Raw genomic sequence first — 111,622 nt, 5'->3', positions numbered from 1 at the left:
TAGCATTAATTTTGATTGTCTCGATTGTTGCCGGCGGATGTGCCGCCACACAGAGCAACCAGGATACCGCTGACAAGGAGAATTCGCAGCAGGTGACGGAATTCAAGCCGCTCAGTACGACGGGGAAAAAAGTGGTGGCGGAGTATAACGGAGGGAAAGTGACGGAAGGGGAACTCAATCGCTATATCAATATTATCGCTTTCCTTGATCCGCAGTTGGGGCTGATGATGTCTTCGATGAAGGATAAGCAGAATCAGTTGCGGGCAGAGCTGGCAAAAGAATATGCGGCCAGACAATATATGGTGAGCAAGGTCAAGGATGATCCAAAGTATGACAAGGAAGCGGATCAAACCATGAGCGATATTGAAAATGGTTTGAAAAACGCACCGCAGGCAGAAGGCTCCAAAGCGCCGAAAAATCTGGCGGATGCCATCAAAGGAAAAGGATTTACGAAAGAGGAACTCCAACAGTTCTTCGTCGATTACCATAAAGTAAATGAGTACTACGATGAGCAGATGAAAGGTGACAAATATGATTGGGTGAAGGCGGCCCATATTCTGATCGCCGTCGGGGATGGACAAAACCAGCAGCCGAAGCGTTCTGATGCCGATGCCAAGAAACGGGCCGAAGAAGTTGAGAAAAAACTGGCGGCTGGCGGTGATTTTGCCAAACTGGCCAAGCAGTATTCCGATGATCCCGGCTCCAAGGATAACGGTGGGGTGATCGAGGGATCGGTTGACCAGTTTGTACCTGAGTTTTCCAAAGCATGCAAAACATTGCCTCTGAATACAGTGAGCGATCCTGTCAAAACCTCTTACGGCTATCACATCATCAAGGTGCTGGACCGACAGCAGAAACCGATTGCCGATGCCCCGGATGATGTCAAAGCCCAAAAGCGGGAAGAAATCTACAACAACCTGGTTAAAAGTGACTTGAAGTTCAAATCGCTTTTGCCCGCGTAACAATCAAATCGTTTGATCTGAAGCAGAGTTCAATCGGACTCTGCTTTTTTTATGTACATAATTAATTGGAAGCAGAACAATACTATGGGCGTTAGAACTAATTTAACCAGAACTACTAAAAATTTTTAGGAAAGTGAGGAACTCGTGTTTATGAAAGCAACCGGCATTGTTCGCCGAATTGATGACCTCGGACGTGTTGTGATCCCCAAGGAGATTCGTCGAACACTGCGCATTCGCGAAGGTGACCCGCTTGAGATTTTTGTTGACCGCGATGGCGAAGTCATTTTGAAGAAGTATTCCCCAATCGGCGAGTTGGGCGATTTTGCACAGGAATACACGGAAGCGCTGTTTGAGAATTTGCAGCATGCCACGGTGATTTGCGATCGGGATGGGGTGATCGCGGCGGCAGGAGTATCCAAAAAGGAATACTTGGATAAGCCGATCAGTGAGACGGTGGAATCCTGTATGGAGCAGCGCCGGACCCATTTGGAGACCGTGCCGGGGAAGGCGGAGATTTTCAAGGGGATGCAAGAAGAATACCAATCCTACTGCATCGTCCCGATCATCGCAGGAGGAGATCCCATCGGAGCCGTGGTGATTTTTTCAAAAAAAGAGGGAGTCAGGCTGGGCGAATTGGAAGTGAAGGTGGCCGGAACGGCGGCATCGTTTCTCGGCAAGCAGATGGAACACTAGAGATGAAGCATGAAGCGCTTGGCTGCCGGCCTGAAAGCCCCAAAATGGTTGTACAGGTAAATTTGCAGGTAAATGACACCTGCTTTTTTTCTGCAAAAGTGCATTTCAGTCCGATGGGCGGACATCCCCCGCTTCCCTGCGTTTCGAATGGCTGTTCATCGGTGTCACCATGATTCACGCATTTTTGGCTTCATCCCCGGATTGTGCCGGATTATGACCAGCTCAGCACTGCCACTTTTTCTTTGCGGGCCTTTTTCACTCCTTGTATAATGGGAAGGATAGCGGAGTGAAAGGGGAACGTTATGGCACAACTGCAATCATCTTTTGTTCGCGGGGCGGCCATATTGGGGCTGGCGGCTTTTTTCAGCAAAATACTTGGCGCCCTTTACCGGATTCCGTATCAAAATATCACCGGCAATGAAGGGATGTTTGTCTATCAACAAGTTTACCCCTTGTACAGTGTGCTGTTGATCCTGGCGACGGCCGGATTCCCGACAGCCATCTCCAAATTGGTTTCAGAAAAGTTGGCCGAGGAAAAAGAAGAGGAAGCGCGACAAATTTTCCGGATTGCTCTGGTGTCGCTTCTGCTCATCGGATTTGTTTTCTTTCTGGTTCTTTTTTTCGGAGCGGGGAAGCTGGCTGAATGGATGGGAAACAGGAACTTGTTAACCCTGCCCATTCAAGCGGTATCGTTTGCTCTTTTGCTCGTTCCGGCTGCTTCAGCGATTCGGGGTTTTTTCCAGGGGTATCAGAACATGGCTCCGACAGCTCTGTCACAGGTAGTGGAGCAGTTGATCCGCGTGGCGACGATTCTGGCTCTCTCCTGGTATCTGACCAGAACGGGCTTCGGGTTTGCGCAGATCGGTGCCGGGGCCGTTTTCGGTGCGACAACGGGTGCAGTTGGAGCCATCGCTGTACTCCTGTTTTTTATGCGCAAAAACCGGGCAGAAGAGTACAGCCGGAACGTATCGGGAGGACCGCGAAGCAAATCTTCCATAAGGAGCATCGTCGTTTCCATTATCTCGATTTCTTTACCGGTCTGCTTCGGTGCGCTGGTGCTGCCGCTCTTTTCCCTGGTGGATTCCTTTACGATTGCCAATCTGCTGGTTGATTCCGGCTTGAGCTTGAATCAGGCGGTGATTGCCAAAGGCATTTTTGACCGGGGGCAGCCTTTGATTCAATTTGCCTCTTTTTTTGCGACGGCAATCTCTCTTTCCATCGTGCCCGCCGTTGCGGAAGCAAGAGCGCGCAAACAGGATCAGATGGCCGGAGAGAGGGCGCAGTTGGCCCTGCGTCTGACGTGGATGCTGGGACTGCCGGCATCGGTCGGCTTGGCGGTGATTGTCGAACCTGTCAATGTGATGCTCTTTAAGGATGCTTCCGGTACAGATGCGCTGTCGATCCTGGCCTTTGTCGCGATTTTTACCGTACTCGTGCATACCACAACCGGCATTTTGCAGGGGTTGGGCCGGGTTTATGTACCGGCGGTGACCTTGCTCATCGGAGTAGCCGTGAAACTGGGATTCAATCTGTGGCTGATCCCTCTGCTGGGCATCCGTGGTGCGGCGGTTGCCACTGTCATCGCTTTTGCTTGTACGGCAGCACTCAATTTGTTTGCCCTCAAAAAGGAATGGGGAACCACCGTCCTGAAGGGGCTGCCGTTGAAAACCATCTGGGCAACCGCGTGGATGGCGGCAGTCGTTTATCTGGTGATGCTGGGCTTAAAGGCGCTCCTCGTTGACGGCGACGAATCTCGTATGGCGATGAGCGTGATCGCTCTCTCTTGCGTGGGAATCGGGGGAGTCGTCTATTTGTGGGCGCTTTTGCGCTTCGGTGCGTTGACGCGTGCCGACCTTGAAAAAGTGCCGAAACTGGAAAGAAAAATTTTGCCGCTTTTGGAAAGGTGGCGGCTGCTCGAGCTGAAGGAGTGAAACGATGAACGGAAAAATTGTGGTTGTCGGATTGGGATTTGGCGATGAAACAGGGTTGTCGCTTGGCACGCTTCGCCTTTTGAAAGACAAGAAAAAGATCTGGCTGCGAACGGCAAAGCATCCGGTGGTGAAGTGGCTGGAACAGGAGGGGATTCCTTTTTCCTCTTTCGATTCCGTCTATGAGGAATTCGCCGACTTCCCTTCTGTCTACCGGGAAATTGCCAGTCGGTTGCTCGCGCTTGCTTCAGGGGAAGAGATTGTCTATGCGGTTCCGGGTCATCCCATGGTCGCTGAGCGGACGGTGCAATTGCTGCTCGACCAGGGGAAACGGAAAGGAATTGAGATCGATATACGCGGGGGAAGCGGGAGCTTTTTGGATCCCGCGTTTGCCCGGCTGCAAATCGACCCGGTCGAAGGGTTTGTCCTTTTGGATGGAACGGGTTTAACTGCGGAACAACTCAATCCGCGCTCCCATGTGCTGATCGCACAGGTATATGATCGTTTTGTTGCCTCCGATGTGAAGCTCACGCTGATGGAGGTGTATCCCGATGAGTACGAGGTAACGATTGCCACGGCTTTGGGGATTGAAGGAATGGAAGAGATGGTTACGCTCCCCTTGTTTGAACTCGACCGGGTGGAGGATTTTACCGATCTGACTTCCGTTTATGTTCCGCCGGTCAAGGAAGAGAAAGCCCTCTACCGCCGCTTTGAATACTTGGTGGAAGTGATCCGGCATTTGCGCAGTCCGGAGGGCTGTCCGTGGGACCGCAAACAGACACACCAAAGTCTGCGCCCCTATTTGCTTGAAGAGGCATATGAGTTTTTGGAAGCCGTCAACCAGGAGGATGCCGATGCAATGGCGGATGAACTGGGCGATGTTTTGCTTCAGGTGATGCTCCATGCGCAAATCGCCAGCGAAGAGGGGACATTTAATGTCTACGATGTGATCGGCCGCCTGAATGACAAGATGATCCGGCGCCATCCCCATGTTTTTGGCGAGCAGCATGCGGAAACCGCCGAGGATGTGAAGGTGAATTGGGAGAAGATCAAAGCGAAGGAAAAAGAAGGGCATCAGGAAAAGTCTGTCATGGATCGGGTCTCCAAGCATCTGCCGACGCTTATGATGGCTTTTGAACAGCAGAAACAGGCGGCAAAAGTGGGGTTTGATTGGGAGAAAAAAGAGGAAGTGCTGGAAAAGGTGCAGGAGGAACTGAAGGAACTGCACCAGGCTCGGACCGCAGCGGAACAGGAAGAGGAACTGGGCGATCTTCTGTTTGTGATTGTCAATCTGTCCCGCTTCCTTGGAGTCGATCCGGAATTGGCGCTTTTAAACGCCTGCCGCAAGTTTGAACGAAGATTTCGCCATATCGAAAACCAGGCTGCTCTGCATAACCAACGCCTGGAAGATCTGACGCTGGAGAAGATGGATGAATGGTGGAACGAAGCCAAACAAAAAGAGAAACACCGGTAGGTCCGGTGAAAAATCGGCTTCTTCCCGGATCTTGTCAATAATGTGAAATTCTAAGCAGGGATTTTCCCTTCTGATGAGAAAATCTAAAACTGACAGATCAGGCGGTGTTGATTAAGCAAATACAGGATTGGGACGGAGGGGGATTTCCGCGGTTCTGATCGCTTTGCCGTAAGCGTCAAGTGTCCGGGAGCAAATTTCCTCTTCAGGATTCCTTCCGTTTGGAGGCGGAATCCTTGCCATCCAATGCACATCGGCCGCCTGAAAAATGAGGTGACAGCATGAGATTGGACAAATTTTTAAAAGTATCACGCCTCATCAAGCGCCGTACGCTTGCCAAGGAAGTGTGCGACCAGGGACGGGTTTCGGTCAACGGCAAGCCGGCAAAAGCCGGGACAAATGTGGCAGTGGGGGATGAGATCAGCATCCGTTTTGGCCAAAAAACGGTAACAGCCCGGGTCGAAGCGATCCGGGAATCCGTCAAAAAAGAGGATGCGGGGCAGATGTTTACCATCGTCAAAGAAGAGCCGACCGTGGAAGAGGAACAGGCCAGTTCTAATTTATAAGCTTTGTCCATATCATGGTACCAAGGAAGGAGGTACTTGATATGGTTGAAGACGTCTTGGCTGCAACCCGGCATGAAATCGTATTGACCAACCGGAATACGCTCGAAGTGAGCGGTGTGATCCGGGTGGAGAGTTTTGACAGCGAAGAATTTTTGCTGCAAACCGACTACGGGTATCTTGGCATTCGCGGACAAGACTTGCACATAAAAAATCTGGATCTCGATCAAGGGCGGGTTTCCATCGAAGGCAACATTATCGATATGAGCTATTTGGATGTCCATATGCCCGCTTCGGAAAAAGCGAAAAGCATCTGGGGAAGGATCTTCAAGTGAACCTCGGCACGCAATGGCTGACGATGGGGCTCATGCTCAGTTCCGGGCTGATCTTGGGCGTTTTTTTGGACTTTTATCGCGTGCTGACCATTCGGTTCCGCTTGCGGGGTTGGATCATTTCCCTGATCGACCTTTTATACTGGGTTGTTTCAGCGGGGCTTGTGTTCGGTTTGCTCTTCTGGAGCAATTGGGGAGAGATGCGGTTTTATTTTTTTGTGGCCGTCGGAGTTGGTTTTCTCTTGTACTTTCGCTGGTTCAGCCGGACGGTCACTAAAATGATCCGTTTGTTTCTTTACGGGATGGAGCGGCTTTTGTTCTTCTGCTTCCGGATTTTGCGCCTGTGTCTCTGGGTGCCGCTCCTTTCTCTTTGGCAATTGGCCATCGTGGTTCTGCGGTTTGCCCTTCAGGTGATCAGGTGGTTGCTCATGCCCTTTCTGTGGCTGGCACGCCCGCTGTACCGACCCGTGCAGCGCTGGCTGGAGCCTTGCTTCATCAAAGGTCGCAACTTGATTCAGAGAGGAAAGCGATGGTGGAATAAGATAAGAGCAAAGGGTGGATAACGTGCCTTTTCATCGGATGAACGACAACATTTTGCAGTTTCGTCGGACATCACAGGAATCGGAAAAGCCCAAAGTCCGGGAGAGAAAGCAGAGATCGCTGCACCCGGTTGTACGTCGGCGACGCCTGATCTGGCTGGGCGCCATGGTTCTCTTCTTCTGCTGGGCGATTGTGGAGCTGATTGTGCAGCAGGTGCATATCTGGGACAGGGAAAAGATCCTGGCGGAAAGAAAGGCGGAACTGGCTGACGGGCAGCGGCACACCAAAGAGCTGAAGGATGAGATCAAAAAGTTGCACGATGAAAAGTACCTGCTCGAATTGGCGCATAAAATGGGATTTGGGAAACCGGGTGAAGAAGTTTATTCAACCGGAGATGATTAAGGGGTCGTGTCCAGGGGAAGCCTCTTGCTTTTGGGAAAGGGCAAGAGGCTTCTTTTCTGGAAGAGAAGGACGGCCGGCAGGATTTTATGAGAAAGCTCAGCAAACCCAGAAGGGGGGAGACGGCAACAGACTTTTACAGAAAATCGAAAAAGTAGATGCGAATGAGTTTGTCCGGGGGGAATCCCGGGAACCATACAGGATAGACCGGTATAAACAGGGAGCGGCGAGTTTCGCGAACAGAAGCTCAAGCGGTTTCCGCCAGGATGACATGACCGGAAACGGACGGGAGAATTGAATAAGTTAAGGATTTTCAAGGGAAAGACCTTCTCTATCCGCCATGGAGAATTTCGTATAAAAAAAATAAATTTATTTGTTGACATTGCAGTGGACTGTCAGTATAATAAACATTGTTCGCAGCGATGCTCATTAAAATGTCGCGGGGTGGAGCAGTCGGTAGCTCGTCGGGCTCATAACCCGAAGGTCGCAGGTTCAAATCCTGTCCCCGCAACCAAACATGGCGGCGTAGCTCAGCTGGCTAGAGCGTACGGTTCATACCCGTGAGGTCGGGGGTTCGAGGCCCTCCGCCGCTACCAATTTTAAACCGAGGAGAAGGCGAGGAAGCCCGCGCGGGTGGGAAATCGCCTTTTTTTTGTGCCGTTTTGCGGCTTGAAAAGCATGGGAGTGGTTGTGTGAATGTCGCCATTAAAAAAATAAAATTTACAACGATTAATAAAACCTATACGGAAAAAGTGCGAGACTGGCGTGGCCGCCATTGTTTTGCCACCCAATATGCCAACCCGGATGGCGAGCGCATTTTTCTCACCTATTATTTCGTTCGCAAAGGATATACGATTTCCAAAGTGTTTGGCCGTTCCGGTGAATTCCTGTATTACTATTGCGATGTGATGCAAATGTACCAGGTCAACCGGCTGAAATATGTGATGGTCGATTTGCTGCTCGATCTGATCGTCTACCCGGACGGGCGCTATCACCTTATCGACATCGATGAGTTTGCCGATGCGGTGGAGCGCGGGCAGCTGAAACGGCGGCAGCAGGTACATGCCTTGCGCACGCTCGATCAAATGATTCGCCTGCAAACGGAACGAAAGCTGATCCCGGCGTTTATCCACGAAGCGAAGATGTACCCTCTGACTGATCATTACCATCGCAGAACATAGCCCGTTTTCGACAGGGAGGATTTCCCGTCTGATCCTTTCTTTGGAAGTTTTGTCGCTCCCATGCCCAATCAGATTGAAAACGACAAACTATGACGCAAACAAATGAGCCCCGGTACCCATTCCGGGGCCTTTTTCATTTGCCCTGAAAATCTTGCAACAGAAGGAAACCGGGAAAATGAACAAAAGGCGATGATGGTTAAAAAATGTCGCAAAAAAATTTTAAAACAGTCAGAGAAATTGACAAACTTTCCAGTTGCTTCCTCGCTATAATGGGAGGGCACAAATCGAATAGCGAGGTGGAAGGGATGCAAGTAAGAACTCATTTTAAAAATTTATTCATTCGTCCGGTTATGTGGTTTGGTGTGGATCGAAGCCGGCAGAAGAGGGCGATCCATCGCTGGACCGGCATGTGGAATATCCCTGTGATCGGAATGGGGGTGCTGCTGGGCCGCGCGACGATTCTCGATTTTGTTTCCCCGTTTGCGATCGCCTATCTGGCGGTGATTTTATACCTGGCACGAAAACAATGGCCGGTCGTGATGGCTTCCCTGATTGCCGGGTCAGCGACGCTGGGGGGGATGGAAGCGGCAAAAACGACCGGAACCTTGCTCATTTTGCTTTTAATGCATCGATTGTGGGAATGGGCGGGCAAAGGACAGATCAATTACGCCCCTTTCGTTGTGGGATTGTCAAGCATCGCGGCCCACCTTATTGAACTGGGATGGACAGGATTTCGTCCGTACCGGATGATGCTGGACGGGGTCGATGTGACTCTCAGCTTTATTCTCACATTCATTTTCGTCCAGTCCCTCCCCGTGTTTACCGTCAAGAAAAAAAGAATCACCCTGCGCCATGAGGAAATCGTCTGCCTGGTCATCTTGCTCGGGTCGGTGATGACGGGCACGATTGGCTTAAAAGCGGGAGACTTGTCCCTGGTTCACATCGTTTCCCGCTACGCGATCCTGGTATTGGCTCTGGTCGGAGGAGGCATGCTCGGCTCTTCAATGGGAGTGGTGACAGGTCTCATCCTTAGCTTGTCCGATACGCGGACGCTTCCTGAAATCAGCTTGCTGGCTTTTTCCGGTTTGCTCGCGGGTTTGTTCAAAGAAGGAAAACGCATTGGAGTCGCAATTGGCTTTATGTTGGGTTCTTCCATTTTGACGCTTTATGACGGCGGGACTTCGGCGATGTGGTTGTCCTTGCAGGAATCGGCGATCGCCATTGTTTTCCTTCTGCTGACGCCGGAGAGGCTTATTCGCATGCTGTCCCGCTATGTTCCGGGGACATCGGAAAATCAGATTGCCCATCAGGAATATATCAAGCGGCTTCGCGATGTAACGGCGAAAAAAGTAGAGCAATTTACGGAATTGTTCCAAGAGCTGGCTTTCAGTTTCCGCGAGGATGCGACCAAACATCGCAAAGAGGATGAAGACCAGGTGCAGATCTTCATCTCGGAGATCATGAACCAGGCCTGCGCGGGCTGCCGCAATGCAGAGCGATGCTGGGAACAACATGTGATGAAAACCTATCAGGGCATGACGGATCTCATGACACTGGTCGAAGCGAAGGGAGCGCGGGCCCCGGTGCAAATTCCGGAAAGCTGGCGGGGCCACTGTATCCGTCCGGAGCGGGTTCTTGCCTCGATACGAAATCAATATGCGCGATTCGAGCAAAATATTTACTGGAAAGAAAAAATGCAGGAATCGCGCCGGCTCGTCTCCGACCAACTGGCGGGAATGTCGGAAGTGATGGGCAAATTGGCCAAGGAAATCAGGCATGAGACACAAGTGCTGACCGCCCATGAAGAGCAAATCCATGAGGCACTGGAAGAACTGGGACTGGCGATTCAGCGGGTGGATATTATCAATCTCGAAGAGGGGAAAGTGGAGATCGAGGTTGTCATGCCGGAACGGGAAGGCCTGGAGGAATGCAAAAAGCTGGTTGCTCCCCTGTTGACGGAGATCCTGGGCGAACCGATTTCCGTTTATCGCAAGGTGGTGAAAGACGGCTCACCCGGTGCGGTGATTACGTTGGGTTCCGCCCAGCGGTTTGAACTGAAGACAGGGGCGGCAACGGCGGCCAAGGGCGGAGGCTTGGTTTCCGGGGACAGCTATTGTTACATGAATCTGGGAACGGGAAAATATGCGGTGGCTCTTTCCGACGGAATGGGGAACGGTCAACGGGCGCAAGAGGAGAGCAGTGCGGCCTTGAAACTGCTCCGGCGCCTGCTGATGGCGGGAATGCATGAAGAACGGGCGGTTGACACCGTGAACTCCATACTGAGCCTGCGTTCGGCAGATGAGATGTTTGCCACCGTCGATCTGGCGATTGTGGACTTGAACACGGCGGTGGGGCGGTTTATGAAGATCGGCTCAACCCCGGGGTTCATTAAACGCGGACAAAAGGTGATCATGATTTCTGGCTCCAACCCGCCAATCGGGATTTTGAACGAGATTGAGTTCGATCCGATCGAAATGCAGCTGGAGCCGGGAGACTTGCTGATCATGATGACCGACGGGGTTTATGATGCGCCGCATTATGCAGTGAACAAAGATGCGTGGATGACCCGGATGATTGCGGAAATCGATACCAAGGACCCGCAGCATTTTGCCGATTGTCTGCTGGAAAAGGTGGTCCGGGTTTATGAAGGAAGAATCAGGGACGATATGACGATTGTCGTCTCCAAAGTCGAACAGCACACGCCCGAATGGTCGACCATCCGCCTGCCGGGTGTAAAAAGATTGCAGCGGACGCAAGCAGCTGGATGAAATTGCTTCCAGACGGCAAAAAGAGTATGATGGAAGTGGAGAGTCCCGGGGGGTTCCCGGGATTTTATTTTTCACGATTAGGGGAAGATGGCTTTGTTTTATGATCGGGTAAAACAGGAAATTGCCAATCGGAAACTGATTGGGAAACAGGATCATGTCCTGGTCGGTGTTTCAGGTGGCCCTGATTCTATCGCACTCCTTCATGTTTTGCACCGTTTGTCTGCGGAAACGGGTTTTTCGGTGGGGGCTGTTCATGTCAACCACCAGTTGCGGGGAGAGGAAAGCGAAGAGGATGCCCGTTTTGTCCGGGAATTTTGCCGCAGCCTGGCTCTTTCGTGCGACGTGGTGCGGGTCGATGTGAGCGGAAAGAGAAAGGAGCTGGGCGGGAACAAGCAGGCGATTGCCCGTCAGTTGCGCTACGATGCATTTCAAGAGGTGGCAAGGAAGCGAAAAGCGACGAAGCTGGCGCTGGCGCACCATACCGATGACCAGCTGGAAACAGTGATGATGCGGCTGATCCGCGGAACCGGGGTAAGCGGTCTTGCCGGGATGGAATGGGAAAGGCGGTGGCAGGGCATCGGGCTGATCCGCCCCCTTCTGGGAGTCACCAAGGATGAGATTGAACATTATTGCCGGGAGCAGGGGCTTCACCCTCGCTTGGACTCGAGCAACCTGTCCAATGACTATACCCGAAACCGTTTGCGTCACGAACTCGTTCCGCTGATCCACTCTTTTAACCCCAGAGTGGCAGACGCCGTTTTGCGCCTGTCGGAATTGATCCGTGAGGAAGAAAAAATTTGGGAAAAGTTGACACTTGAGGCAGCGGATCAAGTCGTGGCGAAGCAGGAAAATGGACAATTTCTTGTCGATGTTTCAAGTTTTCTTCACCTTCCGGTCGCTTTACAAAGAAGGGTAGTTAAACTAATATTAAGTTATCTTTGGGATTACGGTACGCATGAGGTGACGCTTGACTCTGTGGAACAAGTAAGGAATCTGGCCCAGCTTCCGTCCCCGTCTGCAATGATCCACCTCCCTGGAGGCATCATCGCGCAGCGGGAATATGAAAAGCTGATCCTGAAAGTTCATTCAAGCACAAATGAACAAACAACGCCGATTCTCTCAGAGACCATTCCGCTGTCCATTCCTGGAGTGACTTCGTTGCCGGGTCTTTTGGGTAAAATAGAAGTGTTGGAAACGGATGAGCCGATACATAGGATGAGGATGGGGCCGAACAGTGCCGTCTTTGATCGTGACAAGCTGAAAGAACCGCTTTATGTACGATTTCGCCGGCCGGGAGACAAAATGAAACCTTTGGGTATGACCGGAAGAAAAAAAGTGAAAAGCTTAATGATGGAGGCGAAAGTGCCGAAACGGATCCGGGATCAGTATCCGCTTGTGGTGACGAAAGATGAGATCGTATGGATTCCGGGGATTAAGCGGTCGGGCGCGGCACCGGTAACACCGGATACCAGGCGCTTTCTTTATTTGCATTGGCATGCAGGAGATGGTCCGAATCGGGAGAATGATTGAAAAAAGATACAGGAGGACGGACATGCATCAGGATATTAAGGAAATACTAATCTCGGAAAGGCAGATTCAAGAAAAAGTGGCCGAACTGGGGAAGGCGCTTTCCAGAGAATATCAAGACCTCAACCCTCTTTGCATCTGCGTTCTGAAAGGAGCCGTTCCCTTCATGGCCGATTTGATCCGCAAATTGGAGATCCCGCTGCAGATGGATTTTATGGCGGTATCCAGTTATGGCAATTCCACCACATCTTCCGGTGTAGTGCGAATCCTGAAAGATTTGGACAGCGCCGTCGAAGGACGTCACGTATTGATCGTCGAAGATATTATCGATTCTGGTTTGACTCTCAGTTATCTCGTAGAAATGCTTAAAGGGAGAAATGCCGCTTCCGTCAAAATCGTTACCTTACTCGATAAGCCGGATCGCCGGAAAGTGAATTTGAGTCCTGACTACTCCGGATTTACCATCCCGGATGAGTTTGTGGTGGGTTATGGATTGGATTATGCCGAAAAATACCGAAACCTCCCTTACATCGGCATCCTAAAGGAAGAGGTTTACAAGTCGTAATCAGGTTCTATTGAGAATGTTTTGCCGACTGTGATACAATGATACAAGTGGACTGAGAGGAGGCCGGGGATGAAAAACTTCTTCCTCAGGAACGGAGTATTATATATTATCCTCATCCTAGTAACCATCGGGGTTGTGAATATGATCGCAAACCCGAGCACGGATACGACAACTTTGGATTATTCTCAATACAGGCAGATGCTCCTTCACAAGCAAGTGAACGACATTTCGATCCAGTTGGATAAAGGAACTTACCATATTACCGGCAAGTTCACAAATGACCCCAAGAAAAGCTTTGTCACCACTGCACCTGCCGGTGATGGCAGCACGGTCATTCAGGATTTGCAAAAGGCCAATGTTCGGATGAAAGTGGAGCCGACGAAGGGTGAATCCGTATGGCTCAGCTTCATTACATCCATCATTCCCTCGGTCATCATCCTACTTCTTATCTTTTTCATGTTAAACCAAGCTCAAGGCGGCGGCAGCCGTGTCATGAACTTCGGCAAGAGCAAGGCGAAACTGTACAATGATGAGAAGAAGCGGGTAACCTTTGATGATGTGGCAGGGGCAGATGAAGAGAAAGCTGAACTTGTTGAAATTGTGGATTTCTTGCGGGATAACCGCCGTTATGCGCAAATGGGCGCGCGCATTCCCAAAGGGGTACTGCTCGTCGGTCCGCCTGGTACGGGGAAAACTTTGCTTGCGCGAGCGGTTGCCGGTGAAGCAAAAGTCCCGTTTTTCTCGATCAGCGGTTCCGATTTTGTCGAAATGTTTGTCGGGGTGGGAGCTTCCCGTGTACGCGACTTGTTTGAACAAGCGAAGAAAAATGCTCCTTGCATTATTTTTATAGATGAGATCGATGCCGTTGGTCGTCAGCGCGGTGCCGGCCTGGGCGGAGGTCACGATGAACGCGAGCAGACGCTCAACCAGCTGTTGGTGGAAATGGATGGATTTGACGTCAATGCGGGAATTATTATCATGGCCGCAACCAACCGTCCCGATATCCTCGATCCGGCGCTGTTGCGTCCGGGACGTTTTGACCGTCAGATTTTGGTCAACCGTCCGGATGTGAAAGGCCGGGAAGCGGTATTGAAAGTGCACGCCCGCAACAAACCGCTGGCGGACAGTGTTAAATTGAGCGTGATTGCACAGAGGACGACCGGTTTTTCCGGAGCAGATCTGGAAAACCTGCTCAATGAGGCGGCATTGCTGGCAGCACGCAACAACAAGAAGAAAATCACCATGGAAGAAATCGTCGAAGCGGTTGACCGGGTAATCGCCGGCCCGCAGAAGAAAAGCCGCGTCATCAGTGAAAAAGAACGCAAGATTGTGGCATATCACGAAGCCGGCCACGTAATCTGCGGCTACTACCTGGAGAATGCGGATATCGTTCACAAAGTAACCATTGTTCCCCGCGGTCAGGCCGGGGGTTATGCGATGATGTTGCCCAAAGAGGATCGCTACCTGGCAACCAAAGGCGAACTTCTCGATCGGGTTACCGGTTTGTTGGGCGGTCGCGTGGCCGAAGAGGTTTTCTTCGGGGAGATCAGCACGGGAGCAAGCAATGACTTCGAGAAAGCAACCAGCATCGTTCGTGCGATGATTACCGAATACGGGATGAGCGACAAGCTGGCGACGATGATTTTCGGGCGTTCCCAAGGTCAGGTATTCCTGGGCCGTGACCTCGGTCATGAGCAAAACTACAGCGATAAAGTGGCATATGAAATCGACATGGAAATGCAAGAGATGATTCGCAAATGCTACAATCGCGCCAAAAACCTGATCATCGAACATCGCGATAAACTGGAATTGCTTGCGCAAACGCTTCTTGTTCGTGAAACCTTGGATGAAGAACAAATTAAGCAGCTTCTCGAAAACGGGAAGTTGGATGATGATGACGTGAAGGTGACGATCCAGGGGAAAGAGGAAAAAGAGAAGGACGAGAGCAGCGTCTCCCATGAAACAAAGAATTCCGGTGATACCTCCTATACCAACGGAGCATCCGCATTGAACGAGTTGGATGAAGAGCCGGATAAAAATTCGATTGTCCACAATGATTCGGATTCAACCAATCCGGACGGAAACCGAACGGTTTAACGGGAAAAGAGGCGGGAAAACGCCTCTTTTTTCTATGATCCTGTCTTTGCATGTACAGTCGTGGGGCCTGTTTCACCGGATTGATGGCCTCCACGACTCTGCCGGGTTGCTTTGGTGAGCTCCCGATGCCATTGTCCAATAAACCGGAGATTGCTAAGATGTAGGTGATTATACCAAAAGCGGGTGTCAAAAATGAAGAAAATCGATCAACTTTTATTAGTGATGGATGTGGGAAATACCAATATCGTGTTAGGGGTTTACCATAAAGATCATCTTCTCCATCACTGGCGTCTGCAAACCGATCGCAATGCCACCGAAGATGAGTACGGGGTGTTGCTGAAAAATTTGTTAAGCCACGAAGGATTGTCGTTAAATGAGATCGGCGGTGTCATCATCTCCTCGGTTGTTCCTCCGCTCACCATCGTCTTGACGCGGCTGACACAAAAATACATGAATCAGACGCCTTTGATTCTCGGGCCCGGGGTAAAAACCGGACTGAACATCAAATATGACAATCCGAGAGAAGTGGGGGCCGACCGTATTGCCAATGCCGTAGCCGCACTGGAACTCTACGGGGCGCCGCTCATCATCGTGGACTTCGGCACGGCTACCACTTTTTGCTTCATCGATGAAGAGGGGCATTATGTTGGCGGAGCGATTACCCCTGGGGTAAACATTTCCGCTGAAGCTTTATACCAAAGAGCGGCCAAGCTGACGCGGGTGGAAATTGTCAAGCCGGATTCAGTCGTCGGCCGGAATACCGTACACGCGGTGCAGGCAGGCATTTATTACGGCTATGTGGGGGTTGTCGATGAAATTGTGACACGGATGAAAGCCCTGTTGAAAAAGCGCCCCAAAGTAGTGGCGACCGGCGGATTGGCCCAACTCATCTGCGGAGATACTAAAACAATCGATATCGTGAACCCCCACCTGACTCTGGAAGGGCTGAAACTCATTTATGAACGAAATCAAAAGTAAGACTCTGCCAAACTGCAGGATTCAGTTACTGTCGTCAAGGATTGAAGGAGGAAACCAACATGGGTGATTATGCGATTCGAGCCATCTCAGCGAACGGGCAGGTGCGTGGGTTTGCTGCCCTCACGACGGAGTTGGTGCAAGAATTGCAGCGTCGTCATCAGACATTGCCCGTGGTCAGCGCGGCTTTGGGAAGAACGGCTACCATGGGAGCTTTGATGGGATTGACGCTTAAGGAAGAAAAACATAAGGTAACCCTTCAGGTGCAGGGAGACGGACCGATCGGGCAGATCGTGGCGGACGCGAACGGGAGAGGGGAAGTTCGCGGCTATGTGGATAACCCGGCCGTGGAAGGCAATCAGGACTATAAATTGGATGTAGCTTCCGCCGTGGGAAAAGGGAGCATTTATGTCATCAAAGACCTGGGGCTAAAGGAACCCTATCGCGGAACTTCGCCGATCATCTCCGGGGAATTGGCCGAAGACTTTACTTATTATTTGACCGTATCGGAGCAGATCCCCTCTTCCGTCGGGCTGGGAGTCCTGGTGCAGAAGGAGAAAATCCTCGTATCCGGTGGTTATATGATTCAGGTATTGCCGGGCGCCGATGATGAAACGATCAGCCGGCTGGAACAGCGAATTTCCGAGCTCAAGTCGATTACGGAGCGATTGAAAGAAGGGGAAACCCCTGAGAAATTGCTCGCTTTCCTGATGGGGAATGATTTGGAGATCCTGCATCGGGAGCCGGTGCAGTTTGCCTGCAATTGTTCCCGCACCAAAACGGAAGCGATGCTGAAAGCGCTGGGCAGAGAGGAACTGGAATCCATTTTGCGTGAATTGGGGCAAGCAGAGGTGATTTGCCACTTCTGCAACGAAAAATATCTGTTCAGTGCCGGTGATCTGGAAAAGCTGATTTCCTCTTTTGACCGGTAAAGGCTTTTGACAAGCTTTAAACAGAAGCGAATGGGTGCTTTTTTTTCAGCGACCTTTGCGATGAAGGAGCCGGGAGCAGAGTAAAGCCCTGTGGCCCGGCGGATTCCTGTTCGGGATTTTGTCAACCGGCAGAACAGCCCTTCTTCTTCATTCAGCAGAAGGGAAAACCGTTGGCTTCGCGGGTGCATGGATCAGCCCGAAATTCCCGCCAAGCAGCCCTCAAAATGAGAAAAATGGATTGATCCATGGTCCTATGATTCGCTATACTAGGGTTTAATTCTGATCAACTAAATCGGATTAGGAGGGGTTCGCGATGCGAGTGGTCAACAACGTTTTGGATTTGATCGGGCAGACGCCATTGGTGAAACTGAACCGCGTAGTCGGGAAATCGGATGCTGATGTGTTTCTCAAGTTGGAGTTTTTCAATCCCGGAGGAAGTGTCAAGGACCGGATTGCTTTGAGCATGATAGAAGGAGCAGAAAAAAGGGGCGAACTAAAGCCGGGCGATACGATTGTGGAACCGACCAGCGGAAATACCGGAATCGGACTGGCGATGGTGGCTGCTGCCAAAGGTTACCGCGCCCTTCTGGTCATGCCGGATACCATGAGCATGGAGCGTCGCAATCTGTTGAAAGCATATGGGGCCGAATTGGTGCTGACCCCCGGTGCCGAAGGAATGAAGGGAGCGATCGCCAAAGCGGAAGAAATTGCGCGCGAAAACCCCAATGCCTATATGCCTCAGCAATTCAGCAATCAGGATAACGTCAAGATTCATTATGAAACCACTGCGGTGGAAATCATCGAACAAACAGGCGGCGACTTTGACGCTTTTGTGGCCGGTGTGGGAACAGGCGGCACGATTACCGGTGTCGGGAAACGGTTAAAAGAGAAATTTCCCCATATTCAAGTGATTGCGGTTGAACCGGTTCATTCTCCCGTATTATCCGGCGGCAAACCGGGGCCTCATAAAATCCAGGGAATCGGTGCGGGATTTGTACCGGAAATTTTGGATACGCAAATTTACGATGAAGTGATCCAGATCGGGAACGAGGAAGCGTTTGACTGGGCGCGCCGTGTGGCCCGCGAGGAAGGAATTCTTGTCGGCATTTCCTCGGGAGCTGCTGTGGCCGCTGCGGTTAAAGTAGCCCGTCGCCTGGGTGTCGGCAAGAAAGTGGTTACCGTTTCTCCGAGCAACGGTGAACGGTATCTGACCACGCCGTTGTACCAGTTTGATTAATCGAATCATGACCTGTTCCAAGCTGTCCCTTTTTCCGGGATGGCTTTTTTGGCTTGAAGAGAGAATGACAGATGAAGATTGATTATGCATGTGTTAAAATAATGTGATTAGAAGAGCTTAGATAAGATCAGGTGAGAGGAGAAGAGAAAAGATGATTCTCATGATTGACAACTATGATTCGTTTACGTACAACTTGGTTCAATATCTTGGAGAACTGGGTGAGAATTTGACAGTGGTGCGCAATGATGAGCTCACCGTTGATGGAATAGAAAAGGAGAACCCGCAGGCGATTGTGCTGTCGCCGGGGCCGGGAACGCCGCGGGAAGCAGGGATTTGCCTTGATGTGGTCAAGCACCTGTCCGGGAAAATGCCGATCCTGGGCGTATGTCTCGGACATCAGGCGATCGCCGAGGCATTTGGCGGGGAAGTGATCCGGGCGGGACGTCTTATGCACGGAAAAACTTCCGAGGTGCTCCATGACGGAGAAACCATTTTCAGCGGGCTTCCTTCCCCTGTGACGATGACCCGCTACCATTCCCTGATCGTCAATCCGGATCGGTTGCCTGAAGAGCTGGTTGTCAGCGCGAAAACGGCGGAAGGTGAAATCATGGGAATACGACACCGCTTTTTGCCGGTGGAGGGTGTGCAATTTCACCCTGAAGCGATTTTGAGTGAACATGGAAAAACGCTTTTGGCCAACTTCCTGCAAACCTATGTCAAACAGAATTGATTTCCTCAAGCGGGAATGGAAGGGGAATCCCATGGGAACGATCATGATGAACGGACGGCTCGTTAGGGAAGAGGAAGCGGTGGTTTCCGTCTTTGATCACGGCCTGCTGTACGGAGTGGGGGCATTTGAAACGATGCGCCTTTATGATGGTCATCTGTTTTTGTTTGCCGATCACCTCGAACGTTTGGAGGCCGGGCTGAAGCGAATGGCCATCAAGTCTCCGCATTCTCCCGATGAGTGGCGGGGCCAGATTGATACATTGATCAGAGAGACCGGATATACCTCGGGAGTCGTCCGCCTGATGGTGACCGGCGGAAATGCGGGGGCAGGGCTGGGTTCCGGCTATGATCAGCCGAACAGCTTTGTCTGGCTGCGTCCGCTCCCCTTTTCTCCGGGAGAGCCTTTTAACCGCGGAAGAAAGATGAAAACGGTATCTGTTTCCCGCCAAGCGATCGGGGGAGCGGAGCCGTACAAGACAAATAACTATCTGAACAGCATCCTGGCCAGGCAGGAGCTGGGCCAATTGTCGGATACCGAAGGATTGATGCTCACTCCCGATGGCTATGTGGCAGAAGGAATCGTCAGCAACCTTTTTTTTGTGAAAAATGGCGTGTTGTACACACCGTCGCTGGATCTCGGGATTTTAAACGGAGTGACGCGCCGCTTTATCCTGCGCCTGGCAGCGCTGCTCGGCATTCCGGTAAAAGAGGGTGCCTTTTCTCCCTCTTTTCTGTACGATTCTGACGAAATCTTTATCGCTAACTCATTGCTTGAAATTGTCCCGGTCACCGAATGGGAAGGGCGGGAGTGGTTTCAGTTTCCTTTGACGAAACGCCTGATTGAAGCCTATCATCAATATGTGACATGGCTGACTGACAGCGATGAGTTGCGCGGGAAGGGCGAAACAAATGACGAATCAAGTGATTGAAGCTGGACCTTATCAACTTTCTTACCACAATCGCACATTGGTGATGGGAATATTAAATGTGACACCCGACTCTTTCTCCGATGGCGGAAAATATGACCGGATCGACCGGGCGGTTCGCCATGCCCGGCAGTTGGCGCAGGACGGAGCGGACATCATCGACATCGGCGGTGAATCCACCCGGCCGGGAGCGGAACCGGTTTCCCTTGAAGAGGAACTGGAGCGGGTTCTGCCCGTGATTGAGGTTTTGACAAAGGAAATTGATCTTCCGCTATCGGTTGACACCTATAAAGCGGAAGTCGCGCGGCAGGCGATCCGGGCGGGTGCGCATATCATCAATGATGTCTGGGGAGCAAAAAAAGATCCGGAGATGGCGCACGTGGCCGCGGAATTGGATGTTCCCCTCATCCTGATGCACAATCGCCGTGAAGCCCGGTATCATTCCCTGGTCGAAGAGGTATGCGGGGATTTGCTCGAGTCCGTTCGCCTGGCAAAAGAGGCGGGAGTAAAAGATCACAATATCATCCTTGACCCCGGGATCGGCTTTGCCAAGAATTATGAGGAAAATTTAATTGTCATGCGCAATTTGCACCGCATTGTCCAATTGGGGTATCCCGTCCTGTTGGGAACTTCGCGCAAATCGATGATTGGCCGCACATTGGGACTCCCGCCGCAAGAGCGGATGGAAGGGACGGCGGCGACCGTGGCGTTCGGGATTACCAAAGGATGTCAGATCGTGCGGGTTCACGATGTGAAACAGATGGTGCGGGTATGCCGGATGATGGATGCACTTGTCTATGAATCGTCCGTGAAGGAGGCATAGCCGTGGACAAAATTTTGCTGAACGGAATGTGCTTTTACGCTTATCATGGGGCATTTCCGGAGGAAAACAGATTGGGGCAGCGGTTTTACGTCGATCTGGAAATGAGGCTTGATCTGAAAGCGGCCGGAGAGAGCGACGACCTGAGCAAGACCGTAAATTACGCGGATGTATACGAATTGGTCAAAAAGGAAACGACGGAAACACAAGTGAAATTGATCGAAACGCTGGCAGAGAGGATCGCGGCCAGCCTCCTTTCCGTTTTTCCGATCGCCGAGGTCCGGGTGCGTGTCACAAAGCCGGACCCGCCCATCCCCGGATACTATCAATCAGTCGGTGTCGAGATCGTGAGGAGAAGAGCATGAATCCTCAAACAACCGCCTATCTGGGTTTGGGAGCCAATCTGGGAGATCGTCCGGGCCAGCTGAAAAAAGCGATTGAGCTGCTGCACCAGAGCGAAGACATTCTGGTTACCGGCGTTTCTTCTGTCTATGAAACGGCCCCGGTCGGATTTACACGGCAACCCGATTTCTACAATCTCGTGGTCGAAGTGAAAACGGCGCTGTCCCCTTTTGCACTGCTCGCCCGGGTGCTGGACATCGAGAAAAAATTGCACCGGGTCCGCGAGATTCGCTGGGGGCCCCGCACCATTGACATTGATCTGCTTCTCTATGATGAGCAAATCATTACTGCGGATAAATTGACCATTCCTCATCCGCGAATGACGGAGCGCGCTTTTGTCTTGATTCCTTTGCGTGAAGTGGCGGGAAATATACGGATTCCGGGAACGGACAAGACGCTCGAGGAATGGATCAGCCACTTGCCGCCCGATCAGGAGATCAAAAAGCTTTCGCCGCTCAGTGATCTTTTCACGGAACGCCAGTTGTTCATATAAATGGTTTCATATGAAAAGGTATTATTGGAATGGAAGGAGGTTGTTTCCGATGCTGAAGATTGGTGATATCGAGCTGAAAAACAGGGTTGTGCTGGCTCCGATGGCCGGTGTCTGCAATCCCGCCTTCCGCCTGATTGCCAAGGAGTTTGGAGTCGGGCTTGTCTGTGCGGAAATGGTAAGCGACAAAGCGATTTTGCACGGCAACAAGCGGACAAAAGAGATGCTGTTCGTCGACGAACGGGAAAAACCGCTCAGTTTGCAAATCTTCGGCGGCGACAAGAAAACGCTTGTCGAAGCAGCCAAAGTGGTTGACGAGCAAACCAATGCGGATATCATTGATATCAATATGGGCTGCCCGGTTCCAAAAGTCGTGAAATGCGATGCCGGGGCACGCTGGCTTCTCGATCCGAACAAAATCGAGGAGATGGTTTCCGCAGTGGTGGAAGCCGTCAAAAAGCCGGTTACCGTGAAAATGCGCATGGGCTGGGATGAGGATCATATCTATGCCGTGGAAAACGCCCAGGCCGTGGAGCGCGCCGGCGGCAAAGCAGTTGCCGTTCACGGACGGACCCGGCAGCAAATGTACAGAGGCAAGGCGAATTGGGATATTATCCGCCAAGTGAAAGAAGCAGTGAAGATTCCGGTCATTGGCAACGGTGACGTATTGACACCCGAAGATGCAAAACGCATGCTGGATACCACCGGCTGTGACGGGGTGATGATCGGGCGCGGTGCTTTGGGGAATCCTTGGATGCTCTACCGTACGGTTCACTATCTGGAAACGGGGGAACTTTTGCCCGAACCGTCGCCGCAAGAGAAGATGGAGATCGCCGTGTTGCACATGGACCGGCTCGTTCGTCTTCGCGGGGAACGGATCGCCGTCAGGGAAATGCGCAAGCATGCCGCCTGGTATCTGAAAGGGCTGCCCGGTGCTTCCAAAATCAAAGATCTCGTCAACCAGCAGGAAACACGGGATGGAATGGCACAGCTTTTATTGAATTTTGCTGCTGAGGCAGAAGAGAGAAGACAAAAAGAACCGGCGTAAGCATTGCGTTTTGTCGAGTGCGGGCGGATGGCTCCCGGCTTTTTTGCCGCCCGCTTTTCTACATATGCAGGAGGCCGGATTGGCAAGAAATGAAGGAGTGATGAATCATGTCTCATGAAGAACACAGCGATCTGTTTCAGGTGCGCCGGGATAAGTTGGATCGCCTCAGAGAGAGGGGAATTGATCCTTTCGGACACAAGTTTGAACGAACGGCAACCGCCCGTGACATTCTGAGTCAGTATGAATCTTTATCCAAAGAAGAACTGGCGGAGAAAAATATCGAGGTTTCCATTGCCGGGCGATTGATGGCAAAACGCCAGCAAGGCAAAGCCTCTTTTGCCCATTTGCAGGATATGAGCGGACGCGTGCAAATCTACGTCCGCCTGGACCGGGTCGGGGAAGAACAGTACGAAGCGTTTGGACTGGCTGATCTCGGCGACTTTCTGGGAATCAAGGGTGTTGTTTTTAAAACGAATCGCGGTGAACTGAGCGTCAAGGCGGATGAAGTCGTCTTTCTCACCAAATCGTTGCTGCCGCTCCCAGAAAAATACCATGGCCTGAAAGATGTGGAGCTTCGGTACCGCAAACGTTATCTCGATCTGATCATGAATCCGGAAGTAAAGGATACCTTTATCGCCCGGAGTAAAATCATCTCTTCAATCCGTCGTTATCTCGATGAAAAAGGTTACCTGGAAGTGGAGACGCCCACGATGCATCCGATTGCCGGCGGGGCTGCGGCTCGTCCGTTTATCACCCATCACAATGCATTGGACATGACCCTCTACATGCGCATTGCGATCGAACTTCATCTGAAGCGCCTCATTGTCGGCGGGATTGAAAAAGTGTATGAGATTGGTCGCGTCTACCGCAACGAGGGGATTTCCACCCGGCACAATCCGGAGTTCACCATGTTGGAACTGTACGAAGCATATGCCGATTTCCATGATATCATGAACCTGACCGAAAACCTGATCAGCCACGCGGCCAAAGAAGTTCTCGGCACAACCCGGATCGAGTATCAGGGGCATGAGGTGGATCTGTCTCCGGGCTGGGCGCGCAAATCGATGGTCGAACTGGTCAAGGAGCACACAGGTGTTGATTTCAGCCGGCAAATGACTGATGAAGAAGCGCATCGCCTGGCCAAGGAACATGGTGTGAACGTTACGGATTCGATGAAATTCGGCCATATCGTCAACGAATTTTTTGAACAAAAGGTTGAAGACAAACTGATTCAACCGACCTTTGTTTACGGTCACCCGGTTGAAATTTCCCCGTTGGCGAAAAAGAACGAACAAGACCCGCGCTTTACGGACCGCTTTGAATTGTTCATCGTGGGCCGCGAACACGCCAACGCCTTTTCTGAGTTGAATGACCCGATTGATCAGCGTGAGCGGTTTGAACAGCAAGTGAAGGAAAAAGCGGCAGGCAATGATGAAGCGCATCCGATGGATGAAGATTTCCTCGAAGCGCTCGAGTACGGGATGCCGCCAACCGGCGGACTGGGCATCGGCATTGACCGCCTGGTGATGTTGTTGACCAATCAGCCTTCGATCCGCGATGTGCTCCTGTTCCCGCATATGCGTGAACAACAAGGTTAAACAAAGTTATCCACATTTTGTTCACAACCGGGAAGAAAAATGTGGATAAGTTGTGAATAAAGCAGCCTTTCCTCGGGGCTGCTTTTTTTATTGGAATCTGAATGCCAGAAAGAAAATGATAATATATTCGGATGATTGGAGGATTTTTCCTCTTTTTGAAGAATAAATCATTACACCCTTTTTTTGTTTCATGAGTCCAGAGCGGGGGGAGGGGCTGTGATGGCGGACAAGTGCACTTGTTCAAATTGTGGAGCAAAGTCCTTATACATTCAGTTTTTTCAATTTGAAGGCAAGCATTATTGCCGGTTGTGCCTGACCGATCAATTGCAAAAGGTCAAAAAAAAGCGGTTCTTCCGGCTCTTTGTCAGATTCCCTGAAATTCGCAGGCCCAGGGAGAGGAAGATCAAAATAACCGTTAAACGCAATTTTGAAAGTTTTACTGATCGAAGCCCTGGTTGAAGGGGCTTTTTGTTTTCGGTTTTCAGGTGCAGGAACTTTTTCCTGCCTAGCGAATAGATAGAAGGGCCGTAAAATTAAGGGTTCCTTAAAGATAAATAATCCTTGTCTAAATGTAGGAAAGGGTCTATAATTGCCCTAGGTTACGCAGTAGCGACCCATTCCCTCTTTTTGGCTATTTTCCGTATTTTCTTTCTTATTTGGAATGGAGTAACCCTATCTGTAAATATTATATTTGGATTACAAATGTTTTTGCACATATACTTGCGACATTATTTATGTTATTAGTAAAATTATATAAGGCAAAAGAGAAAACGTGACACGGAGATTGGTTTCCTTCTATCGGCTTAATATTTTACAGATAGTTTAGCCTTTATATAAATTTGAATTTAAAATCGACAACATCGGGGAGGTTAAGCTATGGGTCCCAGGAAAGAGAACCATAGATTCTTTGAACAGAGCAACCATCTTTCATTGCCTGAATCCCGTTTTGGCTTAGCGAGGCGAGAGAATGCGATCAGAGAGGTGAAAGAGACCAGGCCTGACAGGCAACATCAGCAGGTTCTTTCCATGCTGTCTTCCTTGCAGCAGAATTTTGCCTCTTTGCTTCAGGTAGTAACCAATCGCCTGAGTTACGATAAAACAAAAGAAGTGGCTTTCGACCGGCTGTATAAGGAAATGGAAGAGCTGAAACAGGATCAGGAGCTTAACCAGCTTCGTCCTCTATATATTGACCTGATTTTGCTGATTGATCGCATGAATAACATTTATAATGACAAGTTGGAAGTGGGGGAGAAAAATCCTGAGCTTGTCAATATTTTGCAGACGCTCAGCCATGAAGTATTGGAGATTTTGTACAGGCGTGGCGTCGAGTTGATCGTTGCGCCATCGAATAAATTCGATCCGCGCATTCAGCAAGTCGTCGAAGTCATACCCACCAAAAATCCGGCAGAAGATAATTTGGTTGTCCATATGGTACGACATGGGTTTAAATATAAAGAAGTGGTTCTCCGCCCTGAAGAAGTAGTAGTGAAAAAGTACCATCCCTGATTCAACAAAGCGAATGGTTCCCCGCGGCTTTTTCTCCCTCAAACCGGGACGGGAGAAGCAGCCGCAAATGCCATATGCCTTTTTAAAAACGAGAGATGGGATTCCCATCTTTTCGTTTTCATTTATTGCAAGATCATCATCCACTTTTTGCCTCTCTTACATAAGATCTTTTTTCTAATCACGGTTTCTTTTTTTGGCTGATTCACATGGAAGTGAACGAAGGAGTGAAAAAAGATGGGAAGAGTTGTAGGGATCGACCTGGGAACAACTTATTCGGCGATCGCTATAGTCAACAATTACGGCAAACCAGAGATATTGACGAACCGCGAAGGAGAACGGATTACCCCATCAGTCGTTCTCTTTGATAACCGCGATGTCATCGTCGGAAGTATCGCAAAGCGCTCGGCTGTAGCCAGCCCCTTTAATGTCGTGCAGTTTGTCAAAAGGCAGATCGGGGACAAATCATGGAAGTTCCAGACCGATAACAAGGAAGATTTTACTCCGGAAGAAATCTCCGCGATGATCTTGCGCCGTCTGAAAGAAGATGCTGAGACGCTGCTGAATGAAGAGATCGAAGATGCAGTGATCACCGTTCCGGCTTATTTTGACGACGCGCAGCGGAAAGCGACGCAGGATGCCGGACGGATCGCGGGCCTCAACGTTTTGCGCATCATTAACGAACCGACCGCAGCCGCCCTTGCCTACGGGTTGAACAAAATGAACCAGGAACAAAACCTTCTGGTCTATGATCTCGGAGGCGGTACGTTTGACGTCACCATCATGAATCTGTCTCCGCAGGGCCTGCGTGTGCTATCCACGGGTGGAGCCAAAAATTTGGGCGGATTCGATTGGGACAACGCCGTGATGGCTTACCTGAATGAGGAGTTTAAAAAGCAGGGCGGGATTGATCTTCTGGAAGATCCGATGCTGGAGCAAGATCTCCGGGATAAAGCGGAGATTGCCAAAAAGACCCTTTCTGTGCGGGATCGTACCAACGTCTTCCTCTCCGCCAACGGGTTAAACACATCGGTGACGCTGACCCGGACAAAATTTGACGAGATCACTGCGCATCTTCTCACCCGAACGAAAAAAATCATGGAGTTTGTGCTGGAAGATGCCCAACTGAATTGGAAGGATATTGATAAAGTGCTCCTTGTCGGCGGTTCGACCCGCATGAGACAGGTACCGGCCATGATTGAGCGCGTCACTGGTAAAAAACCGTCACTGGATGTCAACCCCGACGAAGTGGTCGCGATGGGAGCGGCGATCCAGGGAGCCATTTTGCAAGTGAAACAAGGAAAGGCCGATCCTCAGCTTACCAGCGTTTTCCCTGTGGTTAATGTGCAGGATGTCAATTCGCACAGCATGGGGGTTGTGGCGCTCGATGAAGAAGGACGTGAATTCAACTCCATCGTTTTGCGCAAAGATACGCCGATCCCCTGCAAAGTGAGCGGGCACTATACCACCACGGTCGATCATCAGACGCGATTGCATTTACAGATCACCGAAGGAGAGTACAGTGAGCTCGATTATGTAAAAATCGTCGGTGAAGGCATGATCGATCTCCCTGAATACCCCAAAGGCGCACCGCTGGAAGTCATCTTTGAATACGACAGCGACGGTATCATTCATATCACTGTGATTGATTCGACCCAGGGGGCCCGGCTTGGAGAGCTTCAGATCCAGCGTACGTCCAACCTGACCGAGTCGGAAGTGATTGAAAAGAGACGACGTGTGGCGCAGCTGGCGATTGGATAAACATAAGCGAAAGCATCTTTTTATTGCAATTATTATTCATCATGAATTGTAACCTGACCATCAGGTAAAAAACGGGAAGCTGAGTCTTCCCGTTTTTTAATTTCCGTGGTTTTTGTCCTTTTTACCGAGGCCGGACGGTTTCCGACTGTCTCTTCTTGCGATCATCAGGGGAAAAACCCTGAGACGGTTCCGGTATATCCTTTGGCAACCACATGCGTTGTTTATGCTTTTAAATCTTGTTTACCGGGTTGTCAGTTTCAAACCGATAATGCCGATCAGAATCAGGCTGAGAAAGAGAAGGCGGCCGGGATCACGGGGTTCATTAAACAAGATCATTCCCAGAAGGATCGCTCCCAATGCTCCGATGCCTGTCCAGACGGCATAGGCGGTGCCAATTGGCAGTGTTTTGGTTGCCAAGGAGAGAAAGGTAATGCTCAGAACCATACCGGCAATGGTGATCAAGGAAGGAATAAGCCGGGTAAAACCTTGCGTGTATTTCATCCCGATGGCCCATACCACTTCAAAGATACCGGCAATCAAGAGATAAAGCCATGCCATAAGAAAATCCTCCTTTGATAAAATGTTTCATTGCGCACCCCACGGAGAGTGTGGCGTCCCCTGACCACCCCCGAAAACGTGAGGAGGTCGGCGGTACCACACGACGCGATTGCAATTGAAAAGGCCCGGGAGCGATATCCTGATTGATATCCTCCCGGGCTTTTCGCCCTTCATGTACACAGTTTGCCACTGTGCGTTTTCTCCCGAACCGGACCAGCGACAATGCTGCGGCTCCCTGGAAAACCTCCTGTTTATTCTAACATAAGACCAGATTGCTTGGCGAAATATCGCGGTTTGGGAAAGCCGATGTCGAGCGGCTCAACCCCTTCAGGACAAGTTTCATCTGCGTTCTTGCCAACATAGTATGACGTGGGACAGACGCAAAAGGGAGGATTTTAATCATGCTGTGCTTGTTCTGCAAAGGGAAAATCCACAAGGCACTCGTAACAGAAGCAGACCTTGATTACCAAGGGAGTATTACCATTGATGAGATTTTAATGCAAAAAGCGAACATCCTGCCCTTTGAAATGGTGCAAATCAACGGTTACCGAACCGGGCAGACATGGAGAACTTACGCGATTCCTGCTCCTCCCGGCTCAGGAACGATCTGCCTCAACGGTCCCCCCTCCCGCCTGTTTCAACCGGGTGATTATGTTGCGATCCTGAGTCTGGCTTATCTGAATCCCCAAGAAATGGACGGTTTTCAACATACAACGGTTTATGTGGATGAACAAAATAAAGTGACGGAGACAAAAACAACAGCGTTTCAATCTGCTCACTTCCAGGAGGCAAGCGATGGTTCAATTTGATCCCCAAAGAAGATTTATCAATAAGTGGGAAATGTATAAATTCCTGTCCCAAGAGGAAATCAAGCCGGGACTCCTCCCGTTTACGGTCTTGTACGAAAAGGAAGCCGACCTTGTCCCGATGCTCCGCCGTTATCACTGCATTTATGTGAAACCGATCTCCACTTGGGGCGGGGAAGGGATATTCCGGATTCAGCTTCAGGATTGCCCTGATTCCTTTGTTTTGTCATCTCAAGGGGAAGAGCTCAAAGTTTTTTTCGATGAACAGGAAGATGGCTCTGCGAATGGAAAAAAAGAATTATATTATCCAACAGAGTGCACCCATCCGCCAGAGCAACGACCGGCCGATGGATATTCGCGTCCACATGCAAAAAGGGAGCGACGGCACCTGGCACTATGCAGGTGATCTGGTCCGAATCGGCGGGGAAAATGCGATCGTTTCTAATGTCAAAATCAGCAATGGCCGCGTTCATCCCACCGATGAGATCCTGAAAGAGGAGACGCAAGAAATCAGACAAAAGCTGGAGGAAGTTTCTTTTAAAATTTGCCGGCTGCTGGATCAAATTTATGATTATGACGAAGTGGGGATCGATTTTGGGGTGGATCATGAGCAGAACCCCTGGATCATTGAGGTTAACACCAATGATGCGATCGGAATGCCCAGCCATGAACTGTTCGCGGAACTGCCCGATGCTTCGGTTTATATGCGGATGATGGAACGGACGTTTGAACGATTCCGTGTACCGCTGATTCTCCGCGAAGCTTTTTTTGCGGAAACGCTCCCTCCGTTTGAGTGCGATCCGGACGAATGGTTATCGGAAAATGATCTGAGCAGCGCTCTCGACGAAGTGTTGGAGAAATACCGCCCGGATGAATCATGATTCTCATCCGGACCGCAAATGGCGCCAGCCGTCCAATTCCCGGGGACGGCTTTTTTGTTGCAGATCGGGACGCGTCAGCCCCTGCCGAAGGTCAAGAGAAGACCCGTTTATTCTCAGTTCATAACCCTTTTGCCCATGATCACCAAATCGCGCTCCACTTCGTCCAGTTCGGCCACCTTCGGCAGATATCCCCACCGTTCAAAGCCAAATTTGGCGAACAACCTTAAACTGGGTTCATTATGGGCAAAGATAAACCCCAGCAAGGTCTTGATTCTGAGACGGGGGCAGCTTTCAATCGCTTTTTTTAAAAAATGGTATCCAAGTCCCTTTCCTCTTGCCTTTTCGCTCAGATAAATACTGATTTCCGCCGTACTTTGATAAGCGGGCCGGCCATAGAACGATTGAAAACTGAGCCAACCGCATACCTCCCCCTGATATTCCAGCATCCACAAGGGACGGGAGTCTGCCGAGTGTTCATAAAACCATTTTTCCCTGCTCTTCACCGTCACCGGTTGGGTGTCTGCGGTTACCATCCTTCCGGCAATCGTGGCATTATAAATTTCAACAATTCGTGTCAAGTCCTCGATGGTTGCATCCCGAATTACAACGTTTTCCATTAATTGACTCCCCTCCGGAAGTTAATCGATTAAGATCAGTTATGAATAAATGGGACAAATTTATGGATTTGGACACAAAATTCACTAGAATGAATATTATAAATAATACTTAATAAAGGTATAATTTTACCATGTAATCTATAGTAACACTCTAATACATATTGCGGGAAGGATTGAACTTCATGTCGGTGAATTTTCAGTGAAATGGAATAATTTTCATGAGAAGAGAGGCCGAAGGATGAAGTTTGTCTTCTTTTCCGGCCGGTTTTTCATCATGTGTTGAACATCAGGGAGAAAGGACGGTGAACCGGTTACGGAAGGCAATGGAGAGGGAGGGAAATGGCATTATGGCTTTGGAAGAACCGGAGCATGATCCCGGCATCACCTGTTTTCCGTAACGATCAGTATGCGAAACAGCATCTATCGATGGATCATGGCTTTTTTGATCGCAGTGGTTGGAGTCGGCATTTCATTTGGACAAGGCATTGTTTATGCAGAAGCGGGAGGGATCTCCGTTCCCCATGTGAGTGACCATTTTGATAAGCCGAAGGAAGGTCCGAAGCCGGCCCCGCAACAGTCGATAAACAAGTCGGAGGTAAAAGCGCAGAAACCGCCGTCTTCAAAGCCTGGAGTGTGGGAGCTGTACGGCAAGACCGCGGATTCGGATACGTATAAAACCACAAAATTGATTCTAAACGATATAATGGTGTCAAAGTACGCAACAATAGAAGATATTATTGAGAATGATTTCAGAGATGGAAATGTTTTAACTTTGGGAGGAAAAGTTTCAGTTTCCTCCAAATTTTACCTCATTGGGTCAGCGATTGTCCGGGATTCTTTAGGAATCAGGCTTGATAACGGTTGGATGGATGCCTGGGATGGTCTTGATCATCTTGTACAGATGGGTCAAGCAATTAAGTGGAGCAATCTCGGTCATGCGGCTCGTACTTTGACTAATGCAGGAATCGGTGGTTACGGTGGTAACCTCAAAAATGCAATAGGCGTAGTATCAAATGTAAGTTGGCCAAGCTCTGCCCTTGCAAAAGTAGGGGGAGTCATAGGGATCGGCTTTTCCGCGATTGAATCGGGAAGCGGATTTGCCAAAGCTTTTACGGCCCAAGCAGGCAGTCAAGATCAGTCCGATGGTTTTTGGAACGGTATTGGCGGCCTGGGGAATATGGCGATGGCGGCAGCACCATTTGCTGCGGCTTGTCCGCCTCTGGCAGTAGGAATGGCCGTGGGTGGCGGAATTGTTTGGGCAGGGGCTACCATTTTTAAACATACGGATGTTGGCAAAAAGATAGCCAAATCTGCGGTAGGTGCAGTCAAGAGTGTTGCCAAGAAGTTATGGCCTTTTTAAACGGGTAACAATCGGGTTTTTCACCCGATTGTTACTGAATATTTTCTGAAGGTGAGGGATGGCAATGGCAACTCCAAAACATATTTTGTCTATTATTGAACAGCATAAACAGCCAGGAGAATATTATAATATTGGACCAGAGCTTATTCTGGTGCAAAATCAACGCTACTACGGTGCATCTTATCATCGTGGAAGGGATGTTGTTGGATATTTAATAGTGCATGAAAATGGGGAACTTCCTCCAAAAAATGAAGTTGAAGAGCAACTTTTGATAGCAATAGGGATTACCCATATAGCCCAGGTCTATCGAACTTTTTTTCTCAGAGCGTCTAAAAGGAAATTAACCTTGACCAAAATGGCACGAAATCTCCTGTTGAAATTGAAGAGGTCGACTGAAAACATCAAAGAGACCGATTATCAGGTTTCTCTTGATCGTTTTCTGGATATGACGCAGACAATGCTAAAAGAGCAGGAGCTGGCCAGAAACGTTACAGGAGAAATGACCAAGTTTATCGAGAAAGGAATACAGAGTGGAGTAATGACAATGGCTTCCTACGAAGAGATGCAGGAATACCAATTTAAGATCGGCAAGGCCTTTTTTAATCAAAACTATATTCAGATGAAGACTTATGAGGACCGGAAAAAAGTGGTTGCTTATCTCTATCAATACCGTAAATGGATTAGCGCACTCTTGTTGTCGTTCTATAATCAACAGCTTTTGACCGACCGGGTGAACGAAAGAGATCGTCAAGATTTCGATAGGGCTAAGAGAAGGTTTTTGGAAGGAAAGAAGTTGCAAGAAGATGAAGAAGAATTCCAAAAAGCATTGTCCGCATTGAGAAATCCAGATTAAAACCATCAACTCTACAAAGAAATGTTTAATAAATGGGTGATCGGATTCATGAGATACTTCTTGGATGGATTTTCCTTTTATAAAAGAAATTTTGTGGCGATATTGGTGCTGGCGTTGACGACGACACTGCCGCTATTGTTGTTGTCCGACTTTTTGTCCACCTTTATGACTGCTTATAACCTTGCACTGGGAGTTCCGTTTCTCATGAGAATTCCGCAGTATATCATCTCCCTTACTTTTATGTTTGTCATCGAGATTCCCTTTATTTACATGGCCAATGAGTGGATGAACCAGGAGCGGCCCACTTATGGGGAAGTTTACTCCACCTTTTTTGAAAATCTTTTTCCCGTTTATGTGATCGGGGCGATTACGGCATTTTTGGTTGCTTTTGGGTCGATGTTGTTTATTATTCCGGGAATTGTTTTAATGGTCTGGTTCATGAATTTTCCTTATGTCGCTGTGATCGAAAAACACCGCTGGTTCACCGCTTGGAAAAGAACGTTCTCCATCGGCAAAGCGAAGTTTTTTCCGATTCTGGGGATCTCTGTTCTGCTGATGATCGTGACACTGATTGTTAATCTGCTGTTTCAGTTCATCGTCGTGGAATTGACCGGAACATTGCTCGTTTACGGTGTGGCGCAAATCTTGTTTAACATGCTGTTCGTCCCCTATGTGACCGGGGTAACAACCTTTTATTTCCGCGATTGGGCGGGGATTACGAACAAATGGGAATGGTAAAGAAAGCATATAGTCAACAAAACGGGAGGGAGATTCCCCTCCCGTTAGCCGTTAAATAGCAGAGAGAAGGAGCTGACCGGCAATAGCAGGGTAATGAGGCCGAGCAATAATAAAAGGGCGAATCCAAGGCTGAAGCCAAAGAGAGTGATCCCGTAGCGGTAGTAGAAGCATTTCTCCCCTGTCCGGCGGTTATAGTAAATTTTCTTTTTATCGCCGGGGGCAGGGAGAATTAGGTCGTACCAATCAGTATAAAACTGTCTCTTATTAAAAAATGTAAAGAGGTTTTTCCCATCAGATGTATCCCAGATGGATTCATTTCCTTCAGGGTCTACATAGGAAAGAACTAACGAATCAATTTCCCATATAGGTGCCCTGCGTCTGGAGTCGAGATAGACCGGTTGATCCAATTTCACCCTTTTTACCTCAACCACTGTCGCTTCCAAGATCACGGCATCTTTTAAAAATGCTTTCAGCTCTTTTCTTTTGGCCCGGATATCCGAGAAGGATAAGTAGAAAACAAAAAAAACAGCAATCGCAATAACGAGAAATAAGAGAGATAAAGCGATGGTTTCGATTATTTCCATGTCAAATCATCCTGTCTGTAGCGAGACTCATGTTGTAGAAGCGGCGATGGGAATGATGAGGATCACCGTAGCAAGAATGGTTGTGCCAATGAGCATGCAGATGACGATAATGGCCATTTTCCAAAATGCAAAATCTGCCGCCCAGGAATTGACGAAGTTTATCAATTTTTTCATCACATTTGATGTGAAAAACAGATACAGGACAAAAATGACAATAAAGGCGTAGGACAGGCCCCAAGGCAGCATGAAATTAACAAACTCCGTATCAGCTTTCAAACGCATTAATAGTGCGATTAACATGACAAGAGAAATAGAGAACGCATACAAGAATGCTCTAAGCAATCTTTTTGGCATTTGTCTCCTCCTGACTGATTTTTCTTCGCAAATAAGTATTGGTTCGTGCTGGAAACTCAATGGCAAGCGTAACAAGGTCATGGCCATTTGTCAATGTATAATTGTAAAATTTATAAAATATGTAATTGTTTATTGTTTGATAACGGGGTTTCGCCGCCGGAGGGACAGGTCCTTGCGGGAAACCCTCTTTCTTTGTTTTACGCGGTGCCTGTCTCCGCACCGGACGCTTTTTCATCAGCGAGTGCCTGCCTCTTTCCTTTTTCCAGATCGACCACCAGCAGCAGGATGATACCGATGATGAAAAAGAGGGCGAGCGAGGCAATGCCGTTTCGGCTGGAACCGGTGAGTTGACCGACAAGACCGAAGACGGCGGGGCCGAAAATGGCGGAGAATTTCCCGCACAAGCCGTAAAAGCCGAAGAACTCGGCATTTTTATGAACAGGGACGAGCAGGCTGAACAGGGAGCGGGAAAGGGACTGGCTGCCTCCTTGAACGAAGCCGACGAAAACGGCCAGCAAATAGAAGTGAACCGCGTTCTTCATAAAGTATCCCAAAATGACGATGAGCAGGTAGCAGATCAGGGTGACAATCAGAGCCGGTTTGCCGCCGATGCGCCTGGCGATGTTTCCGAACAGGAAGGTGCAGGGAATCCCGACGAATTGGGTGATGAGGAGTGCAGCGATGAGGTCGGTTTGACCGATCCCGATTTCCGTGCCATAGATGGTTGCCATCTTGATGATCGTGTTGATGCCGTCGTTAAAAAACCAGAAGGCGATGAGGAATTTGAGCAGTTCGGGGTATTTTCGCACCTGGGTGAGGCTGGTCCATACCCGCCGGACTCCGGTTTTGGCAAGAATGAGCATCGGGGGAACGGGTTTCTTAGGTGCGCGTTCCCTGACATGACGGAACAAGGGAAGAGAGAAGACCCACCACCAGATGCCGACACTGAGGAAGGAAAGTTGCGTGGCGGCCAGCTTTGTCAGGAAAAAGCGGTCGTGGAATTGGATGAGTGCGAGGCTGAGGGCCAGCAACAAGCCTCCGCCGATGTAACCGTAGGCATAGCCGGTGGTGGAAACCTGATCCCGACTGGCTTCGGGAGCAACATCCGTGAGAAAGGCATCGTAAAAAGTGGTTGCGCCGGCAAAGGCGAGAGAGCCGATGAGGACGAGTATCGAAGCCCACAGCCATTCTCCTTCCCCGATCGTGGCCATCAGAATTGAAGAGACAGCGCCCAGGGCAGTGAAAAAACGCAAAAAACCTTTCTTTCCTTTACCGGCATCAGCGATGGCGCCGAGCACCGGGGAAAGGAGGACGATGAGAAAGAGTGAGACGGATTGGGTATAGCCCCAGTATGCCGTTGCCGTGGTCGGGCCCAGGTTCTTGCCGGCCACGCCCGAGTAAAAAATGGGCATGACGGTGGCCAGAATGGTGGTGGAAAAAGCAGAGTTGGCCCAGTCATACATCGCCCAGGAGCGAATGATTTTTTTGTCCATAGGGGTCCTCCATATCTGAATTGTCTAAATTGATTGCCTCATTTATAAGTGTATCATACGGATTTTCCGGTTTGCATGCGATTTGGCGATTTTGGCGGTTGACTACTCTCTCTGCCATGATCGTGATAGAATGAAGCGTAGTAGGTGTGAAAAAGGGGAAGGGGAAATGAAGCCAAAGACACAAGGAGAGTGGATTAAAGGTACATACCGTGTGGTAAAGGCGTTTCCGTTTGTCATCGGAACCCTTTATTTCACAGAGCTTCGCCTTGACAGCGGTGATGTTGCAACCCGCTTCATTCATGCATTGGACATAGAACCGGTCCGGGACCGCATTCGTGTTGAGTCGGTTTTCCATCGTGATGAAATTGTATTTTTCCCGGTTCGGGACGCATTTGTGGAAGAGGATGTGTTGTACCAGGTATTTCACCGGATGGAAGGCACGCTGCTCGCACATCACTTGAGCAGATGTTCTCCACTTCCGTTTTCTGAAGGGCTGCGGTTGATTCGGAGGATCGTGAATCATCTGCGCCGGCTGTATGATCAAAGGCAATTTACACTGGTCCATCCCCAAAACATGGTGTTAACCACTGACAGATCCCTTCGTTTTTTATACGGGGGAAGACTCGGTTTTTTGCCCAAAGGGGTGGGAATGGACTTCTCCCTTTACTCACCTGACCAAGAAAGGGATATGCTGTACGATTCGTATACATTGGGAGTGCTTATCTATCAGATTTTAACAGGAAACAATCCGATGGGGCAAGGATTGACGATTACACCCCTTTCAACGGTTCGCCGCGATTGTCCGCCTGAATTAAATGAATTGGTGATGCGTTCCTTTTCGTTTGACATGGGAAAGCGCCCCCGGATCGAGGAGTATGCCCGTCTGCTGAATTGGCTGGCTTGATCTCCATCTCGTATGCTGGTTGCCGGCATCGTTTAATCAATGCCGGCATTTTTCTGCGATCCGGCAAAGAATGATCTGATAAAATGGAATTATAAGATAAATGCATGGGATAGGAGAGTGGCCGGAATGGAAATGGCAAAACTGGCAGAAACGATTGAGAAATACGTGCGTCCGGATACATTTCCCCTGGGGATCACGGTCGTAAAAGAAAAGCTGCCGGAAGGAAAATGGAAACGACCCTTTCGCGACTTCGGAGTGACCTTGACCATTTGCCAGGCGATCACGATGTCCCGACGGTATGGTTGGAGCCTCGCCATGGGGGATGAAGACCTTTCGTGTCCCATCGCCAAAGTCGCCTTCGGTTTTAAGGAGAGTTTGCCCTATTATGAAGAAGGAACGCTCGCCTGCGGAATGTATACGGAAACGATGGAAGCGGGAAGAAACGCCGAGGCTGCCGTCCCGAAGTTTTCCGAAGCGGATCGGGGCACGGTTGTGGTCGGTCCGCTTGCCCGAATCGGCCATGAACCGGATTTGGTGCTTGTCTATGGCAATTCGGCGCAAGTGATGCGTCTGGTTGCTGCAGCGCTGTATAAACGGGGAGGCTCGTTAACCTCTCATTTCAGCGCGCGGGCCGATTGTGCCGATATCGTTGTCCGCACCAAACAGACAGGGGAACCGCAAGTGATTCTTCCGTGTTACGGGGACCGGGTGTTTGGGCAAACGCACGATCAAGAGATGGCATTTTCGTTTCCGTATGCTTGGGCGCAGGAAATCGCCGAGGGGCTTGCCGGTACCCACAAGGGTGGCGTCCGCTATCCCATTCCCACTTTTTTGCGCTATGAAGCCGCGTTTCCGGCCACCTATGAGAGGATGAATCAGATGTGGAAAGAGATGGAGAATGAAACCACCTGAAAATCAAGCAGGCGGGATGCGGTGCTTTTTCGGATCAGGGCATTGCATCCCGCTTTTTTTGCAAACCGGGCCGGCGCTGATTCAGCACGGCTTTTTTCTGAGGAATCTTTCATATTTTCCGGAGGGAACTCTCCCTTCCGGGCTCAAGTTGATCCCCGGGTTGTGCCGAAAAGACAGAGTTGTGTTTTCCATGAAAGAAAGAGCGTTGGAATTCGAACGGGAGTCCATGTGTAAAAAAACAAAAAATTTTTACCACAACAGGTGGCAAGCTGTGTTAATGTAATAGTGAGAAAAATGGGAATGGGAGGTAAAGGAGGAAGGGGCCGGATGAAACCAAATCTGGGGTTTGCAACCAAAGAGGAGGAGAAACCGAGCTTGCTCGGAATGCTTGTCAATCCCGGGAAACAATATGCCCTGATTCGCCAAACGCCGCTGGTATGGGCTCCGCTGACGCTGATGATGGTGATTTTTGCCGTTTTGGTGGGATTTAAAGCGGATTTTTATTTGAATCACCCTTACTTGTCCGATGAGTGGATTCGCTTGACCATGAGTGCCCCCGTGCTTGATGCCCAATCATTGAAGCCGCTTTTCATCGCAGCCAGCGTGGCAGCAGCTTGGCTCGCCTATCTCTCGGCCCTGCTTCTCTCCACCGGGATTGCCTGGCTGACGATCAGGTTGTTCAGCCGGATTGTCCAGTTTCGTTCCCTTTTTTCTTTCCACCTTCACCTCTCTGTTCTCTACGCCTTGTCACTCGCGTTGAATGTGCTCGGCGTGGCGGGTTTTGGACTGGACCCGAGAATACCGGTCACCAGCCTGGCTGGCATCATACCTGCTTCAGGGGTGTTGAAAGGCTTGCTGTCCGCCATCGAAGTGTTTACCATCTGGGCTTTGGTTTTATATGCGGGCGGAATTCGTGAGATTGCCGGCTTGTCCAAGAGACAGGCGTGGTTGATTTCGCTCCTGTTTTTTCTCGCTGACCTGCTCTTGAACGTCATTTTGGCCGCCTCATGAACAACAGAAAGATCAAATGTGGAGGAATGAGTTTGGATGAGAGTAAGGATCGATCGAAAAAAAGGATGGATTGGCCTGGGGACGGTTTTGCTTCTGGCCGTTTTAGTCACTGTGGCGGTGATGAATCAGGCGCAAGCGGATGTTCCCCTTTCCGTTGTCAACTTGAAGCCGCTTACCCTTACGCAAACCTTTACCACCTCCGGAACCATGATGTCAGAGCGTGAGCAGACGGTTTATCAGCAGCCGGAGCGCGGAGATGTGAAGAAAATCCTGGTCGAGCCGGGGGAGAAAGTGAAAAGGGGTGACCGGCTCGTCGAATATGAAAACGGAGCGCAGCGCTATGTGACGAGCAAATTGAATGGAACGGTGGTGCGGGCAGTTGATAATATTGTGTCAGGCGGAGCAGGAACCGAACCGCTTGTCGTGGTGGCGGATCTCGATCATTTAAAAGTGGAAGCCGCCATCTCCGATTACGATATTTTAAAAGTAAAACCGGGACAAAAAGTAACGCTCACTTCCGATGCCATACCAGGGAAAAAATGGTCCGGCCGGGTGGAAAGAGTGGGGTTGATGCCGCAGGAAAAATCAGGCGTGGATAATGCCGATTCCCAGGTGAATTACCCGGTCGATATCAAGTTGACGGAGCCGGTTCCCTTTAAGCTTGGTACCAAGCTGATTGTGGAGATCATGACGGGCAGCCAAAAAGTAATGGGAATCCCGTCATCTGCCGTCGTGGACAAGGGGGATCGCAAAATCGTCTATGTCGTGAAAGATGGCAAGGCGGTGGAAAAAGAGGTTCACGTCGGGAAAACGAGCGAGCAGACAACCGAGATTCTGTCCGGAATTACGCCGAAGGATCAGGTGATTGCCCAACCGCCGAAAGAGCTGAGTTCCGGAATGGAAGTGAAGCTGAAATGATTGAGCTCAAGGGGATACATAAATCTTACCGGATCGGCAGCCAGGTGATCCCGGTGCTGCGGGATATCGATTTGTCGGTTAAACAAGGCGAGTTTCTCGCAATCATGGGGCCTTCGGGTTCGGGGAAATCAACGCTGATGAATATTATTGGCTGTTTGGACCGGCCTACCGGGGGAAGTTATACTCTTAACGGCAAAAATGTGTTGGCCGAAGATGATAAAGGACTGGCGGCCATTCGCAACCGCACCATCGGGTTTGTGTTTCAACAGTTCCAGTTGTTGCCGCGCATGTCCGCCCGGCGAAATGTCGAATTGCCCCTCATTTATGCCGGCGTTTCCAGAGAGGAGAGGATGAAAAGAGCGGTGGCGGCCCTGAGAAAGGTAGGACTGGAAGAACGCAAAGATCACCGGCCGTCGGAACTTTCGGGAGGGCAGCAACAACGGGTGGCGATTGCGCGGGCGTTGGTTAACGAACCTTTAATCCTTTTGGCCGATGAGCCGACCGGGGCGCTGGACACGAAGTCAGGTCAGGTCATTTTGGATTTGTTTGCGGAATTGCATAAGGAAGGGCGAACCATTGTGATGATCACCCATGATGCGGAGGTTGCCAAGAGGGCGGAACGGATCGTCTATATTCGCGACGGACAACTGTTAAAAGAACGGATGAGCCCTGTGAGAGGAGCGGCAACATGAAACTGGCGGAACATTTCAGAATGGCCCTTGACTCGATTCTGGCCCATAAATTGCGCTCTGTCCTGACCATGCTGGGGATTATCATCGGAGTGGCCTCGGTGATGATTATCGTCTCCATCGGACAAGGCGGAACCGATCAATTGACCGAGCAGTTCGCCGGTTCAAAAAATACGATTAACCTCGTTCCCAAACGGGATCAAAGCTATCTTGATCTTCCCGGTGATGAACAGATATTCACCCAGGGAGACATTGAGGAACTGAAGCGGATTCCCGAGGTGCGTCAGGTGCTGTCCTACAGCTATGATACGGCGACGATCCGGTATCGCGATCATAAAGTGGACGGAGCGATCGTCTTCGGGATTAACAGAAATTCCCATTTAATCTCCAACGGGGCAAAAGTGGACAAGGGGCGTTTGTTTTATGAGAGCGATTTTAACAGTTCAAGCGGCGGCGTGATCTTGTCCGATGTCGTGGCCAGAAAGCTTTTTCCCAGCCAGTCTGCGCTTGGGCAAATTGTCCGCATCAAAGGGCAACCGTTAAAAGTGATCGGAGTGCTGGACAAAGCAGAAGGAATTCAGGGATTGCTCCAGACCCCGGAGGTTTATCTGCCTGCACAAACCTGGCGCGTCGTATTTGGAAAATTGAAAATTGACCAAGTGACTTTGCAGGTAAGTCAAGCGGATCAGATGGAGAGAGCGGGGAAAGAAGCAGTAAACATTCTCAACCGCAACCATAATAAGACGGATGGATATGAGGTTCAAAATCTGGAACAGCTGACGCAGGGGATCACCCAGATTGCGAGAATCATGACGATCGTCATCGGCAGCATTGGAGGAATCTCCCTGCTGGTCGGCGGAATCGGGGTTATGAACATCATGCTTGTTTCCGTAACGGAACGAACGAGGGAGATCGGCATTCGCAAAGCGTTGGGGGCGAGCAGGAACAATATCCTGATGCAGTTTCTTGTCGAATCGATTACCTTGTCCCTCATCGGCGGGGCCATCGGCATCTTGCTCGGTGCCGCTGTTGCGGGAGGAATGGAGGCGATCGGGCTGTGGCCGGCTTCTGTCTCGTTGCCCGTTGCCATCGGCGGCCTTTTGTTCTCGATGGTATTCGGCATCGTCTTCGGTATTCTTCCGGCAAACAAAGCGGCCCGTCTTCATCCGATCGAATGTTTGCGGTATGAGTAAAACCGATTGAGATGACCGCGCCGGTAAGCCGGCCGGCGACCGGTTGTGAAATATGAAGGAATAACGCCGGGCCGATTGCCGTTACGGCCCGGTAAAACAAATGCGGCATATTTTTTATTTTTGATTTGTTTCGTCATAGAATAGGGGTAACACGGGAAATAAGTTATTGAAAACGGGGGAGTGGTGTTTCTTTGGCAGGGTTGACTGCGAATGGAGAAAGCGCGACATAAACAACAAGGAGGCCCTTGCAGTGGATCAGGAGAATCCAAAAAAGAAGAACCGATTTGTTTCCTGGCTGGGTTGGATCGGTGTGGTTCTGATGAGTTTGCTCGGAAAGCTGAAAGCGCTGTTGCCGCTCTTGAAATTCGGGAAGTTTGGCGGTACGTTGATTTCCATGTTGGTCTCCATCGGCGGATACGCCCTCTTTTTTCCGATTCGCATCGCCGTCGGGTTGGTTCTGATGATTTTTATCCATGAGATGGGACATGTACTTGCTGCCAAGCAGCGGGGGTTGCCTGTTTCCGCCCCGGCGTTTATTCCTTTTTTGGGTGCTTTGATCACGATGAAGAAACAGCCGAGCGATGCGGAAACGGAAGCGTTTATTGCCCTGGGCGGGCCGTTGTTGGGAACAGTGGGAGCATTTGCCTGCTACTGTCTGGGGATTTGGTGGCATAATCCAATCTTGCTTGCCATCGCTTACATCGGATTTTTTATTAATTTATTTAATCTGCTTCCCATTCACCCTTTGGATGGCGGGCGGATTGTCATCGCCGTGACGAGATGGCTGTGGGTGGCGGGACTGGTTTTCGGGCTGGTGCTGATTATCTATCTTAAAAGCTTGTTGCTGGTCTTCATCTATATCCTCTTTGTCCTGGAGTTGTGGTCCCACCTGCGTCGAGGGAAACGCCGGAGAAAGGAAAAGGATGTTTACATGCAGGCAAATGTGGAACGTTCCCGTTTTGAGCAATCGGGCATTTGGATTCCGGGTGAAGCGCATCGCCGTTCTCTTCCCTATCGCCAGTACTGTACGGTTGAGACACAGGAACATTTCGCCGAAGTGGAGTTTCCCGGGATTGGGACGATTTTGCGGTTTATATGCCCGGGTGAGGTGACCGGGGCTGAACTGGTCAGCACATCCTCCCCGTCCCCGCATCATCCTGATGTCCGTATGGTGATCCGGGTAAAAATGATCCAGGACCCGGTCGGCGGGTTGCAAAGTGATGATGAGTACTATCGTGTTCCGGCAAAAATACGCTGGCTGTATGGCATCGCCTATTTCGGGCTGGCACTCTTTCTCGTCTTTATGATGATTCAGTTGAGCCGGTCCGGCTTGCTGGTACCCGGTCAGGTCAGTTGAAGCAAAAGGGAAGGAGGTTATATTTCATTTCGTGATTGAAGTGCTTTTTTGATTTCATCCCATGCAGGCATCCCGCCTTGTGCACCGAGCTTGGTGACCGACAGGCTGGCGGCGGCACAGGCGTGCCGAATCGCTTCTTCCAATGACAATCCTTTGGCCAAGGCGACGGCTAATACGCCGTTGAAAGTGTCTCCGGCTCCGGTCGTATCGGTTACCTTGACGGACAGAGCGGGGATGCGGCTGATTTTTTCCCCATCAAAGTAACGCACTCCTTTCTCCCCTTCAGTTAGGATCAATTTATTGGGATATTTGCGCAGAATCGCTTCCACCTCTGCCTGTTCCCCGAACAAGGTGCGGCATTCGTGTTCATTCGGTGTGAGAAAAGTCACCTGTTCAATCAACGATGGCGGCAAAGCGTTTGCCGGAGCCGGGTTTAAAATGACCGGGATGTTATGCTGTTTACACAAATTCGCTGCATAACAGACTGTTTCCAAGGGGATTTCCAATTGCATGAGTACGATGGAGGCGGATAACAGGAGCTCGCTTGCTTCCTCGACCTGCTCCGGGGTCACTTCTTTGTTGGCTCCCTGGACAATGACGATGCTGTTGTCTCCCTCGGCAAGCACGATGTGGGCAGTTCCGGTGCTCATGCCGGGGAGCTGTTTCAGATGGGTGATCGATACCCCTTCCTTGCGGAAATTTTCGCGCACCATGCGGCCAAACTGGTCGTTTCCCACCGCTCCGACCATTTCCACCTCTGCTCCGGCCCGTCTGGCGGCAACCGCCTGGTTGGCTCCTTTTCCTCCGGGCACAATATGAAGTTCCTCGCCGATGACGGTTTCTCCGGCAAGAGGACGCTTTGGTGAAGTGACGACCAGATCCATGCTCATGCTTCCGATAACCACGATTTTGCCTTGATTCATACGGGTTCCATCCTTATCTTTTGGGTGTTGTGGGGAAAACGGTCATGAATCAACTGCGATGCCATGGGCAGGCGGTGAATGAACGGGAGGAGTCTTTGCTTCAAAAAGACTCCTCCCGATTGAAGTGGAATTAGCTCAGATGTTATGGCAATTGCCCATCTTCAGGTTATTTTACCAAACGATTGATTGCGGAAAAAGGGGCTAAGAACGACCCACGTTGACTTTTCCCATGATCATCTGGTGAATGTTGGGCGTGGTTACATGGACAATCACCTGGTAGGTTCCTGTTTGCGGAAAAGTGTGTTTGGTGCTGTATACGCCAGCTTTTGTCTGTGTGGTGGGAAGCACTTGATGTTTTTCTCCTTCTTTCCACACTTCCAGCTCCACTTTCGCATTTTTTACTGGAGCGGTATTTGACTGGACACTGGCGCTGAGCTGCGTTGCCTGATTGGCCTGTGGATGGTTGGGATCGGACTGGAAGGAGATTTTAAGTTGAATCGGAGTCGGCGTATTCGCTTCATGATGCGGTTTGCTGCCTGCCTGATTGCATGCGGTTACGGAAATCAGCAGCATGATGATTCCCGCCAGTCCGATCACACGGCGTTTCATCCCCATTTTGGCATACGGCCTCCTTTTTCATCAGCAAAACGTGCATGGTTGCCGGAAGGATACAAATTCATCTTAACAAAGCTCCTTGCTTATACTATCCCTCTTTGGGGCTATTTTATCTGTGAGAGTTGGTTGCAGGCCGGTCAGGGGCCTGACTTCCTCGCGCGTTTGTTCAGAGTCTCATCCCATTGTTGCGCCAAAAAGACCGAAATGTTTTATTCACCGGGCCGGGAGCGCAAAAAGCCTCTTTTCAGTGCATATCTCGTCAGTTGCACCCTGTTTTGCAGATGCAGTTTTTGCATGATGTTTTTCAGGTGATTTTTTACCGTATATTCGGAGATGGAACAAGTTGCGGCAATGTCCCGATTGGTGAGTCCTTGTGCGACCAGGGTGAGAATCTCCTGCTCCCGCGGCGTCAGGGCGTGGCCGGGCTCCTCGGAAGGGGAGAACGGTGTTGTAAACTCCTGGAGGATTCGTCTGGCGACCTCTTTTGGCATCGGGGTCTCATCCGCTGCAATGGAACGCAAGTAGGTGAGCCAGAGCGACGGATTTAAATTTTTCAGCAGATATCCCTGTGCCCCTTGTTTCAGTGCTGCAAACAGGTCGGACGCGTCATCGGAAACGGTGACCATCACAATTTTGATGTAGGGAAATTTCTCTTTGATCACACGTGTCGCTTCCAAACCGCTCGGACCGGGCATGTTAATATCCATTAATATCATATCCGGCATCAATTCTTCCGCCAGACGGATCACCTCTTGCCCTGTTTTGGCTTCCCCGACGATTTGAAAACGGGAATCTTCCTCAAGAATGATGCGCATCGCTTCGCGGGCGTGATCATGGTCATCTCCTATCAGGATACGGCAACGGGATTCCAATTTCCCCGCCCTCCTTTTGAATGATCAGTTTCGTTTTTTCCTGCTCCCGGGTAAAGGAGAGTACTGCCCCGATTTGCCGGGCCCGCTCCTGCATGATCTTCAGGCCGAAGCTGGTCGGGGAGGCGAAGGGATCGCCACAAAATCCCTTTCCGTCATCTTCAATCACCAGCTTCCAGCCGCCCGGGCAGGAGGAGAGACGGCAATCAACCTGACGGGCTCCCGAATGTTTGCGGATATTGGTAAATGCCTCCCGGATGCAGGCGAACAACTCGATCTTCTCTTTGGGGGACAACCTGCTCTCCTCAAGATCGATTTTCTTACGGACGGCAATACCGGTATCCGTTTCAAACAGGTGAAACCACGTTTCCAACTGCTTTTGCCAGACTTGTGACGGGAGGGATGAGGCCGTTTTGACATTGAAGATCGCCTGACGCACATCATCGTGGATCTGGCGCAGGTGTTGATCGACGCTGACCAGATCGGCATCCGGGTACTTTTCCCGCAACCGGTTCAGTTTGACCGAGCAGAGAAACAGGGTTTGGGCGATTCCGTCATGAAGCTCGCGGGCGATCCGTTCCCGCTCTTTGAAGACCGCTTTTTCCTCCCGTTCCTTTTTCAGTTCTTCCTGCATGTTTTCATAGATGGCAAACAGGCGGTAAAGCAGGGTGATGGTCACGGCAAAAACCAGCACCGGTGTCAGATAATTTCCGAATTGCATGGAGATGACGGGCAGCAGAAACTGATGGCGGACGTATTCCCACACTCCTGTTACCAGTGTGGGGATGATGAGGATCAGCCATTTGATTTGTTTATAGGACAAAATGGGTCGTCCCTCCTTTTTCGCAAAGAAACCCTAAACGGAAAATGGTTTGGGGTTATTAAAGACCGAATTCTGCCATTTTGTCAAATGAACCCGGTTTATTTCAAGTTGTGACTGAATAAAATGGAGGGATTTTTGAAAGCGGGTCGCTACAGGCGAAAGCGCCAATACGGGGAAACTCAGATTTACCCGTTTCTCTTTAGTTTGCCGGTGCGCATCGCATATTTTTCTGCAGTGGAGAAAACAAATAGCCCCAGCGGGATTAAGATCATCCCGATGCCGATCAGGGCGAGGAGATCAGGCCAGAGACTGGTGATCGCCGCCCCGTCAAGGATCGCTTTTCTCACTGCCTGGAGCGCATAGGTTCCCGGTGACAGATAGGCGAGCGGTTGCAGCCAAGCAGGCAGGACGCTCACATCGTAGTAGACACCGGAGACGAGGAGGATAATCCCCTGAATGATATGTGTGGCTTGAGCTCCCCGCTCCGGCGAGAGCAACGGCAGGACGGCTGCGATCAAGCCCAATCCGATAAACGCAGGGCTGGCGACCGCCAGGACGAGCAGGGCGCCGATCAGATTTGCCTTTTGCAGGGAAAAATCAAAAAAGGAGGCTACGGCAACGAGAACGATCGCAGTACGGGCCAATCCGTAAAGGATGGCGAACAGGCACATCCCCGTCAGATGGGTAATGCGGCGAATGGGTGCCATAAACGTATATTCGATCGTTCCTTCCCAACGTTCCCATGTGATGGAGTTCGAGACTTCTTCAAATATAACGGACATAAAACCCCAGAAGAGAGCGCCGATCACGAGATAGAGAATCATCTCGGCCCGTTGCTCCTGGTTTTTGATGGTCGTGCCGATCAGCCCGATGGTCAATGCATTGACGATGTTGTAAAAAACGAAGACGATCTCCCATGTGATGTAGCGCCGGACCAGGTCGAAGCTTCTTTCGACAAAGGCATACATGGCGTTTAATTCATTCTGTATTTTCATCGGCCAAAACATCCTCCCATGATTTTCCGGTAAAACGGAAAAAAACTTCTTCCATAGAAGCGGTTCCGATCTGTTTTTTCAGTCCCTCCGCCGTATCCATGGCGACAATTTTGCCGTGATCGATGATGGCGATGCGGTCGCATAACCGTTCAGCCTCATCCATATCATGTGTAGTCAAAATTATCGTCGCATCGTGCGTCTCCATCACTTCCTCCACGTACTCCTGCACATCCCGTTTTGATTTGGGATCGAGCCCGGTTGTCGGTTCATCCAGCAGCAGGAGGGTGGGTGAAGTCATCAATGCGCGGGCGATGGCCACTTTTTGCTGCATCCCGCGGGAGAGGTTTTCCAGTGATGTTTGCGCCTTGTCTTCGTTCATGCCGAGGCGCCGCAAGATGGAGAGCGCTTTTCTCTCTCCCTCGCTTGTGTTTAATCCGTAGATCCGGGCGGCGTACCGCAAGTTTTCAATTGCGGATAACTTTTTGAAAAAGGACGCCTCAACGGAAACGCGATTGATGAAGCGGCGAACTTGACGCTGGTCGCGGACGACATCGTGTCCGAAGATGGTCAGCTGGCCCCGGTCCGGGAACAGAAGGGTGGACAGAAGGCGGATCAGGGTTGATTTGCCGGAGCCGTTTGGGCCGAGCAAACCGAACACCTCGTTCCTGCGAATCTGAAAGGAGATTTGATGAACGGCTTTCACTTCCCGCTTCTTTCCCAGAAACAGGTTTTTCCATGAACGGCTGTCTTTTATTTCTTCATAAAATGATTTGCAGACGTCCCGGCATTCCACCGCAACTTGGCTCGCTGAGGAATGGTTCTCTGTTTTCTTTTCCTCATTCACAGTAAGCAATCGAAATCACTCCCAAGGGATTGAACTTGTTGACGTGACAGCGGGAAGGGATGAGGACCCGTTCCCGCCCGGGCGATTAATAATAAAAGAAGAAAAGCTGCCGTTTCCATGAGAAGCCTCGTATCTTGTCGTTGATAATGCTCTCCCGGTATGAACGGGGCCCTTCGATCAACCAAAAATTGACCAACATCTCACATCGACTCCTTTTTTTGTTAATCAAAGCAAAAAAAAGACCACAGGAACGGAGCAGACCTGTGGTTTTCAACGCAAATATAAAAACCACAGGTATCCGTGTGGAGCCCTGTGGTGATTTTTGCAGTCAGATTCCTAATCCACCTTTTTTTCACTGAGGCCGCCGCACGGGGATGAATATGGAATTTTGCCATGATAAATGTTGCCGCTGCCGTTCATTGCGGGCACAAGGGTGAAAATGGGCATACGAATCCCGTTGGATGCAAAAGCGATGAGCAACATCATGGCTGACGACCTCCTTTCAAAAAGATGGATGGAATGGGGAAACGACAATTCAGTCGCTTCATAGAAGTATTTTATATTTTTGGACAATATTTTGTCAATTATTATTTTGTTCTTTATTCTGAACCGGGGAGTCGGCGGGAAAATCGCCAATCGCGATGATTCGCGCTAAAATAGGGAATGATTTTCAATAGAAAGAAGGGATTCAGGTGAAAGCGATCATCTTCGATCTTGACGGTACTTTATTTCAATCGGAAAAAGTGGGACTCCCCGCTTTTCTTGAAACGTTTCGCGTTTTAAAGGAGGAAGGGCTTTACCGGGAAGAGATGCCGACTGAAGACAAAATCAGGTCTGTTTTCGGCATGACCCATGATGAACTCTGGCAGACATTACTGCCCGATGCGACGAAAGAAATCAGGGAAAAAGCCGACCGGATGATGCTCGGTTTTGAGCTTGAGCTGATCGGCAGGCACCGCGGGGAATTTTATCCCGGGGTGAAAGAAACACTCCATGCATTAAAAGAACGGGGATACGCTTTATTTATCGCCAGCAACGGGGTGGGGCCCTATGTCCGCGGCGTACTGGAATCCGGGGATTTAACTTCCTTGTTTACGGGAATTTATTCCGCAGGAGAGTATAAAACGAAAAGCAAAGTGGATTTGGTCTCACTTTTAAAAGAACAGCATCAGGTTACAGACGGGATGATGGTCGGGGACCGAAGTTCCGATGTGGAGGCTGGCAAGCAAAATGGGCTTGTCACGGTCGGCTGCCGCTACAGCGGTTTTCCCCAGTTTGGCTCCCGGGATGAATTGGCGGGGGCGGATCACTTGATTTCTTCGTTTGCGCAAATGCTCGATCTCGCTTAAGAAAGATTGAAGAGGGTCACAGTGTCCCGCAGGACTGGCCATCAGGAACGATGGAAGTCTGGAGTGGGGCCCTGACCCGGCTTGATCACTTTCACGGAAAAAGCGGCCGGGGAGGCGAACATGGTATGCAAAGCATATGGGAAATCTCCTGGTTTGAGGTGGCCCTGCGCCTGTTTTTGGCGGGCATGCTTGGGGGAGTGGTCGGATGGGAGCGAGAGCGGAACAATCATCCGGCGGGATTTCGCACCCATATTCTCGTCAGTCTGGGTTCGGCGCTGATTATGCTGATCTCGATCTACGGATTTTCCGATTTTGTGAAAGAGGCCAATGTTCGGATTGACCCGGCGCGCCTAGCTGCCCAGGTAGTAAGTGGCATCGGCTTTTTGGTGCGGGGACGATTTTGCGCCACCGTGCCTCGGTCACCGGGCTTACCACTGCGGCTTCCCTGTGGGTGGTTTCCGGCATTGGCCTGGCGGTGGGTGCCGGCTTTTTGTTCGGGGCGATTTTAACCACACTTCTGGTACTGGTCAGCCTCGAACTGCTCAACCGTCTCGAATCGGTTTGGATTAAAAAGCGCCATCTGCATATCCTTCATATTAGGGTAGCGGATGAACCCGGGATGCTCGGCGAAATCGCCTCGATGATCGCAGACAGAGGCGGAAGTATCCGCAAAGTCGATATCCAGGAAGAGGATGATGGTGAACGGTGTCTGAATATCACCTTTACCATCCGGTTTCCGGAACGGATCGAATCGCCCTTGTTGGCTCAGGAGGTGCGCGAGCTGGAAGGAGTAAAATCGGTACGATTCGAGTAATAAATGGGCCGAACGAAGTCAATTCTAAAATAGAGAAGAGAGGCTTGGCAATTTCTTGTTTTTTATCTATAATAAAATCATAAGGTCAAAGTTAGTCAAAGTCAGCAGGAGGGCGTTCGAATGAGCAGTATTTCCGACATAATCGAACGCTATTTAAAATCCATTCTAAATGAAAGCGAAAATGGCGTAATCGAGATCAAACGCAGTGAACTGGCCGATTTGTTTCAGTGCGTCCCCTCTCAGATCAATTATGTGATCAGCACCCGCTTCACGATTGAAAAAGGGTATATTGTGGAAAGCAAAAGAGGCGGGGGCGGGTTTATCCGAATTCAAAAAGTCCGTTATAAAAACCGCCGGGAGATTTTCGAGGAGATGCTGGAAAAAATCGGTGATGCCATTCCGCAGTTGGCAGCGGAGCATGTGATCAGCCATTTGCTGGAGAAGAACCTGATGACTCAACGGGAAGCGATGCTGATGCAACGCCTGATTTCCAGGGAAACACTTCAGCTCCCAGTTCGGATTCGCGACCAGATCCGTGCGAAAATGATGCGAATCCTGATCACTACATTATTCAGTAAAGGAGAGTGACGGCCGATGCTCTGTCCTGAGTGCGGAAAGCGGCCGGCTACGATTCATTACACGAAGATCGTCAATGGTCATAAAACCGAAATGCACCTCTGCGAAGTGTGTGCAGGAGAAAAAGGGGAAAGCATGCCGGGATTCAGCAGCGGAATCTCCTTTCAGCAGCTGCTCTCGGGACTTTTAAACTTTGATAATTCTCCTGCATCCGGTACGCACGAATCGTTCTCGTCTCAGACGCTGCGTTGCCCCACCTGCGGGCTGACGTACAATCAATTCAGCAAAATCGGCCGCTTTGGCTGCGGCGATTGTTATAAAACGTTCAAGGATCGTCTCGATCCCCTGCTTCGGCGAATTCACGGTCACGCAAACCATGCGGGAAAAATACCGTCCCGGACAAAAGGAGAGCTTAAGTTAAAGCGTCAATTGGAAAAACTAAAAGAACAGTTGGCGATCAAAGTGAAGGCGGAAGAGTTTGAAGAAGCAGCCCGCCTGCGGGACCAAATTCGCTCGCTTCAGGAACGATTAGAGAAATAGGGAGGAACCTTCCATGTCGCTCGAACATTTTATGCAAAATGCGATCAGTGAATGGATGCGGGTGAAGGGTCCGCAATCTGATATCGTGTTTAGCAGCCGGGTGCGGATCGCGCGTAACTTGGTCGGGATTCCCTTTCCTATGCTCAGTACCCAATCGCAGGCAGAAGAGGTTGTCCGCAGGGTGGAACAGGCATGGAGGGAAGAACAGGATCTTCACCCCATCCTGCAGGGAGCCGAACTGGTGCGAATGCAAGATCTCACCGATCTTGAGAAGCGGGTGCTGGTGGAAAAACATCTGATCAGTCCGATGTTGGCTGAAGAATCGCGTTATGGTGCTGTCCTTCTCAGCCAGGATGAGTCAGTCAGCATCATGATCAACGAAGAAGATCATATTCGGATTCAGGTGCTCTTTCCGGGACTGCAACTGGAAAAAGCATGGGAACTGGCCAACCAGATTGATGACTGGCTGGAGCGGCATCTTGCGTTTGCTTTCGATGACCGCCGGGGGTACCTGACGAGTTGCCCGACCAATGTCGGAACCGGGATTCGCGCTTCAGTGATGGTGCATTTGCCCGCACTTGCGATGACGCAGCAGTTGAATCGCCTGTTGCCGGCGATTACCCAGGTCGGCCTGGCTGTCCGGGGCATTTACGGAGAAGGCAGTGAGGCATTGGGACAATTGTACCAGGTATCCAACCAGGTAACGCTCGGCCTTGCTGAAGAAGAGATTCTGAGCAACCTGCAAGGAGTTGTCAAGCAGATGATCGAACATGAGCATGTGGCGAGACAGCGATTGCAGGAAGTTTCCCCGATTCAACTGGAGGATCGCGTGCAGCGTTCCTACGGGATTTTGGCTCATGCCCGGATTATCGATTCCAAGGAGTCGATGAAACGGTTGTCCGATGTAAGGCTTGGCATTGATCTCGGACTGATTCGCGGCGTGTCGGCCAATGTCATGAATGAACTGATGGTGATGACACAACCCGGTTTTTTGCAACAATACGCCGGTCAGCGCCTCAATGCGGAGCAGAGGGATACCAGGCGGGCAAGATTGATTCGGGAACGCCTTGCACTTGAGAAAGGAAAAGGAGGAAGCCCTGACCCCTCATAGAAACCGTTTTGGTTGATGGACTGTTCACAAAACGGGTCAGGGATGAAACCATTGCCGGCCGGCCTCGAAAGGCGCGGGTCGGGATCGGGTTTCGTTCCGGAGCAGAAATTTTCATGGCAAAGGTTCTTTTAACACACTTTCACAGAAAAGGTGAGGTGCTGAGAAGATGATGTTTGGCCGTTTTACCGAACGGGCGCAAAAAGTGTTGGCTCTGGCACAGGAAGAAGCGGTTCGCCTTGGACATGGCAATATTGGCACAGAACACATTTTGCTCGGTCTCGTGCGCGAGGGCGAAGGGATTGCCGCCAAAGCGTTGATCGCGCTGGGACTGGGACTGGATAAAATTCAAAAAGAAGTGGAAAACCTGATCGGGCGCGGCCAAGGGGTACCGACAAACATCGCCTATACCCCCCGGGCCAAAAAGGTGATTGAGCTTTCGATGGATGAAGCGCGCAAACTGGGGCATACCTATGTCGGCACGGAACATATTCTGCTCGGGTTGATCCGTGAGGGAGAAGGCGTCGCTGCGCGCGTGCTCAACAATCTGGGGGTCAGCCTGAACAAAGCACGGCAACAAGTGCTGCAACTTTTGGGCAGCAGCGAAGCACTCTCTTCCCATCCGGGTGCGCACACCAACGTCAATACACCGACGCTGGACAGTCTTGCCCGTGATCTGACGGCAGCAGCCAGGGACGGAAATCTTGATCCGGTGATCGGGCGGAGCAAAGAAATTGAACGCGTGATTCAAGTCTTGTCGCGGCGGACAAAAAACAACCCGGTGCTGATCGGGGAGCCCGGTGTGGGGAAAACGGCTGTGGCAGAAGGATTGGCCCAGCGAATCGTCGATGGGGAAATCCCGGAAACGCTTCGCGGCAAACGGGTGATGACGCTCGACATGGGAACGGTGGTCGCCGGCACGAAATATCGCGGGGAGTTTGAAGACCGTCTGAAAAAAATCATGGATGAAATCCGCCAAGCGGGGAATATCATCCTGTTTATCGATGAATTGCACACCTTGATCGGTGCAGGCGGAGCCGAAGGGGCAATTGATGCCTCCAACATCTTGAAACCGGCTCTTGCCCGCGGAGAATTGCAATGCATCGGGGCGACCACGCTTGATGAATACCGGAAATACATCGAGAAGGATGCAGCTCTCGAACGGCGGTTCCAACCGATTCTCGTCGATGAGCCGAGCATTGAGGAAGCGATTTTGATTTTGGAAGGACTGCGCGACCGCTATGAGGCGCACCATCGCGTGAAAATTACCGATGCGGCCATCGAACAGGCGGTCAGGCTTTCCGACCGGTATATCACTGACCGGTATCTGCCAGACAAGGCGATTGACTTGATCGACGAGGCGGCATCCAAGGTTCGTTTGAAATCGTATATGGTTCCGCCGGAACTGAAAAAACTGGAACAAAAACTGGAAGAAGTGAAAAAGGAAAAAGATGCGGCCGTACAGAGCCAGGAGTTTGAAAAAGCGGCATCGCTGAGAGATACAGAGCAAAAGCTGCGCGAGGAAATTCAGATCACGCGCAACAACTGGAAACAGGATCAAGGAAAAACAGACTCGGAAGTGACGGCTGATGATATTGCCGAAGTCGTTTCAAGCTGGACGGGAATTCCGGTGAAGAAAATGGCACAAGAAGAGTCTGAGCGTTTGCTCAACATGGAATCGATCCTGCACAACCGCGTCATCGGACAGGATGAGGCCGTGAAGTCGGTTTCCCGGGCGATCCGTCGTGCCCGTGCCGGACTGAAAGATCCGAAACGGCCGATCGGTTCCTTTATCTTCCTCGGGCCTACCGGGGTTGGAAAAACCGAGCTGGCGCGTGCGTTGGCCGAAGCGATGTTCGGCGATGAAGATGCGATGATCCGCATCGATATGTCCGAGTATATGGAAAAACACTCCACCAGCCGCCTGGTCGGTTCGCCTCCGGGATATGTTGGATACGAAGAAGGCGGGCAGCTGACGGAAAAAGTGCGTCGCAAACCTTATTCGGTCGTCTTGTTTGACGAGATTGAAAAAGCGCATCCCGAAGTATTTAACATCCTGCTTCAGGTGCTGGAAGACGGGCGCTTGACCGACGGAAAGGGGCGCACGGTCGACTTCCGCAATACGATCATCATCATGACTTCCAACGTCGGGGCTTCGACCATCCGGAAAAATGCAAGGCTCGGCTTTGCCGTCGGTGACACGTCCCGTGATGATTATGAGAACATGAAACAAAATGTGATGGAAGAGTTGAAAAAGACCTTCCGGCCGGAGTTTCTCAACCGGATTGACGATGTGATTGTCTTCCATCCGCTTAAAGAAGAGCATCTGCAGGAAATCGTCTCGCTGATGGTCGAAGAGCTGAGAAAACGGCTCCATGAACAAAATATCGACTTCAAACTGACTGACGAAGCGAAAAAACATCTGGCAAAAGAAGGCTTTGACCCGTCATACGGCGCCCGCCCGTTGAGACGTGCAATCCAGAAACACATCGAGGACCGTCTGTCCGAGGAGCTGCTGCGGGGCAACATACAAAAAGGAGATTCGGTGGTGATCGATTACCGGGACGGCCAGCTGACGGTAGAAAAAGAAGGGGCCAGATCTTCCACCTGATCCGGGATCATCACAGACTGCTAAACAAATGAGGTTTAGCAGTCTTTTTTCTTTTCGTCAAAATTTTGTCGTTTGCTTTTTAAAGTCTTCCTGACAATTGCACTTTATGTTCACGTGTATTTCTTTTAAGATTTGCTATAATGGGAAAGAAGTAATGCTGTGATCATAAATTTTTGTTTAGTGACTGAAAAAACATAGATGAACGCGGAGTGAAGTAGGGGAAAAGACGATGGCCAAGAACAAAAGCAAATTTGTCTGTCAGGAATGTGGATACGAGACACCCAAATGGATGGGACGTTGTCCCGGCTGCGGTGCCTGGAACACCATGGTGGAAGAAAGAGAGCCTTCTTCCCGGCGGGTTCCGGGAACGTCGATCCAGAGGGGAAAACAGGAAAAAGCCACACCGATCACTCAGGTGGAGAAGCTGGATCAGCCTCGCGCGGATACGGGGATTCGGGAGTTGAACCGCGTATTGGGCGGCGGATTGGTTCCGGGTTCTTTTATTTTGGTTGGAGGCGATCCCGGTATCGGCAAATCGACCCTCCTGTTGCAGGCGACCAATGAATTGGCAAGGCGAGGCTTGCCCATCTTATATGTATCAGGAGAAGAATCGACAGAACAAATCCGTTTGCGCGCCGATCGTCTGGGCGCTCTTTCCGATAATCTGCTCGTCGCCTCGGAAACGGATTTAACCGCGGTGGAAATATTAATGGAAGAAGCAAAACCAAGGCTTATGGTCATCGATTCCATTCAGACGATGTTTCATCCGGAAGTCACTTCCGCGCCGGGCAGTGTTTCACAGGTGCGCGAATGTACAGGAATTCTGATGAGATGGGCGAAAGAGAAAAACATTGCGATCACCATTGTCGGCCATGTAACCAAAGCCGGGGCGATTGCCGGTCCGCGCATGCTTGAACATATGGTGGATTGCGTTTTGTATTTTGAAGGTGAACGGCATCATACGTATCGCGTTTTGCGTGCGGTGAAAAACCGTTTTGGTTCCACCAATGAAATCGGCGTGTTTGAGATGAAGGATATCGGGCTGGTTGAAGTGGAAAATCCTTCTGAAATCTTTTTGTCGGGCCGGCCGCTCGGAGCCCCCGGGACCGCGGTGACGGCCAGCATGGAAGGAACACGGCCTGTGCTTGTTGAATTGCAAGCATTGGTCACTCCGACGAGCTTCGCAACCCCCAAACGCATGGCAACAGGGGTTGATCATCACCGGGTCGCAATGATAATGGCGGTCCTTGAGAAGAGATTGGGGTTCTTTTTACAAAACCAAGATGCTTATATTAATGTTGTCGGCGGGGTAAGATTAGATGAGCCCGCTGTCGATTTGAGTATCGCAGTCAGCCTGGCTTCCAGTTTTCGCGATCGCCCCGTCTCCCCTTTCGACCTGTTTGTCGGCGAAGTGGGATTGACAGGGGAGGTACGGGGAGTTTCCAGAATTGAACAGCGCGTGGCTGAAGCGCACAACATGGGCTTCCGGAGGGTCGTGATTCCGGAGAAAAACTGCCGCGGGTGGACTCCGCCAAGCGGGGTGGAACTGATTGGGGTACAAACATTGGATGAAGCTTTAAAAGTGGCGTTGGGGGGGTAATGTGTGAAGGAAGAAGAACGCAGAGAAAAGGTGAGCAGCGAAATTCTTCGCCTGATTGCACCGGGAACAGCTCTCAGGGAAGGGCTTGACAATGTGCTGGGAGCAAAGACGGGAGCCCTGATCGTGATGGGCTATGATGAAAGTGTCCGGGAAATCGTGGACGGCGGATTTCACATCGATTGCCCGTTTACGCCTGCTCACTTGTATGAATTGGCAAAAATGGACGGCGCGATTATCTTGAGCAATGACGGGAAAAAAATATTATACGCCAACGCCCAGCTAGTCCCCCAATCTTCCATACCATCCACCGAGACGGGGATTCGGCACCGGACTGCGCAACGGACGGCCAAGCAGACGGGAAAATTGGTCGTTTCCATCTCGCAACGAAGAAACATCATTACGCTTTATAAAGGAAACTTCCGCTATGCCCTGAAGGACATCGGCGTGATCTTGACCAAAGCGAACCAGGCCATTCAGACGCTTGAAAAATATAAATCCGTTCTCGATCAGACAACGACCAACCTGACGGCCTTGGAGTTTGAAGAGTTGGTGACCTTGAGCGAAGTGGCGTTGGTGTTGCAACGGGTGGAAATGGTGCTTCGGATCAAACGGGAGATCGAGACTTATATCCATGAATTGGGGACGGAAGGGCGACTGATCAGCATGCAGCTGGAGGAGTTGGTCGCCGATGTGGAGGAAGAAGCCGAATTGCTGATCAAAGATTATTGCGTCGATCCGGAGATGAACCCGCAGATCGTCTTTAAGGAACTGAAAAAGCTGTCCGCTGATGACTTGCTGGAACACGGTCACCTGGTGCGGATTCTCGGTTACCCGACCCATATCAACATTCAGGAAGAATCGGTTTTGCCCAGGGGATACCGCATTTTGCACAAAATTCCCCGCTTGCCCTCCAATGTAATTCACAAGCTGGTTGCCCGTTTTGAAACACTGTCGCGCATTATGATGGCGACGATTGAGGAATTGGATGATGTTGAGGGAATCGGCGATGTTCGGGCGAGAACGATTAAAGAGGGGTTAAAGAGGATCCAGGAACAGGTGTTTATTGACAGACATATCTAAATAACCTAGAATGAAACCATTACAGAAAATTGAGAGAAAATGTTACGAGTAGGGCGCTTTTCGCCACCTTTACCAGGTATTAATTATTTAGGAGGTTCCCTTATGTTTGCGAAAGCGTTGCCCAGTTGTTTTACGGTTGGGAACTTGTTTTTAGGAATCATTTCGATTTTATTGGCTGTTCATGACTCCTGGAAATATGCCGCGATCATGGTCATCATCGGGATGTTGCTCGACGGTTTGGACGGACGGGTGGCACGGATGTTAAACACCCAGAGTGAGTTTGGAAAGGAACTGGATTCGTTATCTGATGTTATTTCCTTTGGTGTCGCTCCCGCAATCATTATGTATGTTTCCACATTTAAATACACCGGCCCTGAAGGTTGGCTTGTCACGGCCATTTTCCCGATTTGCGGTGCGCTGAGGCTGGCCAGGTTCAACGTGCATCCCGGTGAGCCGGGGTATTTTATCGGCTTGCCGATCACCGCGGCCGGAGGGATTCTGGCGACGATGGCCTTATATAACGTGTATGTGCACAACGTTTATGTATGGATGGCTGCCATGCTCTTCCTCTCTTTCCTGATGGTGAGCCAGATTAAATACCCGGCGTTTAAAAAAGTGGCCATTCCCAGGTCGATGATCTGGATTGCTCCGTTGTTTCTGCTGGCCGTTGCCGTCTCCGCGCTGAAATATCCTTATGAATTGCCCAAGGTGATTTTTATTCCGCTGGCCCTTTACGCTCTGTACGGGGTGAAGAAAGGGCTTGAACGCAAGCGGAAGGAAGAAAATGAAGAACCGGTGGAAGACCTGAAATAACGGTGCAAAACAACCCTGGAATCCGGGGTTGTTTTGCTTTTAAGGCACTTTGTTTTCCGTGAACGGATTTATATTTTCTTATCGGAGGTTAAAAACTCCCAATGTTGACAATTGATCGGATTCCTGTTTGACCACATCGGTGAGCGGGATGTTCAGCAGATTGCAAAGAGCCGTAAGGTAAAAAAGGTTTTTGCCCATTTCCGCCTTGACAATTTCGAGGCAATGGTCACATAACCGGCCGGACAGATGGGTTTTCAAGTGATCTTTCCACTCGTGAACCGACCGTTCCTTGGGAAAGTTCTGCCGTCCGGCTTCCACATGGAGGCACCCGCATTCTGTAACCGCTTTCATGAGTGCGCGATTAACGCGGGAATTGGATTCCTGAAACTTGCTGACAACATCTAAAAAACTCCGATGGCGCAGCAAAAGCTCAGAAACTAGTTTTTGAAAGGAATGAAGGTTATCTTCACCCATGCCTTTCACCCCTTTTTGATTTTCGCAAACATGCCCGCTGCCGTACAGATGGAACATAGATCACTTTCATTATATAAAGCGGCCTCCATAAGTGTCAATTTTTTGACTAAATAGTTTAGGTCTTTTTCATGAAAAAGTTATTGACGTAGTAAATGCAGATATGCTAAGATAATGATTTTTATTTTATTGACTGAGTTTAAGTTTTGTGATATCTTGGAAATAGACATTGCCCTCTGGAGGTGGACGTTTTGTTCAACATTGGCGACAAAGTGGTCTATCCTATGCATGGTGCTGGCATCATCGAAGCGATCGAGGAGAAAGAGATCCTGGGTGAGCGGCAAAAGTACTATGTCATGAGGATGCCGATTGGTGATATGAAAGTGATGGTTCCGCTCAACAATGTCGAAAACATCGGACTCAGGGAAGTCGTTGACCATTCGACCGTGGATAAAGTTTTAGAACGAATGAAGAAACGGGACATCAAAGATACATTGAACTGGAACCGTCGCTACCGGGCCAATTTGGACAAAATGAGAAGCGGTGACATCTACGAGGTGGCTGATGTCGTGCGGTCCCTGATGGTGAGGGACGAGGAAAAAGGCCTCTCCACGGGGGAACGAAAAATGTTGGAGAATGCGAAACAGATTTTAATCAGCGAGCTGGCGTTGGCCAGGGATTTGGATGAAGCTGCAGCATTTAAGTTAATTGACGGTATTTTATCATCATCGCAACAGAACTGATTCTTTGTTTTTATCGTTGTTACAAAAAGGACATAAGAAAATGAGCACTTAGAGGTTTTCATTTTGGAAGAATGTCTATAATGAGTAATAGCAGAAGGAAGGGAGGAGGTGAAGCCCCGTGCTGAAACGCTTTGTACAATTGGCTTTTACCTTGATCGGAGCATCCGCCGGATTCTATTTCGGACCGCAGTTTTTCGGGGTGCTTCAACGATCTCCTCTGAATTTTGGCGAAGTGCCGGCTCCGCATTATATCGGTGCTACGCTTGGTGCGCTGGTCATGTTTGTGGCCACCTTTTGGATATCGAACAATGTGGTCAAGTGGATTCGTTGGAGCGAAGAACGTTTGATGAAAATTCCGGCGGTCGACGGGTTATTTGGTCTTTTGGGCTTGATCTTCGGTTTGGTGATCGCCTTTCTGATCCAACAGCCCTTAACGCAACTGCCCATACCCGGGGTTAATCGCGTCTTGCCTTTTATCTTTTCCGGTTTGTTCGGATATCTTGGATTCAGAGTGGGGTATAAAAAACGCGATGAACTTATTTCCATTTTTAAGCTGGGCCGCCAGAATCGGGAGAGCAAAAACAAAAAGGAAGAAAAGCATTTCTCCGAGCATAAGATTCTCGATACCAGCGTAATTATCGACGGGAGAATTGCTGACATTTGCCGCACCGGTTTTCTGGAAGGGACGCTGGTGATCCCCAGCTTTGTATTGGAAGAGCTTCAACATATTGCCGATTCTTCCGATGTATTGAAGCGGAACCGCGGCCGCCGTGGATTGGATATTCTCAACAAGATTCAAAAAGAGTTGAATATCAAAGTCCTGATTTACGAAGGCGATTTTGAAGAAGTGCAGGAAGTGGACAGCAAGCTGGTGAAGCTGGCCAAAGTGCTGTCCGGCAAAGTGGTGACAAATGACTTCAACTTGAACAAAGTTTGCGAACTTCAAGGGGTAAGTGTTCTGAACATCAATGATTTGGCCAATGCCGTCAAACCGGTTGTTCTGCCGGGCGAAGAGATCAATGTGCAAGTGATCAAAGACGGAAAAGAGCACGGCCAGGGTGTGGCCTATCTCGATGACGGGACGATGATCGTAATTGAGGGCGGGCGGGAGTACATCGGGGATCAGATTGATGTATTGGTCACCAGTGTGCTTCAGACCTCGGCCGGACGCATGATCTTCGCAAAGCCCAAGCTATTGGAGCGCGCCTTGTAAAAATAACAGAAAAACATTGCCTTAACGCCCGTGGTTGGTTTATTCTAAACCGAGACGGGCATTGTTTTGTCTGAAACAAGGATATTGATTAAACCAATGCGGGATGTGGATGGGATTTTTTTAATCCGGCGGTTTTTGTCCGCTTTCTTGGGAGGCGGCAAGGGCCCGGACGCAGAATCTCTTCCGCTATTCTTCCGACAGGCTTGGATCTGAAAGGAGATCGACTCTTGAGCGTTGGAGTAGTCATTCTGGCGGCGGGACAAGGGAAGAGAATGGACACCAGGGAGAGCAAACAGTTCCTGCTGTTTCATGAAAAGCCGGTGCTGCTTCACACACTTCGCATTTTTGAAACGCATCCGGAAATTGATGAAATCGTCATCGCAAGCAAAGAGGCTGAAATAGAACGGATCAAGAAATGGATCAAACAAGACGGGATGACCAAGGTGGCCGATGTCGTCGTCGGCGGAGAGGAACGGCAGCACAGTGTTTATGAAGGGTTGAAACGTTTGACGAGTGAATGGGTTCTCGTCCATGATGCTGTGCGTCCGTTTGTGAGTCAGGAAACGATTTCCCGCCTGCTGGCGGAGGTTTATCAGCATCATGCGGCTATCTTGGCCGTTCCTGTCAAGGATACAATCAAAGTGGTCAATGAAAACTGCACGGTTGAGCAAACGCCCGACCGCAGGCGCTTGTGGGCTGTGCAAACACCACAGGCATTTCGCCGGGAGCATCTGCTGCGGGCCCATGAGCTCGGACAGGAGAGAAGCCTGCTCGTCACTGATGATTCCATGTTGATGGAAGCACTGGGGATCGAGGTAAAAGTGGTTGCCGGTGAGTATACGAACATCAAACTGACCACTCCCGACGATTTGATTTTGGCGGAAGCGATTTACCAGATGAGGGGAAAAAAACATGATTCGCATAGGTCAAGGATTTGATGTGCATCAGTTGGCGGAAAATCGCCCCTGCGTGATTGGCGGTGTAACGATTCCGTATGAAAAAGGTTTACTGGGGCACTCGGATGCTGACGTCCTTCTGCACGCCATCACCGATGCTGTCTTGGGCGCGTTGGCTTTGGGGGATATTGGAAAGCATTTCCCTGATACGGATCCCGCTTTTAAGGATGCCGACAGTGCAAAATTGCTGTCGCATGTCTGGGAGCTGGTGAAAGAACGGGGATACAGACTGGGGAATGTCGATGCGACCATTATCGCTCAAAAGCCGAAGATGGCGCCGTACATACCGGAGATGCGCGAGCGGATCGCGCAATTGCTCGAAGCGGAGCAAACCGATGTCAATGTGAAAGCAACCACAACGGAAAAACTAGGATTTACCGGCCGGGGAGAAGGGATTGCCGCAATGGCTGTCGTTTGTTTAGTCAAAACCGGCTGCAACGCATAAACTGATCTTAAGCAAAAGGAGTAGTAGGGGAATGGCTAGAGTTCGCACAAGATATGCACCGAGTCCGACCGGCCATTTGCATATTGGCGGTGCGCGGACGGCGCTGTTTAGCTATTTGCATGCCAAGAAGAACGGCGGCGATTTTATTGTCCGGATCGAGGATACCGACACGGAGCGGAATGTTCCCGGAGCGGATGAAAAACAGATGGCCATGCTGAAATGGCTTGGAATTGAATGGGATGAATCGGTTGATGTGGGCGGTCCTTACGCCCCTTACCGTTGCATGGAACGAACCGATATTTATAATCGTTATATTGACCAGTTGCTTTCGGAGGGAAAAGCATACTTAAGCTATGCGACTCCGGAAGAGATCGAAAAAGAGCGGGAAGAGCAGTTGGCCCGTGGAGAGACCCCGAAATACAGCGGTTGGGATCGCGATCTTACTCCGGAAGAGCGGGCGCGGTTTGAAGAGGAAGGGAGGGTTCCCAGCGTTCGGTTCCGCGTTCCGGAAGGGAAAACGATCATTTTTGACGATGAGATCCGCGGTACGGTCAGGTTTGAATCCGACGGGATCGGTGATTTTGTGATTCGTCGTCCGGACGGGCGCCCGACTTACAACTTTGCCGTTGTCGTCGACGATGCATTGATGAAGATCACCCACGTGATCCGTGGGGAAGAGCACCTGTCCAACACGCCGAAACAGATTTTGATCTATGAAGCGCTCGGCTTTGAGGTTCCGCAGTTTGCGCATATTCCGCTGATTTTGAATGCGGAAGGCAAAAAGATGAGCAAGCGCGATGAAACGATCATCCAGTTTATTGATCAATACAAGGAACTGGGTTACCTGCCGGAAGCAATTATCAACTTTATCGCCCTGTTGGGCTGGTCGCCTGAAGGAGAGGAAGAGATCTTCTCCAAAGACGAATTGATTCAGGTTTTTTCCCTGAGTCGCGTTTCCAAGGCCCCTGCCATTTTCGATACGGGCAAATTGAAATGGATGAACGGCCAATATATTAAGCAGGCACCGCTTGAGCGCATCACCCGGCTGGCGATTCCTTATCTGGAAAAGGCCGGACGGGTGACAACACCGCTCTCTCCGGAACAGGAGGAGTGGGTGACCCGTCTGGTTTCCCTTTATCAGGAGCAACTGGAGTATGTGGCGCAAATTGTTGAGCTGACGGATCTGTTCTTCCAAGACGAAGTAACCTACGGGGATTCGGCCGCAGAAGTGCTGCGCGAAGAGCATGTGCCGGCAGTGCTCGGGGCATTTTTGCAAAAAGTGCAGGAAGCTGACCGTTTTGAGCCTGAAACCATCAAAACGATGTTTAAAGAAATACAGAAAGAAACAGGCTATAAAGGAAAACGTTTGTTCATGCCGATTCGCGTCGCAGTGACCGGGCAGGATCACGGCCCTGATTTGCGTGAGACCCTGGCCCTGATCGGAAAAGAAAGCGTCGTAAACCGGCTGCGTTCGGTCATTGACAAGGGCTGAACCGTTCGCGAAAATAGAAAACAACATCCCTGTTCGTCAAAGCGATGATTGGGAGAGTAGGGAACCTGCGGCGAATGTCCCAGAGAGGAACTGGTTGGTGAAAAGTTCCCTTCGCCGGTTCCCGAATGCCCCCAAGAGCTGACCCCTGAAATGAACCGCAGTTCAGAGTAGGGGAAGTCCGGTTTAACCCGCCGTTATGGGTAAAAGTGGAATTCTCTCTTGAATTCAAGCAGAGTGGAACCGCGGTTTTCGCCGTCTCTGCAGCAAAATCTGCTGCAGAGGCGTTTTATTTTGGTTCAAATGGGGAGGGGGAACAAGATGGCTTTTTTCAAAGGTTTAAGAGAACTGCGCAAAACGTTGCAAGCTGATATTCAGGCGGTATTTGACCGGGATCCTGCGGCGAGGAGCGCATTGGAAGTGATTTTGACCTACTCAGGATTGCATGCGCTTTGGTCACACCGGATTGCCCACTGGTTTTTCAAGAGGCGCCTGCTCCTGATTGCAAGGATTATCTCCCAACTGAGCCGCTTTTTTACGGGGATTGAAATTCACCCGGGAGCGAAGATCGGCCGGGGCGTTTTCATTGACCACGGGATGGGGGTTGTCATCGGAGAAACGTGTGAAATCGGGGATTATGTAACCATTTACCAGGGCGTTACCCTGGGGGGGACCGGGAAGGAAAAAGGCAAACGCCATCCAACGATCGAGGATCACGTGTTGATCGCCGCCGGGGCGAAAGTGCTGGGCTCGATTCGGGTCGGCCGTTTTGCCAAAATCGGTGCAGGATCGGTTGTTTTGCGTGAAGTCCCCCCGAACTCCACAGTGGTCGGAGTGCCGGGGCGCGTTGTGATTCAAGATGGCATCCGGGTGAATAATGATCTGGATCATTGCAATTTGCCCGACCCAGTTGCGGAAATTTGCCGCTCGCTGTCCAATGAGATCAGTGAATTGAAAAAAGAAGTGGCGGAACTGAAGAGAAAGCTGAAAGAGACGGAAGAAAAGCAAGGAGGAACGACAAACAATGACCGTCCGGCTTTACAATACATTGACGAGAAGTAAGGAAGAGCTGAAAACTGTTCACGAAGGCGAAGTGCGCATGTATGTATGCGGACCGACTGTGTATAACTACATCCATATCGGCAACGCCCGCGTGTTCGTCTTTTTTGACGTTGTGCGCCGATATTTGCGCTATCTCGGCTATCGCGTCACCTATGTGCAAAACTTTACGGACGTGGATGATCGCCTGATTGGAGCGTCCAAGGAAACCGGACAATCGGTGCCGGAAATTGCCGAGCGCTATATCAAGGCCTATTTTGAGGATATGGACGCGCTCGGTGTGGAACGGGCCGATGTTCATCCCCGCGCAACCCGCCATATCGATGAAATGATTGAGGCGATCAGCGTGTTGATCGACAAAGGTTACGCCTATGTAAAAGACGGAGATGTTTACTTTCGCACCCTGAAGAAAGAGGGGTACGGAAAGCTGTCGCACCAATCGCTCGATGAACTGAAATCGGGAGCGCGGATCGAAGTAAATGAAGAGAAGGAAAACCCCTTGGATTTTGCGCTGTGGAAGGCGGCGAAACCCGGTGAGATCAGCTGGGATACCCCTTGGGGGCCAGGGCGTCCGGGATGGCATATCGAATGCTCCGTGATGGCCCGCAAATATCTGGGTGACACCTTGGATATCCATGCCGGCGGAGCGGACTTGTGCTTTCCGCACCACGAAAACGAGATTGCCCAGAGCGAGGCGTGGACGGGAAAACCGTTTGCCCGGTACTGGCTCCATAACGGATTTATGAACATGGGCAACGAGAAGATGTCCAAATCGCTGGGAAATGTGAAACGCGTCGTCGAGTTGCGCCGGGAATATGATCCGGCAGTGTTGCGTTACTTCCTCTTGTCCGTGCAGTACCGCCATCCCATTTCCTTCAACGAGGAGGTTATGAAACAGGCAGAATCCAGCATTGAACGATTGCAGACAGCGGTGGACAATCTGAAGCACCGGGCGGAAACGGCTCTTGAAGGAGAGATTTCTCCCGACCTCGCGGCCAGCCTGGATCGCTATAAAAAAGAATTTGAAGCGGCGATGAACGATGATTTCAACACGGCCAATGCGATCAGCGTGCTGTTTGAAGCGGTAAAGCTGTCCAATGAGTGGATTGCCAGACCCGTTGTCTCCAAAGAAGAGACGGAAGCCCTTCTTTCCTGGTTTAAAACCTATGGACAGGAAATCCTGGGACTCGTGGCGACGGAAGCGGAAGTTAATCTGGACGAAGAGATTGAAGCGCTGATCGCACAGAGGCAGGAAGCACGGAAACAGTGGGATTTTGCCCGGGCCGACGCGATCCGCGACCAGCTTTTGGGAATGGGGATCATCGTCGAGGATACTCCGCAAGGGGTAAGGTGGAAACGGAAATGAAGCACTCCCTTTTGGGCATGATGGAGAGTATCGGAAAGGCTCCGGAAGAGTTGAATCCTCTACTGCTCGCTTATCTCGGCGATGCCGTGTATGAAGTTTTCATCCGTTCCCACTTGGTCGCCCGCGGAGTGAGCCGGCCCCACGATTTGCAAAAAGAGGCGACGCGCTATGTTTCCGCCGGTGCCCAGGCAAAAATTTACCGTGAGTTGGAAGGGGAACTGGCGGACGAAGAACGGGAGATCCTCAAGCGGGGGCGCAATGCCAAGTCAGGCAGCGTCCCCAAAAAAGCAAAGGTGACGGATTACCGGATGAGTACGGGCCTGGAAGCTTTGGTCGGCTATTTATACTGCCGGGGAGACGAAGAACGGTTAAGCCAATTAATGCAGAAAGCCATTGCAACAGTGGAAAAGGAGACGGATTCAGATGAGTGATTGGGCTTTTGGCAGACATACAGTCCTTGAAGCACTGAGGTCGGGAAGAGAGATTGAGAAAATTTTGCTGGCAGAGGGAATCAACAAAAACAGCATCCAGGAAATCCTGCGCAAGGCCAGGGAGAAAAAGATCCCCGTCCAGTGGGTTCCGCGTGCCCGTTTGGATCAGTTGGCGGAAGGGAATAACCATCAGGGCGTGTTGGCGCAGGTCGCTGCTTACAACTATGCGACCGTGGATGATTTGTTCCGCCGTGCTGAAGAAAGAGGGGAACCGCCGTTTTTTGTCCTGCTTGACGGCATTGAAGATCCGCACAATCTGGGATCGATTTTGCGTTCTGCCGATGCGGCGGGGGTGCATGGCGTGATCATCCCGAAACGGAGAGCGGCAGGGCTGACCTCGGTTGTCGCCAAAACGTCCGCCGGAGCGATTGAATATGTTCCGGTCGCCCGGGTAACCAACTTGAACCGCTTGGCGGATGAATTGAAAGAACGTGGCGTTTGGCTGGTCGGAAGCGACGGGGCAGCGGAAACGCTCTATACGGAAGTGGATTATAAAGGACCGGTCGCTGTTGTCATCGGGAGCGAAGGGCAAGGAATGAGTCGTCTTCTCAAGGAAAAATGCGATTTTCTTGCCAGACTGCCCATGAAGGGAAAGGTGACCTCTCTCAACGCATCGGTGGCGGCGGGAATTTTTATGTATGAAGTGTTGCGCGGCCGGACGACCAATGGTTAGGCGTGAAGAATGGTTGGTTGTCGACGGTTACAATGTCATCGGCGCAGATCCGCAAGTGCGATGGAATCCCGTTTCATTGGAGGAAGAGCGGGGAAAATTAATCCGTGACTTGTCCGAATATCAAGCGATGACCGGCCGCCGTGTATTTCTGGTGTTCGATGCGCATCAAACGCCGGGGGCACAGGTAGAGACCAACCAGGAAAAGATAGCGATTTACTATACGCGCCGGGAGGAAACGGCTGATGAGTTTATTGAACGCTTTGTAAAAAAATACAAAAGTCCGCATCGGTCGATCTATGTGGCCACATCCGATTACCTGGAACAGCGCATGGTTTTTGGTCAGGGAGCTTACCGGATCTCCTCGCGGGAACTGTTGGAGGAAATCCGGCTGGCCAAAAAGAATTTGAGCGAAAAATTGAGAAAGGAGAAGAATGAACGACAAAGAAATACCTTGGAAGAGCGATTGAATGGGGAAATCAAGCAAAAACTTGAGAATTGGAGAAGGAAAAAATAGGTGAAAATTTGACGTTTTTGTTTCATTTCGGATATAATATCGTTACTGTGGGTTTATAGGCACTTGGTCGGGAGGGAAAGCGGTGAGTGTAAACTTGCAATCCAGCCATTCCGTCGTATTTGACAGTGAAGTTGATTACAAGACAATGGCCGACGAAGAGCTGGTATATGGCGTTCGCGTAGGAGATCATCAAGCGCTCGAATATTTGATCAATAAGTACAAAAATTTCGTCAGAGCAAAAGCCAGGTCTTACTTTCTCATCGGAGCCGATCACGAAGATATCGTACAGGAGGGAATGATTGGCCTATTTAAAGCGATTCGCGACTTTAAAGGAGACAAGCTTGCGTCATTTAAGGCCTTTGCCGAGTTATGTATCACACGCCAGATTATCACTGCAATCAAAACAGCTACTCGTCAAAAACACATTCCGCTAAACTCTTATGTATCACTGGACAAGCCTGCTTACGACGACGATACAGACCGGACGTTGTTGGACAAGATTCCGGGAAGTCTATCAAACCCAGAAGAGATTTATATCAGCCAGGAAGAGTATAACGATATTGAAGATAAAATAGCGAAAATTCTTAGTGATTTGGAAAGAAAAGTTCTTATGCTCTACTTGGACGGGCGTTCGTACCAAGAGATCGCTGTCGACTTAAATCGACATGTCAAATCGATCGACAATGCCCTGCAACGGGTAAAAAGAAAATTGGAAAGATATCTCGAAGTACGTGAGATTTCCCTTTAATCACCAAAAAACAGACAAAGTTGGTTTCCGTCTTCAAAAACAGGTGCCCCCCACCTGTTTTTTGTTTAATTCGACAAAAATCATCATATCCCTTTTTGCCGAACTAAAAAAAATAAGCAAAAAATCTCCGTCATTCACGCACTGACGGCGGTTCGACCCGGGATGGATTTTTTTGTCGAAAAAGCGGGTATAAACGCGATTTTTTATCTAGCGGGATTTCGCCCGGCCCATTGCGGTTTTGCCGTAAAAGTCCGTTGCCGGCCGGGAAGTGGTGCCCTTGATCTTTCTTTGTCTCCAAAAAAGTTGATCGGAGGAGTCTGTTGATTTGCTCGAACGTCCGCCCCGGGATTGCGTTTGCCAAAGACGGGGGATTTGCGGCAGATGGCAAAAAAGGAACAATCGGTTTGTGAGATGGTCGATTTTGTCAATACTGAGATCACGAGGCTTTTACATTGACAGGATGGGAGCCGGTGTGATAATGTAGTTTGGGTATTTTCTATAATCATTCACACGTACGGTGATAAGGATAGAGGAGGTGTCGGTATGCGGGTTAACATCACATTGGCTTGCACGGATTGTCGTTCTCGTAACTACGCGCTGACCAAAAACAAACGGAAACATCCGGATCGCCTGGAACTCCGTAAATACTGCCCGCGTTGCAACGCGCACAAAGTTCATCGTGAAACGAAATAAGCTTTGGGTTTAGACGCTTGAGATAAGATGGGGGGGACAGCCATGGCTGCTTTTCTCGGCAATATCGGGCGCGGAATTCGCAGAAGCGTATCCGGTACAACCGGATTTTTCCGCGGCAGCGTGCAAGAACTGAAAAAAGTCCGTTGGCCGGGGCGCCAGGAAATGGTCAATTACACACTCGTTGTGCTGTTGACGGTTGTGATATTGTCCGTCTTCTTCTTTATCATTGACTCTGGTATTTTGCAATTGGTGAACTTGATTACAAAATAGGTGGAAGGTTAAGGGGGGACAGGGTTCAGCCCTGATGAGCATGGAAAAGAATTGGTATGTGGTTCACACGTATTCTGGCTACGAGAACAAGGTGAAAACCAACCTGGAAAAACGCGTTCACTCCATGGATATGCAAGATAAAATTTTTCGCGTCTTAGTTCCGGTGGAAGAAGAGATCGAGCATAAGGACGGCAAGAAGAAAGCCGTGGTGCGCAAGGTGTTTCCGGGGTATGTATTGGTCGAGATGATCATGACCGATGACTCGTGGTACGTCGTGCGAAACACGCCAGGGGTAACCGGATTTGTCGGTTCATCAGGGGCTGGTTCCAAACCGACCCCCCTCATGCCAGACGAAGTCGCCGCGATCCTCCGCCAGATGGGGATGGAAGAATCAAGAGCATCGGTTGATTTCACAGTGGGTGAAAACGTCAAGGTTAAAGAGGGGCCCTTTGCCGATTTCGTCGGCCGAATCGATGAGATTGACCTGAACCGTTCCAAACTCAAAGTCATGGTGAATATGTTCGGACGTGAAACGCCTGTGGAACTGGACTTTTTTCAGGTGGAAAAAATTTAGTCGGCAAATCGCTTTCGTTTTGAACGAGGTTGTGTTAAATTAGTACTGTTTGTTACCCCCGTCTTAGGGGCGAGCGCAAGCCCGTCGACTGTACAGGGAGCTTGCCTTTCCGTGGGAGGGTTAACCCCGCGAAAACCACATGTTTGAAGGAGGTTGGTTAGCGTGGCCAAAAAAGTGATTAAAGTGGTCAAGCTGCAAATTCCCGCTGGTAAAGCCAATCCGGCACCGCCTGTAGGTCCAGCTCTTGGTCAAGCTGGGGTAAATATCATGGGCTTCTGTAAGGAGTTTAACGCTCGTACCGCTGACCAAGCTGGACTCATCATTCCGGTGGAAATCACGGTTTTTGAAGACCGTTCTTTCACCTTTATCACAAAAACTCCTCCAGCTGCGGTTCTGCTCAAGAAAGCAGCAGGAATTGAGTCCGGTTCCGGCGAGCCGAATACGAAAAAAGTAGCGACCATCAAACGTGACAAAGTTCGCGAAATCGCTGAACTTAAAATGCCTGACCTCAATGCGGCCAACGTGGATGCGGCTATGCGCATGATCGAAGGCACGGCGCGCAGCATGGGCATTGTCATCGAAGACTGATCGATCGCTTAAGCTGTTCTGCCACGAGCAGCTTGGGCTTGTGGGAGGATCTTCCGCTACGACCACGAAGGGAGGAAATGTCTGTGGCAAAACATGGTAAAAAATATCTTGAGGCACTGGCCAAAGTAGACCGTGAAAAAGAATACGAGCCTCAAGAAGCGCTGGATCTCGTAAAAAGCATCTCTACCGCCAAATTCGACGAGACGGTAGAAGCCGCTTTCCGGCTTGGGATCGACACGAAAAAAGCGGACCAACAAGTGAGAGGTGCGGTTGTACTTCCGCACGGAACTGGTAAAACCAAACGCGTGCTTGTTTTTGCCAAAGGTGAAAAGGCAAAAGAAGCAGAAGCGGCTGGTGCGGATTTTGTTGGCGATGAGGATCTTGTAAACAAAGTCAGCCAAGGATGGCTGGACTTTGATGTGGTAGTGGCAACCCCGGACATGATGGGTCAAGTGGGTCGCCTCGGCCGGATTCTCGGTCCGAAAGGACTCATGCCAAACCCGAAAACTGGTACGGTTACTTTTGAAGTGGATAAAGCCGTAAAAGAAATCAAAGCCGGTAAAATCGAGTACCGCGCAGATAAAGCCGGCAACGTGCATGCAGCGATCGGCAAAGTTTCCTTCTCCACTGAGCAACTTGCCGAAAACCTTCAGGCGCTTGCTGAAGCATTGTTGAAAGCAAAACCTGCGGCAGCCAAAGGAACCTACATGAAGAGCGTTACCGTTTCTTCAACGATGGGTCCTGGAGTTGCGGTGAACACCCAACGTTTGACTGCCCGCTGACAATAGATGGATTGGCGATTGGAAAGTTGACAAATCGTCATTATTAAAGTAACCTATAGTCGCTCCTTTAAAAATGGAATAAAGCTGTTACCGTAGACAGTAGGCGCGTAAGTTACGCTTAATCTCCTACCGAGGTAAGTTCGGATATACATCCTTTTGTAACTTAAGCCTTCGACTGTCTGCGGAGGCTTTTTCTGTTTTTCTGAAAAACTCCTGATGAGGAGGTGTGCCGCGTGTCCAAAGCGATCGAACAGAAAAAAGCGATTGTCGATGAAATCGCTGGAAAGCTGGAAAAGAGCAAAAGCACAATCGTAGCTGACTATCGCGGTTTGAACGTAAAACAAATGAACGAGCTTCGCAAACAACTGCGTGAAGCCGGCATCGAATTTCAAGTTTTGAAAAACACGTTGACCCGTCGTGCTGCCGAAAAGGTGAACTTGACCGAACTGAACGAGCATTTGATCGGGCCGACTGCGATTGCGTTCAGCTATGAAGATGTGGTAGCTCCAGCAAAAGTGCTTCACACCTTTGCCAAAGAGAACAAAGCGCTCGAGATCAAAGGTGGACTAGTTGAAGGGAAAGCTGTTTCCCTTGATGAAATCAAAGCACTTGCTGAACTGCCTTCTCGCGAAGGTCTCTTGTCCATGTTGCTCAGCGTGCTGCAAGCTCCGGTGCGCAACTTCGCGCTTGCGGTTAAAGCAGTGGCTGAGAAAAACGGCGAGGGTGCCGAGACTGCAGAAGCTTAATGTCTGTTAATAGGAAATGAAATATTTTAAACAGGGAGGTTCCTTTCATGTCGAAAGAACAAATCATTGAAGCGATTAAGGGTATGAGCGTTCTTGAATTGAACGATCTTGTTAAAGCGATCGAGGAAGAATTCGGCGTAACCGCAGCTGCTCCCGTGGCTGTAGTGGGTGGCGGCGCTGGTCAAGCTGCTGAAGAAAAAACCGAATTTGATGTGATCCTGGCAAATGCCGGTGCTTCCAAAATCAACGTGATCAAAGTGGTTCGCGGTATCACCGGTCTTGGCCTCAAAGAAGCAAAAGCACTTGTTGACGGTGCACCTTCTCCGATTAAAGAAGGAGTATCCAAAGAAGAAGCAGACAAAATCAAAGCAGAACTCGAAGAAGCCGGTGCAACTGTAGAAATCAAGTAATGGGCTTGACTCCGGCCAGACCCGCCGTCGTCGGTCGGCGGGTTCTTATTTTGCGTTCGGTGTCTCTGCCCGTGCGGCCGGGGATTGCATGATGGTCCGTGTTCTTTCCGGCGATCAGCCGCCAAAGGAGTTTTGAACATGACAGAGCACTATTTTTCCGCAAATCCTCGTGTAAAAAGCGAAGTAAGGGAAGTCAAGGCAAAACTGCTGGGGATGCCTTTCACCTTTAAAACAGATGCCGGTGTGTTCTCGAAAAAGGGAGTCGATTTTGGCAGCCGGCTTTTGATCGAGACGGTAACGATCGAACCAGGCTCTTCCGTGCTTGACCTCGGCTGCGGTTACGGGGTGATCGGGATTGCGATCGCCAAGGCAATCCCAAACGTTCGTGTGGTGCTGGCAGACGTGAATGAAAGAGCGGTGGAACTGGCGAGGGAGAATGCCCGTGTCAATCAAGCGGAAGCAAATACCGATCTTTTCGTGAGCGATGGATTTTCGGCAATCAAGCAATTTCAATTTAATCATATCCTATTCAACCCGCCGATCCGGGCCGGAAAAGCGACAATCTATCGACTGTTTGCCGAAGCGAAAACACAGCTCGCGGCAGGGGGTTCCCTTTGGATTGTCATCCGCAAACAACAGGGGGCGGCCTCGGCAAAGAAAGAGCTTGAACAACATTTTGGCGATGTTCAGGTTGTCGCGCAAAAAAAAGGCTACTGGATCATTTGCGGAACCGATCGTTGACATCTTTTTCCGCTTGTGATAGTGTTATAAATTGCAGAAAGTCTCGTTAAATGAGACTTGCATTTTTTTGGTGTTCTGTTCTTTCCCGGCTGGTTTATTTGTGTATACAGCTGGATAAAATAGGTAAATAGACTGCTTCTAGGTAAAATGAGGTCAAATTTTCACTCATTTTCTTTTTTTACTGTGATCAGTCGCTAATCAGAAAGCGGCTTCGACTGGGTGCGAGGGGGGAGTTTGTTTGGCTGGTAAAATGATCCCATGTGGGCGTCGACAACGTCGCAGCTATGCTCGCATTAATGAGGTATTGGAATTGCCGAATCTGATTGAGATTCAGCAAAAATCGTACCAGTGGTTTTTGGATGAAGGATTGCGCGAAATGTTCCATGATATTTCGCCAATCGAAGACTTTACGGGTAACTTGGTCCTCGAGTTTATCGATTACAGCCTCGGTGAACCGAAATATACGGTTGAGGAGGCAAAGGATCATCAGGTTACCTATGCCGCACCTCTGCGGGTGAAAGTTCGCCTGATCAACAAAGAGACAGGTGAAGTGAAAGAACAAGAAGTGTTTATGGGTGACTTCCCGCTCATGACCGAAACCGGTACCTTTGTCATTAATGGTGCCGAGCGCGTCATCGTCAGCCAATTGGTTCGCTCGCCTAGTGTGTATTATAACACGAAAGTGGACAAAAACGGGAAACCAACTTACACAGCGACGGTAATTCCCAACCGTGGGGCTTGGCTGGAACTTGAAACAGATGCCAAGGATATCATTTATGTTCGGATCGACCGTACGCGGAAAATTCCCGTAACCGTTCTCTTGCGTGCGCTGGGCTTCAGCAGCGATGCCGAGATTATCGATCTCTTGGGCGATGATGAGTTCCTGCGCAACACCTTGGACAAAGATAATACCGGAAATACGGAAAAAGCGCTGATCGAGATTTATGAGCGCCTCCGCCCCGGTGAACCACCAACGGCGGAAAATGCACGCAGTCTGCTCTATGCCCGTTTCTTTGATCCGAAACGCTATGATTTGGCGGCTGTGGGACGTTATAAAATCAACAAAAAACTTCATATCAAAAATCGTTTGCTCAACCAACGCTTGGCTGAGCCGATCATTGACCCGGAAACGGGCGAGATCCTGGCGGAGACTGGACAAGTGCTGGAGCGGCGCGTTTTGGATAAATTGCTCCCGTATCTGACCGGCGAAAAATCGTTTGGCCGTAAGGAATACAAGGTTCGTGGCGGTGTGCCGGATGATGGTCCGATTCAGCTTCAGGCCGTGCATATTTTTTCGCCCACGGACGAGAGCAAAGTGCTGAAAGTGATCTCCAATGCAGAAGTGGATGACTCCATCAAACATATTACGCCGGCTGATATCATCGCTTCGATCAGTTATTTCATCAACCTGCTCTATGGAGTGGGTTCCACCGATGATATCGACCATTTGGGCAACCGGCGTCTGCGTTCGGTCGGGGAACTGCTGCAAAATCAGTTCCGGATCGGATTATCCCGGATGGAGCGCGTGGTTCGTGAACGGATGTCGATCCAGGATGCCAATGCAATCACACCGCAGGCATTGATCAACATTCGCCCGGTGATCGCTGCGATCAAAGAATTCTTTGGCAGCAGCCAATTGTCCCAGTTTATGGACCAAACGAACCCGTTGGCCGAGTTGACGCACAAGCGGCGCTTATCCGCGCTGGGGCCCGGTGGTTTGACCCGGGAGCGTGCAGGGTTTGAAGTGCGTGACGTTCACCACTCACACTATGGTCGGATGTGTCCGATCGAAACTCCTGAGGGTCCGAACATCGGTTTGATCAACTCACTGTCCACGTATGCCAGGGTAAATGAATACGGATTTATTGAAACCCCCTATCGCCGTGTCGATCCCGATACCGGTCAGGTAACGGATACGATTGATTATTTGACGGCGGATGAGGAAGATAACTACTATGTCGCCCAAGCGAATGCCCCGCTGAACGATGACGGAACCTTTGCCAGAGAAACGGTGACCGTTCGTTACCAGGATGAGATCATCACTGTTCCGCGCGACCGCGTCGATTATATGGACGTATCGCCGAAGCAGGTTGTCTCCGTTGCCACCGCATGCATTCCGTTCCTGGAAAACGACGACTCCAACCGGGCCCTGATGGGTTCCAACATGCAGCGGCAGGCTGTACCTCTTCTCAAGCCGGAAGCGCCGTTCATCGGAACCGGAATGGAACACGTGGCTGCGCGCGATTCCGGCGTGATGGTTTTGGCGAAACGGCCGGGCACGGTTGTCCGGGTCACGGCGGATGAGATTTGGGTTCGCCATGAGGAAGAAGTGGATGGTAAAATTGTTCAGGGCGATATTGATAAATACAAGCTCACCAAGTTCACCCGTTCCAATCAGGGAACCTGCATTAACCAACGCCCGGTGGTCAGGATGGGCGAGAAGGTGAAAAAGGGAGATACCCTTGCGGACGGCCCTTCGACCGAACAGGGTGAATTGGCACTCGGCCGCAACGTCGTGGTAGCCTTCATGACATGGGAAGGGTACAACTACGAAGACGCGATTTTGCTGAGTGAAAAGCTGGTTAAAGAAGATGTTTATACCTCTATTCACATTGAAAAACACGAGAGTGAGGCGCGGGATACCAAACTGGGTCCTGAAGAAATTACCCGCGATATTCCAAACGTGGGTGAAGACGCCCTCAAAAATCTGGACGAACGCGGAATTATTCGCGTTGGCGCAGAAATCAAACCGGGGGATATTCTCGTCGGCAAAGTAACGCCGAAAGGTGTGACCGAGCTGACGGCGGAAGAGCGTCTGTTGCATGCCATCTTCGGGGAAAAGGCGCGCGAAGTGCGTGATACTTCCCTGCGTGTTCCGCACGGGCAAGACGGGATTGTCGTCGATGTAAAAGTATTTACCCGTGAAAACGGAGATGAGCTTCCACCTGGTGTCAATCAGCTGGTGCGCGTCTACATCGCGCAAAAACGGAAAATTTCCGAAGGGGACAAAATGGCCGGCCGCCACGGTAACAAAGGGGTTATCGCGCGGATTATGCCTGAAGAGGATATGCCGTTCCTTCCGGATGGCACACCGGTTCAAGTGGTCCTGAATCCGCTCGGGGTACCGTCGCGGATGAACATCGGACAGGTTTTGGAAGTGCATCTCGGAATGGCGGCCAAAACGCTGGGTCTGCATATGGCGACTCCGGTATTTGACGGCGCTACGGAAACGGACGTATTTGAAACCCTGAAGGAAGCGGGCCTGGATGAAGACGGCAAAACCGTCTTGTATGACGGCCGTACCGGTGAGCCGTTTGAGAATCGCGTCACCGTCGGTGTGATGTACATGATTAAACTGGCTCACATGGTTGATGATAAAATCCACGCTCGTTCCACCGGTCCGTACTCGCTTGTCACCCAACAACCGTTGGGCGGTAAGGCGCAATTCGGCGGTCAACGCTTTGGTGAGATGGAGGTATGGGCTCTCGAGGCATACGGTGCAGCTTACACCTTGCAGGAGATCCTTACCGTTAAATCTGACGATGTCGTCGGTCGCGTGAAGACCTACGAATCGATCGTCAAAGGGGAAAATGTGCCGGAACCGGGCGTCCCCGAATCATTCAAAGTATTGATCAAAGAGTTGCAAAGCCTTGGCATGGACGTGAAAATCCTTTCCGAAGACGAGCAGGAAATCGAGATGCGCGAACTGGACGAGGATGAGGAACCGGCAAACGACAAACTCGGTTTCGACCTGGTCGTTGACGATGACAACGTTCGATCCAACTCTTGATCGTCGTGCGCGGGGCGTGACCGCACGCCCTTCCCGCGCGCTGGCGGGATGAATCCTGAGGGAGGAATCGCCCAATGCTCGATGTGAATAACTTTGAATATATGAAAATCGGCCTCGCCTCGCCTGAAAAAATCCGCTCCTGGTCCCGCGGCGAGGTGAAAAAGCCGGAAACGATTAACTACCGTACGTTAAAGCCTGAAAAAGAAGGCTTGTTTTGTGAAAAGATCTTCGGACCGACCAAAGACTGGGAATGCCACTGTGGCAAATATAAACGCGTCCGTTATAAAGGCGTCGTTTGTGACCGCTGCGGTGTGGAGGTTACCCGCGCGAAAGTGCGCCGTGAGCGGATGGGGCACATTGAATTGGCAGCTCCTGTTTCCCATATCTGGTATTTCAAGGGGATTCCGAGCAGAATGGGGCTTGTTCTGGACATGTCCCCGCGCTCGCTGGAAGAAGTGATCTACTTCGCATCCTATGTCGTTGTCGATCCGGGTGCGACTCCTCTCGAGAAAAAGCAATTGCTGTCTGAGAAGGAATATCGCTCGTATCGCGAGAAATACGGCAATGCCTTTACGGCGATGATGGGGGCCGAAGCGATCAAGCGCTTGCTCCAGGAAATTGATCTTGACAAAGAGGTTGACATGCTCAAGGAGGAATTGAGCACAGCTCAGGGGCAACGCCGCAACCGGGCGATTAAACGCCTGGAAGTGCTGGAAGCTTTCCGCTCTTCCGGAAACCGTCCGGAATGGATGATCCTCGACGTATTGCCGGTCATCCCACCGGAGTTGCGTCCGATGGTTCAGTTGGACGGAGGGCGTTTTGCCACTTCGGACCTGAATGATCTCTATCGCCGTGTGATCAACCGCAACAACCGCTTGAAACGCCTGCTTGATCTCGGCGCGCCGGATATTATCGTTCAGAATGAAAAACGGATGTTGCAGGAAGCCGTTGACGCTCTGATCGATAACGGCCGTCGCGGCAGACCGGTAACCGGACCTGGAAACCGTCCGCTCAAATCCCTTTCCCACATGCTGAAAGGGAAACAGGGACGTTTCCGTCAAAATCTGTTGGGAAAACGGGTTGACTACTCCGGCCGTTCCGTTATTGTTGTCGGACCGTACCTGAAAATGTACCAATGCGGTTTGCCGAAGGAAATGGCCCTGGAACTCTTCAAGCCTTTTGTCATGAAAGAACTCGTGGCCAAGGGATTGGCTCACAACATTAAGAGTGCCAAACGCAAAGTGGAACGGGTTCATCCGGAAGTTTGGGATGTTTTGGAAGAAGTGATCAAAGAGCATCCGGTTCTGTTAAACCGCGCTCCAACCCTTCACCGTCTCGGGATTCAGGCGTTTGAACCGATTCTAGTTGAGGGACGCGCCATCCGTCTTCACCCGCTCGTTTGTACGGCATACAACGCCGACTTTGATGGTGACCAAATGGCCGTTCACGTGCCGCTTTCGGCGGAAGCTCAGGCTGAAGCGCGCCTTCTGATGCTGGCGGCGCAAAACATCCTGAACCCGAAAGACGGCAAACCGGTTGTCACCCCTTCACAGGACATGGTTTTGGGTTGTTATTACCTGACCATCGAAAAAGAAGGGGAAAAGGGTGAAGGAGGAATCTACTACTCCGCCTCCGAAGCGATCAACGCCTATCAAAACGGCTACATCACCCTGCATACCCGGATTGCCGTTCCGGCGAAAAACATCAATAAGACCAGCTTCACGGAAAGACAGCGGAATGCGCTCTTGGTTACAACCGTGGGCAAGCTGATCTTCAACGAGATTTTCCCGAAAGAATTCCCGTATATCAGTGAGCCGGGGAAAGCGAACTTCGTCAAAACACCGGATAAATACTTCATCTTTGAGAAAGGAACCAACGTGCGTGAGTTCATCCGGAAGATGGAAGATCCCGGTGCGCTGAAAAAAGGCCATTTGGGCGCGATCATCGCTGAATGTTTCCGCCGTTTCGGGACGACGATTACTTCGGAAATCCTCGACAAGGTGAAAGAAACGGGATACAAGTATTCAACCAAAGCGGGGATTACCATCTCGGTATCGGATGTAACCGTTCCGGCTGAAAAACAGGAGATCCTGGCGAACGCCGAAGAAGAAGTCGCCAGAGTGCTCAAACAGTACCGCCGCGGTTTGATTACCGATGATGAACGGTATGAGCGCGTCATTTCCATCTGGAGCAACGCCAAGGATAAGATTACGGAAGTTCTCATGAACAACATGGGCAAATACAATCCGATCTACATGATGGCCAACTCCGGAGCCCGGGGTAACGTCTCCCAGATCACTCAATTGGCTGGGATGCGCGGACTGATGGCCAACCCGGCCGGTAAAATTATTGAACAACCGATTCGCACCAACTTCCGTGAGGGGCTGACCGTGTTGGAATACTTCATCTCCACCCACGGTGCGCGGAAGGGACTTGCGGATACGGCGTTGCGTACGGCTGACTCCGGTTATCTGACCCGCCGTCTTGTCGATGTGGCTCAGGATGTCATCGTGCGTGAAGAGGATTGTGGCACGGATAAAGGATTTGCCGTCACTGCTATTCAGGATGGCAATGAAGTGATCGAAAATCTGTATGACCGGATCGTGGGCCGCACTTCGTTTGAGACCGTGCGCCATCCGGAAACCGGTGAAATCATCATCGGCCGCGATGAGCTGATCGATGAGGATATTGCAAGCCAAATCATCGAAGCCGGAATCAAACAGGTGGTCATCCGCTCCGTGTTGACTTGCCGTACCCGCCATGGCGTCTGCAAAAAATGCTATGGACGCAACTTGGCTCTCGGCACGCCGGTGGAAATCGGCGAAGCGGTCGGAATTATCGCCGCTCAGTCCATCGGGGAACCGGGAACGCAGCTGACGATGCGTACCTTCCATACCGGTGGGGTAGCCGGCGACGATATTACCCAAGGTTTGCCGCGGATTCAGGAATTGTTCGAGGCCCGCAACCCGAAAGGACAGGCGGTCATCAGCGAAATTTCGGGTAAGGTTGTCGACATTCGCGAAACCAAGGATCGCCGTGAAATTGAAATCGAAGGTGATGTTGAATCGAAGGTTCATACCGCGCCATACGGCTCCCGTCTGCGTGTTTCCGTCGGTGACACCGTCGCTGCCGGTGACGAGCTGACAGAGGGTTCCGTTGATCCGAAAGAACTGTTGCGGGTGAAAGGGATCGCCGGCGTACAACGCTATCTCCTGCAGGAAGTGCAAAAAGTATACCGCCTGCAAGGGGTGGAAATTAACGACAAACACGTTGAAGTCATGGTACGCCAAATGATGCGGAAGGTTCGCATCACTGATGCAGGTACAACCGAACTGTTGCCAGGCTCGGTTGTGGATATTCATGATTACGAAGAGGCCAACCGCAAAGCCCTTCTTGAGGGAGGCGACCCGGCAGTGGCACGTCCGGTTCTTTTGGGGATCACGAAAGCGTCCCTGGAAACCGAATCGTTCCTCTCCGCAGCTTCGTTCCAGGAAACGACCCGCGTTCTTACCGATGCGGCGATCAAAGGAAAAGTGGATAAACTGCTCGGCTTGAAAGAAAACGTCATTATCGGGAAGCTGGTGCCGGCGGGAACGGGTATGACGTGCTATCGCAACTTGACTGCCCGTTTGGCGAATGAACAAGGCGAAACCGATCCTTCATCCAAGGAAACGGTGTTGATTGATTAGTTTCTTGTTGACTTTGTGATTTCAAGGTGGTAATATTACGTCGTGTGCTTGGAACTATTTCACTTTGGAGGGCGATTCGATGTCTTATGAAAAAGTGAAACAGGCAACGTCGTTAACGATTGGCACCAAGCAAACGAAGAAGGCCATTGAACAAGGAAAAGTGGCTGAAGTGATCGTGGCTGATGATGCGGATCCGCAAGTAACACACCCGATCTTGTCGTTATGCAAAAATCACGGTATCGCTGTCACCTGTGTGGACTCGATGAAGAAGCTCGGAAAGGCTTGCGGAATCGAGGTGGGGGCGGCAGCCGTAGCCATCCTGAAATGAACGAGAGCGACTGATATCATGTTGATCGCGCTCCGGTGCCGGGGTGCGGTCAACTCCCTATAAATTTTAAGTCGTTCAGCTTTTTTATGATCATGGATGAAACACCTGGATCTGTGGTCTTGATTAACAAAACGTAGAAGGAGGTGCCTGGTATGCCGACAATTAACCAGCTCGTGCGCAAAGGTCGCACAAAGAAAATCACGAAATCCAAATCTCCGGCGCTTCAATACACCTTTAACAGCATGAAAAAAGAGATCGTGCCGCAAAGCGCTCCGCAAAAACGCGGTGTTTGCACCCGTGTGGGTACGATGACGCCGAAAAAACCGAACTCCGCTCTCCGTAAATATGCGCGTGTTCGCCTGACCAACGGTACGGAGGTTACGGCTTATATTCCGGGGATTGGACACAATCTGCAAGAGCACTCCGTGGTTCTTGTTCGCGGTGGCCGTGTTAAAGACTTGCCTGGTGTTCGTTACCACATTGTCCGCGGTGCATTGGATACGGCCGGCGTAGCCAACCGGATGCAAGGTCGTTCCAAATACGGCGCGAAACGTCCGAAAAAATAACGATTGCCATAAGAGTTGATGTCTGAGATCGAATAATCAATGAGAAAAGGAGGGAGAAGCATGCCACGCAAAGGCCCAGTACCTCGTCGGGATGCACTTCCGGATCCAATTTACAACAGCAAATTGGTTACCCGTCTCATCAATCGCCTGATGTACGATGGTAAAAAAGGAATCGCTCAACGTATTTTGTACAACGCATTTGATATTATCCGCGAACGCACCGGTAATGATCCGATGGAAGTGTTTGAACAAGCGCTGAAAAACGTTATGCCGGTACTCGAGGTTAAAGCGCGCCGGGTGGGCGGTGCCAACTATCAGGTTCCGGTGGAAGTGAAGCCTGAGCGCCGTACCAGCCTCGGTCTCCGCTGGCTCGTTTCCTACGCACGCCTTCGTGGTGAGAAAACCATGGAAGAGCGACTGGCAAACGAAATTATGGATGCAGCAAACAATACCGGCGCAGCTGTGAAGAAAAAAGAAGATACGCATCGTATGGCCGAAGCCAACCGTGCATTTGCTCATTATCGCTGGTAATCTACTATTCTTTCCAACATGAAGGGAGAAATTTCCGATGGCACGTGAATTCTCCTTGCAAAATACGCGTAATATTGGGATTATGGCTCATATCGATGCTGGTAAAACAACGACGACTGAGCGGATTTTGTTCTATACCGGTCGCGTGCACAAAATTGGTGAGGTGCATGATGGCGCCGCAACCATGGACTGGATGGAACAAGAGCAAGAGCGGGGGATTACGATTACGTCCGCCGCTACCACCGCTCAATGGAAAGGTCACCGGATCAACATCATTGATACACCGGGACACGTTGATTTTACCGTAGAGGTTGAGCGTTCTCTGCGTGTATTGGACGGAGCCGTGGGAGTATTTTGTGCAAAAGGTGGCGTTGAGCCACAATCTGAGACCGTTTGGCGCCAAGCGGACCGCTATGGAGTTCCACGCATCGCCTATGTCAACAAAATGGACATTCTCGGTGCGAACTTCTATGGGGCCGTAGAACAAATGAAAGAGCGCCTTGGTGCAAACGCAGTTCCGATTCAATTGCCGATCGGATCTGAAGATACATTCGAGGGCATCATTGACCTCGTAACCAACAAGGCAATTATCTACACCGACGATCTCGGTACCACTTCCGAAGCTCGTGACATTCCTGAGGAATACAAGGAAAAAGCCGAAGAGTATCGGACCGCGCTGTTGGAAGCAGTGGCCGAGTTGGATGAAGAGCTGATGATGAAATATCTCGAAGGTGAAGAGCTCACCGTCGAGGAGATCAAGGCAGCCCTTCGCAAAGGAACCTGTGAAGTGAAAATCACTCCGGTTCTCTGTGGTTCTTCCTACAAAAACAAAGGGGTACAACCTTTGCTGGACGCTGTGATTGACTACCTGCCGTCTCCGGTTGACGTACCGGCGATCCAAGGTACATTGCCGGACGGTACGGAAACGGTTCGCCATTCCAGCGACGAAGAACCTTTTGCCGCTTTGGCATTCAAAATCATGACCGACCCTTATGTGGGTAAACTCACCTTCTTCCGCGTTTACTCCGGTACCTTATCCTCCGGATCCTATGTGCTTAACGCAACTAAAGGAAAACGCGAACGGATCGGTCGGATTCTGCAAATGCATGCGAACCACCGTGAAGAGATCAACACCGTTTACGCAGGTGATATCGCTGCAGCTGTCGGTCTGAAAGACACGACGACGGGTGAAACGCTTTGCGATGAGAAAAACCCGATTTTGCTCGAGTCGATGGAGTTCCCGGAACCGGTAATCGAGATTGCCATCGAACCGAAATCCAAGGCTGACCAGGATAAAATGGCTGTTGCACTTGCGAAGCTGGCGGAAGAAGATCCGACATTCCGCACGCATACCGACGAAGAAACAGCCCAAACCATTATTGCGGGTATGGGTGAGCTTCACCTTGAAATCATCGTTGACCGTCTGAAACGGGAATTCAAGGTGGAAGCGAATGTTGGTGCACCGCAAGTTGCTTACAAAGAAACCTTCCGCAGTTCTGCCAAAGTGGAAGGGAAATTCGTTCGCCAATCCGGTGGTCGTGGACAATACGGTCACGTTTGGGTGGAATTCGAGCCACTGCCGGAAGGAAGCGGGTTCGAATTTGTCAACAAAATCGTTGGCGGTGTGGTTCCGAAAGAATACATCCCGGCTGTTCAAAGCGGGATCGAAGAGGCTATGCAAAACGGTGTCTTGGCCGGATTCCCGATGGTCGATATCCGGGCTACCCTCGTCGATGGTTCATACCACGATGTGGACTCCTCGGAAATGGCCTTTAAAATCGCTGGTTCCATGGCGCTGAAAGCGGCCAAATCCAAATGTAACCCAGTTCTTCTCGAACCGGTCATGAAAGTGGAAGTGACCGTTCCGGAAGAATACATGGGTGACGTGATGGGTGACATCAACTCCCGTCGCGGCCGCGTTGAGGGAATGGAAGCTCGCGGTGGTGCCCAAGTCATCCGCGCGATGGTTCCGTTGGCTGAGATGTTCGGTTATGTAAATAACCTGCGCTCCCGCACCCAAGGACGCGGTGTCTTCTCAATGTTCTTCGATCACTACGAAGAAGTGCCGAAAAACATTGCTGATGAGATCATCAAAAAAGCAACTGGACAGTAATGTCTAATTTGTGTTAAAGAAACTGGTGAAGCGGTTTAATCCGCTTCCCGGATTTCCATAAATCTATTACAATATTACTTAGTCCTAAATAAGGAGGATCATCAGTCATGGCAAAAGCCAAGTTCGAACGTACAAAACCACACGTTAACATTGGTACCATCGGTCACGTTGACCACGGTAAAACCACTTTGACCGCTGCAATCACCACCGTGCTTGCTCAACAAGGTAAAGCTCAAGCACAAGCTTACGACCAAATCGACAAAGCTCCGGAAGAAAGAGAGCGCGGTATCACCATCTCCACTGCTCACGTTGAGTATGAAACGGACAACCGCCACTATGCTCACGTTGACTGCCCGGGTCACGCTGACTACGTGAAAAACATGATCACCGGTGCTGCACAAATGGACGGAGCGATCCTCGTAGTATCCGCTGCTGACGGTCCAATGCCGCAAACCCGTGAGCACATTCTGCTCTCCCGTCAGGTAGGCGTACCGTACATCGTTGTATTCCTGAACAAATGCGACATGGTTGACGACGAAGAGTTGCTCGAACTCGTAGAAATGGAAGTTCGTGAACTTCTCTCCGAGTATGAGTTCCCAGGAGATGATATCCCGGTTATCCGTGGATCCGCTCTGAAAGCTCTCGAAAACCCGACTGGTCCTGAAGCTGAATGCATTATTGAACTGATGTCTGCAGTTGACGAATATATTCCGGAACCGCAACGTGACACCGACAAAACCTTCCTCATGCCGGTTGAGGACGTATTCACCATTACCGGTCGTGGTACCGTTGCTACCGGCCGTGTAGAACGCGGTGTCATCAAAGTTGGTGACGAAGTTGAAATCGTGGGTCTCGCTGAAACCCGCAAAACCGTTGTAACCGGGGTAGAAATGTTCCGTAAGTTGCTCGACCAAGCTCAAGCTGGTGACAACATCGGTGCACTCCTCCGCGGTATTGAGCGTAAAGATGTACAACGCGGTCAAGTATTAGCTAAACCTGGCAGCGTGAAACCGCACACCAAATTTAAAGCTCAAGTATACGTTCTCTCCAAAGAAGAAGGTGGACGTCATACCCCGTTCTTCTCTGGTTATCGTCCGCAATTTTATTTCCGCACCACCGACGTAACCGGTGTTATCAAGTTGCCGGAAGGCGTTGAAATGTGCATGCCTGGCGACAACGTTGAAATGGAAGTAGAATTGATCGCGCCGATCGCTATCGAAGACGGTACCCGTTTCGCTATCCGCGAAGGTGGACGTACCGTAGGCGCAGGTGCTGTTACCGTTATTAACGAGTAATGGCCACTGCCGATCAAAAAAAGCTGTCAACCCGATTTCCGGGCTGGCAGCTTTTTGTTTTAAGACTTGAAAAATGGCCCAACTATTTTGTAAAATATGGCAGGTAGGCTTTTGCAAGTGCTGGTCAGGGTCGCAACTTAATTACATTTCCCTAAAATACGCGAAAAAAGCTTGCATCGTCCAATTTTTTTCTATATAATCGTGAATGTTGTCATGAACGCGATGAAGCGAAAGGTTGCCGACACACCCGGCCCCTTTGCCATGGCCGGGCGGGAAATTTTCGCGGAGAAGTTCATTTGCAAAAATGAGCGAGAAGGAGGGTTAATAATGGCAAAGCAAAAGATTCGCATTCGTTTAAAAGCTTACGATCACCGCATCCTGGATCAATCCGCGGTTAAAATCGTGGATACCGCAAAGCGGACAGGTGCCAGCGTGTCGGGACCGATTCCGTTGCCGACGGAAAAAACGGTTTACACGATCCTGCGCGCTGTTCACAAATATAAAGATTCTCGTGAGCAATTCGAAATGCGCACTCATAAACGCCTTATTGACATCGTCAATCCAACTCAGCAAACCGTAGATGCGTTGATGAGATTGGATCTGCCGTCCGGTGTCGACATCGAAATCAAATTGTAATCTCTCACTCTACGATGGTAGGAGGTGTACAAAGTGAAAGGGATTCTCGGAAAGAAAATTGGGATGACCCAAATCTTCAACGAAGATGGCGTGGTGGTTCCAGTTACCGTAGTTGAAGCGGGACCGTGTGTGGTGTTGCAGAAGAAAGAACTGCAAACCGATGGTTACGAAGCAATCCAGCTCGGTTTTGAAGAGAAGAAGGAACATCGTTCCAACAAACCTGAGCTTGGACATGCGAAGAAAGCAAATGCGAAAGCACAAAAATTCATCAAAGAAGTGCGTGGCGTAAACCTGGCTGACTATGAGCTTGGCGGGGTAGTCAAAGCAGACATCTTCGCAGCTGGCGAACTGGTTGACGTCACCGGCACATCCAAAGGAAAAGGATTTGCAGGTGCGATCAAACGTCACAACCAAGCTCGCGGTCCGATGAGCCACGGTTCCCGTTACCATCGCGGACCAGGTTCGTTGGGTGCGATTGCTCCGAACCGCGTATTCAAAGGACAAACGCTTCCGGGACGCATGGGCGGAGAACGTGTAACAACACAAAACCTTGAAATCGTTCGTGTTGATGCTGACAAAAACCTGATTTTGATCAAAGGCTCCGTACCTGGACCGAAAAACAGCTATGTTGTGATCAAATCAGCCGTAAAAAGCAAGTAAGCGATTGATTGAAGAAAGGAGGAGCATCCATGCCTAAGCTGGCAGTGTTAGACATGAGCGGCAAGCAGGTGGATGAAATCGTGCTGTCTGATGCAGTGTTCGGCATTACCCCGAATCAGGCGGTATTGCATGATGCTGTGGTTATGCAACAAGCATCCCTGCGCCGTGGTACCCATGCAACGAAAAATCGTGCAGCTGTTCGTGGGGGCGGCAAGAAACCGTGGAGACAAAAAGGAACCGGTCGTGCACGTCACGGCAGCATTCGTTCCCCGTTGTGGGTAGGCGGTGGTGTGGTATTTGGACCGCAACCGCGCAGCTATGCTTATAAATTACCGAAAAAGGTTCGTCGTTTGGCGATCAAGTCCGCTCTTTCTTCTAAGGTGCTGGACAGCCAAGTGGTCGTGCTCGATGAATTGAAAATGGATCAACCGAAAACCAAAGAAATGGTACAAGTACTCAAAAACCTGGGTGTTGATCGCAAGGCGCTGATCGTTGCCGATCAATTGGAGGACAATGCTGTTCTCTCCGCCCGCAACATTCCGGGAGTGAAACTTATACCGGCAGATGGATTGAACGTTCTCGACGTTCTTTACCATGACAAGCTGATTCTCACTCGTGGAGCTGTGAATCGCGTCGAGGAGGTGCTTGGTCGATGAAAGACCCTCGCGATATCATCCGTCGTCCGGTCATTACCGAAGCATCCACGGAACTCATGGAGGATCGTAAATACGTGTTTGAAGTGGATCCACGTGCCAATAAAGTCGAAGTGAAAAAAGCGATTGAGCAGATCTTCGGCGTAAAAGTGGAGAAAGTGAACACGATGCGCGTTCCCGGTAAAATTAAACGTTATGGCCGGTACAGCGGTCGCAGACCTGAGAGAAAGAAAGCTGTGGTTAAACTCACCGCTGACAGCAAACCAATCGAGGTATTTGAAGTTTAATCCATCCTAAAAAAGAAGGAGGGAAAAGGAATGGGAATTAAACACTTTAAACCAACGACCCCGTCTCGTCGTCATATGACTGTTTCCAGCTTTGACGAGATTACGACAGATAAACCGGAAAAATCCCTGGTAGTACCTCTGCAGAAAAAGGCAGGCCGCAACAACCAGGGGAAACTGACTGTTCGTCACCAAGGCGGCGGACATAAACGCAAATATCGTTTGGTTGACTTCAAACGTAATAAAGATGGCATTCCTGGAAAAGTGGCTACGATCGAATACGATCCGAACCGTTCTGCCAATATTGCTTTAATCCACTATGTGGATGGAGAAAAACGTTACATTCTCGCTCCTCACGGATTGAAAGTGGGCATGACCGTTTCGTCCGGTCCTGATGCGGAAATCCGTTTGGGAAATGCGTTGCCTCTTCGCAATATTCCGGTAGGTACGGTCATTCACAACATCGAACTTAAACCGGGCCGTGGTGGACAGCTTGTCCGCGCAGCAGGTGCATCGGCACAATTGCTCGGTAAAGAAGGGAAATACGCCATCATCCGCCTTACCTCCGGCGAAACACGCATGGTTCACCTGGATTGCCGTGCAACGATCGGTCAGGTAGGCAACTTGGATCATGAGTTGATCACGATTGGTAAAGCAGGACGTTCCCGTTGGCTGGGTAAACGGCCAACCGTTCGCGGTTCTGTGATGAACCCTGTGGATCACCCGCACGGTGGTGGGGAAGGTCGTGCACCGATCGGCCGCAAGTCCCCGATGACTCCTTGGGGCAAACCGACCTTGGGTTACAAAACCCGGAAGAAAAACAAAGCATCTGACAAATATATTATCCGTCGTCGTAAAAAGTAGTCAGATAGGCTGTGAAAAAGCCTCACTCGAAGGGAGGTTACTAAGATGGGCCGCAGCTTGAAAAAGGGACCATTTGCAGATGCACATCTGTTAAAAAAGGTTGATGAATTAAACGAGAAAAACGAAAAACGCGTAATCAAAACTTGGTCTCGTCGTTCTACCATTTTCCCGGAGTTTGTTGGACACACATTCGCCGTTCATGATGGACGCAAGCACGTTCCGGTTTATGTAACGGAGGATATGGTAGGCCACAAGTTGGGAGAATTCGTCCCAACCCGTACGTTTAAAGGTCATGCAGGCGATGACAAGAAAACAAAAAGACGGTAAGTGGACCGGACCGGGTTTAGAGAGGAGGTTACGTTATGGAAGCTAAAGCAGTAGCACGATACGTGCGTATCGCTCCACGCAAAGCACGCTTGGTGATCGATTTGATTCGTGGCAAGTCTGTTGAAGAGGCATTGGCGATTTTACGCTACACTCCTCGTGCCGCCTCCCCGATCATTGAGAAAGTACTCACGTCTGCCGTGGCAAACGCTGAGCACAATCACAACTTGGATACTGCCAACCTGGTAGTGTCGAAAGCTTATGTTGATGAAGGTCCCACGATGAAGCGTTATATGCCTCGTGCGATGGGCCGTGCCAGCCGCATTAACAAGCGCACCAGCCACATTACCGTGGTTGTATCGGAAAAGGCGTGAATCACTAAATAAGGAGGGATGAAGCTTTGGGTCAAAAGGTAAATCCAGTTGGTCTGCGTGTGGGAATTATCCGTGACTGGGAATCCAAATGGTACGCAGACAAGGACTATGCTGATCTATTGCATGAAGATATTAAGGTTCGCGAGTTTATCAAAAACCGACTGAAAGACGCGGCCGTTTCCACTGTGGAAATCGAACGCGCAGCAAACCGCGTCAACATTACCATTCATACGGCGAAACCCGGCATGGTGATCGGGAAAGGCGGTTCTGAAGTCGAAGCGCTCCGCCAAGCCTTGGTGAAGCTCACCAATAAAAAAGTTCACATCAACATCAGCGAAATCAAAAATCCGGAGCTTGATGCTTACCTTGTCGCTGAAAATATCGCACAACAACTGGAACGCCGTGTTGCTTTCCGCCGTGCGATGAAACAAGCGATTCGGCGTTCTTTGCGCGCCGGAGCCAAAGGGGTACGCACCATGGTAAGCGGTCGTCTCGGCGGTGCCGATATTGCCCGCAGCGAAGGCTACAGCGAAGGTACGGTACCACTCCATACATTGCGTGCTGATATCGATTATGGTTTTGCTGAAGCACACACCACTTATGGACGGATCGGTGTGAAAGTTTGGATCTATCGCGGTGAAGTTTTGCCGACCAAAAACAAAGGAGCAGCGGAAGGAGGCGAGTAATCGATGCTAATGCCTAAACGCGTGAAATTCCGTCGCCCGCATCGTCCGCGCAAACTGACAGGCCGTGCGAAAGGCGGTACGGAAGTAGCATTTGGTGAATACGGTTTACAGGCGCTTGAGCCGGCATGGATCACCAACCGTCAAATCGAGGCTGCCCGGATCGCGATGACTCGTTATATCAAACGTGGCGGTAAAGTATGGATCAAGATTTTCCCTGATCACCCGATTACTCAAAAGCCTCTCGAGGTACGGATGGGTAGCGGTAAAGGTTCTCCCGAAAAATGGGTGGCTGTTGTAAAACCAGGCAAAATCTTGTTCGAACTTGCTGGTGTTCCAGAAGAGACGGCACGTGAGGCGATGCGCCTTGCAGCTCACAAGCTGCCGATCAAAACGAAGTTCGTAAAAAGAGAAGAAGCGGGTGGTAACGAATGAAAGCAAAAGAGCTAGTTGAGTTGACCACCGCCGAGATCGAGCAAAAGCTCGCACAGTACAAGGAAGAACTGTTTAACCTCCGCTTCCAATCGGCTACTGGACAATTGGATAATCCAGCCCGGTTGCGTCAGGTTCGCAAAAGCATTGCTCGTTGCAAAACGATCTTGCGGGAGCGCGAACTGGGGATCGAAAGGAGGAAACAGGGATGAACGAGCGTACAACTCGCCGTAAAGTACGTGTCGGCAAAGTGGTCAGCGATAAAATGGATAAAACAATCGTTGTCGCTGTTGAGACCTACAAGAAACATCCACTGTACGGTAAACGCGTAAAGTATACCAAAAAGTTCAAAGCGCATGACGCCGAAAACCAAGCAAAAGTAGGCGACATCGTAAGAATCATGGAAACGCGTCCGCTTTCCAAAGACAAGCGCTGGCGTTTGGTGGAAATCGTAGAGAAAGCTGTTATCATTTAACCCATGGCACGCGTGAATGACGCGGGAAGGAGGGAAAACCATGATTCAACCTCAAACACGTCTTCGTGTAGCAGATAACTCTGGTGCGAAAGAAGTTATGTGCATCCGTGTATTGGGTGGATCCAAAAAATCTACCGCTGGAATCGGTGATATTATCGTCGCTTCTGTCAAACAAGCTACACCCGGTGGCGTTGTCAAGAAAGGGGATGTAGTGAAGTGCGTGGTTGTACGTACCGTTCGTCCGACCCGTCGTCCGGATGGATCCTACATTCGCTTCGATGAAAATGCTGCGGTTGTGATTAAGGAAGACAAAAGCCCGCGCGGTACACGGATCTTCGGACCTGTTGCCCGCGAATTGCGTGATCGCGATTTCATGAAAATCATTTCTTTGGCACCGGAAGTTCTTTAATACTTGGTTCTGAAAATGATTTGCGGCAACACACTGGAAGGTAAGGAGGTGCCCCGTATGCACATCAAAAAAGGCGATATGGTAATCGTCATGCGCGGTAAAGAAGCTCCGTACTTTGAAAACGGCAAAAAAGTTTACACCCGCGGTCGTGTAATTAAAGTTCTTCCCAAGGAAGATCGTGTGCTCGTCGAAGGTGTAAACTTGGTGAAAAAACATTCCCGTCCGACCCAGGATAACCCTCAGGGCGGCATCATCGAGAAGGAAGCGCCGATTCACGTTTCCAACCTGATGATTGAAGACCCGAAAACGAAGGAGCCGACCCGGGTTGGCTACAAGTTCATCGAGGGTAAAAACGGCGAGAAAAAGAAAGTGCGTTATGCGAAAAAATCCGGTGAAATCCTCGACAAATAACGCGAGAGAAGGGAGGGTACCTGATGGCAGCACGTTTGAAAGAGCATTACCTCAATGAGGTAACCGCTGCGTTAATGAAGAAGTTCAACTACAAATCCCCAATGCAAGTTCCAAGACTTGAAAAAATCGTGATTAACATGGGTGTGGGTGAAGCTGTACAAAATGCCAAAGCTTTGGATGGTGCAGTAGAAGACCTGACGCTCATCTCCGGGCAAAAACCGGTGGTCACACGTGCCAAAAAATCGATTGCCGGCTTCAAATTGCGTGAAGGAATGCCGATCGGTGTAAAGGTGACACTTCGCGGAGAGCGTATGTATCATTTCCTCGATAAATTGATCAATGTTGCTCTTCCGCGTGTACGCGATTTCCGCGGTGTTTCCCCGAAATCGTTTGACGGTCGCGGCAATTACACGCTCGGTCTGAAAGAGCAATTGATCTTCCCGGAAATTTCTTATGACAAAGTTGACAAAGTTCGCGGGATGGACGTCGTTATCGTGACGACTGCCAATACCGACGAGGAAGCACGTGATCTTTTGACTCTGATGGGTATGCCATTCCGTAAATAATCACTGTACGTCACCACGATGTAAAGGAGGGAATCACTTGGCCAAGAAGTCGATGATCGTGAAGTCCCAACGTAAGCCGAAATTCAAAGTTCGTGCTTATACCCGTTGCGAACGTTGCGGACGACCACACGCCGTATTACGCAAGTTTCGTCTCTGTCGGATCTGCTTCCGTGAATTGGCCTACAAAGGGCAGATTCCCGGTGTTAAAAAAGCAAGTTGGTAATGAGGATAGGAAGGAGGGTTTCGCATGGTAATGACAGACCCGATTGCAGATATGCTGACCAGAATTCGCAACGCTAACATGGTTCGCCATGAGAGCGTTGAGTTCCCGGCATCTCGTATCAAAAGGGAAATCGCTGAGATCCTGAAACGTGAAGGTTTCATTCGCGATGCTGAATATATCGAAGACAACAAACAGGGTATCATCCGGATTTTCCTCAAATACGGACCGAACAACGAAAAAGTGATTACCGGGTTGAAACGGATCAGCAAACCTGGTTTGCGCGTTTATGTAAAAGCGAACGAAATTCCACGTGTTCTTCGTGGTTTGGGAATCGCCATTTTGTCCACCAACAAAGGAATTCTGACGGATAAAGAAGCCCGTCAGCAAAAAGTGGGCGGCGAAGTTATCGCGTACGTTTGGTAATCGGCATAAAGGATGGAGGTGAATCGAATGTCTCGTATCGGTAAAAAACCGGTTGTGATTCCAAACGGTGTAGAAGTGAAATTGGAAGGAAACACCGTAACGGTAAAAGGGCCGAAAGGTACCTTAACTCGTAACTTCCATTCCGATATCGCCATCAAAGTGGAGGACAATCAAGTGATCGTGGAGCGCCCAAGCGATCACCGCACTCATCGTGCCTTGCATGGAACCACCCGCAGCGTGATTGCCAACATGGTTGAGGGTGTAACCAACGGTTTCTCCAAAACGCTTGAATTGGTCGGTGTCGGATACCGTGCTTCGAAAAAAGGAAACAACGTGGTGTTAAACGTCGGTTATTCTCATCCGATCGATGTAACGCCGATCGACGGAATTGAACTCGACGTTCCGTCTCAAACGCAAATTGTGGTGAAAGGCATCGATAAAGAGAAAGTCGGCGAAATGGCTGCGAAAATCCGTTCTTACCGTGAACCTGAACCTTATAAAGGCAAAGGGATTAAATACAGCGATGAAGTTATCCGTCGCAAAGAGGGTAAAACGGGTAAATAATCGAATCGCCTAACAAGAAGGGAGTGAGCTGGACCGTGATTCAAAAAGGAGATCGCAACAAAAAACGGGCAAAACGTCATCTGCGTGTCCGCAAAAAAGTATTCGGTACTGCTGAGCGTCCACGTTTGAACGTTTTCCGTTCTTCCAAAAACATCTATGCGCAATTGATCGATGACACGATTGGACATACGGTTGCATCCGCTTCGACCTTGGATGCCGAGCTGAAGGAGAAATTCTCCAACGGCGGTACGGTTGATGCGGCTCGTGCGGTAGGGGAATTGATCGCAAAGCGCGCCGTTGAGAAAGGATTTAAGTCGGTTGTATTCGACCGTGGCGGTTACCTCTATCATGGTCGTGTAAAAGCTTTGGCAGAAGGAGCACGGGAAGGGGGTCTAGACTTTTGAGCAAGCAAGAAAAGCCACGTCGCAAAGATGCTGCGCAATCCGAGTTTATCGAAAAAGTGGTTAACATTAATCGCGTAGCGAAAGTTGTGAAGGGCGGACGCCGTTTCAGCTTCAGTGCGCTTGTTGTTGTCGGTGACGGCAAAGGCAAGGTCGGTGCAGGAATTGGTAAAGCGGCTGAGGTTCCTGAAGCGATCCGCAAAGGGATTGAAGATGCGAAAAAGAATATGGTTACCGTTCCTCTTCTGGGGACAACCATTCCGCATGAGACGATCGGTGAGTTTGGCGCAGGCCGTGTTCTTCTGAAACCTGCTTCCAAAGGTACGGGTGTCATCGCAGGCGGTCCTGTGCGTGACGTATTGAATGCGGCAGGTGTTGGTGACATTCTCACCAAATCGACGGGTTCCAACAACCCGATCAACATGGTTCGTGCCACACTTTCCGGTTTGCAAAGCTTGAAACGTCCTGAGGACGTAGCAAAACTGCGCGGAAAAAGCGTAGAAGAATTGATGGGATAAGGAGGGATGACCGTGGCAAAGAAACTGGCAATTACACTCAAGCGGAGTATGATTGGCCGTCCTGAAGTGCAACGTGTCACCCTGCGTACACTCGGTTTAACAAAACGGGAACAGACCGTAACGCATGAAGATAATCCGGCCATCCGTGGTATGATCAATAAAGTGAAACACCTCGTTTCCGTTGAAGAAATCAGCGAATAATGCACATGACTTGTCAAAGAGGAGGTGCGAGGAATGAAACTGCATGAACTGAAACCGGCTGAGGGTGCCCGTCACAAGAAAAAACGGCTTGGCCGCGGTATTTCTGCCGGCCAGGGTAAAACGGCCGGAAAAGGCCATAAAGGGCAAAACGCACGCTCCGGTGGCGGTGTTCGTCCTGGCTTTGAAGGCGGCCAAAACCCGATTTACCGTCGTTTGCCGAAGCGCGGATTTACCAACCCGAATCGAGTGGAATATGCCATCATCAACCTGGATGTGCTCAACCGCTTCGAAGAGGGAACTGTCGTAACTCCAGAACTGTTGAAAGAGCAAGGCGTTGTAAAAGATCTGAAAGACGGGTTGAAAGTGTTGGGCAATGGTGAGTTGAACAAAAAACTCACGGTAAAAGCTCAAAAATTCTCTGCCTCTGCGATTGAAAAAATCAACGCCGCTGGTGGAGCGACGGAGGTAATCTAATGATCCGGAACCTGGGTAACATCTTTAAGGTGGAAGATCTTCGTCGTCGTATTTTTTTCACGCTTTTGATCTTGGTCGTGTTTCGAATCGGAAGCTTTATTCCGGTTCCTAACACGGACCCGGCGATCTTGCAGAGCATGATGGAGAGAGGCGGTCAAGGCGTATTTGGTTTGATTAACGCTTTTTCCGGTGGGGCATTCCGCAACTTCTCCATTTTCGCCATGGGGATTATGCCTTACATCACCGCTTCGATCATTGTGCAGTTGCTGACGATGGATGTCATCCCGGCTTTTGCAAGATGGGCAAAAGAGGGAGAGGTGGGCCGCCGCAAACTGGCTCAGTTTACCCGCTATTTTACGGTGGTTTTGGCACTGATCCAGTCGGTGGGAGTTGCCATAGGTTTCAACAGGGTCTACCAGGGCTTTGTATTGGACACCAGCGTCTGGAGCTATGCACTCATCGCTCTGACTTTGACGGCAGGCACAACCTTTCTCATGTGGTTGGGTGAGCAGATCACGGACAAAGGGATCGGAAACGGGATTTCCATTCTGATCTTTGCCGGGATCGTGGCCAACATCCCGATGCACATCGGACAGATCTATACGTCCTTCTTCGGCAAAAATGCACAGCTGTTTATCGGTATCCTGAAAGCGGTGGGGCTTTTGTTGGTGGTTGTGGTTATCATTATCGCCACGATCTATATCCAACAGGGCGTAAGGAGAATACCCGTTCAATATACGAAACGGGTGGTTGGACGTAAAATGTACGGCGGCCAATCGACTCACATTCCGATGAAAGTGAACGCGGCCGGTGTGATTCCGGTAATCTTCGCCTTGTCCTTGATGATGTTCCCGGTTACGATTGCAAGCTTCTGGCAAGGACACCCGGTTGCGGATTGGTTTATCTACAACTTCGATTACACCCGTTCCCCGCTCGGTGCGGCAATGTATGTGATTCTGATTATCGGTTTCACTTACTTCTACACCTTTGTGCAGATTAACCCGGTTCAGTTGTCTGATCAGATGAAGAAAAACGGCGGCTTTATTCCTGGGATTCGCCCGGGCAAGAATACAACCACCTATTTAACCCGGGTCATGAATCGTCTAACGCTGTCAGGCGCGATTTTTCTGTCGCTGATTTCCATTTTGCCGATCTTCTTCATCAATCTTGCCGGTCTTCCGAGCAATGTGCAAATCGGGGGAACCTCGCTTCTGATCGTGGTCGGGGTTGCACTTGAAACGATGAAGACGATTGAAAGCCAGCTGATTAAACGCCATTACAAGGGCTTTATGCATAAATAGACTTTCTGTTTGCCACCCCCGGAGCTACATCCGGGGACTATGCATGAGCACCAGCTCACTGATGTGAACTGTCATGCGGACCGCCCGTAGAATTCTGATCCGGGAGGGATGACGCTTGAATATCGTACTGATGGGATTGCCCGGAGCCGGCAAAGGGACACAGGCAGCTCGAATCGTGGAAGAGCTGGATATCCCGCATATTTCTACGGGAGATATGTTTCGAGCGGCTGTTAAGGAACAAACCCCTCTGGGAATGGAAGCCAAGTCCTATATGGATAAAGGCCAGTTGGTACCTGACCGTGTGACGATCGGGATCGTCCGCGACCGGCTCGGCAAGGATGATTGTGCCAAGGGCTTTTTATTGGACGGTTTTCCCAGAACGGTTCCACAGGCCGAGGCTTTGGACGAATTAACGGATGAATTGAATCGCCCGATCGATCTGGTTCTTTATATTGAGGTTGCAGAAGAGGAACTTCTTAAACGCCTCACGGGCAGACGGATCTGTCGCGACTGCGGGGCTACGTATCACGTACTCTTTGCACCGCCCAAGGTCGAAGGGGTTTGCGACCGCTGTGGAGGAGAGCTTTATCAGCGGGCGGATGACGCGATAGAGACCGTGAAAGAACGTTTGAAAGTGAATCTTGAGCAAACCCAACACTTGATTCACTACTATGAATCGACTGGTAAACTTCATCGTGTTGATGGGGAACAGCCGATCGAAAATGTGACAGAATCCATCTTGTCACTGATTCGAGGTTTAAAAGCATGATTATCTTAAAATCGGTTAAAGAGCTTGAACGGATGAGGGAAGCTGGGAAAATCGTATATTTGACTCATCAGGAGCTGAAAAAAGCGATCCACCCGGGCATCACCACCAAGGAGCTGGATCGAATCGCTGAAAAAGTGATTCGCGGGTTCGGTGCTGTTCCTTCCTTCAAAGGGTACAACGGATTTCCGGGCAGCATATGCACTTCCGTGAACGAGGAACTGGTTCATGGCATTCCGGGGAATCGTGTGTTAAACGAAGGAGATATCATCTCTTTGGACATCGGTGCCTGCTATGACGGATATCATGGTGATTCTGCTTGGACGTACGGCGTCGGGGAAATTTCCCCTGAAGCCGAACGTTTGCTCACCGTCACCGAGGAATCCCTGTACAAAGGTCTTGAACAGGCAAAGCCAGGCGCAAGACTGGGGGATGTTTCCCACGCGATTCAAAAACATGCCGAAGGTGCCGGTTTTTCAATCGTGCGGGAGTATGTCGGACACGGAATCGGGCAAAACTTGCATGAAGCTCCGAGTATTCCCAATTACGGTTTACCCGGCAAAGGTCCTCGCCTGAAGCCAGGTATGACCCTTGCAATTGAACCGATGGTGAATGCGGGAACACGGTTTGTTCGTACACTCGCTGATAACTGGACGGTTGTTACCACTGACGGTTCTCTGTGCGCTCACTTCGAGCATACGATTGCGATCACGGATGAAGGCCATGAGATTCTCACGAAAGTGTAAACCAGGTGAAGGGTGATAAACGTGGCAGATGTCGACAGTCGACCTCGTCTTGGACAAATCGTTCGCGTATTGCGGGGGCGTGATGCGGGAAATTATGCCGTCATCATCGGCATTGAGGAGCCTCATTTTGTCTTGTTGGCCGATGGGGATCAGCGAAAAGCCGATTGCCCGAAAAAGAAAAACTTGAAACATATTCAAGTTACCAATACGATAAATCTGGAAATAGCTGACGCCATCAAGAGTCACGGTCGTGTTAACAATGCGAAGTTGCGATACGCCCTGAACCAATATCTGCTCAAACTTGAGCAAAAAGGAGAGTGAATCAATGGCCAAAGAAGATGTGATCGAGGTAGAAGGGATCGTCAAGGAGCCCCTGCCAAATGCCATGTTCCGCGTCGAGTTGGAAAACGGTCATGAAGTTTTGGCTCATGTTTCTGGTAAAATCCGTATGCACTTTATCCGCATCTTGCCGGGTGACAGAGTGACGGTGCAACTTTCTCCGTATGATTTAACCCGTGGACGGATCACTTACCGTTACAAGTAAAGACGGTCTGTGAAGTTTAGGGGGCTCTTAATATTTGACAGGAGGTAGCTCAAATGAAAGTAAGACCTTCGGTGAAGCCCATTTGCGAAAAGTGCAAAGTGATTCGTCGCAAAGGGGCTGTCATGGTAATCTGCGAAAATCCCAAGCATAAGCAAAAACAAGGTTAAATTCAAGGAGGTGTAAGGCATGGCGCGTATTGCAGGTATCGACTTGCCACGTGAAAAACGCGTAGAGATCGCGCTCACTTATATCTATGGCATTGGTCGTTCTCAATCCAAACGAATTCTGGAAGCTACCGGAATCAACCCGGATACTCGCGTTCGTGATCTGACGGAAGACGAAGTGTCCAAACTCCGGAGCTTTATCGATAAAAACCTGGTGGTTGAAGGGGATCTTCGCCGTGAAGTTGCCCTCAACATCAAACGGTTGATCGAGATCGGTTCTTACCGTGGCATTCGCCATCGTCGCGGATTGCCGGTACGCGGTCAACGCACGAAAACCAACGCCCGTACCCGTAAAGGTCCTCGCCGTACGGTAGCGAACAAGAAAAAATAACGAATAAGGAGGGAGAACAGTGGCAAAGCGTAAAACTACTACGCAACGCGTAAAACGTCGCGTTCGCAAAAACGTTGAATCTGGTATCGCGCACATCCGTTCCACTTTTAACAATACGATTATCACGATTACCGACCCGCGCGGAAATACGGTTGCCTGGGCAAGTTCCGGTACGATGGGCTTTAAAGGTTCCCGTAAAAGCACGCCTTTTGCCGCGCAAATGGCTGCGGAACAAGCGGCAAAAGCCGCGATGGACAACGGTATGAGAACCGTTGATGTATTGGTGAAAGGACCGGGTGCCGGTCGTGAAGCAGCAATTCGTTCCCTGCAAGCGGCAGGATTGGAAGTAAGCCTGATTAAAGACGTCACACCGATTCCTCACAATGGTTGCCGTCCGCCAAAACGTCGCCGTGTTTAATTCTTTAGATTTAAAACTGATCCGTGGTTTATTTTTCCTGTAGATGGTGTATACTGGATAGGACTAATTTTGGCATGTCTTATTCCTTATACACGATCAATATCTGCCGTCAGGTGGGATTACGCCCGGAACGCGACGTTCTGAAGGAGGGTTTGTGAGCCGTATGATTGAAATCGAAAAGCCGAAGATCGAAACTGTGGAAATCAGTGAAGATCATCGATATGGGAAGTTTGTGGTGGAACCCTTAGAACGCGGATACGGCACTACCCTGGGCAATTCTCTGCGCCGTGTCCTGCTCTCGTCATTGCCAGGTGCGGCCGTTACAACCATCCAGATTGATGGGGTATTGCATGAGTTCTCCACGATTCTTGGAGTTGTAGAAGATACCACGGAGATCATTCTCAACTTGAAGCAATTGGCTCTTAAAATTCATTCGGATGAAGAGAAAGTTCTTGAGATTGACATCGAGGGTCCCGGGGAAGTAAAAGCGGGGGATATTCGTGCAGACAGCGATGTAGAAGTCCTGAATCCGGATCTTCATATCGCAACTCTGGCCGAAGATGCTCACCTTCGCATCCGAATGACCGCGAATCGTGGTCGCGGATATGTATCTGCTGACAAAAACAAACGGGAGGATCAGCCGATCGGAGTTATTCCGATTGACTCGATCTACACTCCCATTGAACGGGTAAACTACCAAGTTGAAAATACACGGGTTGGACAAGTTACCAACTACGATAAATTGACCCTGGAAGTATGGGCAAATGGCTCCTTAAAGCCAGATGAAGCCGTGAGCCTTGGGGCCAAAATCCTGAACGAGCATTTGATGCTATTCGTCGGTTTAACGGAGCAGGCCAAAGATGCCGAAATCATGGTCGAAAAAGAAGAAGACAAGAAAGAAAAAGTAATGGAGATGACCATCGAGGAACTGGATCTCTCCGTACGTTCCTATAACTGTCTCAAACGAGCCGGCATCAATACGGTTCAAGAGCTCACACAAAAAACGGAAGAAGACATGATGAAAGTGCGCAACCTCGGACGGAAGTCGCTTGAGGAAGTTCAAGAGAAATTGGCTGAACTTGGACTCTCTTTGCGCAAAGATGACTAATACATGTAGGGGGAGGGAAATACGATGGCATACAGCAAACTTGGCCGTAATTCCGGAGCGCGCAAGGCGTTGCTTCGCGATTTGGTAACGGATCTCATCATCAACGAACGCATCGAAACGACCGAGGCGAAAGCGAAGGAAGTTCGTTCAATCGTAGAAAAAATGATTACCCTCGGTAAACGCGGCGATCTTCATGCTCGTCGTCAAGCGGCTGCGTTTGTTCGCAAGACACGTTCCAACACAGTAAAAGATGGTGAAGAAGTAACCCACAACAAGAACGTGGACGCAGTGAAAAAGCTGTTCGACGAAATCGCTCCTCGTTACCAAGAGCGTAATGGTGGTTACACGCGCATTCTTAAGTTGGGACCTCGTCGTGGCGACGGTGCTCCAATGGTTTATTTGGAATTAGTGAAGTAACCAATGATGAGCTAGAAAGGGTGAGGGCAGGATCCGGTTGGTCCTGACGTTTACCCTTTTTTCTTTTAAGGAGAAAAAATGGAACCGATGATTCAAGTCGTTGACGTCTGGTTTCGTTATCAAGGGGAAAATGAATCAAGCGGAAAATGGGCGTTAAAAAAGATCAATCTCACCTTTCGGACCGGTGAATATGTCAGCATCATCGGTGCGAACGGATCAGGAAAGTCAACATTGGCACGGCTATTGAACGGGCTTCTGCTGCCGGTTCGGGGCGAAGTCAAAGTGGGAGGGCTCTCTACGGCAAACGAAAGCGATTTATGGGAAATACGCCGCAGAGTGGGCATGGTGTTTCAAAATCCCGACAATCAGATCGTCGCGACCACCGTTGAGGATGATGTCGCGTTTGGTCTCGAAAATCTGGGAGTTCCGCGCTCCGAGATGAAAGATCGGATTGAACGTGCATTGGCGGCAGTGGGCCTTTCCGGAATGAATGCGAGAGAGCCCCACCATCTTTCGGGAGGACAAAAGCAACGGCTGGCATTGGCCGGAGTGCTGGCCATGTCGCCGGACGTGATTGTACTGGACGAAGCGACTTCCATGCTGGACCCGCAGGGGAAAAATGATGTGAGCCAGGTTGCGGCGGAGCTTCACCGCATGGGCAAGACAATCATTCACATCACCCATTCCGCCAGGGAAGCGTTCAGGGCTGAGCGGGTGATTGTCATGAACCAGGGGGAAGTGAAACTTGATTTGCCGTCTGAAGTGCTTTATCCCAAGGCTGTGATGCTAAAGCAGTGGGGATTGGCCGTTCCGCCGGAGATCGAGCTCCATCAGCGACTCCTTGGCAAAGGATGGCCGCTTTCTCCGACGATTTCGGGCAAAGAGGAACTGGTTGAGGAAATATGGAGATCGTTGTCAGAGATTTAGAAGTGGTATACCAGTCAGGAACACCGTGGATGAAGAAAGCGCTCGACGGGGTGAATCTGACAGTTCCGGGCGGATCGTTCACGGCGATTTTGGGTGTGACCGGCTCGGGAAAGTCAACGCTGATCCAGGCAATTGCCGGCTTGATCAGGCCAACGCGGGGCATAATTAGGATCGGTTCCCATCTGATTGACGCGAATCGCAAACAGACGGCCGATGTGCGCCGGTTGATCGGATTGGTTTTTCAATACCCCGAACATCAGCTGTTTGCAGAAACAGTGGCAAAGGATATCGCTTTTGGACCGACGAATCTGGGATTGCCGCAGTCTGAAGTGGATGGAAGAGTGAAGCAGGCGATGGAATGGGTTGGTTTGGATTCGGAACTGGCAGACCGATCCCCCTTTCAGCTCAGCGGCGGACAGATGAGGCGGGTGGCGATTGCCGGAGTTTTGGCGATAAGCCCGAAGATTCTGATCCTGGATGAACCTGCGGCCGGTTTGGACCCGAAGGGGCAGGAGGAAATCTTAAGCCTTTTGAAGCGACTTAATCAGGATTTCGGGGTGACGGTTATTCTCGTTTCGCACGATATGGATCAGGCAGTGCGGTATGCCGATCGTTTCTGTGTTCTGGCTGAGGGGCGGTCCGTGCTGAGCGGGACGGCAAAAGCAGTCTTCTCCCGAGCTGATATCCTGTCTTCCTATCATCTCGAATTGCCGGAGATCACCCGGTTTGTTCAGTTGTTGAACCGGAAGCTGGACCCTCCGCTCCCTGAGGATGTGTTTACCTTGGATGAGCTGGAACGATTGCTGGAGGAAAGACGCAAAAAGAGGGAACTGCCATGAGTCAGATTGTAATGGGACAGTATTACCCGGGTGATTCCCTTGTTCATCGGATGGACCCCAGGGCTAAATGGCTCTTTTTAATGGTGTTTATGATTTTTGTTTTCTGGGCAAACCATTTGCGGTCAACCGCTGTGCTGCTCTTCTTCACGCTGGTTGCGGCAGGAATGGCCCGCATTCCCGTGTCGGTTTTTATACGGGCAATCCGTCCGGCATTATTCATCATCTTGTTTACCATGATTCTTCATCTTTTGATGACCAAAGGCGGGGAAGCCCTGCTGCGACTTCCGTTTATCACGATTTATCAGGAAGGGCTGAGGCAGGCGGTTTTTGTCTCAGCACGGTTGTTTGTCCTCATCTCAGTCGCTTCTTTATTGACATTTACCACCTCGCCCATCGATCTGACCGACGGCATCGAGTGGCTGCTGAAACCTTTGCAGCGATTTAAAATCCCGGTGCACGAAATCGCGCTGATGATGTCGATCGCTCTTCGTTTCATCCCCTTGCTCTGGGAAGAGACGGAAAAGATTCGCAAAGCCCAGACAGCCAGAGGCGCCGATTTCGATACGGGCTTTTTCATCAAGCGGCTCAAAAGCTATATTCCCGTTTTGATCCCCTTGTTCTTGTCCGCTTTTCGCCGGGCGGAGGAGTTGGCATTGGCGATGGAAGCCAGGGGATATCGCGGGAGTGAGGGAAGAACCAAATGGCGGCAGCTTCGATTTTCATCGCTTGATGGGTGGCTTTTGATTGTGGCAGTTCTTTTATTTTTCGTTCTCCGCTTTTTGGAATAGGCGGCGGTTTCCCGGTTCTTTCGGGATGAAGGACGGAGGAAGATGATGAAGAAGATCAAATTGGTCATTGCTTATGACGGGACTGATTTTTCCGGTTTTCAGGCGCAACCGGGACAACGGACAATCCAGGGCACTCTGCAGGAAACGCTGACCAGAATCACCGGTGAACCGATTGAAATATACGGTTCGGGCCGGACAGATGCAGGTGTGCATGCTTTGGGGCAAGTTTGCCATTTTGAGACAACAAGCCCCATTCCTGTCGATAAATATCCATATATTTTGCGTCGGTCGCTTCCCAGGGATATCCTTGTTCTGTCCGCAGAAGAAGCAGCATCGGACTTTCATGCCCGTAAGAGCGCATATTGGAAAACGTATCGTTATCAAACGGATCGTCATCGCATTCCCGATTTGTTTGAGCGCCGCTTTCGCACCCATCTTCCGTATGAAGTCGATCAGCCAGCCATGCAGAGGGCTGCGGACCGGCTCGTCGGCACTCATGATTTCACCTCTTTCTGTTCGGCAAAGACGGTGATTGAAGATCGGGTGCGCACGATTTACCGCTGCGAAGTAGGCGAAGATACGCACGGCTTTTTTATCGAAGTGACCGGGAACGGGTTTTTGTATAACATGGTTCGGATTATTGCCGGCACGTTATATGAAGTCGGAAGGAGAAACTTGGACCCGGAGCAAATTCCTGCCATTCTCGAGGGGCGGGATCGCCGCCTGGCCGGTCCGACGTTTCCGCCGGAAGGATTAATTTTGCTTGAAGTTGGATATCGGCCTTGGCAGGATTTTCATCGCTCCGCAAACGTTATCTCCCCTTGAGGTTCTTGACATTGCGCGCTTTTTAAGGTAAGATAACGCTTGGTATTTTCCACTCCATGCCCCGATGGAGTTTGTTCGGCGCGAAGAAAGTCACACATTTTTCAATGCTTCTAACCTAAGACAACATTAACGGAATTCCCGTTGTTGATAGAGGAGGGAATATGATGCGTACCACCTTTATGGCAAAGCCAGAGCAAGTGGAACGGAAATGGTATGTGGTAGATGCGAAAGGCAAAACATTGGGACGCCTGGCATCTGAAGTTGCATCCATCCTGCGTGGAAAACATAAACCTGAATTTACTCCCCACGTGGATACGGGCGATTTTGTGATCGTCATCAACGCAGCACAAGTTGAATTGACCGGGAAAAAATGGTCGAAAAAAGTTTATTATCGCCATTCCGGATATCCGGGCGGCTTGAAATCGACTACGGCCAGCGAAATGCGGATCAAACATCCCGAGCGTATGATCGAACTCGCTGTAAAAGGGATGCTCCCGAAAGGAAGCTTGGGTCGTCAACAGTTTAAAAAATTAAAAGTATACGCAGGTTCCGAACATCCTCATCAGGCTCAACAGCCGGTTGAGTGGGAACTGCGTGGTTAATAAAAGGAGGTAACCGATTTGGCACAAGTTCAATTCTATGGAACCGGTCGCCGTAAGGAATCGGTCGCTCGCGTTCGCCTGGTTGCCGGCGATGGACGGATTGTCATCAACAAACGGAATATCGATGACTACTTTGGTCTGGAAACTTTAAAAGCGATTGTGCGTCAGCCTTTGGTGTTGACCAATACGCTCGACCGTTATGATGTGCTCGTAAACGTAAACGGCGGCGGTTTCACCGGTCAAGCCGGCGCCATTCGCCACGGAATTGCCCGTGCACTGCTCAAAGTGGATCCGGAACTGCGCCCGGCCTTGAAAAAAGCTGGTTTCCTGACTCGCGACCCGCGGATGAAAGAACGTAAAAAATACGGTCTCAAAGCCGCACGTCGTGCACCGCAATTCTCCAAACGCTAATGTTCAAAAACTCCCCGATTCGTCGGGGGGTTTTTTTTCATCCCTTTGTCAACACTATGGATATCCCATGTGTGACAAAGGAGCGGTGAATGATGGCGGAGATCATCGATATTGAACATCTGCGCATTCGCAGAGATGAAGAAATACGTGAATGCGCCCTCTCCCGTTTCCCTTGGGAGGAAATGGATCGGATCAAAGGCGAATTGGTCGATCCGCTGACCCGTTTTTGGCCGGCTTCGCGCAAGGTGATCCTTTTGGAATTATTGTACCGTCTGGTTTTTGAAGCGTATGTGGCCGGGATGAAGGAAGGCAAAAAGGATGGATGGGTAAAAGGCATTTTCTTTAGAAATCGCAAGGACGATGATTTGTCCCTGTTTGGACAAAAAGCATGTGACCGGTTGCTCAAAGAGTTGATGGATGAATTCAACCTGCATCGCTGGTTGGATGAGTGGAGTGCCGAATCAGTGGAGATTCTGATGCAAGAGCTTGGCAGGCAGTGGTTTATCATGGGGAAAAAGGCGGGCCGCAAGAAGAAATAAGCGTCCGTCCCGCCTTGCATACATAATGAGAGACTTCGTCCCATATACATAACTGAAGAGTTTGGGTAAGTGAGGCGAGGTCGATGAGGGTCAAGATCAAAGAAAGCCGGACAGCCAAGATTGTTCTACTGGCGGTTGTTTTTTTTCTGATCGGTTTTCTCTGGATTGCGGACTTTTTTTCTGATCAGGTAAAAGATGCTTGGTATATGCCGCTTTCGGGCAAAGTGATTATGATCGATGCGGGACACGGAGGACCTGATGGAGGGGCAGTCAGCCAGGACGGCATTGTCGAAAAAGAGATTACCCTGAAAATCGCGCGTTACTTGCAGGATTATTTGCATGGAGCGGGTGCGCTGGTCTTTCTGACGCGTGAAACGGATACGGATCTGGCCCAACCGGATACCAAACGGTTGCGGTTGCGCAAAGCGGAAGACTTGATGCGCCGCATTTATTTGATTAAGGAGAAAAATGTGGACGCCTTCGTCAGCATTCATCTCAATGCGATTCCGTCCTCTCGATGGTCCGGAGCGCAAACCTTTTACAACCCGGTTCGTGAAGAGAACAAACGGCTGGCCACCTTTATTCAGGCCGAACTGATCCGAAACCTCGAAAATACCAACCGTCTGGCCAAACAAAAGGGAGATGTATACATTCTCAAACACTCGCCCGTTCCGACCGCCCTGGTGGAAGTCGGTTTTTTGTCCAACCCGGAGGAAGCCCGATTACTGGCGACGGATACGTACCAAAAAAAAGTGGCCGCATCGATCTATCTGGGGCTGATACGGTTTTATACGGGGAAAGAACCGCCGCCGCTCTTTGATAAGTGATGTGCTATAATGGAGTTAAAACGTTTTCAGCTGAGGTGTCTTTCCCATGTTAACCAAAGAAAAAATTCTTGAAGCATTAAAGGAAGTAAAAGACCCGGAATTGAATAGGAGTTTGGTTGAACTCAATATGATCCGCAATATACGGATTAAAGGAAAAGAAGTTTCACTCGATGTGATTCTGACGATTCAGGGGTGTCCATTAAAAATAAAAATTCAGGAAGACGTTGAGCAGGCGATTCGCAATCTGGGTGCGGAAACGGTTGAGGTCCATTTCGGTTCGATGACGGATGAAGAAAGAGCTGCGCTGGCCTCCTCCCTGCGTCAGGGGCAAAGCGGCGGACAGGCTCAGGCAGGCAGTCCGCTCCTGGGCCCGGACAGCTCTACTCAATTTATTGCGATTGCCAGCGGCAAGGGCGGAGTCGGAAAATCAACGGTAACGGTGAACCTGGCAGTGGCTCTTGCCCGTGAAGGAAAAAAAGTCGGCGTGATCGATGCCGATATTTATGGGTTCAGTGTCCCGGACATGATGGGAATCGAGCAACGGCCGGTGGTGATCGGTGACACGATTCTCCCGGTTGAACGGTTTGGCGTGAAAGTGATGTCGATGGGCTTTTTCGTGGAAGACAATTCTCCGGTTGTCTGGCGCGGGCCGATGTTGGGCAAAATGCTGCGCAACTTTTTCAGTGAGGTTCATTGGGGGGACCTCGATTATATGCTTCTCGATTTGCCGCCTGGAACCGGGGATGTTGCTCTTGATGTACATCAACTGATTCCGAAAAGCAAAGAGATTATTGTAACCACGCCGCATGCCACTGCAGCTTTTGTCGCCGCCAGGGCGGGAGCGATGGCCGTTCATCTGACAAAACACGAGTTGCTCGGTGTGGTGGAAAATATGGCCTGGTATCAAAATAAATACGGGGAACGGGAATATATCTTCGGTCGCGGAGGCGGTCAGAAGCTGGCTGAGGAGCTTCATGTGGACCTGCTCGCCCAAATTCCGCTCGGAGCCCCGCAATATGAAAGTGTGGATGATCCCGGGTATGCGCCCTCGGTTTACCCGGAAAATCATCCGACAGCATCTCTGTATCAGGAGCTGGCCCGTAAAATCATCCGCAAGGTGCAGGTCTCTTAAAACTTAAGCGAAAGCAAGATGGGCGGTCTTTTAGACAACCGCCCATCGGCTTTATCATGAGCTGCCGCTGTCTCCCTGGCTGTCTCCACCTTCTCCTCCATCTCCGCCTTCGCCTGAACCTTCCTCTTTACCTTGTTTTTGCTTTTTCGCTTGTTGCAAGATTTGCGTAATCTGTTTTTGGAAGCTGGGCGTTTGCATCAGTTCTTGGAAAATTTTCAGGCTTTGCTGGCGGTACTGCTGACTTTTCATCAGTTCCAGAAGATGGGCCGAGAACTGCGGATCTTTCATCAGATCCAACATCATCTTTTGATACTCAGGGTCTTTCATCAAGATTTTCAGGGTTTGCTTGGACTGCTCCTGTGTTGATTTGGCCAGATTGCCTGCCACTTCCGGATCTCCAAACACTTTCTGCCAATCCTTTTTTGAATTTTGATCAGAAAGGGATTTGGCCAATGCTTTTTCCAGCTCCTGGCTGTTTAACATGATCTTTTGTTTGAATTCCGGATCGGACATCACATCTTGAAGTACTTTTTTGCCTTCGGCCGTATGTAAAACATCCAGGGTAATCTCTTTGATTTTTTGATAATCGGGTTCTTGGGATTGAGACTGGTTGGAGCTGCAGGAAATAAGAAGAAAGACGGTCAGGATCGGAAAAAACCACTTTATGCGATGTATCAATCTTTGCTCCTCCGTTTCAAGCTATGCTAATCTTAATATGTCATGGGGGACTTTTCTTTATGCGAAGATCGAAATCTGCTAAAATCGAAGGCAGGACAGCGAACAGGAGAGAATAAGGGATGACACTGAAAAAACTGCTCTATTGGTTTTGGTCGACATTGTTCATCGGCGGGGCATCCGCCTTGATCCTGAGCTCGATTTTCGAATGGTCAGCCGGAAGTGATTTATTTGGACCCATTCCCAAACAGCTTTTGCTGAGTTTGACATTGGCGGCTCTGGCGGAATTGGGATTTTTCTCTTTCCTCGTCTTCAATTGGCTGGCCAAGGGTTTGATTCGGCAAAAAAGCGCCTATGATCTGTTTCTGCTGTTTCTTATGTTGATTGTGCTGGGAGATTGGGTTTATCTCAATTTGTCGAAATTTAATGGAGAATCGCTCTGGCTGCATCTGCTCGTTCCATTCACCGTCTTGCTCGCCGCGTTCATTGTTGCCGGACTCAAGGTGAAGTGGACGCAAAAAACGGCCTACGTTCCCACATTCTTTTTTATGGTAGTCGCAACAGTGATTGAGGCGGTACCAACCTTCCATACCAAAGCGGGGGAAATTCCGCTGCTCATGATCCTGCATGCCGTCATTGTTCTCCTCATTTGCAATGCATGGCAAATTCTGCAGCTTCATCGCCTTGCTGCGCCTGGCACCAACCGCAAACTTCTGCGAAAGGAAACAAAGCAAAAGCCGGCTCCGGGCATCAAATGATGCAAAGCCTGGCTTTTTCTGTGCCGATTGGTTTATACTGCTGTTCTCTCCGTGTTGCTCAGCTGAGGTGATGGGCTCAATCGACCGATTTCGTATCCACTCTGGAACCGGAGATCAATTCCGAAACCGTCACAAACTGATAACCCTGCTTTCTCAGGGAGTCGATAATTTCCGGCAGCGCTTCATGAGTTTGGCGGCATGAATCACTGGCGTGCATGAGAATGATATCTCCGGGATGGACCTTGCTCAATACGCGTTTCACGATCTTTTCTTTGCCGGGATTCATCCAGTCAAAGGAATCCGTGTCCCATTGAATGGTGGTGTACCCCATCTGTCCGGCGATCTGAAGCACGCGTTTGTCAAAGTCTCCGTTGGGAAAGCGAATCAATTTGGGCTTTTTCCCCGTTAATTTTGTCAGGATCGCATCGGCTTTTCCAATCTGCGTGCGAATTTGCTGATCGTTGTACTCGCTATAATTATCATGGCGGTGACCATGGCTTCCGATTTCATATCCCATGTCTACAATGCGTTTGACCAGATCGGGATGACTTTCGGCCCATGGAGAAGAGAGGAAGAAGGTGGCTTTCTTTAACCCTTTTTGCTCCAATACATCCAGGATTGGCCCGGTGCGTTCCTCTCCCCAGCTGATATCAAAGGTGAGGGCAACTTGTTTTTTATTGGTATCCACACTGTAAATGGCAGATGGACCAGGGTCAAGTGGCATGAAGACTTGAATGTTTTCATTTTCTGCATAAAAGATGCCGGCGGCAAAAAGGAACGCGATTAAAATCATGAGCGCACGCTTGAGCCGCTTGCCGGATAAGACCAGAAAATAGTTCATTGTTGGCGACCCTCCCAAGTTTCGATCTATAATTAAATGTATGCGGATGGACGAGGGTTATGATTGGATTGTCCGAAAAAGGAGTGGAAGCATGAGAAACTGGACCAGGGCACTGCGGGAGGAAAGCCGGTACATCGGGATGTCGACCGTCGTTTTTATCGTGAGTGCCATCATGGGATATCTCAATACAAACGGATTGTTACGCACGTTAAAAGCAGCAGGGATTTTTGACCAACTGGAGCAAATCGCCAAATCAATCGACCATAACCCGACCTTTCTGCATGCCTTTTTGACGATTTTTGCCAATAATTTGCTCGCCTCTGTTACGATGATTGGGCTCGGGCTCCTTTTGGGACTCGTTCCTTTCTTTTCAATGCTGACGAACGGGTTGATGCTGGGGGTTACTTTACACCTGGCTGCATCAGAGAGTCATGCTTCGCCCCTGTTTGTTTTTTTGACAACGATCCTGCCTCACGGAATCGTTGAGCTTCCGGCGGCGATTTTGGCTGCTGCGTTTGGCATTCATCTGGGAATGGCGGTGCTTCGCCGGTTTTTCAGTTTTGTCTCCCCTGTGCTGATGGAAAGAAGCAAAGAGGAGTGGCAGGGGATTCGGAGAAGAATCATCCCCATTCTCTTGACGATTGTTTCGCTGCTTTTGATTGCGGCCCTTATTGAAGCAAGCCTGATTCTTTATGTTAAACCGCTTGGATAGGAGGAAATGAGATGAAAGTGGATATTGTTTGGAAAGGTAAAATGCATTTTGAGACGACGACGGGTTCCGGGCATCAACTTTCACTCGATGCCTCTCCGGAAGTCGGAGGCGAAAATTTGGGACCGCGCCCGACAGAAATTCTTTTGTCGGCGGTAGGCACCTGCTCGGGTATTGATATTGTTGACATTTTGCGCAAGATGCGTTTGGAGGTTGCATCTTTTTCAATGGAGGTGAGCGGGGAAAGGGCAGAAGAGCATCCGCGGCGATTTACTCATGTTCATATGCACTATAAATTGACAGGCGACCTTCCTGAGGAAAAAGTGCGTCGCGCGGTGAAATTGTCGGTTGAAAAATACTGTTCCGTTTCCAATTCGTTGAGCAGCAAGGTAACGACCAGTTTTGAAATTAACGGGGAGCGTTACGAGGTTTAAGAATTGTGAACGGAATGCTCCACATTTCAACAGGGAAAAGGAAAGCAGGTGTTCCCCAGATTTCTCCAAATACGGGGTTATCGGGCATCGCGTGCCGTCACCGATTGCAGGGAAGCTGCGTCAGGTGAAACGCGAAACAGGCGGGGACAAAAGGTCTCCGCCTGTTTGGTTGACTTTAGAAGAAAAGGATAACAGGTGGTGATCTGTTTTCCTTATGCCAAAGGGAAATGATTTTTATCAATGGCGGTTAAATATTTATCAAAAAAATGTTGACACCTTTTCTGAGGCGTGTTAATATAGCTAATGTCGCCGCAAGAAAGCGGCAATTGAGAAAAAACAATAATGTGTTCCTTGAAAACTAAAGAG

At 50.2% G+C, this 111,622-nt stretch carries 130 protein-coding genes, 2 tRNA genes, 2 pseudogenes and 2 other annotated features (1 of these 136 cut by a window edge); of the genes and pseudogenes, 119 read left to right on the top strand and 15 right to left on the bottom strand.

The window, feature by feature from the left end; all coding sequences use genetic code 11:
• The 27 genes from JG50_RS0108515 to JG50_RS0108375 all read left to right on the top strand — a co-directional run.
• Positions 1–962 carry the 3' portion of a peptidylprolyl isomerase gene (locus JG50_RS0108515; protein ID WP_033100694.1) on the top strand. Its footprint begins 34 nt before the window's first position, so only the last 962 of its 996 coding nucleotides appear in the window; the start codon falls outside the window, past its left edge; the stop codon is at positions 960–962.
• 150 nt (positions 963–1,112) lie between these two features.
• A complete protein-coding gene (spoVT, locus tag JG50_RS0108510; RefSeq protein WP_033100693.1) occupies positions 1,113–1,655 on the top strand; it encodes a stage V sporulation protein T in 543 nt (180 codons plus the stop codon).
• Positions 1,656–1,957: 302 nt separating this feature from the next.
• Positions 1,958–3,586, top strand: coding sequence for a putative polysaccharide biosynthesis protein (locus JG50_RS0108505; protein ID WP_033100692.1), 1,629 nt, complete (start codon positions 1,958–1,960; stop codon positions 3,584–3,586).
• Positions 3,587–3,590: 4 nt separating this feature from the next.
• Positions 3,591–5,057, top strand: coding sequence for a bifunctional methyltransferase/pyrophosphohydrolase YabN (gene yabN, locus JG50_RS0108500; protein ID WP_033100691.1), 1,467 nt, complete (start codon positions 3,591–3,593; stop codon positions 5,055–5,057).
• Positions 5,058–5,335: 278 nt separating this feature from the next.
• Positions 5,336–5,620 (top strand): RNA-binding S4 domain-containing protein, encoded by a 285-nt coding sequence (locus JG50_RS0108495; RefSeq protein WP_033100690.1) that lies wholly within the window; start codon positions 5,336–5,338, stop codon positions 5,618–5,620.
• 41 nt (positions 5,621–5,661) lie between these two features.
• Positions 5,662–5,952, top strand: a complete 291-nt coding sequence (yabP, locus tag JG50_RS0108490) for a sporulation protein YabP (RefSeq protein ID WP_033100689.1) — start codon at positions 5,662–5,664, stop codon at positions 5,950–5,952.
• Positions 5,949–6,512, top strand: coding sequence for a spore cortex biosynthesis protein YabQ (gene yabQ / locus JG50_RS0108485; protein ID WP_033100688.1), 564 nt, complete (start codon positions 5,949–5,951; stop codon positions 6,510–6,512). The genes yabP and yabQ overlap by 4 nt, the downstream gene beginning before the upstream one ends.
• 1 nt (position 6,513) lies before the next feature.
• Positions 6,514–6,891 (top strand): FtsB family cell division protein, encoded by a 378-nt coding sequence (locus JG50_RS0108480; RefSeq protein ID WP_033100687.1) that lies wholly within the window; start codon positions 6,514–6,516, stop codon positions 6,889–6,891.
• A gap of 435 nt (positions 6,892–7,326) precedes the next feature.
• Positions 7,327–7,402 (top strand) — tRNA-Met (locus tag JG50_RS0108470).
• Positions 7,403–7,407: 5 nt separating this feature from the next.
• A tRNA-Met gene (locus JG50_RS0108465) sits at positions 7,408–7,484 on the top strand.
• A 96-nt stretch (positions 7,485–7,580) separates the two neighbouring features.
• A complete protein-coding gene (locus JG50_RS19290) occupies positions 7,581–8,069 on the top strand; it encodes a DUF402 domain-containing protein (RefSeq protein ID WP_160173830.1) in 489 nt (162 codons plus the stop codon).
• Positions 8,070–8,374: 305 nt separating this feature from the next.
• Positions 8,375–10,837 carry a stage II sporulation protein E gene (gene spoIIE / locus JG50_RS0108455; protein WP_033100685.1) on the top strand — a complete coding sequence of 821 codons (2,463 nt, stop codon included), beginning with the start codon at positions 8,375–8,377 and terminating at the stop codon, positions 10,835–10,837.
• Between the two features lie 93 nt (positions 10,838–10,930).
• Positions 10,931–12,367 (top strand): tRNA lysidine(34) synthetase TilS, encoded by a 1,437-nt coding sequence (gene tilS, locus JG50_RS0108450; RefSeq protein WP_052154126.1) that lies wholly within the window; start codon positions 10,931–10,933, stop codon positions 12,365–12,367.
• A 22-nt stretch (positions 12,368–12,389) separates the two neighbouring features.
• On the top strand, positions 12,390–12,929 hold the full coding sequence (gene hpt / locus JG50_RS0108445) for a hypoxanthine phosphoribosyltransferase (RefSeq protein ID WP_033100684.1): 540 nt from the start codon (positions 12,390–12,392) through the stop codon (positions 12,927–12,929).
• A gap of 69 nt (positions 12,930–12,998) precedes the next feature.
• Positions 12,999–15,026 carry an ATP-dependent zinc metalloprotease FtsH gene (gene ftsH / locus JG50_RS0108440; RefSeq protein WP_033100683.1) on the top strand — a complete coding sequence of 676 codons (2,028 nt, stop codon included), beginning with the start codon at positions 12,999–13,001 and terminating at the stop codon, positions 15,024–15,026.
• A gap of 192 nt (positions 15,027–15,218) precedes the next feature.
• The gene (locus tag JG50_RS0108435; RefSeq protein WP_033100682.1) at positions 15,219–16,004 is read left to right on the top strand and encodes a type III pantothenate kinase; all 786 of its coding nucleotides are present in this window, start codon (positions 15,219–15,221) and stop codon (positions 16,002–16,004) included.
• Positions 16,005–16,063: 59 nt separating this feature from the next.
• Positions 16,064–16,933, top strand: coding sequence for an Hsp33 family molecular chaperone HslO (gene hslO, locus JG50_RS0108430; RefSeq protein ID WP_052154125.1), 870 nt, complete (start codon positions 16,064–16,066; stop codon positions 16,931–16,933).
• A gap of 313 nt (positions 16,934–17,246) precedes the next feature.
• A complete protein-coding gene (gene cysK / locus JG50_RS0108425) occupies positions 17,247–18,170 on the top strand; it encodes a cysteine synthase A (protein ID WP_033100680.1) in 924 nt (307 codons plus the stop codon).
• A gap of 151 nt (positions 18,171–18,321) precedes the next feature.
• A complete protein-coding gene (locus JG50_RS0108420) occupies positions 18,322–18,900 on the top strand; it encodes an anthranilate synthase component II (protein WP_033100679.1) in 579 nt (192 codons plus the stop codon).
• A 31-nt stretch (positions 18,901–18,931) separates the two neighbouring features.
• On the top strand, positions 18,932–19,828 hold the full coding sequence (locus JG50_RS0108415) for an aminotransferase class IV (protein ID WP_052154124.1): 897 nt from the start codon (positions 18,932–18,934) through the stop codon (positions 19,826–19,828).
• On the top strand, positions 19,809–20,648 hold the full coding sequence (gene folP, locus JG50_RS0108410; protein WP_033100678.1) for a dihydropteroate synthase: 840 nt from the start codon (positions 19,809–19,811) through the stop codon (positions 20,646–20,648). Before JG50_RS0108415 ends, folP begins: the two co-directional genes overlap by 20 nt.
• Positions 20,649–20,650: 2 nt before the next feature.
• A complete protein-coding gene (gene folB, locus JG50_RS0108405) occupies positions 20,651–21,010 on the top strand; it encodes a dihydroneopterin aldolase (protein WP_033100677.1) in 360 nt (119 codons plus the stop codon).
• The gene (folK, locus tag JG50_RS0108400) at positions 21,007–21,540 is read left to right on the top strand and encodes a 2-amino-4-hydroxy-6-hydroxymethyldihydropteridine diphosphokinase (protein ID WP_033100676.1); all 534 of its coding nucleotides are present in this window, start codon (positions 21,007–21,009) and stop codon (positions 21,538–21,540) included. Before folB ends, folK begins: the two co-directional genes overlap by 4 nt.
• A gap of 49 nt (positions 21,541–21,589) precedes the next feature.
• The gene (gene dusB, locus JG50_RS0108395) at positions 21,590–22,585 is read left to right on the top strand and encodes a tRNA dihydrouridine synthase DusB (protein ID WP_033100675.1); all 996 of its coding nucleotides are present in this window, start codon (positions 21,590–21,592) and stop codon (positions 22,583–22,585) included.
• Between the two features lie 107 nt (positions 22,586–22,692).
• Complete coding sequence (gene lysS / locus JG50_RS0108390) at positions 22,693–24,183, top strand: lysine--tRNA ligase (protein WP_033100674.1); 1,491 nt, start codon at positions 22,693–22,695, stop codon at positions 24,181–24,183.
• Positions 24,184–25,059: 876 nt separating this feature from the next.
• A complete protein-coding gene (locus JG50_RS0108380; protein ID WP_033100672.1) occupies positions 25,060–25,689 on the top strand; it encodes a nucleotide exchange factor GrpE in 630 nt (209 codons plus the stop codon).
• Between the two features lie 234 nt (positions 25,690–25,923).
• Positions 25,924–27,447 carry an Hsp70 family protein gene (locus JG50_RS0108375; RefSeq protein WP_033100671.1) on the top strand — a complete coding sequence of 508 codons (1,524 nt, stop codon included), beginning with the start codon at positions 25,924–25,926 and terminating at the stop codon, positions 27,445–27,447.
• Between the two features lie 240 nt (positions 27,448–27,687).
• Here the strand turns inward: JG50_RS0108375 and sugE are convergent, their stop codons facing one another.
• Positions 27,688–28,005 carry a quaternary ammonium compound efflux SMR transporter SugE gene (sugE, locus tag JG50_RS0108370; protein WP_033100670.1) on the bottom strand — a complete coding sequence of 106 codons (318 nt, stop codon included), beginning with the start codon at positions 28,003–28,005 and terminating at the stop codon, positions 27,688–27,690.
• Between the two features lie 401 nt (positions 28,006–28,406).
• Between sugE and JG50_RS0108365 the strand changes: the two genes are divergently transcribed.
• The 3 genes and pseudogenes from JG50_RS0108365 (at position 28,407) to JG50_RS0108355 (ending at position 29,692) form a co-directional block, all read left to right on the top strand.
• Complete coding sequence (locus JG50_RS0108365) at positions 28,407–28,814, top strand: aspartate 1-decarboxylase (protein ID WP_033100669.1); 408 nt, start codon at positions 28,407–28,409, stop codon at positions 28,812–28,814.
• A pseudogene (locus JG50_RS21055) lies at positions 28,801–29,040 on the top strand (YheC/YheD family protein); the annotation flags it as partial. The gene JG50_RS0108365 and the pseudogene JG50_RS21055, both read left to right, overlap by 14 nt.
• Positions 29,030–29,692, top strand: coding sequence for a YheC/YheD family protein (locus JG50_RS0108355; protein WP_258560230.1), 663 nt, complete (start codon positions 29,030–29,032; stop codon positions 29,690–29,692). The pseudogene JG50_RS21055 and the gene JG50_RS0108355, both read left to right, overlap by 11 nt.
• 113 nt (positions 29,693–29,805) lie before the next feature.
• Here the strand turns inward: JG50_RS0108355 and JG50_RS0108350 are convergent, their stop codons facing one another.
• Positions 29,806–30,309, bottom strand: a complete 504-nt coding sequence (locus tag JG50_RS0108350; protein WP_033100666.1) for a GNAT family N-acetyltransferase — start codon at positions 30,307–30,309, stop codon at positions 29,806–29,808.
• 442 nt (positions 30,310–30,751) lie between these two features.
• On the opposite strand from JG50_RS0108350, the gene JG50_RS0108345 reads away from it, so the two are divergent.
• The 3 genes from JG50_RS0108345 to JG50_RS0108335 all read left to right on the top strand — a co-directional run bounded on the left by JG50_RS0108345 (position 30,752) and on the right by JG50_RS0108335 (position 33,260).
• A complete protein-coding gene (locus JG50_RS0108345) occupies positions 30,752–31,669 on the top strand; it encodes a hypothetical protein (protein ID WP_152568520.1) in 918 nt (305 codons plus the stop codon).
• Between the two features lie 64 nt (positions 31,670–31,733).
• Positions 31,734–32,522, top strand: a complete 789-nt coding sequence (locus JG50_RS0108340; RefSeq protein ID WP_033100664.1) for a hypothetical protein — start codon at positions 31,734–31,736, stop codon at positions 32,520–32,522.
• Between the two features lie 48 nt (positions 32,523–32,570).
• The gene (locus tag JG50_RS0108335; RefSeq protein WP_033100663.1) at positions 32,571–33,260 is read left to right on the top strand and encodes a hypothetical protein; all 690 of its coding nucleotides are present in this window, start codon (positions 32,571–32,573) and stop codon (positions 33,258–33,260) included.
• 44 nt (positions 33,261–33,304) lie between these two features.
• On the opposite strand, the gene JG50_RS0108330 is transcribed toward JG50_RS0108335, so the two are convergent.
• The 3 genes from JG50_RS0108330 to JG50_RS0108315 form a co-directional block, all read right to left on the bottom strand.
• Positions 33,305–33,844 carry a hypothetical protein gene (locus JG50_RS0108330; RefSeq protein ID WP_033100662.1) on the bottom strand — a complete coding sequence of 180 codons (540 nt, stop codon included), beginning with the start codon at positions 33,842–33,844 and terminating at the stop codon, positions 33,305–33,307.
• Between the two features lie 27 nt (positions 33,845–33,871).
• Positions 33,872–34,198 (bottom strand): hypothetical protein, encoded by a 327-nt coding sequence (locus tag JG50_RS0108325; RefSeq protein WP_033100661.1) that lies wholly within the window; start codon positions 34,196–34,198, stop codon positions 33,872–33,874.
• A 197-nt stretch (positions 34,199–34,395) separates the two neighbouring features.
• Positions 34,396–35,691, bottom strand: coding sequence for an MFS transporter (locus JG50_RS0108315; protein WP_033100659.1), 1,296 nt, complete (start codon positions 35,689–35,691; stop codon positions 34,396–34,398).
• 166 nt (positions 35,692–35,857) lie between these two features.
• On the opposite strand from JG50_RS0108315, the gene JG50_RS0108310 reads away from it, so the two are divergent.
• The 7 genes from JG50_RS0108310 (at position 35,858) to JG50_RS0108275 (ending at position 42,675) form a co-directional block, all read left to right on the top strand.
• Positions 35,858–36,595 (top strand): protein kinase family protein, encoded by a 738-nt coding sequence (locus JG50_RS0108310; RefSeq protein ID WP_033100658.1) that lies wholly within the window; start codon positions 35,858–35,860, stop codon positions 36,593–36,595.
• 126 nt (positions 36,596–36,721) lie between these two features.
• Positions 36,722–37,507, top strand: coding sequence for a DUF169 domain-containing protein (locus JG50_RS0108305; protein ID WP_033100657.1), 786 nt, complete (start codon positions 36,722–36,724; stop codon positions 37,505–37,507).
• Between the two features lie 327 nt (positions 37,508–37,834).
• Complete coding sequence (locus JG50_RS0108295) at positions 37,835–38,518, top strand: YIP1 family protein (protein WP_033100655.1); 684 nt, start codon at positions 37,835–37,837, stop codon at positions 38,516–38,518.
• A gap of 36 nt (positions 38,519–38,554) precedes the next feature.
• On the top strand, positions 38,555–39,436 hold the full coding sequence (locus JG50_RS0108290) for an efflux RND transporter periplasmic adaptor subunit (protein ID WP_033100654.1): 882 nt from the start codon (positions 38,555–38,557) through the stop codon (positions 39,434–39,436).
• On the top strand, positions 39,433–40,128 hold the full coding sequence (locus JG50_RS0108285; RefSeq protein ID WP_033100653.1) for an ABC transporter ATP-binding protein: 696 nt from the start codon (positions 39,433–39,435) through the stop codon (positions 40,126–40,128). Before JG50_RS0108290 ends, JG50_RS0108285 begins: the two co-directional genes overlap by 4 nt.
• Positions 40,125–41,318, top strand: a complete 1,194-nt coding sequence (locus tag JG50_RS0108280) for an ABC transporter permease (RefSeq protein ID WP_033100652.1) — start codon at positions 40,125–40,127, stop codon at positions 41,316–41,318. The genes JG50_RS0108285 and JG50_RS0108280 overlap by 4 nt, the downstream gene beginning before the upstream one ends.
• Before the next feature lie 250 nt (positions 41,319–41,568).
• Positions 41,569–42,675 carry a site-2 protease family protein gene (locus JG50_RS0108275; protein WP_033100651.1) on the top strand — a complete coding sequence of 369 codons (1,107 nt, stop codon included), beginning with the start codon at positions 41,569–41,571 and terminating at the stop codon, positions 42,673–42,675.
• A 17-nt stretch (positions 42,676–42,692) separates the two neighbouring features.
• Here JG50_RS0108275 and rbsK read toward each other — a convergent pair whose 3' ends face one another.
• From rbsK to JG50_RS20015, 7 genes are all read right to left on the bottom strand, one after another.
• Positions 42,693–43,598 (bottom strand): ribokinase, encoded by a 906-nt coding sequence (gene rbsK, locus JG50_RS0108270; RefSeq protein WP_033100650.1) that lies wholly within the window; start codon positions 43,596–43,598, stop codon positions 42,693–42,695.
• 201 nt (positions 43,599–43,799) lie between these two features.
• Positions 43,800–44,213 carry a FixH family protein gene (locus JG50_RS0108265; RefSeq protein ID WP_033100649.1) on the bottom strand — a complete coding sequence of 138 codons (414 nt, stop codon included), beginning with the start codon at positions 44,211–44,213 and terminating at the stop codon, positions 43,800–43,802.
• A gap of 209 nt (positions 44,214–44,422) precedes the next feature.
• On the bottom strand, positions 44,423–45,028 hold the full coding sequence (locus JG50_RS0108260) for a LuxR C-terminal-related transcriptional regulator (protein WP_052154123.1): 606 nt from the start codon (positions 45,026–45,028) through the stop codon (positions 44,423–44,425).
• A 22-nt stretch (positions 45,029–45,050) separates the two neighbouring features.
• Positions 45,051–45,905: a sensor histidine kinase gene (locus JG50_RS0108255; RefSeq protein WP_033100728.1), complete on the bottom strand. Its 855-nt coding sequence runs from the start codon at positions 45,903–45,905 to the stop codon at positions 45,051–45,053.
• A gap of 185 nt (positions 45,906–46,090) precedes the next feature.
• Complete coding sequence (locus tag JG50_RS0108250) at positions 46,091–46,900, bottom strand: ABC transporter permease (RefSeq protein ID WP_033100647.1); 810 nt, start codon at positions 46,898–46,900, stop codon at positions 46,091–46,093.
• Positions 46,884–47,744 (bottom strand): ABC transporter ATP-binding protein, encoded by an 861-nt coding sequence (locus JG50_RS0108245; RefSeq protein WP_235281646.1) that lies wholly within the window; start codon positions 47,742–47,744, stop codon positions 46,884–46,886. Before JG50_RS0108245 ends, JG50_RS0108250 begins: the two co-directional genes overlap by 17 nt.
• Positions 47,745–48,080: 336 nt before the next feature.
• Positions 48,081–48,230: a hypothetical protein gene (locus JG50_RS20015; protein ID WP_160173828.1), complete on the bottom strand. Its 150-nt coding sequence runs from the start codon at positions 48,228–48,230 to the stop codon at positions 48,081–48,083.
• A 206-nt stretch (positions 48,231–48,436) separates the two neighbouring features.
• On the opposite strand from JG50_RS20015, the gene JG50_RS0108240 reads away from it, so the two are divergent.
• The 10 genes and pseudogenes from JG50_RS0108240 (at position 48,437) to pssA (ending at position 58,235) form a co-directional block, all read left to right on the top strand.
• Positions 48,437–49,093, top strand: a complete 657-nt coding sequence (locus tag JG50_RS0108240; protein WP_235281643.1) for an HAD family hydrolase — start codon at positions 48,437–48,439, stop codon at positions 49,091–49,093.
• A 50-nt stretch (positions 49,094–49,143) separates the two neighbouring features.
• Positions 49,144–49,592, top strand: a pseudogene (locus JG50_RS20660) (MgtC/SapB family protein); the annotation flags it as partial.
• A gap of 120 nt (positions 49,593–49,712) precedes the next feature.
• Entirely contained in the window at positions 49,713–49,907 is a 195-nt protein-coding gene (locus tag JG50_RS21050; protein ID WP_374057980.1) for an ACT domain-containing protein, read from the top strand.
• Positions 49,908–50,027: 120 nt separating this feature from the next.
• Complete coding sequence (locus JG50_RS0108230; RefSeq protein WP_033100645.1) at positions 50,028–50,495, top strand: CtsR family transcriptional regulator; 468 nt, start codon at positions 50,028–50,030, stop codon at positions 50,493–50,495.
• A gap of 6 nt (positions 50,496–50,501) precedes the next feature.
• The gene (locus tag JG50_RS0108225) at positions 50,502–51,023 is read left to right on the top strand and encodes a UvrB/UvrC motif-containing protein (RefSeq protein WP_033100644.1); all 522 of its coding nucleotides are present in this window, start codon (positions 50,502–50,504) and stop codon (positions 51,021–51,023) included.
• Between the two features lie 13 nt (positions 51,024–51,036).
• Complete coding sequence (locus JG50_RS0108220; RefSeq protein ID WP_033100643.1) at positions 51,037–52,134, top strand: protein arginine kinase; 1,098 nt, start codon at positions 51,037–51,039, stop codon at positions 52,132–52,134.
• Positions 52,135–52,300: 166 nt separating this feature from the next.
• Positions 52,301–54,742: an ATP-dependent protease ATP-binding subunit ClpC gene (gene clpC, locus JG50_RS0108215; RefSeq protein WP_033100642.1), complete on the top strand. Its 2,442-nt coding sequence runs from the start codon at positions 52,301–52,303 to the stop codon at positions 54,740–54,742.
• Between the two features lie 229 nt (positions 54,743–54,971).
• Positions 54,972–56,342 (top strand): DNA repair protein RadA, encoded by a 1,371-nt coding sequence (radA, locus tag JG50_RS0108210; protein WP_033100641.1) that lies wholly within the window; start codon positions 54,972–54,974, stop codon positions 56,340–56,342.
• Between the two features lie 3 nt (positions 56,343–56,345).
• Positions 56,346–57,422: a DNA integrity scanning diadenylate cyclase DisA gene (gene disA / locus JG50_RS0108205; protein ID WP_033100640.1), complete on the top strand. Its 1,077-nt coding sequence runs from the start codon at positions 56,346–56,348 to the stop codon at positions 57,420–57,422.
• 102 nt (positions 57,423–57,524) lie between these two features.
• A complete protein-coding gene (pssA, locus tag JG50_RS0108200) occupies positions 57,525–58,235 on the top strand; it encodes a CDP-diacylglycerol--serine O-phosphatidyltransferase (RefSeq protein WP_033100639.1) in 711 nt (236 codons plus the stop codon).
• 78 nt (positions 58,236–58,313) lie between these two features.
• Here pssA and JG50_RS0108195 read toward each other — a convergent pair whose 3' ends face one another.
• Positions 58,314–58,709, bottom strand: a complete 396-nt coding sequence (locus JG50_RS0108195; RefSeq protein ID WP_033100726.1) for a nucleoside triphosphate pyrophosphohydrolase family protein — start codon at positions 58,707–58,709, stop codon at positions 58,314–58,316.
• Between the two features lie 239 nt (positions 58,710–58,948).
• Between JG50_RS0108195 and JG50_RS0108190 the strand changes: the two genes are divergently transcribed.
• The 66 genes from JG50_RS0108190 (at position 58,949) to JG50_RS0107865 (ending at position 107,839) form a co-directional block, all read left to right on the top strand.
• Positions 58,949–59,449: a CarD family transcriptional regulator gene (locus tag JG50_RS0108190; protein ID WP_268745617.1), complete on the top strand. Its 501-nt coding sequence runs from the start codon at positions 58,949–58,951 to the stop codon at positions 59,447–59,449.
• 118 nt (positions 59,450–59,567) lie between these two features.
• Positions 59,568–60,662 (top strand): PIN/TRAM domain-containing protein, encoded by a 1,095-nt coding sequence (locus JG50_RS0108185; RefSeq protein ID WP_033100637.1) that lies wholly within the window; start codon positions 59,568–59,570, stop codon positions 60,660–60,662.
• A gap of 272 nt (positions 60,663–60,934) precedes the next feature.
• On the top strand, positions 60,935–61,600 hold the full coding sequence (gene ispD, locus JG50_RS0108180; protein ID WP_052154131.1) for a 2-C-methyl-D-erythritol 4-phosphate cytidylyltransferase: 666 nt from the start codon (positions 60,935–60,937) through the stop codon (positions 61,598–61,600).
• Positions 61,575–62,063, top strand: a complete 489-nt coding sequence (gene ispF / locus JG50_RS0108175) for a 2-C-methyl-D-erythritol 2,4-cyclodiphosphate synthase (protein ID WP_033100635.1) — start codon at positions 61,575–61,577, stop codon at positions 62,061–62,063. The genes ispD and ispF overlap by 26 nt, the downstream gene beginning before the upstream one ends.
• A 31-nt stretch (positions 62,064–62,094) precedes the next feature.
• Entirely contained in the window at positions 62,095–63,555 is a 1,461-nt protein-coding gene (gene gltX / locus JG50_RS0108170) for a glutamate--tRNA ligase (RefSeq protein WP_033100634.1), read from the top strand.
• A 35-nt stretch (positions 63,556–63,590) separates the two neighbouring features.
• Positions 63,591–63,818, top strand: a binding site (T-box leader).
• A 55-nt stretch (positions 63,819–63,873) separates the two neighbouring features.
• The gene (gene cysE / locus JG50_RS0108165; protein ID WP_081943797.1) at positions 63,874–64,614 is read left to right on the top strand and encodes a serine O-acetyltransferase; all 741 of its coding nucleotides are present in this window, start codon (positions 63,874–63,876) and stop codon (positions 64,612–64,614) included.
• Positions 64,577–65,977 (top strand): cysteine--tRNA ligase, encoded by a 1,401-nt coding sequence (cysS, locus tag JG50_RS0108160; protein ID WP_033100633.1) that lies wholly within the window; start codon positions 64,577–64,579, stop codon positions 65,975–65,977. Before cysE ends, cysS begins: the two co-directional genes overlap by 38 nt.
• Positions 65,974–66,408: a Mini-ribonuclease 3 gene (locus JG50_RS0108155; protein WP_232330953.1), complete on the top strand. Its 435-nt coding sequence runs from the start codon at positions 65,974–65,976 to the stop codon at positions 66,406–66,408. Before cysS ends, JG50_RS0108155 begins: the two co-directional genes overlap by 4 nt.
• Complete coding sequence (gene rlmB / locus JG50_RS0108150) at positions 66,401–67,141, top strand: 23S rRNA (guanosine(2251)-2'-O)-methyltransferase RlmB (protein WP_033100632.1); 741 nt, start codon at positions 66,401–66,403, stop codon at positions 67,139–67,141. The genes JG50_RS0108155 and rlmB overlap by 8 nt, the downstream gene beginning before the upstream one ends.
• Positions 67,134–67,655, top strand: coding sequence for an NYN domain-containing protein (locus tag JG50_RS0108145; RefSeq protein WP_033100631.1), 522 nt, complete (start codon positions 67,134–67,136; stop codon positions 67,653–67,655). Before rlmB ends, JG50_RS0108145 begins: the two co-directional genes overlap by 8 nt.
• Positions 67,656–67,749: 94 nt before the next feature.
• Complete coding sequence (gene sigH, locus JG50_RS0108140; protein WP_220184955.1) at positions 67,750–68,403, top strand: RNA polymerase sporulation sigma factor SigH; 654 nt, start codon at positions 67,750–67,752, stop codon at positions 68,401–68,403.
• A gap of 543 nt (positions 68,404–68,946) precedes the next feature.
• Complete coding sequence (gene rpmG, locus JG50_RS0108135; protein ID WP_033100629.1) at positions 68,947–69,096, top strand: 50S ribosomal protein L33; 150 nt, start codon at positions 68,947–68,949, stop codon at positions 69,094–69,096.
• 42 nt (positions 69,097–69,138) lie between these two features.
• On the top strand, positions 69,139–69,366 hold the full coding sequence (gene secE, locus JG50_RS0108130) for a preprotein translocase subunit SecE (protein ID WP_052154121.1): 228 nt from the start codon (positions 69,139–69,141) through the stop codon (positions 69,364–69,366).
• 40 nt (positions 69,367–69,406) lie between these two features.
• The gene (gene nusG / locus JG50_RS0108125; protein ID WP_033100722.1) at positions 69,407–69,940 is read left to right on the top strand and encodes a transcription termination/antitermination protein NusG; all 534 of its coding nucleotides are present in this window, start codon (positions 69,407–69,409) and stop codon (positions 69,938–69,940) included.
• A 162-nt stretch (positions 69,941–70,102) separates the two neighbouring features.
• Positions 70,103–70,528 (top strand): 50S ribosomal protein L11, encoded by a 426-nt coding sequence (rplK, locus tag JG50_RS0108120; RefSeq protein ID WP_033100628.1) that lies wholly within the window; start codon positions 70,103–70,105, stop codon positions 70,526–70,528.
• An 83-nt stretch (positions 70,529–70,611) separates the two neighbouring features.
• A complete protein-coding gene (gene rplA / locus JG50_RS0108115; protein ID WP_033100627.1) occupies positions 70,612–71,310 on the top strand; it encodes a 50S ribosomal protein L1 in 699 nt (232 codons plus the stop codon).
• Between the two features lie 72 nt (positions 71,311–71,382).
• Positions 71,383–71,516, top strand: a sequence feature (ribosomal protein L10 leader region).
• Positions 71,517–71,543: 27 nt separating this feature from the next.
• A complete protein-coding gene (rplJ, locus tag JG50_RS0108110; RefSeq protein ID WP_033100626.1) occupies positions 71,544–72,056 on the top strand; it encodes a 50S ribosomal protein L10 in 513 nt (170 codons plus the stop codon).
• A 47-nt stretch (positions 72,057–72,103) separates the two neighbouring features.
• Positions 72,104–72,466: a 50S ribosomal protein L7/L12 gene (rplL, locus tag JG50_RS0108105; protein ID WP_033100625.1), complete on the top strand. Its 363-nt coding sequence runs from the start codon at positions 72,104–72,106 to the stop codon at positions 72,464–72,466.
• A 138-nt stretch (positions 72,467–72,604) separates the two neighbouring features.
• Positions 72,605–73,207 carry a class I SAM-dependent methyltransferase gene (locus JG50_RS0108100; RefSeq protein ID WP_033100624.1) on the top strand — a complete coding sequence of 201 codons (603 nt, stop codon included), beginning with the start codon at positions 72,605–72,607 and terminating at the stop codon, positions 73,205–73,207.
• Positions 73,208–73,457: 250 nt separating this feature from the next.
• Positions 73,458–76,997, top strand: coding sequence for a DNA-directed RNA polymerase subunit beta (gene rpoB / locus JG50_RS0108095; RefSeq protein WP_370589223.1), 3,540 nt, complete (start codon positions 73,458–73,460; stop codon positions 76,995–76,997).
• A gap of 74 nt (positions 76,998–77,071) precedes the next feature.
• A complete protein-coding gene (rpoC, locus tag JG50_RS0108090) occupies positions 77,072–80,686 on the top strand; it encodes a DNA-directed RNA polymerase subunit beta' (protein ID WP_033100622.1) in 3,615 nt (1,204 codons plus the stop codon).
• Positions 80,687–80,765: 79 nt separating this feature from the next.
• Positions 80,766–81,014: a 50S ribosomal protein L7ae-like protein gene (locus JG50_RS0108085; protein WP_033100621.1), complete on the top strand. Its 249-nt coding sequence runs from the start codon at positions 80,766–80,768 to the stop codon at positions 81,012–81,014.
• A gap of 152 nt (positions 81,015–81,166) precedes the next feature.
• Entirely contained in the window at positions 81,167–81,580 is a 414-nt protein-coding gene (gene rpsL, locus JG50_RS0108080) for a 30S ribosomal protein S12 (protein WP_033100620.1), read from the top strand.
• Between the two features lie 60 nt (positions 81,581–81,640).
• Positions 81,641–82,111 carry a 30S ribosomal protein S7 gene (gene rpsG / locus JG50_RS0108075; protein WP_033100619.1) on the top strand — a complete coding sequence of 157 codons (471 nt, stop codon included), beginning with the start codon at positions 81,641–81,643 and terminating at the stop codon, positions 82,109–82,111.
• A 37-nt stretch (positions 82,112–82,148) separates the two neighbouring features.
• Positions 82,149–84,224 carry an elongation factor G gene (gene fusA, locus JG50_RS0108070; RefSeq protein ID WP_033100618.1) on the top strand — a complete coding sequence of 692 codons (2,076 nt, stop codon included), beginning with the start codon at positions 82,149–82,151 and terminating at the stop codon, positions 84,222–84,224.
• A gap of 107 nt (positions 84,225–84,331) precedes the next feature.
• Positions 84,332–85,519: an elongation factor Tu gene (gene tuf, locus JG50_RS0108065; protein WP_033100617.1), complete on the top strand. Its 1,188-nt coding sequence runs from the start codon at positions 84,332–84,334 to the stop codon at positions 85,517–85,519.
• A gap of 327 nt (positions 85,520–85,846) precedes the next feature.
• Complete coding sequence (rpsJ, locus tag JG50_RS0108060; RefSeq protein ID WP_033100616.1) at positions 85,847–86,155, top strand: 30S ribosomal protein S10; 309 nt, start codon at positions 85,847–85,849, stop codon at positions 86,153–86,155.
• A gap of 33 nt (positions 86,156–86,188) precedes the next feature.
• Complete coding sequence (rplC, locus tag JG50_RS0108055) at positions 86,189–86,815, top strand: 50S ribosomal protein L3 (protein ID WP_038020749.1); 627 nt, start codon at positions 86,189–86,191, stop codon at positions 86,813–86,815.
• Positions 86,816–86,844: 29 nt separating this feature from the next.
• On the top strand, positions 86,845–87,471 hold the full coding sequence (gene rplD, locus JG50_RS0108050) for a 50S ribosomal protein L4 (protein WP_033100615.1): 627 nt from the start codon (positions 86,845–86,847) through the stop codon (positions 87,469–87,471).
• A complete protein-coding gene (gene rplW, locus JG50_RS0108045) occupies positions 87,468–87,755 on the top strand; it encodes a 50S ribosomal protein L23 (RefSeq protein ID WP_033100614.1) in 288 nt (95 codons plus the stop codon). Before rplD ends, rplW begins: the two co-directional genes overlap by 4 nt.
• Before the next feature lie 30 nt (positions 87,756–87,785).
• Positions 87,786–88,616 carry a 50S ribosomal protein L2 gene (rplB, locus tag JG50_RS0108040; protein WP_033100613.1) on the top strand — a complete coding sequence of 277 codons (831 nt, stop codon included), beginning with the start codon at positions 87,786–87,788 and terminating at the stop codon, positions 88,614–88,616.
• Positions 88,617–88,661: 45 nt separating this feature from the next.
• Complete coding sequence (rpsS, locus tag JG50_RS0108035) at positions 88,662–88,943, top strand: 30S ribosomal protein S19 (RefSeq protein WP_033100612.1); 282 nt, start codon at positions 88,662–88,664, stop codon at positions 88,941–88,943.
• Positions 88,944–88,978: 35 nt separating this feature from the next.
• A complete protein-coding gene (gene rplV, locus JG50_RS0108030; protein ID WP_033100611.1) occupies positions 88,979–89,314 on the top strand; it encodes a 50S ribosomal protein L22 in 336 nt (111 codons plus the stop codon).
• 26 nt (positions 89,315–89,340) lie between these two features.
• On the top strand, positions 89,341–90,000 hold the full coding sequence (rpsC, locus tag JG50_RS0108025; protein ID WP_033100610.1) for a 30S ribosomal protein S3: 660 nt from the start codon (positions 89,341–89,343) through the stop codon (positions 89,998–90,000).
• Between the two features lie 3 nt (positions 90,001–90,003).
• The gene (gene rplP, locus JG50_RS0108020) at positions 90,004–90,432 is read left to right on the top strand and encodes a 50S ribosomal protein L16 (protein WP_033100609.1); all 429 of its coding nucleotides are present in this window, start codon (positions 90,004–90,006) and stop codon (positions 90,430–90,432) included.
• Complete coding sequence (gene rpmC / locus JG50_RS0108015; protein ID WP_033100608.1) at positions 90,429–90,641, top strand: 50S ribosomal protein L29; 213 nt, start codon at positions 90,429–90,431, stop codon at positions 90,639–90,641. The genes rplP and rpmC overlap by 4 nt, the downstream gene beginning before the upstream one ends.
• Entirely contained in the window at positions 90,638–90,904 is a 267-nt protein-coding gene (gene rpsQ / locus JG50_RS0108010) for a 30S ribosomal protein S17 (protein WP_033100607.1), read from the top strand. The genes rpmC and rpsQ overlap by 4 nt, the downstream gene beginning before the upstream one ends.
• A gap of 40 nt (positions 90,905–90,944) precedes the next feature.
• Positions 90,945–91,313: a 50S ribosomal protein L14 gene (gene rplN / locus JG50_RS0108005; protein WP_033100606.1), complete on the top strand. Its 369-nt coding sequence runs from the start codon at positions 90,945–90,947 to the stop codon at positions 91,311–91,313.
• Positions 91,314–91,370: 57 nt separating this feature from the next.
• Positions 91,371–91,724 carry a 50S ribosomal protein L24 gene (rplX, locus tag JG50_RS0108000; protein WP_033100605.1) on the top strand — a complete coding sequence of 118 codons (354 nt, stop codon included), beginning with the start codon at positions 91,371–91,373 and terminating at the stop codon, positions 91,722–91,724.
• Positions 91,725–91,747: 23 nt separating this feature from the next.
• Positions 91,748–92,290: a 50S ribosomal protein L5 gene (rplE, locus tag JG50_RS0107995; protein WP_033100604.1), complete on the top strand. Its 543-nt coding sequence runs from the start codon at positions 91,748–91,750 to the stop codon at positions 92,288–92,290.
• Between the two features lie 37 nt (positions 92,291–92,327).
• Positions 92,328–92,513 (top strand): type Z 30S ribosomal protein S14, encoded by a 186-nt coding sequence (locus tag JG50_RS0107990; RefSeq protein WP_033100603.1) that lies wholly within the window; start codon positions 92,328–92,330, stop codon positions 92,511–92,513.
• A 24-nt stretch (positions 92,514–92,537) separates the two neighbouring features.
• Entirely contained in the window at positions 92,538–92,936 is a 399-nt protein-coding gene (gene rpsH / locus JG50_RS0107985; protein ID WP_033100602.1) for a 30S ribosomal protein S8, read from the top strand.
• Between the two features lie 27 nt (positions 92,937–92,963).
• Positions 92,964–93,500 (top strand): 50S ribosomal protein L6, encoded by a 537-nt coding sequence (gene rplF, locus JG50_RS0107980; RefSeq protein ID WP_033100601.1) that lies wholly within the window; start codon positions 92,964–92,966, stop codon positions 93,498–93,500.
• Between the two features lie 35 nt (positions 93,501–93,535).
• Positions 93,536–93,904 carry a 50S ribosomal protein L18 gene (rplR, locus tag JG50_RS0107975; protein WP_033100600.1) on the top strand — a complete coding sequence of 123 codons (369 nt, stop codon included), beginning with the start codon at positions 93,536–93,538 and terminating at the stop codon, positions 93,902–93,904.
• Positions 93,901–94,419 (top strand): 30S ribosomal protein S5, encoded by a 519-nt coding sequence (gene rpsE / locus JG50_RS0107970; RefSeq protein WP_038020747.1) that lies wholly within the window; start codon positions 93,901–93,903, stop codon positions 94,417–94,419. The genes rplR and rpsE overlap by 4 nt, the downstream gene beginning before the upstream one ends.
• A 6-nt stretch (positions 94,420–94,425) precedes the next feature.
• On the top strand, positions 94,426–94,620 hold the full coding sequence (rpmD, locus tag JG50_RS0107965; RefSeq protein WP_152568519.1) for a 50S ribosomal protein L30: 195 nt from the start codon (positions 94,426–94,428) through the stop codon (positions 94,618–94,620).
• A gap of 33 nt (positions 94,621–94,653) precedes the next feature.
• Positions 94,654–95,094, top strand: coding sequence for a 50S ribosomal protein L15 (gene rplO / locus JG50_RS0107960; RefSeq protein WP_033100598.1), 441 nt, complete (start codon positions 94,654–94,656; stop codon positions 95,092–95,094).
• A complete protein-coding gene (gene secY / locus JG50_RS0107955; RefSeq protein ID WP_033100597.1) occupies positions 95,094–96,395 on the top strand; it encodes a preprotein translocase subunit SecY in 1,302 nt (433 codons plus the stop codon). Before rplO ends, secY begins: the two co-directional genes overlap by 1 nt.
• Positions 96,396–96,510: 115 nt before the next feature.
• A complete protein-coding gene (locus tag JG50_RS0107950; protein WP_033100596.1) occupies positions 96,511–97,164 on the top strand; it encodes an adenylate kinase in 654 nt (217 codons plus the stop codon).
• Entirely contained in the window at positions 97,161–97,907 is a 747-nt protein-coding gene (gene map, locus JG50_RS0107945; RefSeq protein ID WP_033100595.1) for a type I methionyl aminopeptidase, read from the top strand. Before JG50_RS0107950 ends, map begins: the two co-directional genes overlap by 4 nt.
• A gap of 21 nt (positions 97,908–97,928) precedes the next feature.
• Entirely contained in the window at positions 97,929–98,228 is a 300-nt protein-coding gene (locus JG50_RS0107940; protein WP_033100594.1) for a KOW domain-containing RNA-binding protein, read from the top strand.
• Between the two features lie 4 nt (positions 98,229–98,232).
• Complete coding sequence (gene infA / locus JG50_RS0107935; protein ID WP_033100593.1) at positions 98,233–98,451, top strand: translation initiation factor IF-1; 219 nt, start codon at positions 98,233–98,235, stop codon at positions 98,449–98,451.
• A gap of 53 nt (positions 98,452–98,504) precedes the next feature.
• Positions 98,505–98,618 carry a 50S ribosomal protein L36 gene (gene rpmJ, locus JG50_RS0107930; protein WP_022738894.1) on the top strand — a complete coding sequence of 38 codons (114 nt, stop codon included), beginning with the start codon at positions 98,505–98,507 and terminating at the stop codon, positions 98,616–98,618.
• Positions 98,619–98,637: 19 nt separating this feature from the next.
• A complete protein-coding gene (rpsM, locus tag JG50_RS0107925; protein ID WP_033100592.1) occupies positions 98,638–99,006 on the top strand; it encodes a 30S ribosomal protein S13 in 369 nt (122 codons plus the stop codon).
• 19 nt (positions 99,007–99,025) lie between these two features.
• Positions 99,026–99,424 carry a 30S ribosomal protein S11 gene (gene rpsK / locus JG50_RS0107920; protein WP_033100591.1) on the top strand — a complete coding sequence of 133 codons (399 nt, stop codon included), beginning with the start codon at positions 99,026–99,028 and terminating at the stop codon, positions 99,422–99,424.
• A 163-nt stretch (positions 99,425–99,587) separates the two neighbouring features.
• Positions 99,588–100,532 (top strand): DNA-directed RNA polymerase subunit alpha, encoded by a 945-nt coding sequence (locus JG50_RS0107915; protein ID WP_033100590.1) that lies wholly within the window; start codon positions 99,588–99,590, stop codon positions 100,530–100,532.
• Positions 100,533–100,556: 24 nt separating this feature from the next.
• On the top strand, positions 100,557–100,949 hold the full coding sequence (gene rplQ, locus JG50_RS0107910) for a 50S ribosomal protein L17 (protein WP_033100589.1): 393 nt from the start codon (positions 100,557–100,559) through the stop codon (positions 100,947–100,949).
• A gap of 78 nt (positions 100,950–101,027) precedes the next feature.
• Positions 101,028–101,876: an energy-coupling factor transporter ATPase gene (locus tag JG50_RS0107905; protein ID WP_033100588.1), complete on the top strand. Its 849-nt coding sequence runs from the start codon at positions 101,028–101,030 to the stop codon at positions 101,874–101,876.
• The gene (locus JG50_RS0107900) at positions 101,852–102,715 is read left to right on the top strand and encodes an energy-coupling factor transporter ATPase (protein ID WP_033100587.1); all 864 of its coding nucleotides are present in this window, start codon (positions 101,852–101,854) and stop codon (positions 102,713–102,715) included. Before JG50_RS0107905 ends, JG50_RS0107900 begins: the two co-directional genes overlap by 25 nt.
• Positions 102,712–103,503, top strand: coding sequence for an energy-coupling factor transporter transmembrane component T family protein (locus JG50_RS0107895; RefSeq protein WP_033100586.1), 792 nt, complete (start codon positions 102,712–102,714; stop codon positions 103,501–103,503). Before JG50_RS0107900 ends, JG50_RS0107895 begins: the two co-directional genes overlap by 4 nt.
• A 45-nt stretch (positions 103,504–103,548) precedes the next feature.
• The gene (gene truA, locus JG50_RS0107890; RefSeq protein ID WP_052154120.1) at positions 103,549–104,328 is read left to right on the top strand and encodes a tRNA pseudouridine(38-40) synthase TruA; all 780 of its coding nucleotides are present in this window, start codon (positions 103,549–103,551) and stop codon (positions 104,326–104,328) included.
• A 164-nt stretch (positions 104,329–104,492) separates the two neighbouring features.
• Complete coding sequence (gene rplM, locus JG50_RS0107885; protein ID WP_033100585.1) at positions 104,493–104,930, top strand: 50S ribosomal protein L13; 438 nt, start codon at positions 104,493–104,495, stop codon at positions 104,928–104,930.
• Between the two features lie 18 nt (positions 104,931–104,948).
• A complete protein-coding gene (rpsI, locus tag JG50_RS0107880; RefSeq protein WP_033100584.1) occupies positions 104,949–105,341 on the top strand; it encodes a 30S ribosomal protein S9 in 393 nt (130 codons plus the stop codon).
• A gap of 92 nt (positions 105,342–105,433) precedes the next feature.
• A complete protein-coding gene (locus JG50_RS0107875; RefSeq protein ID WP_033100583.1) occupies positions 105,434–105,880 on the top strand; it encodes a hypothetical protein in 447 nt (148 codons plus the stop codon).
• Positions 105,881–105,963: 83 nt separating this feature from the next.
• Entirely contained in the window at positions 105,964–106,707 is a 744-nt protein-coding gene (gene cwlD / locus JG50_RS0107870; protein WP_033100582.1) for an N-acetylmuramoyl-L-alanine amidase CwlD, read from the top strand.
• A 46-nt stretch (positions 106,708–106,753) separates the two neighbouring features.
• Positions 106,754–107,839 (top strand): Mrp/NBP35 family ATP-binding protein, encoded by a 1,086-nt coding sequence (locus JG50_RS0107865; protein ID WP_033100581.1) that lies wholly within the window; start codon positions 106,754–106,756, stop codon positions 107,837–107,839.
• Positions 107,840–107,893: 54 nt separating this feature from the next.
• Here JG50_RS0107865 and gerD read toward each other — a convergent pair whose 3' ends face one another.
• Complete coding sequence (gene gerD / locus JG50_RS0107860) at positions 107,894–108,517, bottom strand: spore germination lipoprotein GerD (protein ID WP_052154119.1); 624 nt, start codon at positions 108,515–108,517, stop codon at positions 107,894–107,896.
• A gap of 119 nt (positions 108,518–108,636) precedes the next feature.
• Between gerD and JG50_RS0107855 the strand changes: the two genes are divergently transcribed.
• The gene (locus tag JG50_RS0107855) at positions 108,637–109,272 is read left to right on the top strand and encodes a KinB-signaling pathway activation protein (RefSeq protein WP_033100580.1); all 636 of its coding nucleotides are present in this window, start codon (positions 108,637–108,639) and stop codon (positions 109,270–109,272) included.
• A 76-nt stretch (positions 109,273–109,348) separates the two neighbouring features.
• Here the strand turns inward: JG50_RS0107855 and pdaB are convergent, their stop codons facing one another.
• Complete coding sequence (pdaB, locus tag JG50_RS0107850) at positions 109,349–110,113, bottom strand: polysaccharide deacetylase family sporulation protein PdaB (protein ID WP_033100579.1); 765 nt, start codon at positions 110,111–110,113, stop codon at positions 109,349–109,351.
• A 91-nt stretch (positions 110,114–110,204) separates the two neighbouring features.
• On the opposite strand from pdaB, the gene JG50_RS0107845 reads away from it, so the two are divergent.
• On the top strand, positions 110,205–110,825 hold the full coding sequence (locus tag JG50_RS0107845; RefSeq protein WP_033100578.1) for a stage II sporulation protein M: 621 nt from the start codon (positions 110,205–110,207) through the stop codon (positions 110,823–110,825).
• A gap of 11 nt (positions 110,826–110,836) precedes the next feature.
• Positions 110,837–111,256, top strand: a complete 420-nt coding sequence (locus tag JG50_RS0107840; protein WP_033100577.1) for an OsmC family protein — start codon at positions 110,837–110,839, stop codon at positions 111,254–111,256.
• Positions 111,257–111,622: the final 366 nt, after the last annotated feature.

Source organism: Thermoactinomyces daqus (assembly GCF_000763315.1).
Classification (GTDB): domain Bacteria; phylum Bacillota; class Bacilli; order Thermoactinomycetales; family Thermoactinomycetaceae; genus Thermoactinomyces_A; species Thermoactinomyces_A daqus.
Note: the sequence above shows the minus strand (reverse complement) of the source record. Positions and strands in the feature narration are given on the sequence as shown.

What these genes read in the sequence shown, in the direction of transcription:
- rpmC (WP_033100608.1), top strand. Translation starts at nt 90,429, where the DNA reads ATGAAAGCAAAAGAGCTAGTTGAGTTGACCACCGCCGAGATCGAGCAA.
- JG50_RS0108100 (WP_033100624.1), top strand. Translation starts at nt 72,605, where the DNA reads ATGACAGAGCACTATTTTTCCGCAAATCCTCGTGTAAAAAGCGAAGTA.
- JG50_RS0108505 (WP_033100692.1), top strand. Translation starts at nt 1,958, where the DNA reads ATGGCACAACTGCAATCATCTTTTGTTCGCGGGGCGGCCATATTGGGG.
- rpsH (WP_033100602.1), top strand. Translation starts at nt 92,538, where the DNA reads ATGGTAATGACAGACCCGATTGCAGATATGCTGACCAGAATTCGCAAC.
- JG50_RS0108250 (WP_033100647.1), bottom strand. Translation starts at nt 46,900, where the DNA reads ATGAAAATACAGAATGAATTAAACGCCATGTATGCCTTTGTCGAAAGA.
- rplN (WP_033100606.1), top strand. Translation starts at nt 90,945, where the DNA reads ATGATTCAACCTCAAACACGTCTTCGTGTAGCAGATAACTCTGGTGCG.
- rplD (WP_033100615.1), top strand. Translation starts at nt 86,845, where the DNA reads ATGCCTAAGCTGGCAGTGTTAGACATGAGCGGCAAGCAGGTGGATGAA.
- rbsK (WP_033100650.1), bottom strand. Translation starts at nt 43,598, where the DNA reads ATGAATCAAGGCAAAATCGTGGTTATCGGAAGCATGAGCATGGATCTG.
- rplQ (WP_033100589.1), top strand. Translation starts at nt 100,557, where the DNA reads ATGGCATACAGCAAACTTGGCCGTAATTCCGGAGCGCGCAAGGCGTTG.
- rplM (WP_033100585.1), top strand. Translation starts at nt 104,493, where the DNA reads ATGCGTACCACCTTTATGGCAAAGCCAGAGCAAGTGGAACGGAAATGG.
- folP (WP_033100678.1), top strand. Translation starts at nt 19,809, where the DNA reads ATGACGAATCAAGTGATTGAAGCTGGACCTTATCAACTTTCTTACCAC.
- cysK (WP_033100680.1), top strand. Translation starts at nt 17,247, where the DNA reads ATGCGAGTGGTCAACAACGTTTTGGATTTGATCGGGCAGACGCCATTG.
- ispD (WP_052154131.1), top strand. Translation starts at nt 60,935, where the DNA reads ATGGACACCAGGGAGAGCAAACAGTTCCTGCTGTTTCATGAAAAGCCG.
- JG50_RS0108230 (WP_033100645.1), top strand. Translation starts at nt 50,028, where the DNA reads ATGAGCAGTATTTCCGACATAATCGAACGCTATTTAAAATCCATTCTA.
- rpsS (WP_033100612.1), top strand. Translation starts at nt 88,662, where the DNA reads ATGGGCCGCAGCTTGAAAAAGGGACCATTTGCAGATGCACATCTGTTA.
- yabN (WP_033100691.1), top strand. Translation starts at nt 3,591, where the DNA reads ATGAACGGAAAAATTGTGGTTGTCGGATTGGGATTTGGCGATGAAACA.
- clpC (WP_033100642.1), top strand. Translation starts at nt 52,301, where the DNA reads ATGATGTTTGGCCGTTTTACCGAACGGGCGCAAAAAGTGTTGGCTCTG.
- spoVT (WP_033100693.1), top strand. Translation starts at nt 1,113, where the DNA reads ATGAAAGCAACCGGCATTGTTCGCCGAATTGATGACCTCGGACGTGTT.
- cysE (WP_081943797.1), top strand. Translation starts at nt 63,874, where the DNA reads ATGGCTTTTTTCAAAGGTTTAAGAGAACTGCGCAAAACGTTGCAAGCT.
- rpmJ (WP_022738894.1), top strand. Translation starts at nt 98,505, where the DNA reads ATGAAAGTAAGACCTTCGGTGAAGCCCATTTGCGAAAAGTGCAAAGTG.
- JG50_RS0108195 (WP_033100726.1), bottom strand. Translation starts at nt 58,709, where the DNA reads ATGGGTGAAGATAACCTTCATTCCTTTCAAAAACTAGTTTCTGAGCTT.
- rpsQ (WP_033100607.1), top strand. Translation starts at nt 90,638, where the DNA reads ATGAACGAGCGTACAACTCGCCGTAAAGTACGTGTCGGCAAAGTGGTC.
- rplL (WP_033100625.1), top strand. Translation starts at nt 72,104, where the DNA reads ATGTCGAAAGAACAAATCATTGAAGCGATTAAGGGTATGAGCGTTCTT.
- JG50_RS0108310 (WP_033100658.1), top strand. Translation starts at nt 35,858, where the DNA reads ATGAAGCCAAAGACACAAGGAGAGTGGATTAAAGGTACATACCGTGTG.
- JG50_RS0108260 (WP_052154123.1), bottom strand. Translation starts at nt 45,028, where the DNA reads ATGCGCATCATTCTTGAGGAAGATTCCCGTTTTCAAATCGTCGGGGAA.
- cysS (WP_033100633.1), top strand. Translation starts at nt 64,577, where the DNA reads ATGACCGTCCGGCTTTACAATACATTGACGAGAAGTAAGGAAGAGCTG.
- JG50_RS0108380 (WP_033100672.1), top strand. Translation starts at nt 25,060, where the DNA reads ATGGGTCCCAGGAAAGAGAACCATAGATTCTTTGAACAGAGCAACCAT.
- JG50_RS0107865 (WP_033100581.1), top strand. Translation starts at nt 106,754, where the DNA reads ATGTTAACCAAAGAAAAAATTCTTGAAGCATTAAAGGAAGTAAAAGAC.
- tuf (WP_033100617.1), top strand. Translation starts at nt 84,332, where the DNA reads ATGGCAAAAGCCAAGTTCGAACGTACAAAACCACACGTTAACATTGGT.
- secY (WP_033100597.1), top strand. Translation starts at nt 95,094, where the DNA reads ATGATCCGGAACCTGGGTAACATCTTTAAGGTGGAAGATCTTCGTCGT.
- JG50_RS0108085 (WP_033100621.1), top strand. Translation starts at nt 80,766, where the DNA reads ATGTCTTATGAAAAAGTGAAACAGGCAACGTCGTTAACGATTGGCACC.
- rpoB (WP_370589223.1), top strand. Translation starts at nt 73,458, where the DNA reads ATGATCCCATGTGGGCGTCGACAACGTCGCAGCTATGCTCGCATTAAT.
- JG50_RS0108435 (WP_033100682.1), top strand. Translation starts at nt 15,219, where the DNA reads ATGAAGAAAATCGATCAACTTTTATTAGTGATGGATGTGGGAAATACC.
- cwlD (WP_033100582.1), top strand. Translation starts at nt 105,964, where the DNA reads ATGAGGGTCAAGATCAAAGAAAGCCGGACAGCCAAGATTGTTCTACTG.
- JG50_RS0108340 (WP_033100664.1), top strand. Translation starts at nt 31,734, where the DNA reads ATGGCAACTCCAAAACATATTTTGTCTATTATTGAACAGCATAAACAG.
- JG50_RS0108265 (WP_033100649.1), bottom strand. Translation starts at nt 44,213, where the DNA reads ATGGGGATGAAACGCCGTGTGATCGGACTGGCGGGAATCATCATGCTG.
- lysS (WP_033100674.1), top strand. Translation starts at nt 22,693, where the DNA reads ATGTCTCATGAAGAACACAGCGATCTGTTTCAGGTGCGCCGGGATAAG.
- JG50_RS0108330 (WP_033100662.1), bottom strand. Translation starts at nt 33,844, where the DNA reads ATGGAAATAATCGAAACCATCGCTTTATCTCTCTTATTTCTCGTTATT.
- rplX (WP_033100605.1), top strand. Translation starts at nt 91,371, where the DNA reads ATGCACATCAAAAAAGGCGATATGGTAATCGTCATGCGCGGTAAAGAA.
- JG50_RS0108220 (WP_033100643.1), top strand. Translation starts at nt 51,037, where the DNA reads ATGTCGCTCGAACATTTTATGCAAAATGCGATCAGTGAATGGATGCGG.
- JG50_RS0107840 (WP_033100577.1), top strand. Translation starts at nt 110,837, where the DNA reads ATGAAAGTGGATATTGTTTGGAAAGGTAAAATGCATTTTGAGACGACG.
- JG50_RS0108420 (WP_033100679.1), top strand. Translation starts at nt 18,322, where the DNA reads ATGATTCTCATGATTGACAACTATGATTCGTTTACGTACAACTTGGTT.
- nusG (WP_033100722.1), top strand. Translation starts at nt 69,407, where the DNA reads ATGGAAAAGAATTGGTATGTGGTTCACACGTATTCTGGCTACGAGAAC.
- rplV (WP_033100611.1), top strand. Translation starts at nt 88,979, where the DNA reads ATGGAAGCTAAAGCAGTAGCACGATACGTGCGTATCGCTCCACGCAAA.
- rplE (WP_033100604.1), top strand. Translation starts at nt 91,748, where the DNA reads ATGGCAGCACGTTTGAAAGAGCATTACCTCAATGAGGTAACCGCTGCG.
- hslO (WP_052154125.1), top strand. Translation starts at nt 16,064, where the DNA reads ATGGGTGATTATGCGATTCGAGCCATCTCAGCGAACGGGCAGGTGCGT.
- hpt (WP_033100684.1), top strand. Translation starts at nt 12,390, where the DNA reads ATGCATCAGGATATTAAGGAAATACTAATCTCGGAAAGGCAGATTCAA.
- dusB (WP_033100675.1), top strand. Translation starts at nt 21,590, where the DNA reads ATGCTGAAGATTGGTGATATCGAGCTGAAAAACAGGGTTGTGCTGGCT.
- JG50_RS0108415 (WP_052154124.1), top strand. Translation starts at nt 18,932, where the DNA reads ATGGGAACGATCATGATGAACGGACGGCTCGTTAGGGAAGAGGAAGCG.
- folK (WP_033100676.1), top strand. Translation starts at nt 21,007, where the DNA reads ATGAATCCTCAAACAACCGCCTATCTGGGTTTGGGAGCCAATCTGGGA.
- JG50_RS0108495 (WP_033100690.1), top strand. Translation starts at nt 5,336, where the DNA reads ATGAGATTGGACAAATTTTTAAAAGTATCACGCCTCATCAAGCGCCGT.
- spoIIE (WP_033100685.1), top strand. Translation starts at nt 8,375, where the DNA reads ATGCAAGTAAGAACTCATTTTAAAAATTTATTCATTCGTCCGGTTATG.
- JG50_RS0108155 (WP_232330953.1), top strand. Translation starts at nt 65,974, where the DNA reads ATGAAGCACTCCCTTTTGGGCATGATGGAGAGTATCGGAAAGGCTCCG.
- JG50_RS0108375 (WP_033100671.1), top strand. Translation starts at nt 25,924, where the DNA reads ATGGGAAGAGTTGTAGGGATCGACCTGGGAACAACTTATTCGGCGATC.
- rlmB (WP_033100632.1), top strand. Translation starts at nt 66,401, where the DNA reads ATGAGTGATTGGGCTTTTGGCAGACATACAGTCCTTGAAGCACTGAGG.
- gltX (WP_033100634.1), top strand. Translation starts at nt 62,095, where the DNA reads ATGGCTAGAGTTCGCACAAGATATGCACCGAGTCCGACCGGCCATTTG.
- secE (WP_052154121.1), top strand. Translation starts at nt 69,139, where the DNA reads ATGGCTGCTTTTCTCGGCAATATCGGGCGCGGAATTCGCAGAAGCGTA.
- rplO (WP_033100598.1), top strand. Translation starts at nt 94,654, where the DNA reads ATGAAACTGCATGAACTGAAACCGGCTGAGGGTGCCCGTCACAAGAAA.
- JG50_RS0108285 (WP_033100653.1), top strand. Translation starts at nt 39,433, where the DNA reads ATGATTGAGCTCAAGGGGATACATAAATCTTACCGGATCGGCAGCCAG.
- rpsG (WP_033100619.1), top strand. Translation starts at nt 81,641, where the DNA reads ATGCCACGCAAAGGCCCAGTACCTCGTCGGGATGCACTTCCGGATCCA.
- pdaB (WP_033100579.1), bottom strand. Translation starts at nt 110,113, where the DNA reads ATGAACTATTTTCTGGTCTTATCCGGCAAGCGGCTCAAGCGTGCGCTC.
- truA (WP_052154120.1), top strand. Translation starts at nt 103,549, where the DNA reads ATGAAGAAGATCAAATTGGTCATTGCTTATGACGGGACTGATTTTTCC.
- JG50_RS0108290 (WP_033100654.1), top strand. Translation starts at nt 38,555, where the DNA reads ATGAGAGTAAGGATCGATCGAAAAAAAGGATGGATTGGCCTGGGGACG.
- infA (WP_033100593.1), top strand. Translation starts at nt 98,233, where the DNA reads ATGGCCAAAGAAGATGTGATCGAGGTAGAAGGGATCGTCAAGGAGCCC.
- JG50_RS0108325 (WP_033100661.1), bottom strand. Translation starts at nt 34,198, where the DNA reads ATGCCAAAAAGATTGCTTAGAGCATTCTTGTATGCGTTCTCTATTTCT.
- ispF (WP_033100635.1), top strand. Translation starts at nt 61,575, where the DNA reads ATGATTCGCATAGGTCAAGGATTTGATGTGCATCAGTTGGCGGAAAAT.
- rpsL (WP_033100620.1), top strand. Translation starts at nt 81,167, where the DNA reads ATGCCGACAATTAACCAGCTCGTGCGCAAAGGTCGCACAAAGAAAATC.
- rplP (WP_033100609.1), top strand. Translation starts at nt 90,004, where the DNA reads ATGCTAATGCCTAAACGCGTGAAATTCCGTCGCCCGCATCGTCCGCGC.
- map (WP_033100595.1), top strand. Translation starts at nt 97,161, where the DNA reads ATGATTATCTTAAAATCGGTTAAAGAGCTTGAACGGATGAGGGAAGCT.
- JG50_RS0107845 (WP_033100578.1), top strand. Translation starts at nt 110,205, where the DNA reads ATGAGAAACTGGACCAGGGCACTGCGGGAGGAAAGCCGGTACATCGGG.
- JG50_RS20015 (WP_160173828.1), bottom strand. Translation starts at nt 48,230, where the DNA reads ATGATGTTGCTCATCGCTTTTGCATCCAACGGGATTCGTATGCCCATT.
- yabP (WP_033100689.1), top strand. Translation starts at nt 5,662, where the DNA reads ATGGTTGAAGACGTCTTGGCTGCAACCCGGCATGAAATCGTATTGACC.
- JG50_RS21050 (WP_374057980.1), top strand. Translation starts at nt 49,713, where the DNA reads ATGCTCGGCGAAATCGCCTCGATGATCGCAGACAGAGGCGGAAGTATC.
- JG50_RS0108145 (WP_033100631.1), top strand. Translation starts at nt 67,134, where the DNA reads ATGGTTAGGCGTGAAGAATGGTTGGTTGTCGACGGTTACAATGTCATC.
- JG50_RS0108335 (WP_033100663.1), top strand. Translation starts at nt 32,571, where the DNA reads ATGAGATACTTCTTGGATGGATTTTCCTTTTATAAAAGAAATTTTGTG.
- pssA (WP_033100639.1), top strand. Translation starts at nt 57,525, where the DNA reads ATGTTTGCGAAAGCGTTGCCCAGTTGTTTTACGGTTGGGAACTTGTTT.
- rpsJ (WP_033100616.1), top strand. Translation starts at nt 85,847, where the DNA reads ATGGCAAAGCAAAAGATTCGCATTCGTTTAAAAGCTTACGATCACCGC.
- JG50_RS0108365 (WP_033100669.1), top strand. Translation starts at nt 28,407, where the DNA reads ATGCTGTGCTTGTTCTGCAAAGGGAAAATCCACAAGGCACTCGTAACA.
- JG50_RS0107915 (WP_033100590.1), top strand. Translation starts at nt 99,588, where the DNA reads ATGATTGAAATCGAAAAGCCGAAGATCGAAACTGTGGAAATCAGTGAA.
- JG50_RS0108280 (WP_033100652.1), top strand. Translation starts at nt 40,125, where the DNA reads ATGAAACTGGCGGAACATTTCAGAATGGCCCTTGACTCGATTCTGGCC.
- rplF (WP_033100601.1), top strand. Translation starts at nt 92,964, where the DNA reads ATGTCTCGTATCGGTAAAAAACCGGTTGTGATTCCAAACGGTGTAGAA.
- JG50_RS0108315 (WP_033100659.1), bottom strand. Translation starts at nt 35,691, where the DNA reads ATGGACAAAAAAATCATTCGCTCCTGGGCGATGTATGACTGGGCCAAC.
- rplW (WP_033100614.1), top strand. Translation starts at nt 87,468, where the DNA reads ATGAAAGACCCTCGCGATATCATCCGTCGTCCGGTCATTACCGAAGCA.
- rpmD (WP_152568519.1), top strand. Translation starts at nt 94,426, where the DNA reads ATGACCGTGGCAAAGAAACTGGCAATTACACTCAAGCGGAGTATGATT.
- JG50_RS0108295 (WP_033100655.1), top strand. Translation starts at nt 37,835, where the DNA reads ATGAAACCAAATCTGGGGTTTGCAACCAAAGAGGAGGAGAAACCGAGC.
- sugE (WP_033100670.1), bottom strand. Translation starts at nt 28,005, where the DNA reads ATGGCATGGCTTTATCTCTTGATTGCCGGTATCTTTGAAGTGGTATGG.
- JG50_RS0107900 (WP_033100587.1), top strand. Translation starts at nt 101,852, where the DNA reads ATGGAGATCGTTGTCAGAGATTTAGAAGTGGTATACCAGTCAGGAACA.
- rpsM (WP_033100592.1), top strand. Translation starts at nt 98,638, where the DNA reads ATGGCGCGTATTGCAGGTATCGACTTGCCACGTGAAAAACGCGTAGAG.
- ftsH (WP_033100683.1), top strand. Translation starts at nt 12,999, where the DNA reads ATGAAAAACTTCTTCCTCAGGAACGGAGTATTATATATTATCCTCATC.
- JG50_RS0108225 (WP_033100644.1), top strand. Translation starts at nt 50,502, where the DNA reads ATGCTCTGTCCTGAGTGCGGAAAGCGGCCGGCTACGATTCATTACACG.
- JG50_RS0108350 (WP_033100666.1), bottom strand. Translation starts at nt 30,309, where the DNA reads ATGGAAAACGTTGTAATTCGGGATGCAACCATCGAGGACTTGACACGA.
- JG50_RS0107895 (WP_033100586.1), top strand. Translation starts at nt 102,712, where the DNA reads ATGAGTCAGATTGTAATGGGACAGTATTACCCGGGTGATTCCCTTGTT.
- rpmG (WP_033100629.1), top strand. Translation starts at nt 68,947, where the DNA reads ATGCGGGTTAACATCACATTGGCTTGCACGGATTGTCGTTCTCGTAAC.
- rpoC (WP_033100622.1), top strand. Translation starts at nt 77,072, where the DNA reads ATGCTCGATGTGAATAACTTTGAATATATGAAAATCGGCCTCGCCTCG.
- rplB (WP_033100613.1), top strand. Translation starts at nt 87,786, where the DNA reads ATGGGAATTAAACACTTTAAACCAACGACCCCGTCTCGTCGTCATATG.
- JG50_RS0107875 (WP_033100583.1), top strand. Translation starts at nt 105,434, where the DNA reads ATGGCGGAGATCATCGATATTGAACATCTGCGCATTCGCAGAGATGAA.
- JG50_RS0108305 (WP_033100657.1), top strand. Translation starts at nt 36,722, where the DNA reads ATGGAAATGGCAAAACTGGCAGAAACGATTGAGAAATACGTGCGTCCG.
- fusA (WP_033100618.1), top strand. Translation starts at nt 82,149, where the DNA reads ATGGCACGTGAATTCTCCTTGCAAAATACGCGTAATATTGGGATTATG.
- JG50_RS0107855 (WP_033100580.1), top strand. Translation starts at nt 108,637, where the DNA reads ATGACACTGAAAAAACTGCTCTATTGGTTTTGGTCGACATTGTTCATC.
- JG50_RS0107905 (WP_033100588.1), top strand. Translation starts at nt 101,028, where the DNA reads ATGGAACCGATGATTCAAGTCGTTGACGTCTGGTTTCGTTATCAAGGG.
- radA (WP_033100641.1), top strand. Translation starts at nt 54,972, where the DNA reads ATGGCCAAGAACAAAAGCAAATTTGTCTGTCAGGAATGTGGATACGAG.